The sequence below is a fragment of the Candidatus Margulisiibacteriota bacterium genome (genome assembly GCA_041650635.1).
Classification (GTDB): domain Bacteria; phylum Margulisbacteria; class WOR-1; order JAKLHX01; family JBAZKV01; genus JBAZKV01.
The window spans coordinates 1-111911 of record JBAZKV010000002.1; the positions used below are offsets into that span (position 1 = coordinate 1).

Here is a 111911-nt window from a genome sequence, read left to right on the forward strand (position 1 = left end):
TGGCTATACGGGTGGGGAACGCAATAGTATCTTCGGCAATAAAGTACAACCCGGAATCTCCTGCGCCAAGGTTTGAGGGTTCAGAGGCAGAATGGACGGTCATGGATGAGGAACTAAGGCTTTCGTAAGTTGCCGAGGCTACTGCCTCTATCGAGGTATATTTAGAAACGGCGGCAGAGGTTGCGGCCCCGTAAGCACTGTAGGCCTGCACCTTTCTTGCATACTGAGTATTAGCCGACAGGCCGCTTTCCGAAGTAGAAGTAGCTCCCGCAACCGCCAGCCTTTTTACGGCATTACTGCCGTCCAATATCCTGAAACCGCTTTCATTGTCCGAAGCATCTACCCAACTGTAGTTGAACTGTGAAGTCGAGGCAGGAGCAACACTAAAGCTCTCTGGAGTGCTTGGCGGCCCGTCATCAGTTGTAAATGGGACTATAGAAGACGCGGCGCCTGTCCCGTTGGCCGTTGAAACCGCCTTTACCGACCAGTAGTAATTCCGCAGCGGCAGCAGCCCTGTCTTATCCAGAACGGTTTCGGTAGTGGAGGTTACGCCAAGGTTGGTGCCTGCCGCATTAGTTCCAAAACTGACCTCATATCTGTTGGCGCCCGCGGATGAGCTCCAGGAAAGCCTCGCGGAACCGGCGGTAATGCTTGAGGAAGTTGGACTTGACGGCGCTGCCGGAGGAGTTGTATCCGAACCTGCCGACGACAGTTCGGTTTCGGTCCCGTCAGCGTTCCTTGCTTTTGCCTTAAAGCTGTAGAGCGTGTTGGAGGAAAGGTTCTTGTAGGTCCAACTGGTCGTTTTATCCCAATAAACTGTGGAGCTTGCACTGCCGTCGCTCTGCAGCCAGGTAGACCCGTTGTCCGGAGTTACCGCGTAGTCCGTCACTCTGCCCGCAGGGTTGCCGTTCTCGTTCAGAGTTATGTCGCAATGGTATCCGTATATGGCATCATAGCTTCCGGCAACCGTATTGACCAAAGGCGCGGCAGCAAGCGTATATTTGGAGCCTGCTTCCGTTGTGGATGTGACAAGACCGTCCCCGTTGCGGGCCGTGATCCTGTAGGTATATCTGGTATTTGGATTAAGCCCCGTGCTGTTCCAGGTGTTGGTCCTTATCCAGCCGCTGTTGGTGCCGCGGGTGACGTTCTGAAAATAAACGCCTGAGGACCCAAGGGAAAGGTTCTCGGGTTCGGAAGAAGAATGGACCCTCATTGAAGATGTTGTCAGGGCTTCATAGGTAGCGATCCCCGGAGGGTTTATAGCAGAATATTTCGAAGCATTGTAAAAATTTGTTTGCACCGCATTGGCGTTTCTTGTCTTTATCCTGAAACTGTAACTGGTATTGGCAGCCAAACTATCCGTTACCCAGGTATTGGTTTTTATCCAGCCGCTATTGGTACCTCTTGTATCATTGTAGAACCAAATCCCGGAACTCCCTAAATGAAGATTTGTCAGCGAATGCCCCACATGAGCGGTCATAGAGCCTGCGGCAAGGCTTTCAAAGGTGGCCGAAGACACCGACTCTATGGAAGTATATTTTGAAGACACTGGTAGAGTTGCAGACAGGGTCCCGTCCCCGTTCCTCGTGGTTATTTTGTAAGTGTAGGGTGTATTAGGCAGTAATCCCGTCTTGGCCCATGTATTGGTCTTTATCCAGCCGCTGTTCGAGACTGAAGCAGAAGGGCTTGTTATCTGAAAATACATCCCTGAAGAACCGGAAGTTAAATTGCTTGGCTGGTTTGAAGAATGTATGGTGAGGCCGTTCAGTGTTATAGGCTCAAACGTGGCGGAAGCCGCTGCTTCGATCGAAGTATATTTTGATACTGCCGCCGAGGTGGAGGCGCCGTAAGAGCTGTAAGCCTGTATCTTTCTTGAGTACTGCATGTTAGCGGACAGTCCGGTCTCCGAAGTGGAGGTCGCGCCCGCAATTGCCAGCCTTTTTATCACATCGCTGCCGTCCAGTATCCTAAAGCCGCTTTCATTGTCGGAAGCATCCACCCAGGTATAGTTCAGCTGTGAAGCCGAAGCAGAATAAATGCTAAAACTCTCGGGAGTATCCGGTATGCCGTTATCGGTCGTGAAATTCGCGATAGAGGAAGGCTCTCCCGTTCCGTTGGCAGTTGAAACGGCCCTGACGAACCAGTAATACTTTTTGAGCGATGCAAGACCTGTCTTGCTCATAACCGTTTCTGTAGTGGAAAATACGCCGAGGTTTGTTCCGGCAGTGTTAGTCCCCATGCTTACTTCATACCTGTTAGCAGCCGTTACACTGTTCCAGGCAAGCCTTGCGGAATAAGCCGTTATATCGGATGAAGCAAGCCCGGAAGGTTTTGCGGGAGGGGTTGTATCCGAGCCGGCAGAGGACAAAGCCGTTTCTATGTTCTCACCGTTCCTGGCCTTTACCTTAAAAGAATAGGAAGTGTTTGCTGAAAGGGCCCTGTACTTCCAGGCGGTCGTACTCGTGCTCCAATAAGCAGTGGTCGATATCGTACCGTTGCTCTGCAGCCAATTTGTCCCATTGTCGGGACTCACCGCAAAGTAGGTGCCGGAAGGATTGCTGTTAGGATTTATCGTTATTTTGCAGTTGTAAAGGTCAGTCGAGTCGTAGGAGCCGCTCACTGTCGGCGCGGCCGGGACCGCGGCCAGTGTATATTTGGAGGCGCTGTAAAAAGAGGTTTGTAGGGAATTCCCGTTCCTCGTCAGCACCCTGAAAGAATGCAAAGTGTTGGGTGTTAGACTGCCCGTTGTCCAGGTGTTTGTTTTTATCCAACCGCTGTTGGTGCCTTTGGTGTCGTTATAAAACCATATGCCGGAGCCTCCCAGATGCAGGTTGCTTACTGAATGCCCTGCGTGCACAGTTATAGAGTTTGAGGTAACGCTTTCATATGTAGCGGAAGTGACTTGCTCTACCGCCGAATACTTGGAACCGACCGCGTAAGCCGAGTTCAACAGGCCGTCGCCGTTGCGGGTCGTTATGGTATAGGCATAAAGCGTATTTGCCAGAAGCCCCGTGCTGTTCCAGGTGTTGGTCCTTATCCATCCACTATTGGTCCCCCTGGTTGTGTTTGAAAAAAGAATCCCCGAAGATCCCAGATTCAGGTTGGCCGGAGCAACGCTGGAATGTATAATCATTGAAGAAGTTGTAAATCCCTCCCAGGTGGCTGAAGTCGGCCTAATAATAGCACTATACTTTGTTCCGGCATCATAGGTCGGAGATGTTAATACCGCATCGCTGTTACGGGAAGTAATATAAAACCTGTAGTTAGTGTTTTCCGAAAGGCCGCTGCTCGTCCAGCTGTTGGTTTGAAGCCAGCCGCTGTTGGTATTCTTGGTCGAGTTGCGGAAATATACACCCGAGGAACCTGTTGTAAGATTGCTCAGGGTATTGCCGGCCCTTATGGTTATGGCGCCTGTTGTAATACCGCTGAACACCGCCGAGGAGGGCGGCTGGATGGCGGTATAGGGGGTATACCCTGTATAGGCAGATGCCAAAACACCCGTCTGGTTGCGGAAATTAACGCTTGAAAAATATCTTGTGTTGTACGACAGCCCCGTCTTGGTCCAGTTATTCCTCTTAAGCCAGCCGCTTTTGGAGGTATGGACCTCAAAAGAAATGCCGGTGCTCCCCAGCGCCAGGTTGGGAGGGACCGCGCTGGAATGTATAGTTAGCGCGTTTGTTGAAACAGCATCAAAGGTTGCGGCAGAAGGGGCTGCAAGCGCCGTTACGATCGAGCCGACATCAGCAACCGTTGTTACAACTCCGTCGCCGTTGCGGGCAGTTATTGTAAAACTGTAAGAGGTGTTAGCTGACAGAGAAGAACTGGTCCAGGTGTTGGTCTTTATCCAGCCGCTGTTGGTATTCTTGGTGACATTTTTGAAATAAAGGCCCGAAAGGCCTGATGACAGGTTGGCGGGCACTGATGAGGAATGTATTTTTACCGAGGAACTCGTCAGCGCCTCAGAAGTCATGGCCGTCGGCGCCGGTACCGCAGTATACTTTGTCCCCGCATCCAGCGTCGCCGTTATCACGCCTTCGGCATTCCTAAGCGTTATCTTGAAAGCGTAAGGGGTATTGACCAGAAGCCCTGAGCTTACCCAGGTATTTGTCTTTATCCAGCCGCTGTTGGTACCTTTGGTGACATTTTGGAAATAGATCCCCGACTGGCCGAGACGAAGATTGACGGGCGCGCTCGAAGAACGGATAGTGATGGAAGTCGTGGCTATTTCCCAGGTTGCAGCAGTTGCCGCCGCTATAGCGGTATATTTGGTCTCAGCCGCAAGTGTTGAAGTTATGGTGCCATCGCCGTTACGCGCTGTTATCCTGAAATTATACGGCGTGTTTTGTGAAAGGCCTGTGCTTGCCCATGTATTAGTCCTTATCCAGCCGCTGTTGGTCCCGCGGGTAGTGTTCTGAAAATACACGCCCGAAGACCCGAGATTAAGGCGGGAAAAACCTCCCGAGTCGTGCACGGTCAAAGAAGTTGTCGAAGGCGTTTCAAAAGTGCAGCCCGAAGGGGTTTGTATCAAAGTATATTTGGCAACTGAATCGGAGGTCGCGGCTCCCGCCGCGTTCCAGGCCTGAACTTTTCTTGTGTACTGCGTGTTGACGGAAAGGCCTGTCTCGTACGCCGAAGTTGCTCCCGCCGCAGCTGTTTTCTTAACAACATTGCTGCCGTCCATTATCCTGAAACCGGATTCATTTACCGAGTTGTCGGTCCAGGAATAATTGAGGCGGGTCGTGGAGTACGGGGTTATGGAAAAATCAGAAGGCGCCTGAGGCGGCGGGTCGGTCTGAGTAGAATAGTAAACCATCTTTGCCTCGGACGGAACCGCGTTGGACTGGACAGAAAGAAGATAATAGCCTTCGGGCAGGTCGCTAGGGGTCCTAAAGCTTATCGAGGTCCCGGCGCTGGCCCACTGGGCAGATGTCATGGGGTAAAGGGATTCGGTCTCGTCCAGCAAATTGTCGGAAGAAGCGAACGAACCGAAGCCTCCGGAATTGGCGAATTGCAGATATACTCTTGGATAATTTGTGGCCGAATTGTGATAGGAGCCATTTGAAGATTCCGAGATTCCTTTTAAGCCAGTCCCTACTATAGCATACGCGGTATTAGGAACTAAGCTCTTTGGAAAACTTGAGGATCCTCCTATAGATGAAACAGAAGGTTGCATATCAGAATAGGTTGTGTAATTGTATTCTGTATATCTTGCCAATTCACAGGAGTTTAAAGCACCAGCACTGCTTCCTCCCGCCACTAGAACTCTACCGCTGGGCAAAAGAGTTGCCGTGTGATACTGTCTTGCCGTATTCATGTTGCCAGAACGACTCCAAGTGGCATTGGAAAGGTTATAAAGTTCACAAGCTGAGGAAGAATTCCAACTTATTATGCCTCCCTCCACAAGGACATCGCCGTTTGGCAAAAGTGTTGCTGTATGATCGTACCTGCCCCAATATGTGCTCCCAGTAGTGCTCCAAGTCCCGGAGGTAGGATCATACAACTGGCAGGAAGTTAAGGAAGTGCTGCCATTAGTTCCACCCGTTACAAGCACTTTCCCATTCAGCAACATAGTTGCCGAATGATGATAGCGTGCCGTATTCATGCTCCCTGTAGTGCCCCAGGTCCCGGAGGTAGGATTATACAACTGGCAGGAAGATAAAACAGCTCCGCTTGCTCCCCCGATCCCTCCCGCTACAAGCACCTTCCCATTCTGCAACAGTGTTGCTGTATGCACAGCTCTTCCCACACTTAAATTTCCAGTTGTACTCCATCTCCCGGTTGAAGGATCGTACAACTCACAGGAATTTATACGAGGGGTACTGTAATCATGGCCTCCCGCCACCAGCACTTTGCCGTTCTGCAACAGCGTTGCTGTATGATATAATCTTCCCTCATTTAAATCTCCCGTCATTCCCCAGGTCCCGGAGGTAGGATCATACAACTCACAAGAGGTAGTATTAGCACTGATGCCGTATGCTGCTCCCCCGGCCACAAGCACTTTACCGCTGGGCAATAGCGTTGCTGTATGATTGCTTCTTCTCGTATTTAAATTTCCTGTCGGGCTCCAACTTCCGGACGAAGGATTGTACAATTCACAGGAAGTTAGATCATAAGAACTGCCCGCCCCGATCCCCCCCGCCACCAAAACTTTACCATTGGGTAATAGCGTTGCCGTATGATAATATCTTGCCGTGGACATGCCGCTTGCTACCGTCCACCCCCCCGTAGACGGGTCAAATAATTCAGAGGAGTTAAGACCGGTAAAACTGTTGCCAACATTTGCGCTGGCACCACCCACAGCAAGCACCTTTCCGCTGGGAAGAAGAGTTGTCGCAAAATAAGTCCTGGCCGTTCCCATTGAACCGGCTGAGGCCCAGGTCCCGGACGATGGGTTATAGATCTCCGAAGAATTCAAATAACCGCTGCTCGTTGTTCCTCCGGTGATCAGGACTTTGCCGTCGGGAAGCAGCACAGAATTAGGAAAAGCTCTTGCTGTGCCCAGGTTCCCTGTCGTGGCCCAGGCGTTAGTCGTGGGATTATATCTAAAACAGGTGTTCACAACTCCGGAAGCTGTCGATCTGCCGCCTCCCACCAGCACCCGCCCGTCCGGAAGCGACACGGCAAAGTGCACTGATTTTGCCGCCGGCATGTTAGCCCCGTAGCTCCAGGCGTTGGTCGAAGGGTTATACAGCTCGCACGTGTTTAGAATTGTTCCCGCCTCGGAAGAGCCTCCCGCCAAAAGGACTTTCCCGTTGGTAAGGAGTGTAGTTGTTGAATAATATCTTTCGGTCCCGAGGCTGCGGACAGTTCCCCAGGTGCCTGTTGAAGGATTGTAAAGTTCGGAATTCTTGTTATACCTGACCCCGGTATACAGCCCGCCTACAGCAATAACGTTTCCTGTATTAAGAAGTACAAGCCCATGGATGGCCCTGGGAGTGCTCATAGAATCGGTGGCCGTCCAGATGCCGCTTGAAGGGTCATACAGTTCGCAGGAAGCCAGATAACCCGACAGATAAAGAAATCCGCCCGAGACAAGGACTTTGCCGGTCGGAAGGAGTACAGCTGCATGGTATGCCCTTGCCCTTGTCATGTTGCCTGTAGAGCTCCAGGTGCCTGTTGATGGATCGTACAATTGGCAGGTGTTTAGATAGTCCGCCTCGGCATACGCATTATTCTTCAACCCTCCTGCAACAAGCACCTTGCCGTTGGGCAGCAGCGTTGCCGTTGCATAAACCCTGTTGGTGCTCATGCTGGCGGAGCTTCTCCACACCGGGTCTATCAGCACAGGAAATGTAAGTCCCTTTTTGTCAAAGGCTATTTCGACAGAAGCCTTGCCGCGCCCTGTTTTCTTAAGGAGGTATTTTCCTTCAACTTTTTTCCCTTCTGAATCAAAAATGACGGGCCTCGATAGCTCCATCCCTCCTAACCGCAGCTCTCCTTCGCCCGACAGTTCTATGGCTCCGTTCGTAATTTCTATCTCATTGATTATCTTTTGCCCTTTGTCCTTCCAGATAACGAACATCTCTTCGATCCCGCCGGGAAGCGGCATGTAAACAGCATCTGTTTCGGGCAGAACATTCTTATAGCAGGCTTTGCCTTCATGCAGAACGGCCTTTGACTTTCTGTTCGAATTTTGGAGTTTAACGGAGATCTTTTCTTTGTCAGTCTTTATCAAATAACCTTTAGAGTGGTCTCTGCCAAGAACATACTCGACAGAACCTGCGCCGGAGCGCCCGCTCCGCTTGGCCAGCGCCTCAAGCGCCTGCTTTTCCTCGGACTTGAGCCCCTCATGGGACTCCGGGCGCGCTTCGCCAATAGAATATGTGAACCTGCTGGAGTTCTCCTCTATCCCGATGGGTGTCGGCGCCTCGAACTTGGACCTTATCTGCGGGACTGCAAAAGCTTCTGAAATGCGCTTTAAAACTGACTTGTTGCTTGGACTATTTGTTTGAGAGGCATGTGAAGAAGAAAGCAGTAACAGTAATATCACCGCCGCCAGAATGACCGTATTCCGGATGCCGAAAGTACTTTTCAAGAGATCTCCTAGATATCTTTTGAGCAGCTTATATATACTAATTTATATATCAGGAATTGTAAAGGGGGGTGTTTACTGTAAGCCAATGGACCAGCGGTTTCAGACGCTCTTGATGTGAAGCTCCTTTAACTGCTTGGGATCAACCCCGGACGGCGCCTCGGTCAGAGGGCAATAGGCGGACTGGGTCTTGGGAAAAGCGATAACATCCCTTATCGATTCGGCCCCGGCCAGCATCATTATGAACCTGTCAACACCAAGAGCAATGCCTCCGTGCGGAGGCGTGCCGTATTCAAGCGCGTCAAGGAAATACCCGAACCTTGCCCTGGTTTCTTCTTCTGATATACCCAGAAGGCGGAAGATCTTGTGCTGGATGTCGCTTCTGTGTATCCTGATGCTTCCCCCGCCGAGTTCGGTCCCGTTGAGGACCAGATCGTAGGCTTTTGCTTTTATGGCTCCCGGAGCGGTCTTGAACTTTTCTTCTATGTCGTCAAGGTCGCCCTCGGGGCTGGTGAACGGATGATGCCGCGAAGCCCATCTTTTTTCGGTCTCGCTGTATTCAAGCAGAGGAAAATCAACTATCCATAAAAAATTGAATTTTGTTTTATCGATAAGCCCCAGTTTTTTACCTAGAGACAGCCTCATAGAGCTAAGGACGCTTGAAACATTATGGAAAGAATCTGCCCCGAATATCAAAAGGTCCCCTTCCTTGGCCTCCGCCTTATCAAGGATCCCCTTCAGCTCTTCAGCACTCAAGAACTTTACAATCGGGCCTTTTGCTCCGTCAGCCCCAACAGTGATCCAGGCCAGTCCTTTGGCCCCACAGGTCTTTGCTTCTTCCTCAAGGGAGTCCAGCTCGCCGCGGCTAAAAGAAGCCGCCCCCTTAACATTTAGGCACTTGACCACCCCGCCGTTCTTTACCGCACCGGAAAAGACTTTGAAGCCGCAATCTTTAACTATCTCGGTAAGGTCTACCAGCTCCAGCCCGAACCTGGTATCCGGCCTGTCATTGCCGAACCGTGCCATGGACTCGTCATAGGACATTCTTTCTATTGGAAGTTTGAGGTCCGGGGCCGCAAGCCCGGCGGCTTTTAGCGAACTAAAGATCTTTGAGAGCATTCCCTCAATAAGCACGATAATATCGTCGACCGCCACGAATGACATTTCCAGGTCTATCTGAGTAAATTCGGGCTGTCTGTCGGCCCTAAGGTCCTCGTCGCGGAAGCATCTGGCTATCTGATAGTACTTTTCCAGCCCGGACATCATCAGGACCTGCTTGTACAGCTGAGGGGACTGGGGCAGCGCGTAAAACTGGCCCGGATTTACCCTGGAAGGGACCAGGTAATCCCTGGCGCCTTCGGGCGTGCTCTTGCCCAGGAACGGGGTCTCTATCTCCAGAAAACCGTTCCCGTCAAGATAGTCCGAAGCCGCCTTAAGCACTTTGTGGCGGAGAACAAGATTGTCTTTCATAAAGTCTTTGCGCAGGTCAAGATACCTGTATTTAAGCCTTGTGTTCTCGTCCACATGCTGGGTAGGGTCGGCTATTTCAAAGGCCGGCGTTTTTGCCGTGTTCAGTATCTCGATCGCGGACGGCTCTATCTCTATCTCGCCGGTGGGGATGTTCTTATTTACGCTCTCAGGAGCTCTGGCCACGACTTTCCCGCTGACGCAGACAACATATTCGCTTCTTAGTTTTTCCGCCGTAGAATGGGTCAGCCGGTCCTTGCTGTCAAACACTATCTGGACCAGTCCCGATCTGTCCCTCAGGTCTATGAAGATGAGGTTGCCGTGGTCCCTCCTCCTGTGGACCCAGCCGCAGACCGATACTTCCGTTCCGATCCGGGCTTTGCTCATACTTCCGCAGCCGTGGGTTCTTTTCATTTTATTTCTTCGATGATCCTTTCAAAAGCGGCCTCTTTTTGCTCCCCGGTTTTCATGTCTTTAATGATAGCGGCTTTTCTTGACAACTCTTCGTCCCCTATTATCACGGTATAGTCCGCCTGCAGCTGAGATGCGGTCTTAAGGCAGGACTTGAGGCTTTTCCCTGTATGGTCCATATCCGCGCGGATACCGCCGGAGCGCAATCTGTTCATAATAAGGAAAGCTTCTTTCTGCGACCCCGGACCTAAAGCGGCAAGATAAACGAATTTGCTTCCGGTTCCTTTGTCCGCGATCTTCTGCTCTTTCAACAGCATGATAAGGCGCTCTATGCCAATGGCAAAACCTACCGCGGGAAGTTTTGGCCCGCCGAGTTCTTCGATGAGGCCGTCATACCTTCCCCCTCCGCAGAGAGCGCTCTGGCTCCCGAGCTGTCTTGACACTATCTCAAAGGTCGTTCCCGTGTAGTAATCCAATCCGCGCACCAGCCTGTTGTTGAGCGAAGTTTTGATGCCCATGTCGCTCAAAAGGCCCCTGGCGCTTTCAAGGCTGCCGGCGCAGTTTTCGCACAGCGAGGCGCTAAGAGCAGGCGCTTTTGACAGAACGGTTGAGCATTCCTCGTTTTTGCAGTCAAGCACGCGCAGCGGATTTGTCTCATATCTGGTCCTGCAGTCCCGGCACAGGGCATCAAACTGTTCTTTTAGAAAGGATTTGAGTTTTTTAATGTAGCCGGGCCTGCACTTTGGGCAGCCCACGCTGTTCATGTCAACTTCCAGCCCCTTGATGCCCAGCCCCTCAAAGAATCTTATTCCCAACAAAATCACTTCAGCATCAAGTAAGGGAGAAGTAGAACCAATGGCCTCCACTCCCGCCTGATGGAATTGCCTCAGCCGTCCGGCCTGGGGTCTTTCATAACGGAACATAGGGCCTATGTAGTAAAGTTTGGTCAATTTGTCGGCAGAGATCAGGTTGTTTTCAATTGCGGCCCTTACTACCGGGGCCGTTTCTTCAGGCCTCAGCGTTACAGACCGATCCCCTTTGTCGGTAAAAGTGTACATTTCTTTCGAAACTATGTCGGTCGAGCCGCCTATGCTCCTTGAGAACAGTTCGGTCTTTTCAAGCAGAGGCGTCCTTATTTCGCTGTAGCCGAATCTCCGGAAAATTTCATGGACGGCGGATTCTATCTTCTGCCAAAGAGGGGTCTCGCCGGGAAGGATGTCTCTCATCCCGCGCAGGCTTTGGTATTTCACTTGATGATGACCTTCTTTTCGCCCTGTTCGATGCTTCCTATCACAAAAGGCTTTTCTCCCAGAGAATGAAGCTTCTCCAGAACCGCCTTTTCATCTGTTTCCCTTACCGCAAACACCATGCCCACTCCCATATTAAAGACATTGTACATTTCTTCTCTTTTGATCTCTCCCTTTTCTTCTATAAGGTTGAAGATCCTTGGGACCGGCCATGAAGAAGCATCTATCCTGGCACAAAGGCCGTCCTTGAGCAGCCTTCCCACATTTTCGGGGAGCCCTCCGCCTGTTATGTGCGCAACTGCAGACACATCAAAGCTCTTAAAGATCTCAAGAGCAGTTTTTACATATATCCTTGTCGGGACTAAAAGCTCGTCCCCAATGCTTTTTTCAAAGCCTTCCGCTCTGGATTCCACATTATAGCCCGCCATTTCAAAAACAACCTTTCTGGCAAGGCTGAACCCGTTGCTGTGGAGCCCGGATGAAGGAAGGGCTATAAGTCTGTCGCCCTTTGAAACCCTGGAGCCGTCAACGATCTTCGACTTTTCAACTATCCCAACGCAGAAGCCGGCAATGTCATATTCGTTCTTGCCGTACAGGTCGCTCATTTCGGCAGTTTCTCCGCCTATAAGTGCGCAGTCCGACTGCCGGCAGCCCTCCGCGATCCCGGAAAGTATTTGTTCCACCGCATCGGGGACCACTTTGTTGAGCGCCAGATAATCAAGAAAGAAGAGGGGTTTTGCTCCGCAGCAGACCACATCATTGACCGACATGGCCACCGCGTCTATCCCGATAGTATCGTGCTTGTCGGCCATAAAAGCTATCTTCAGTTTGGTGCCGACCCCGTCGGTCCCTGACACCAGGACCGGTTCTTTATAATCGTTCTTCGATATTTCAAAGAAGGCGCCAAAATGGCCTATGCCTCCCAGAACTCCCTTTATCTTTGTGGAAGCGGCCAGCTTTTTGACCCTGTCCACGACTTCATAGCCCGCCTTTATATCTACCCCGCTCTCTTTATAGTCCATCGGCCTCCCCTATCCTTAAGATAATCGTATTATATCAAAATATGCTATAATTTTTTGAAATGATACAGGATTGCATAAAACTCCTCGCCGACGGTAAAGACCTTTCCAGGCAGCAGTCCCAGGCATCAATGAACGAGATAATGACAGGGGAAGCCACGCCTTCGCAGATAGCCGCGCTTATAACCGCGCTGAGGATAAAGGGGGAAACTGTAGAGGAGATCAGCGGGTTCGCCTCGGTGATGCGCTCAAAAGCCGAAAAGCTTGATATCCGCTCGCCTTATTATGTGGACACCTGCGGCACAGGCGGGGATGTTGCAGGAACTTTTAACATCTCAACAGTGGCGGCCTTTGTCGCTTCGGGGGCCGGCGTAATAGTAGCAAAGCACGGAAACAGGTCTGTTTCTTCCAAATGCGGCAGCGCCGACCTTTTAGAAGCCCTGGGTATCAGGATAGACATAGGCCCCGCTCTGGTTTCAAAGTGCATAGACGAGGTGGGGATGGGTTTTATCTTTGCCCAGACTTTTCACAAGGCAATGAAGTTCGCGGCGCCCACAAGAAAAGAGATAGGTATCAGGACCGTCTTCAACATCCTTGGCCCCGTCAGCAATCCAGCCAACACCAAAGGCCAGTTGATGGGAGTATACGCCCCGCATTTAACCACAGTGATGGCGGAAGTGCTTAAGGACCAGGGCTGCGAAACCGCAATGGTAGTCTGCGGACTTGACGGGATAGACGAAATTTCGGTGTGCTCTCCCACAAAGGTCTCTCACCTTGAAGGCGGAATTATCAAGGATTATGAGATCAAGCCGGGCGATCTGGGCATCAAAACCGCCCAGAACAGCAGCATAGCGGGCGGAACAAGCCAGGAAAATGCTAGAATTGCGCTTGACATACTGTCCGGCAGGGAAAAGGGAGCAAAAAGGGACATAGTCCTTTTGAACGCCGGAGCGGCAATAGCCGTCGGAAGAAAGGCAAAGGACCTTTTGGAAGGCCTGGCCCTGGCAAAAGAGTCTGTCGACTCAGGCAAAGCCATGGACAGGCTGCAGGCCCTTAAAAAATTCACAAATGGCAATTAACGCGGATAAACTGGTCAAGTCGTATTCGGGCCGCAGGGTCGTGGACGAGGTCTCCTTTGATGTGAAAAAGGGAGAGGTGGTCGGGCTTTTGGGCCCCAACGGGGCCGGCAAGACCACTACCTTTTATATGGTGGTTGGCCTTGCAAGTCCGGACGGCGGCTCGGTCCGCCTCGGGGAACAGGACATAACCCATCTTCCCATGCACAAGAGAGCCCAATTGGGCATGGGCTATCTGCCTCAGGAATCCTCCATTTTCAAGAAACTGACGGTTGAAGAGAACATAATAATGCTCTGGGAGGCCACGGGCTCGGTCCATCCGGACCAGTACAAAAAAAAGCTGGACGAAGTGCTGGAAGAACTGGGAGTTAACCATCTTAGAAAAAGCAGATGCTACCAGCTGTCCGGAGGAGAAACCCGGAGGGTCGAGATCGCAAGGGCGCTTGCCCTTTCCCCGTCGTTCTTGCTGCTTGACGAACCTTTTACGGGAATAGACCCCATAACGGTGTCCGACCTCCAAAAAATAATCACCTATCTAAAGAACAAGGGGCTGGGAATACTCATCACCGACCACAATGTGAGAGAGACCCTTGCCATAACCGACAGGGCCTACATAATACAAAAGGGCAGGATACTAGTTTCCGGGGATTCGCAGTTCATCGCCAACGACGAAACGGCAAAAAAGACCTATCTGGGAGAAGAGTTTAAGCTGTGATCAAGATCATCGACCGCTACATCTCAAAAGAGATACTCGACCCGTTCCTCTTTGGCCTGGCCTCTTTTACCCTGATACTTTCGGCAAGCATGGTGATGTTCGAACTCGTGCGGGCCGTCGTCCTTATGGGAATGCCTCTGTCCGTTGCCGGAAGGCTGTTCTTGTTCCGCCTGCCTTCGGTCATAGTTTATATCTTTCCTATGGCCATGCTGCTTGCCTCTATACTCACTTTTGCCAGGCTGTCCTCGGACAAAGAGATAACTGCTTTTAAAGCGGCTGGAATAAGCCTGTATCGCGTGGTGGCGCCCGTGCTTATTATAGGCTTTCTGGTCAGCCTTATTACCCTGGCCTTTTATGAAGTTGTGGTGCCCGAGGCCTCCAAGGCCACCAGCGAGCTCATGCTCGAGACCCAGTTGGCAAAGTCCCCAAAACTGCAGGAGAATGTTTTTCTTCCTGAAATAGAGAACGGCCAGTTAAGAAGGGTCTTCTACGCGAGAAAACTGGAAGGGCACCTGATGGAGGGCGTGATAATCCAGGAATTTTTGGACGGAAAGCTGAGCCAGCTTATAAACGCGAAAACAGCCGAGTGGAAAAATGACAGCTGGATCTTCCGCGACGGCATAACTTATCTTTTGTCCGACAGCGGCGAATACAAGCACCTGATCAAGTTCAACGAGCAGAATATCCTGATCAAATACTCCCCTTCTGACTTTTCTTCCGGGGAGAAAAAACCCGATGAACTGAACTATTATTCACTGAAAAAGTTCATCGCCCTCAAGAAAAGGATGGGGGTCAACACCACAGACCTTGAGATCCAGCTGAACATGAAGCTTGCCATCCCTTTTGCCTGCTTTGTCTTTACCCTGCTGGGAGCGCCGCTGGGGCTCAACCCCACCAGAAAGTCCTCGTCCATAGGGCTGGGCATAAGTGTTATAATAATTTTTGTCTATTATGTGATCATGTTCCTGGGAATGGCTGCCGGACAGCTTGAGATCATCTCTCCTGCGGCCGCGGCCTGGCTGCCCAATATAATAACGGCCGGCCTGGGAGCCTGGATACTTTATAAGGCTGGGCAATAACCATGTTCGCTCTTCAAACTCTTCTGGTCCTGCTCCTTTTAGGCGGGGCGCTTGCCTTTGTCGGGGACAGGATCGGCCACCGGATAGGCAAAAAGAGGCTGACCTTTTTGAACCTGAGGCCAAGGCATACCGCCATTGCGATAACTGTCCTTTCCGGCGCCCTGATCGCGGTCCTCACCGGCCTGATACTTTTTTCCATCTCTTCCGATGTGCGGATAGCCCTTTTCGGGCTGGACAGGCTCAAAGCCGACATCAGGGAAAAAACAAAAGAGCTGGACAACATCAAAAAAGACAAAGCGCTGCTCGAAAAAGAATTGGCAGCCCTTTCCTCGCAGCTTGCAGGTTCAAAAAAGGAGATCGAGGGGCTTAATTCCACCAGAAAAGAGCTTTCCGAGGAGATAGAGACCGCAAGGTCAGGCTTTGTGCTCTTTAAGGTCGGGGAGATAATAACGACCTCGCTGATCACCTCCGATCCCGACAAAAAAAAGACGGAAGAAAAGCTCAAAGAGATCCTTGCCGCAACTGATTCTCTTGTAAAGAGGGTCCTGGGAGGAGAAAAAAAACAGTACATCGAGATGAAGGACAAGGAGCTTGAAGAGGCCGTTGCCTACCTTCAGAACATAAAAGGACAGGTTATCGTGCGCGTGTTGGCCGCCAGCAATGTGCTGATAGACGAGGTTATCCCTGTCCATTTTGAACTGTTCGAGAACGTTCTTGTTTACAAAAAGCTTGACCGGATAGCTTCGCAGAACATAAACGGCAGCCGCCCTCAGGAAGAAGTGGAACAGCAGATAAAGGAACTGCTTTCTAAGGTCAGCGACGCCGCCACGGAAAAAGGCATCCTGCCTGATGCCGCGGGCGCCGTCGGCAACATTGCTTATTCCAGGATCTTTGAGGTGGCCAAAGAAATAAGGGCTCTTAAAAGACCTGTTGAGGTAGAGGTTTTTGCGGAAAAAGACACATTCACTATCGGTCCGCTGGATGTCAATTTGAGGATAAAAAGATGACCCTGTCAAAAGGCTCCTGCATCCTTGCGGTTGACCCGGGCAAGGACAAAACAGGGCTTGCGGTCCTTATGGGTAACGGCTCTATAGCGGAAAGAAAAGTAGCACCGTCATTTTCGGTAACGGATGATATCTCCGCACTGGCTGTCAAGCACGGTGCGGAACTGGTGATAATCGGAAGCGGAGGGCCATTCCGCCAGCTGGAAAAAAACCTGGCTTTTCTGAACCTGAAAGCCGATATAATCTTTGTGAATGAAAAAGGCTCCACCCTTGAGGCAAGAAAACTGTACTGGCGGCATAACAGGAAAAAATGGTATCTGTCCCTCATCCCTTCCACTCTGATCCTGCCTCCGGAACCTTATGATGACTTTGCCGCCGTTGTGATAGGCAGGCGCTATCTTAAGGCAGAGTAAAGACCATAGGCCCGCTTATATCAAGCTCCATCCTTTTGACGAACCTTCCGCACGGGTCTATCAAAGCCGATATCCCGGTATTTGCCGCCTGGATAAAATATTTCCTGTTCTCGACAGCGCGAAAGACCCCCGCGCTGATGTGCTGCTCCGCGGCATGCGTCCTGCCGAACCAGGCATCGTTGGTAATGGTAAGCAGGGCATCCGAGCCGCCGGAGCGCTGTCTTCCCATGCCCTCAAAAAGCGATTCAAAACAGATCATGGCGCCAAACTTTCGTCCCGCAGCCGTGATATGGACAGTCCCCTGCCCCGGGCTCTGGTCCTGCTCAAAATAGCCGGTATGCTTTAGCAAGGGATAAAGGACTTTTTTGAAAGGAAGATACTCTCCAAAAGGCATCAGATGGTGCTTGTCATACCTTGAAACTATCTTTCCCTGCGGAGAAACCACAAAGATCGAATTGTAAATGCGGCCGCTCTCCCTGTAAAAAGCGCCTGTCACCAGAAAAAAGCCTCCTTTAACGCATATATCCCTCACCTTGGCAAAAGCAGCTTTGTCATCAATAAGGTAGGTCATCACCGCAGTTTCCGGCCAGATCACTATCTTTGGCCTGTAAGACAGGGTTTTTTGCGTAAGCAATTCCAGCTCGTCTATCATCCAGTACAGTTTAAAAGAATCCAGTTTCTGCTCCTGGGCTATGGCTGGCTGTATCACGGCAATGGAAGTCCCGCCGATAGACCGCACACCTCCGTATTTGTTGATAGAATCGATCCCGTAGGAATAAGAGGCGGCCAGAAGCCCCAGAACAAAGCAGACCGACGGCAGATTGGACAGGAGTTTTTTGAACAGGTTCCCTTTTTCCAAAAGCAGGAGCGCCGCTGCGGTATTGACCGCAACAATGAGAGCACTGACTCCCCACACCCCGGAAAACTGTGCTGTCTGGATAAACACCGTGTTCAGATACTGAGTACTTCCCAGATAACCTCCGGGGGAGCCGAACTCCCCCGCCTGCCGCAGCCATTCAAAAAACGCCCAGAGAAGCGGCAGGACCAGCGGGTGGAGCTGTCTGTTGAAGGCCCTGATCAGCAGCCACGCAAAATAAGAAAACAGCACAATAAAAATGGACTGGTATAAAGAAAGTCCGATCCAGGCCAGATAGCCTGCCGGCCCCGCCCATTTTGAAGTTGATGACAGCCAGAAAAAGGCCCCGCCAAAATATACGGAGCCGAAAACAAAACCGCATAGCAGGCTTTGCCTAAAGTTTTCGCTTCGGTAAAGACAGACAAGATAAGGTATCAGCGCGATCCACGCAAGCTGCGGCAGAGGAAATCCGGGAAAGGACAGGGCAACAAGAACTCCCGACAAAGCGCACAGCAGAGCAGTTTTCACTGCACCACCATGTTCCAGGAGATAATGTCAAGGCCGCCGTCGATCGACGGATCTTCTGTTTCTCTTTTTTCGGAAATGGCAGAGCCCGTGTTGGTTGAAATGCTGTTGTCTGTAGACCTTAAATAGTCCCTCATATAGCCATCTTTGTCCGCCGATATAAAATTGAAATAAAGGGTGGAAGGCAGCGTCGAAAGCCGGTTAAAGAAGAGCGTCAGATTTATCTTTTTAAGCGCGTCCGGGTCTCCTGAGGGAATGGTCCGAAAGATCAGAAGAGAGGGGGTGTATGTTGTGTGCAGGGTCGAGGAAGTAAAGGCCCCGTTGGTGATCAAAAAGCTTGAATCCTTGAGAAGAATGAAATCGTTCCAGGTGGAATAATAATTGGCATAGTAATAGGAAAGGTCTGTAGAAACATTCAGTTTGTCCGTGTCATAGGCTTCGCCCGGCCCAAAGAAATAAGTCCCTGTATATGGAAGCAAAACAGAAGACCCCGAAAGAACCAGATAGTACTTGTTCACCGAAGGATCTATCTCCCCCCTGAAGGTTATTTCCAGCTGCAGCTGATTGCCCGCATCCGGCAGCACCGTCACGGTCCTTGCGCAGCCAAACTCCAGCACGATCAAAGCAAAACAAAATGCCAACAAGAGCGCTCTCCAAACCTTGTCAATTTGCAATTGGAAATTGGAAATTGGAAATTGGAAATTTTTCACTTTATCTTCTCCCCTCCTCCTGCTTAAGCCCTTCCATAAAAAAGCCCCTGCTTCCCGAGACAAAACCTATCGGCTGGTCGGGGAAGGCCTTGAGCATAAAGGAGACCCTTGATTCCTTCCTGAAATCATTATAATTGAATTTGGCCTCCCAGCAATGCAGATCTTTGACAACAGAGAACTCCTGCAGCGCCAGTTTGTTCAGGACCGGATCATAAGTCTGGCCTATGCTTACCACCCATCTGCTCTGCCAGCTGTCCCCTATCTCGAGCTTTATCAGGTCCGAGGCGTTGTTGGTCTTACCGGTATTCAGGTCGTAGCTGTGCGTAAGGTCTATCAGAACCCCTGCCAAAAGCGCCATATTAAGGACAGAGACCATGTCGCGCCATCTTCCGTTCTCCAGATCATAGCCGGAACTGACATTGAGATGGAATTCTTTTGAAGGGCTTGCGTCATAGTTCAGCATCAGATCATAATATTTGCTGACAAGATAGTTATACCCGCCTTCGATGCTGAATCTCTGCCTGGTCCCGTCGGAAAACATCACCCTGTCCCTTAGCCAGTGATGATCGGCTCCTTTGCTGTCAAAAAAGAACGGGCTGTTCCCGTCGTTTATCGCCCTGCTGTAGGTCAGAGTATTTGACAAAAAGCCGCCCGCCTCGCTCTTAAGCGAGAGGTCCTCTTTTACCAGATATCGCTGGTCCCCGGTATCATAGTTGAACTGGTCCGCCCCGCCAAAGACATAAAGAGAACTGTTTAAAGGCAGTGCAAAGGTCTGCCCAAGCCCAAGGGATGCCTTGTAGCGCCCTGTTGTAAAGTGCCTCTGAGTTTTTGTCGGGGCCAGGTATTTGGATTCATGGAAGCGGCCGTAAGAAAACTCCGTGCTCAGCTTAAAAAGCCAAAGGTCGGCAGGGTCCAGCGTCAGCACGGCCTCCGGCAGTTTTTCAATATACTCAACATATTCATCACCCTTAAAAGCGTCGGCATCAGCATCTATGTAGGCGCTTTCCGTAAGCTTAAAAGTGTAGGAAGGCCCCCTGTAAGAGAGCGCCGCTTCCGGGTACAGGCGGTCGTCAAATGGAGAGCCTTCTATAGTTACGGCCCTGTAATAGTTCAGGTTGAATTTGAAGTCAAGGTTGGGAGAGAATAGTTTTCTGGAATGGTACAGGCTCTGGGTAATGTTCTGCCACTTCGGGGATGTCATGCCTCCCCTGTAATTGTACGAATAGGAAGTATCTGCGCCTCCTGCAGAGTATCTTACATGCGCCGAATAATCCGAAAGCGAGCTGAACCGGTTCTCAAGGGATGAAAAATTGAACTGCCCGGCCCTTTCGTCGTCGCTGTGCTCAAATCCCAGTTTATACTGCGTCTGGTCAAGCCTGCCCGACGGGACTAGATAAATGTTGCTGTATTCGTATCCCAGGGAGGCTTTTGTCTTTTCGCTGAACTTTAGTTCGTGTTTTAATTTGACGACCCACGCCGGGATACCTGTGTCGTTCTCGCTTACATGGTACAGAAAGAGGTCGCCTGACTGCTTTTTATCTAGAAGATAATAATGGTCTATCCCGTACCCTATCCCCTTTTTGCTCATCAGGTCCAGAAAAACGGAGCCGGAAGCCCCTTCGTCAATGTAATACTCCAACTGGTTCTTCATAAAATCGCCCTCAACATGGTTGCTGCCAAAGACCGGCATCATGAGCGAAACGCGGCGTTTTTTGAGGTCATAGATATAAAAAGGCAGCCACATGAGCGGAGTGTCGTTGACATAAAAGGTTACGCTTTTGCCCACTATCTTTTCTTCGGGTATGAACAAGAACTCTTTTGCCTTTAAATAATAATGAGGATGTTCAAGATCGCAGGTGGTGCTTTGCCCTTCCTGACCCGATTTGTACAAAGCCGCGTCCTCAACCCTTTGCGATGACAAAAAGATATCGCCTTTTACCCGGGGATGTTTTACCGTTGTCTTAAAATCAAATATCAGCCCGACATCGGTGTCCGGATCATAAACGGCCCTGCTGCCCAGGGCCTCGAGCCTCCCCCTCTTTAGACTGACGGCGCCTTCCATTGTGACGATGTTCCTTGAAGTGTCCAGGGTTAGGGCCTCTGCACTCACAGTAAGGTCGTTCAATTTAACGGAAACGGAGCCCTTTGCCCGGACTATCCCGCTTTCCTGGTCAAAACGCAGTTCGTCGGCCTTTAGGCTGACAGGGACCTCGGAAGAGAAAGCGGAAGAAACAGGCAACAGTAAAGCGGCCAGAAGAAAACTAAGGAAGGCGTTTTTTGACAGCATCTCTAGCCACAATTCTATCATCTATCTCTATTAACTTACCCTTTATCTCCTGGAATCTTTCGTGGCCCCTGCCGGCGATCAAAATTATATCGCCTTCCTTTGCCTCTAAAACAGCTTTTTCTATCGCGGCTTTTCTGTCAGGTTCTTTAATGTACTCTTTCCCCGAGGCTCCGCCAGCGGCTTTGATGCCTGACTCCACATCTTTCATTATTGAGAGGGGGTCTTCATTGTGAGGGTCATCGCTGGTAAGGAATGTCAAGTCGGCTCCTTTTTGCGCAATAGTTCCCATGATAGGCCTCTTTGTTTTGTCGCGGTCCCCCGTGCAGCCGAACACAAGGATGATCCTTCCTTTTTTGAACGGCTTGACGCAGTCGATCAGCTTTTGCAGGCTGTCGGGAGAATGCGCAAAATCAATAATCACCGTAAAATCCTGGCCTTCATCTATCTTTTCCAGCCTGCCCGGGACATTTTTCATCAGCTCTATGCCGGTCTTAATTACGGACACTTCTATCCCGGCGGCTGATGCCGCGGCAAAGGCGCCCGCAATGTTTGAAGCATTAAAGGCCCCTGCAAGACGGCTTTCAAGGAGCGTCTTTTCTCCTTTTGAAAGGACCTCAAGCGACATGGCGGAAAGATCAGAACTTATTATCTTTGCCGCCACATCCGCGGCCTTTGCAGTCGAAAATGTGACCACCTTTGCCTGAGTTTCCTGCTCTATCGTGTCGCTGTAATCATCATCTAAATTCACGGCCGCCACAGTGTTTTTTTTGCTGCCTGTCCCCAGGTTCCGAAACAGGGACAGTTTTGCGTCAAAATATGATTCCATGGTCTTGTGAAAATCCAGATGGTCGTGGCTGAGATTGGTGTAAACAGCAACATCAAAGTCTATCCCTCTTACCCTTTTTAAAGAAAGTGAGTGGGAAGAAACCTCCATGACCACATGCGTTATGCCGTTCTTTACCATATCAGCCAGTATCCTTTGAAGGTCCGCTGATTCCGGGGTGGTAAGCTTTGAGCCTATAGAAACATCCCCTATCTTCATCTCGACCGTGCCGATAAGGCCCGATTTGATACCCGCGGCCTTAAAGATGGAATCGATCAAATAGGCCGTCGTTGTTTTGCCGTTGGTACCTGTTATCCCTATCAGCTTTAATTTTCTTGAAGGGAACCCGTAAAAGGCAGCCGAAAGGTCGGCAAGGGCCGATCTGGCGGAAGGAACAAATACTGCTGGGACCCCGTACTCTGAGTCCTTTTTTGCGGCTTTCTCAACTACAACTGCGCCGGCCCCCCTGCTAACTGCCTCCGGAATGAACCTGGTCCCGTCGGCAGTGAACCCCGGGACAGCCACAAAAAGGTCGCCAGGACTAACTTTGCGGGAATCATAGGAGATGCCGGTGATATCAATTCCTAGATCGCCGTCAAAAGACAGGGTTTTGGTGTTGGACAATAGGTCTTGCAGCAACATTTTTATTTCCTCTGTATCGCCCGGTCCGGTTTGTTTCTGTCAGATTCCCATTTGGCCGGATTATTGCAAATATATTCCCTGATCCTGTTCAACGACCGGTCATCACGGATTATATTTTCATAATAATTGCGTTGCCACACATCATGCATTTTTAAATTGTTGCGCGCCCATTTCGTCACGCCGATTTTATATCCGCGTATTACCGCACCAATGGTTTTTGATGTACCGCGCGGCCGTGCACCGTCCTGTATTGGTAGGGGCGAATGTGTCCGTAGGGGCGAATAATTATTCGCCCCTACAAATACGGGGTTTCCGCACGCATCATTATCTATAACCACAACACCATGGACATGATTGGGCATTATAACGAACAAATCCAATATTGCATGGGGATAATGGAACGGTATTGCGCACCAATACATTTCGGCGGTTTTTCCCAAATTGTTCAATACCATTTTCCCATTTTTAACGGCCCCAAAAACAGGACCCCTGTTTTGAACGCAAATCGTAACAAAATATGCGCCGTCCCGGGAATAATCATAACCCTTTAACCTGATTGACCGCCTGTGATGGTCCCCAAACACATTCATTATCTTGTTTCCCCCTCCACCACCTTTATCTCATTTTACGAATAATATTGCGTTCATGTTCACCTACTCCCCCAGCGAATCCGACAGTTTGCCTTTTTTTATGAGAGACCTTGCGCTCGTGTAGCCCTCAAGGGCAAGGTTGAAGAGTTTGTACCTGGCCTTGCCGAACGGCAGGTCAAAGGCGCCGATGAATTTTCGAGTTTTTCCTCCAAAGCCTTTCTTGAACTTATAAACCCCCCAGAGAGGATGGTTCAGCGTCGGGTTTGCCGGAATTCCCCATAGGTCATATTCTTTATAGCCTCTTTCCTTGGCCCACTTGATAACATTCCAGTGGATCAGGTTGTTTGGCATAAAGTTCCTGTGTTCGTTGGAAGATGCCCCGTACATGTACCAGACGCGTTTGCCGAAAGCAAAGATAAAGACGCCTGCCACGGGGACTCTTCCGATATAGGCAAGGAAGATGGTCCCCATCCCGGAATTAATAATGAGTTCCCGCACTTTTTTATAGTAGGAGACAGGATGTATCATAAAAGAATCCCTGCTGCTGGTTATCCTGTAGAGGTCATAGTACTTTTCCACCGCACTTTCGGAGATATCCTCTTCCACCACTACATTCTTCTTTTCGGCCAGACGGATATTGTACCTGAATTTGCTCTCAAAGCCCGCCATCAGCTCGTCCTGGCTCTTTGTGATATCAAGAATTATCGTGGCCCTCGGCTGGACCTCTCTGTCGCTTTTGATGAATCCCAAGCTCTTTAAGTTGTCCAGGGCCTCTTTGTCATCCTCTTCTATCTCCGGGTCTATCCTGTAAAAAAGCGCGCCTTTTTTTTCGGCCTCTTCTTTGACCGCATCTATCAGCTGCCTGAGCTTACTTTTGTCATGAAAGTCGACTAACGGCCCCCTTGGAGAGTAAAGAACGCACTGTCTAATGAGAGGAAGTTTTCTTTTAAGGATCGAGGCCCCTGTTTTGCCGTCCAACTCTATGCGCAAAGCCTCCCAGCCAAAACACTCTTTTAACTGCCCCCATTCGTAGGATTGGAGTATCTGCGAGTTTGAGGCGGCAAGTTCGTTCCAGCTGTCCCTGTCCATAATGGAATTTTAGCATAAATTGTATGTTTAGCCCTCACCCCCTGCCAGACAAGTCTTTAGTGTGTGTGTGTCTTGAGTAATTAGCGCTCAAGACTAAAGACTCACACTATTGCTCAAGACTTAAAAGGGCTGGGGTGAGGGTTTATTAATCATACTTATTTGAAATTTTAGCGCCTGGCGGATATAATGACAACTATGATCCTGGTAATAGACAATTACGATTCCTTTACCTACAACCTCGTACAGTATCTTAATGAACTGGGAGCCCAAACACAGGTCTTTAGGAACGACAAGATCACTATCGATGAGATAAAGGCTCTTGGTCCCGAAAGGATATTGATCTCCCCTGGGCCGTGCACTCCCCAGGAAGCCGGGATCTCGGTGGATGCAATTAGAGGCTTTGTCGGAAAACTGCCCATCCTTGGGGTATGTTTAGGCCATCAGGCAATAGGCGCGGCTTTCGGAGCAAAAGTGATAAGAGCAGAGAACATAATGCACGGCAAGACCTCGCAGATCCATCACGACGGAAAAACCATATTCAAAGGACTTAATGACCCGTTCACCGCCACCAGATACCACTCTCTTATTGTAGAAAGGCAGAATTTGCCCGGATGCTTTGAGCTCTCCGCCTGGACAAAGGACGGGGAGATCATGGGACTTAGACATAAAGAATTAAAAGTTGAAGGGGTCCAGTTCCATCCGGAATCAATACTGACAAAAGAAGGCAAAAAACTGCTGGCTAATTTCCTTGCTCTCTGACAAAGACCTTTATTTTTCCCTCTCCTATTTCAGCAAATTCCTCATGGTCCCTAAGACAGGAGGTCTGCTCATCAAAAACCTCTTTTAAAAGGTCCAGCACTTCTTTGATATCTTGTTCGTCCGACATCGGGTTGCTCCGGGAAAGGAAAGGTCTTAAAACTTTATCGTGGTTTAATAGAAGAAACTTGCAGGAATTTCTGAAGCGCCTCCGGGACTTTTACTGAGCCGTCCTCCTGCTGGTAGTTCTCAAGTATAGCGGCCAGGGTCCTGCCCACAGCAAGGCCCGAACCGTTAAGGGTGTGGACGAATTCCGGTTTTGCCTTTGGTCCTCTTCTCAGTCTGATACCGCCCCTTCTGGCCTGAAAGTCCGTAAAATTGGAGCACGAAGATATTTCCCTGTACCTTTTCTCTGACGGGAACCATACCTCAAGGTCATAGGTCTTTGCGGCCGAAAATCCGACATCCCCGCCGGCAAGGGCCATTACCCGGTAAGGCAGCTCCAGCAGTTGAAGTATCTTTTCGGCATCATTTGTAAGGGACTCGAGCTCCTGAGGAGAAGTTTCGGGCAGGCAGAACTTGACCAGCTCTATTTTGTTGAACTGGTGCTGCCTTATTATCCCTTTTACATCCTTGCCGTAAGAGCCGGCTTCCCTGCGAAAACATGGGGAAAACGAAACATATTTTAGAGGCAGGCTTTCTGCGGCGATCACCTCATTGCGGTGCAGGTTGGTAACGGATACTTCGGCGGTCGGTATAAGATAGAGGTCATCGCTTGTTTTGTAAAGTTCGTCCTCGAACTTTGGCAGCTGCCCCGTTGCCTTCATGCTGTCGGCGTTCACCAGAAAAGGTGTCATGACCTGCTCATAGCCGTGCGATCCCGTGTGGACCTCCAGCATAAAGTTGATCAGCGCCATTTCAAGAGCCGCGCCGGCGCCCTTAAGCACCACGAACCTTGAGCCCGACAGCTTTGCCGCCTGCTCAAAGTTGAACAGCCCCAGTCTTTCTCCTGTTTCTTCGTGCGGTTTGGGTTTGAACTGGAATTCTTTTATCTGGCCCCATTTTCTGATCTCCGAGTTAAAGGTTGAATCCTTACCCACAGGCACCGATGCTTCAAGTATATTGGGAATGACAAGCGCCCTGTCAACAACCCGCTCCTCCAAAAGCTTCAACTCCTCAGAAATAAGCTTAAGCCTTTGCGAAAGCTCTTTCATGGAGTTAAGCGCGCTTGAGGCATCCTTTTTTTCGCGCTTTAAGAGCGATATCTTTTCAGTTTCCTGGTTCTGCCGGCTTTTTAGGTTCTCGTATTCCTGGGTCTTTGTTCTCCAGGCCGAGTCGGCCTCCAAAAAGCTCTCAAGCAAAGCTGCCGGGGCCCCTCTTTTTTCGAGAGACTCCCTTACCTGCTGCGGATTTGCTCTTATGGCCTTTGGATCAAGCATTTTTCATTTCTTACCCGAACCTGAAGGTTCGGCTCCGGTTTTCTTTCCCCAAGGAGCCGACACTTTAGTGTCGGGTCCGCTGATCGCTCCGTCGGGCTTTTTCTTCACAAAACTCCCGAACGGAGTGTCTTCAATTATATACCCTTTAGCCTCTATCTCGGCCCTTAATTTGTCAGCGAGTTTAAAATCCTTCTCTTTTTTGGCGGCGGTCCTTTGCGCCACAAGGTCGTTGATGTTGTCTTTGACCTCGGCCTTTTTTTCCTTTATGCCAAATTCCATCACATTGTTGAACTCCTCCAGCTGCAGCCTGATGTTGTTTATATCCTCGGTAGATAGTTTGAACCTGTTCTCGTTGTAGGCCCTTATCAGGTCAAAGACGGCGGCCAGGGCCTCCGGGGTGTTAAAATCCCTGTCCATGGCGGAGATGAACTTGAGTTTATAGTTCTCCACATCTATCTTAACGCTGGACCTGTCGTTCTTGCTTGATCTGAGCATAAAAGCCATGTCCTCATAAGCGTTCTTTATTCCTTCCAGCGCCGAGGCCGCTTCTTTTATCCCATCCGGGCTAAAATTGATCGGGCTTCTGTAATGCGATCTGATGAGGAAAAATCGCACCGCCATGGGGTCGAATTGCTTGAACAGCTCCGACAGCGTAAAAAAATTGCCCAGGGATTTTGACATCTTTTCCTTATTGATGGTTATGAAGCCGTTGTGAAGCCAGTATTTTACAAAATCGCCTTTCCCGCAGCACTCGGCCTGGGCTATCTCGTTCTCGTGATGGGGAAAGATGAGGTCGGCTCCTCCCCCGTGGATATCGATCCTTTCGCCCAGGTATTTGCGCGACATGACCACGCATTCGCTGTGCCAGCCGGGTCTGCCTTTGCCCCAGGGAGAATCCCAGTAAGGCTCATTCTCTTTTGCGGCTTTCCACAGCACAAAATCAAGAGGGTTCTTCTTCTTTCCGCTTACTTCCACCCTGGCGCCGGCCTGCATTCCTTCAAGGTCCCTGCCCGACAGCTTGCCGTAGGCAGGATCCTTGCTTATATCAAAGTACACATCCCCTCCGCTTTGGTAAGCATGGCCGGATGACACCAGTCCTGCTATGAGATCAACGATACCTTGGATGTTCTCTGTCGCCTTTGGATACTGCGCTGCTTTTTTGATCTTTAATTTGTCCATCACCTCAAAAAATGACTTGGTATAGGTATCGGAGACCTCCTCTATAGTTTTGCCGAGCCTGTTGGCTTTTTCGATAATTTTATCGTCTATGTCCGTTATGTTCTGGACATAATTTACTCTGTACCCGCTGTATTCAAGATATCTTCTGATAACATCAAAGGCGGCGTAGGCCCTGCCGTGGCCCAGGTGCGTCTCATCATACGGGGTTATCCCGCAGACATACATGCTGACATCGGGCGCTTTGGCCGGAACAAAAGGTTCTTCTTTTCTTGAGAGGGTATTGTAGACGCAAAGGCCCATCAGCAGCTCCCGAGCTTTTTTTCCAGTTTTTCTATCCTTGAAGAAAGCTCTTCGAGCGCTTTGCCCACCGGGTCGGGAAGGTCTCCGTGCTCCAGGGGATCTACTTTCTTGCCTTCTCTAACTATTATGCGCGCGGGGTTTCCCACCACGGTGCAATCAGGGGGAACAGATTTTGTAACAAGCGCTCCGGCTCCGACCCTGGAATTGTCGCCTATTACGATATTGCCCAGCACTATCGCTTCGGCCCCGATTATCACATTGTTGCCTATGGTAGGATGGCGTTTTCCCTTTTCCTTGCCTGTGCCGCCAAGCGTTACGCCCTGATAAAGGGTGACATTATCCTTGATGACGGTAGTTTCCCCGATAACGACCCCGGCGCCGTGGTCAATAAAAAATCCTTTCCCGACAGTTGCTCCCGGATGTATCTCTATGCCGGTAAAAAAACGGCTCAGTTGGGAAATGAACCTCGGAAAGAATGGTACATGCAGCCTGTAAAGAAAATGAGCGACGCGGTGAGTATAGATGGCCCACACGCCCTGATAGAACAGGACTTCAAAGATGTTCTTTGCTGCCGGGTCCCTTTCAAATACCGCTTTTATGTCATCGAACATTCCTGCTCCTCTGTACTACGCCATCGCGATCAGGGCATCAAGCTGCGGCGTTGTCCCCATGGCCACTACTATATCTCCGGGACGCACCAGGCTCTCGGCCTTGGGAGAGAGATCAAAAGCGCCGTCTCCGTTCTTAATGGCCAGGACCATCGCTCCGGTTATCCTGCGGACATTGGCCTCACCAAGGGTCTTGTTGGCCAGTCTTGAGGATTCTTTCACCCGTATCTCTTTAAGCCAGAACTCTATGTGGTCGCTGCCCGTGACAATGTCAAGAAAATCAACTGCGACCGGGGTAAGGGCCATTGAGGCCATCCTGCTTCCTGCAATGTAATACGGTGAAATAACTTTGTCAGCTCCGGCCTTTTTCAACTTGCTTTCGGATTCTTTGTTGCCGGCTCTGGCAACTATATAGAGCTTCTCATTCATATCCTTGGCGGCCAGGGTCACATACACATTTTCCACATCAGAGTCCGCTGCGGCCACCAGGCCCTTTGCTCTCTTTATGCCGGCCCGCTCAAGCACCTCGTCGGAAGACACATTGCCGATAATGCATGGGATGCCCCTTGTCTCTAATTCGGCAGCAGTTTCCGGCTTAATGTCTATTACAACATAAGGGATCTTTTCCGCTTCGAACTGCGAGGCTATCTGGTGCCCAACCCTTCCGAACCCGCTTATTATATAATGGTCCTTCATCTGCTCGAACATTTTTTCCATCTTCCTTCTCCTTCTTATCCCGGCTATATTGCCTTCCACAATGAACTCTATTATAGTACCGACGGCGTAAAAGACAGACACCACCCCGAACACAAGGAACACGGTGGAGAACACTTTACCCGCGGCAGAAAGGTGCACGGAGTCTATATAGCTTACCGCGAGGAACATCGTGGCCATGGTTATGTAGATGGAGTCCAACAGGTTCATGTGCTCTATGAACATGTAGCCCAGGGTCCCTATCACTATCGCGGAAAGGACAAAAGCCGCCGGGGTCAGGATCCTCTGAAGAGGATCGACATAATTGGCGACCGAAAGAGGCCCCTTGTTCTTCATAAAAGCCTTTGTTTAATAAGTTCTTCCGCTATCTGGACCGCATTGGTGGCGGCGCCTTTCCTGAGGTTGTCAGACACTATCCACAGGTCAAGGCCGCTGGGAACAGAAGGGTCTTTTCTTATCCTTCCGACCAGCGTGTCATCTATCCCGACACAGTCAAGGACCGTGGGATAGACTTTGTTTTCGGGATCATCCATCACTTTTACTCCGGGAGCTTTTGAGAGCAGGCTCCTGACTTCCTTGGCCGAACATGGTTTTTCAAGTTCAAGGTTCACTGCTTCGCTGTGGCCGATAAAGACCGGCACTCTTACCGTTGTAGCGGTAATAGCTATAGAATCGTCTTCCATGATCTTTTTTGTTTCGTTGACCATTTTGAGTTCTTCCTTGGTATAGCCGCTTTCCACAAAAGAGTCTATCTGTGGAACAGCATTAAAGGCTATCTGTTTTGGCAGGATCTTAGTTTCTATGGCCTTTCCGCTCACCCAGGCTTTTACCTGCTGTTCAAGCTCGTCAACCGCCTCTTTGCCCCAGCCCGATACGGCCTGGTATGTGGAAACAACTATCCTCTTTATCCTGTATGCATCATGGATCGGCTTTAGAGCGACCACCATCTGAGCCGTAGAGCAGTTAGGGTTTGCGATGATCCCTTTATGCCTTTTTACGGCATGAGCATTTACCTCCGGCACCACCAGAGGCACCTCGGGATCCATACGGAAGTGGGACGTGTTATCTATGACCACAGCACCCGCTTTTACAGCATAAGGAGCGAACTCCTTCGAGATAGAAGCTCCTGCCGAGAACAAAGCTATATCGATCCCTTTGAAAGAGTCTTTGCCTGCCAATTCTACTTTAAGGGATCTTCCTTTAAAAACGACCTCGGAACCGGCCGTGCGTGAAGAAGCCAGCGGCAAAAGGGATTTGACGGGAAAATCACGATCTTCAAGGACCTTGAAAAGCTCTTTCCCTACAACTCCCGTCGCCCCCAGCACTGCCACATTGTATTTTTTGTCAGACATTGCTATCCACTCCTTGCATTTTGTTTATTATTTTAACATAATAGTGGTATTGTTGACAATTTTCCCGGAGCAAGAAAGAATGAGATCGTCTTTGGTAAAATCAATATGCGTCCTTACAGCTTCCATTCTACTCTTTATGTCCTCTTTCACATCCCCTTGCTTTGCGGCCTGGAACGGCACCACGACCTGGCAGGATGTAAAACTTGGTTCGCCGGACACTTTTTTGCACCTGCTGGTAGGGGATCTCATCGGAGTAATGGTCCAGACCAATTTCCAGGAAGATGACCGGCACACTCAATTCGTCAAAGCCCTGCTAATATCGCTTTCGCTGGGAATGCTAAAGGAAAGCATGGACATGTACCAGCAGTACAAAAGCGGAAAGCCCCTCCACCTCCCTGATTCAATAAAGGACATGGTCATGAATTTTATGGGCGTTTTCATAAGCTTCAACTTTGATTTTGGCGCTCCAAAGAAATCCGTGACGAATGCCGGACATACGGTTGACCTTGAAGAACCTTTTGAGGGAGCGCCGCTTCTGGGAGAAAAGTTTGCACTAAGAAAGTGAAGCCCCTTGTTCTCCATGCTCCCTGCGTCAGGGCGCAGAAAACAGCCCCGCTTTGCACATCCGCTAATATCTTGACATGCAATGTACTGATGGTATATTAGGGATATCTCTTGAAGGAGACCTTAACTGTTAAAAAAAGCGATTTGTGTCAGTTGTGCATTCTTGCTTTTGTCGTCCATTTCTTATTCGAACATAAAGGCGACCGTTGACCCTACGGATATAGGCATAGGAGCCAGGCCCACCGGCATGGGCAAAGCCTTTACGGCGGTGGCCGGGGATGTTAACAACATTTTTGTAAATCCTGCGGGACTGTACTCACTAAAGGCGGTTGAGCTTACCAGCATGTACACGAACCTTCTCGGGGACATCAATTATTCCCTGCTCGGAGTTTCGTATCCAACTTCAGCCGGAACTTTCGGAATAGGCTATGTCGGGATCCAGACCGGAGACGTGATCGTCACGGGGCTGGACTCTTCCGGAAGGCCGGTAGACATCGGCAGCAGGATAGGCTATGCCAACAATGTACTGATACTGTCCTACGGCAATACTCTCGAAAGATGGGCCAGGCTCTGGAGACCTCTCAACGATATGACCATGGGGCTTAATGTCAAGCTCTTTTCCGAAAGCTTTCGCGGCACCGGGGGCCAGTCCGCGATCGGCACGGATCTTGATCTGGGTTTTACTTACAAGCCCAGGCCTTACCTGACTTTTGGCCTGCTAGGTAAGAATTTCCTCCATTACGAAAGCCCGATAGGAGGCACGCTTTCCTGGACCAACGGCACCAGGGAAAGCATTCCGGCTCTTCTTAAGCTTGGGGCGGCAATGAAATTTTTTGGCAATGACGCGCCCAAACAGTTCAGGGGGCAGGATATTCTTGGCTCCATAGATCTTGATCTTAACCCTAACGGAAGCTATCCTTCACTTCTTCATATGGGGGTGGAATGGCTGCCCGTGCAGTTTTTGGCCATCAGAGCGGGCCTTGAGCAGAGCTACGGGGGAGCGGGCGTTAACCCCGCAACGAACAATTTTACCGCCGGCATCGGCCTTAAGGCAAGGAACCTTTCTTTTGACTACGCGTACCGCAAAGACAATGTCTTAAGCGAAAATTCAAACCATTATATCTCTGTTTCCTACGCCGGCCCGGACATAAGCTCAAAGAAAGGGCCTCTTGTCAGCATCTCAAGCCCGGAGGACAAGCTCATTTTAAGGAGCGATCATGTTGTACTTTCGGGGACAGCGGCCCCATCGGTGAACCGGATAGAAGTGAATAAGGCTGTTGTCCCTTTTGACAAGAACAGCAAAGCCTTTAGTTCAAACATACCTCTTTCTAAAACAGGGAAAAATCTTCTGGTCATAGAAGCCTATGACAAGAACGGAAAGCTTCTTGGAGCAAACACAAGAAGGATATTAAGGCTTGCAAGCTTTAAGGATGTCGGAGAAAACTACTGGGCTCGGCAACAGGTAGAATACTGCGCCACTGCCGGCCTGGTAACGGGTTATCCCGACGGCAGCTTTATGCCCGACAAGACTTTGAGCAGGGCCGAATTATCAACGCTTATGGTCAAGAGCAAAGGGTTGTCAGCCCCATCTGCCTCAAAAAGCGGGGCCTTTCCAGATGTTGCCTCAAACAACTGGGCCGCCGGTTTTATCAGTACAGCGAACGAGAACGGTTACATTCTGGGGTATCCTGACGGGACATTCAGGCCCAGCAAAACAATAACAAGGGCGGAGGGGATCTCCGTCATCGCCAGGTTTGACGGCCTTTCAGGCATAGCACCCAAAGAAAAACCGTACTCGGACCTGGGGACCGATCACTGGGCTGCCGGTTCAGTAAGCGCCGCCAAGGAAAAAGGCTTGCTTAACTTTGTTTCTTTCGACACTCTGCTGCCGGATCAGGGCCTTACCAGGGCCGAAGCGGTCGATATGCTGGGCAAGACCGGCCCCGGCAAAGAAAAGATCGACTGGCTGCTTAACTGGAACAAAGGTTTTGACACTACCGCAATAGCCGCCATCAAAACTATCGAAAAGACCTCAGCCGAGGTGAATATAAAGGCAATACCGGATGTTCCTTCAGGGTACTGGGCAAAACCCGCCGTGGACTATGTTATAGGAGCAAGGATACTTTCCCTCTACCCTGACGGGCTCTTTAGGCCGGAAAAGCCGATAAACAGAGCCGACCTTGCAGTGATGCTGGTAAAGTCCAAATTCTCCGGGTTCCCTCCTGAAGGCACAAAGGAGCTTTCATTTACAGATGTTCCCCCGGGGCATTGGGCAAAGAGGATGATAGGGGTTGCAGCCGGCCAGGACCTTATGAAAGGTTATCCGGACAACACCTTCAGACCAAACAACAATATCTCGCTGCTGGACGCCGTCTATGCCTTTGGCAGGCTGGGCAGACTGGCCGAGGCAAGACCCTCCGGGAATGTATATTCGAACATTCCGGAAGACCATTTCGCTGCCGGCCGGATAAAAGCGGCAAAGGACAAAGGACTGCTCGAATTCGTACGGTCAAAGGATTTTCAGGTAAATGCCCCGGTAAGCCGGGCCCAGGCTGCCTGGATGCTCTACAAGCTTAAAAACTAGCGCAAAAAATATGATATAATAATTCCGTGAAAGAAAAAACGCATCCAAAATACCAGATAGTAGAAGCGGCCTGCGCCTGCGGCGCGGTCTACCAGATAGGCTCAACCAAGGACAAGATCCGCGTTGACATCTGCAGCAACTGCCACCCCCTCTTTACCGGAAAGCAGAAACTGCTCGACAGCGAAGGAAGAGTGGAGCGGTTCAAGAAGAAATACTCCCAGAAGCCCGTTGCCCCAAAAAAGAAAAAGGTAAGAGCAAAAAAAGAGGACAGGAAAAAGAAGTAGGCCGTCCGTTCCTTTTGCTCCCCTCCTTTCAAAATGAAGTTCTCCGAAAAACTGGAAAAGCTGGAAAAAAGATATACAGACCTTGAAACCCTCCTTTCAAGCCCCGAAGTATTAAGCGACAGAGAAAAGATAGAAAAGTACAGCAGGGAATTCTCGGACCTAAGGCAGATCGTACAAAAGTTCCGCGAAATAAAGAGGCTATCCAAGGATATCCAGGAGATAAAAACATCTAAAGACCCGGAACTCAAAGAACTTCAGAAAGAACTGGAAGAAAAGAACGACATTGCGGAAAAAGAGATAGAGATCCTTCTCCTGCCCAAGGACCCCAATGACGAAAAGAACATCTTTGTCGAGATCAGGGCGGGCACCGGAGGCGAAGAGGCCGCCCTTTTTGCGGGAAGCCTTCTGCGCATGTACCTTCGGTACGCCGAAAGAAGAGGCTACCAGACAGAATTGATAGAGTCCAACCCCACGGGGCTGGGAGGCTACAAAGAGGTCAGCTTTGCCGTTAAGGGCAAAGGGGCCTACAGCAGGTACAAGTATGAAAGCGGCACCCACAGGGTGCAGAGAGTCCCTGCCACAGAGTCATCAGGCAGGATACATACATCCGCGGCAACCGTTGCAGTACTGCCCGAAGTGGAGGATGTTGAGATCAAGATCGAGGACAAGGATATCAAAATTGATGTGTTCAGGTCCGGCGGGGCCGGCGGGCAAAATGTTAATAAGCTCAGCACGGCCATCAGGATAACGCATCTTTCCTCAGGTATAGTGGTCAAGTGCCAGGACGAGCGCTCCCAGCACCAGAACAGGGACAAGGCTATGAAACTCCTGCGCTCAAAACTCTATGATATGGAAGAAGCCAAGAGAAAAGACGGCATTACCAGCATGAGAAAGATCCAGGTCGGCTCAGGGGACAGGAGCGAAAAGATAAGGACCTATAATTACCCCCAGAACAGGATAACCGACCACAGGATAGGCCTTTCGGTCTTTAATATTACCGAAGTCCTTGACGGCGCGCTTGACGAGATAGTGGACGCCCTGGCCGCAGCCGACAGGATAGCCAAGCTTGAGACCGCCTCAAAATGAAGTGGACCATACAGAGCCTTCTGGACTGGACCACAGAATATTTTACCAAACACGCCATAGAACTGCCCCATCTGGAGGCGGAAGTGCTTCTTGCGCATGCGCTTAAACTCAAGCGCATAGACCTTTATGTTCAGCATGAGAGAGTGCTAAAGGCTGAAGAGCTGAAGGCTTTTAAAACCCTGATACTGCGCAGGACCAAGAAAGAGCCGATCGCTTATATCACCGGGCACAAACCCTTTATGTCGCTCGACTTTAAAGTGAACCCCGATGTCCTTATTCCCAGGCCGGAGACCGAAAAACTTGTGGAAATAGTCATAGACATCGCAAAAAAAGAGGACCGGAAGTTCAAGATACTTGACCTTTGCTGCGGCAGCGGGGCCATTGCAGTAAGCATTGCAAAATATTTGGAGAATGTTTTAATATCGGCTGCTGATCTTTCCTCCAAAGCCATAGAGATATCCCGTTTGAACGCAAAGAACATGGGAGTAGAAGACAGGATCAATTTTTATTGCGGAAACCTGTTTGAGTCGCTTCCCGCAGGTGAGCGGTTCGATATTATTGTTTCCAACCCTCCATATATTCCTTCATCAGAAATTGAGAAACTTCAGCCGGATGTCAGATTATTTGAACCCAAAGCAGCTCTTGACGGCGGGCCTGACGGGCTTGGTTTTTACAGGGTGATCACAGCCGGAACCGGTAGCCGCCTGGAGAAAGGTGGCAGTCTTGTACTGGAGGTCGGGCAGGGACAGGCAGGGCCGGTATCTGGGCTGATAAGGGAAAGCGGCCTGCTTGAAGAACCCAGGATAATTGAAGACTATAACGGGATCGAAAGGGTTGTCGTAGCCAGGACCCGACGCTAAAGCGTCGGCTCTTTTTGGGAAGGGAACAGGAGCCGAACCTTTAGGTTCGGGTCAATATACCAACCTGATATAATATAAACACCATGAAGATCGTCCATATCTCCGATACCCACCTGGGCTCGTCAACATACAGAAAGCTTTCGGCGGATGGTTTTAACCAGAGAGAAGTGGACATCTGCAGCGCCTTTGAGAGCGCAATAAGCAAGATAATAGAAGAGATAAAGCCGGACCTTGTCCTTCACTGCGGCGATTTGTTCGATGTCGTAAAGCCCACCAACAGGATACTTAATTTCGGCATAAAACAGATACTCCGTCTTGTACAGGCAGGCATAAGGACCGTGGTTATCTCGGGCAACCACGACAGCCCCAAGCAAAAATACATGGGCTCGGTCTTTGAGATCTTTGATCTGGTGGCCGGCTCAATAGAAGACAAAGAAGTATTGAAGATCTATTATAAAAACGAGTATAAGACGCTGGATATCGAAGACATAACTCTCCACATAATACCTCAATGTATAAGTGATGATATATTTAAAGCCGAACTGTCAAAGCTTTCCCCCGTAAAAGGCAGGAAGAATATCCTGATGCTGCATGCCGGCGTAGCAGGGATGGAAGAATTCGCCCACGGGGATTTTAACGAGCTTTTGGTGGACCCGAAGTATTTTGAAGGGTTTGACTATGTTGCGCTGGGACATCATCACGGGCTGCAAAAGATACGAGGGTTTGATAACGCGGCTTACTCCGGATCGACAGAAAGATTGAGCTTTAATGAAGTGGGCCAGCCTAAGGGGTTTATCGAACTTGATTCAAATGATCTGCCCAAGATCAAACCTCACTTTCTGGACAATATTAGAATAATGAGAGAGCTCTCCCCTATTGATGCTTCAAACAAAGACACGACACAGATCATGGAAGAGATCGAAGCAGCGATAAAGTCCTTTGACGTCAAAGACAAGATAGTCAGGATAAAAATCAATAATATCGAGCCGCATATACTTGAGAACATCAACGACAGGCAGATAAGAGAATGGGCCGCCGGCGCGCTTCATTTTGAGCCCATATATGAAAAAGCCGCCAAAGCCGGTGAAAAAGCAGAAATAGTAAAGCCTTCTATCGGCGGCATAAAAGAAGAGTTTGTGGATTATATTAATGCCTACAACGGCCTTAAAGACGACGACTTGGCATTTTATAAAGCCAAAGGAATCGAATACATCGAGGCGGCGATACAGGAATGAGAATATCATCAATACACCTTAAGAATTACAGACAGTTCAAAGATGCACATATAGAATTCCCCGACGGAGTGATCGGGCTTGTAGGGCTTAATGGGACAGGGAAATCATCTCTTGTTGAGGCGGTTGCCTGGGCGCTTTTCGGAAATATCGCGTCCAGGACGGATAAAGAGGGAATTAAAAGGACCGGAGCAGTGCCAAGCGACCCGTGTGAAGTATCTTTGGAAATGGAGATCGGACCGGATTCTTACAGGATAGTCCGAGCTCTAAAGGGTTCTTCCCAGGCCGGAGCGGCAAGCGTTTTTGCCAACGGTAAAAAGATCGCTGATTCCGTAAAAGGCTGTGAAAAAGAGATCGCTCACATACTGGGCATGGATTTTAAATCATTTTATACCAGCTTTTATGCCAAGCAAAAAGAACTTAACGCGCTCTCAGACCTTAACCCCAACCAGAGAAAGGACATCATCATCCGGATGCTTAGGATAGATGCGGTCGACCGCGCTATCGACAAAATAAGGGCGGAGAGCCGGGACACAAAAAAGATAATCGAGATAAGAAGGGCCTCTATTAAAAGCACAACGGACCTTGAGGCATTAAAGATGCAAAAAGAGAACGACCTAAAAAAGAACGCCGAAGAGACTCTAGCTGTCGTTAAAAAGATATCCGCAGCGCAGGACAGGGAAAATGAATTCAAAGACATCTTTTTAAAAGAAAGAAAGAAATACGAAACTTACAACGCGCAAAAGGTTGAACTGTCAAAATACCAATCCAGATCTTCGGAATTAAATAAGAAGTCGGAAGAAATAAAGGTGCTGATAGCACAGATAGCCTCGCTTGAAACTCAATTGAAAGAGATCTCCCCTCTTGTGCTTAGATACGAAGAACTGGACAAAAAAGATAAAGAAATGGATGAGCTGCGAAAGAGCGAAAAGGACGAATTGTTCAAAGAAAAGGCCGCCCTAAAAGAACAGCTTGGGATGGCAAGCGGCTCGCTTGAATCCCTGCGCAAGACATACGAGGAGCTGGGACAGAAGAAGAAAACAGTAAAAGCATCGGGCAAAGGCTCCAAATGCCCCACCTGCAGCCAGCCGCTACTAAATTTTGAAGACATTATTAAACACTATGATGAAGAACTTGAAAAGATCACCGGGGAAGGAAAAGCTATAGCGCTAAAAAAGAAAGAGATCGAAGCAAAGATAGCGGAGATCGACCTTCTGATAGAACAGCTAGAGCGGTCACCGCGCAAAAAAGCCGCAAAACGACCAAAATACGATCTTGAAGAGCACGATAAGATCAAAAGAGAAAAAGAAGCGGCAAAAAAAGCAAAAGACACCCAGATAGAACTCAAAGCCAAGATAGAAAGAAAGGCCGAACTTAAAGACTCTCTAAATAAGACAAATGAAGAGATAGCATTGGTCAAGGCCAAGATACTTAAAGTCGAGAAAGATATTGAATCAACTGACTACAAAAAAGAAGAGTACGAAAAGATAAACAGTGACTATGATGAGGCAAGGTCCCAGCTTGACCGGCTAAAACAGCAAAAGAGCAGATTTGACATAGAAAAAGCTTCTTATCAAAAGGAATATGAGGCCGTCATAAAAGAGATTAAAGAAGCGGAAATGCTGAAAAAGATAATAGAGAAAGAAATCAAGGACAGCGAGTTCCTAAGCCGTCTTGAAGATATTATGATCGAATACAGGACACACCTTATCTCCCGCATCAGGCCGCAGCTTATTGAAACTGCCTCATATCTTTACAGAGAGCTCACCGACGGCAAGTACACCGGACTGGATATTGACGAAGACTACAATATGAGGATCTTTGACGGGGGGTACCCCTACCCTCTCACCAGGTTCTCCGGAGGGGAGGCTGATCTTGCCAACCTGTGCATCAGGCTGGCCATTTCACAGCTTATCTCGGCCAGGGCTGGAACAGAAGGCGGCTTTATCATCCTTGACGAGATATTCGGCAGCCAGGATATTGTAAGGAAAAATTCTATAATGACGGCACTCAACCAGCTTAACAAGCAGTTCAGGCAGATAATAGTGATAACCCATGTGGACGACATCAAGGACACTTTTGAGCATGTTATAGAAGTTACAGAAGACGAGCTGGGGATAAGCAGCGCAAAACTACTTTAGGACCGCCGCCTGGTCAACCCCATCTATCTCTTTGAGGGATACTTTTACCTCTTCAGAAACGGGGACAGAGAGTTTTTTACCCAGATAGTCCGGCTGTATCGGAAGCTGCCTTCCTCCCCTGTCTATAAGAGCCGCCAGCTGTACCTTGGCCGCCCTGCCAAAATCATTAAGCCCGTCAAGAGCGGCCCTTGCGGTACGCCCCGCAAAAACCACATCATCGAACAGGATAACCACCTTATTGTCCACGCTAAAAGGTATATCCGATCTTTTTACCGTGATCCCTGCTCCCCTGGCGGCCAGATCGTCCCGGTAAAGAGAGACATCCAGGCTGCCAACAGGTATATCGACGCCTTTGGTCTCTTTTATAGCCTGCGAAGCTCTCTGTGCAAGAGGAAGGCCCCTTTGCAGGATGCCGATAAAGACAAGTCCTTTGGCATCTTTGCTGCTTTCCAGGATCTCCGAAGCCATCCGTTTTATGGCCTTGTTTATCTCGGCCTCGGTCATTATGGTCCTGCCCGGTTTAGTTGCCATGTCAGATACCAAGTTTCTGCAGGATCCTGCCAAAATCTTTTTCTATATCGGCCACCTTTTTTTCGCTGCCGGATTCAAAGTAGACCCTTGCTATGTCCTCGGTGCCCGAAGGGCGCACCGCTACCCACCCGTCCTCAAGCAATAATTTGACCCCGTCACTCTCTGTCCTGCCTGTCACTTTTTGGCCTCCCAAAGCCTCCGGGGCAGAGGTCTTGAGGAACCTCACCAGTTTTTCCTTATCGGGAGCAGAGATCGGCAGGTTCACTTTTTCGCCGGCGCAATCTCCGAATTTTGAGATGAGCTCCTGCCAAAGCTGGTCTACGGGCTTTTTTGTCTTAGCGACCATTTCGGTTATCAAAAGGTCTGCCAAAAGCCCGTCCTTTTCCGGGATATGCCCTTTTATCGAAAGCCCGCCGCTTTCTTCCCCTCCAAGTATCACTTCTTCCTTCATCATTATTTCTGCGATGTATTTGAACCCCACCGGGGTTTCGTGGACTTTTATTCGGTGCTTTTCCGCTATCCTGTCTATCATGTGGGTCGTTGCAAGGCTTCTTACGACAGAGCCGGTAAACTTTTTGTGCTCCACTAAGTACCAGAAAACAAGGCTCAGCACCTGGTTGGCCGAAAAAAAACTGCCGTGCCTATCCACCACTCCGAACCTGTCGGCGTCCCCATCCGTAGCAAGCCCGAGGTCCGCATTAAGTTCTACCACTTTTGCCGAAAGCTCCTTCAAGTTTTCTTCTGCGGGCTCCGGGTTTTTGCCTCCGAACAGCACATCCCTGTTCTCGTTAAGAAGCGTAAGTTTGCCGGCGGCTTTTGCAAGCAACTTTGGAAGAAGGACCCTGCCGGAGCCATGCATGGGATCATATACAATGTTCAGTTTTGCTTTCTTGATGGTTTCCAGGTCCGCGAATTTGGTTATGTACCTTTCATAGGCCTCATTAGGATCGAACTTTTCGATAGACATCGGAGCTGCCGGCTCCGGCTCCGAGGAAGAATTGGACAATCCTTCTATTTCTTTTGCTATTTCAGGAGAAGCGGGCCCGGCGTATTCGGGAATGAACTTTATTCCGAGGTATTTTGAGGGATTGTGGCTTGCCGTCAGCATTACCGCCCCGCAGGCTTTCTTATCACGCACAGAAAAAGCTATAACAGGGGTTGCGGCATCTTTGTCAGAAATAAGCACCCGTATCCCCGCCTTTGAGCAGATCTTTCCGATCTCCATCGCAAATTCATCCGCGAGGAACCTGGGGTCATAGCCTATTATGAGGGGATGCTTGTCCTTGCCGTGCTTTTTCAGGTATATCGCAATTGCCTTTCCAACGCGGCAGACATTCTCAAAAGTGAATTCTTTTGCGATCACCGCTCTCCATCCGTCGGTGCCGAATTTGATCGTGTCCATAAGCTGTATTTTATCATATAATTGACGATATGGACTACATGAGAGAGGCACTGAAAGAAGCAAAAAAATCCCTTAAAACGGGAGATGTGCCGATAGGCGCGGTCGCCGTGGCCAACGGCAAAATTTTGGCCCGTGCCCATAACGAAAAAGAAAAAAGAAACGATGCGACCGCGCATGCGGAGCTCTTGTGCCTGCAAAAAGCCTCAAAAAAGCTCGGGACCTGGAGGCTTTATGATGTGGAGCTGTATACAACGCTTGAACCCTGTGCTATGTGCAGGGCGGCTATGAGCCTGGCAAGGATAAAGAAGCTTGTCTTTGGGACAAGATCATTAAAAAAAAGGGCCAACCATAAGTTCCGGACAGTTCCCGGCAAGAAGAAGGAAGAGTGCGGGCTGATCTTAAGATCCTTTTTTGCCTCACTTAGGGACTAAAGCCCGAACACCCCTTCGGCATATCTGCCGGCAAAGTCACCGGCCCAGTCCGGAAAAACAAAAGCCGGGCTGGTAAAGGCCATAACCAACCGGCACCTCTGACCTATCTCGACAAGTCTTTTAAGCATGATCTCCTTGTCGGTATCTCCGACATAAGAGTCAAAGATATCAAGGTCAGTACTCGCTATGCATCCATTTTTTGACGGCAGAGAACCGGGGCAAACATCAAAAACACTGGAACTGAACAAAAAATCGCTTCCTTTTCCCCAATCATGCGTTTCTCTTATGCCGCTGTGAAGGAACGCAAAGGTCATTTCCGGACAAAGATGGTGTTTTAGGGCAGCGACATAATTTGATATTGTAACAGTGGAATCACGGCCCCCTGCGGTCGTTAGCATATGCTCTTGTAGTTTCAGGGGCGCATCTAGTGCGGGGAGCTCCCCTAAGATCTGAAAATTATTATCCGGATGGTCCGGGCGGTCCGTGTGCAGGAACAGTTCTCTGCCGCTTATCAGCCCGTCTTTCAGCGAAAGAAGAGTAAAATAATAGGCAGCGTTGTGGTGCGTTCCAAGATACATGCGTCCGGCCCCGGATTCTATAACCGCGTACTGAAAGTCATTGATAACAAGATGAGACCCTGCGACCGGTATCTCGTACTTGGAATTATCTCCCGCATACCGCGGACACAGCCTAAAACCGTACTCGCGCTGGTAAAAGCGTACCTGCCGCCCTCCTGTGTTAGTAAGGACGCGTAGAGGACCCGCTTCGATCGGTCCGTTTGGCATAAAAGACATCCGCTAATATATCGGACGTCTAAACAAAGGATTTCAAATTTAGAGAGGAACCGCAACGCCAACTCAGGACTTGGCCAGTCCCCAGTTCTTTCCGCTGCCGCAGTCAACCTTAAGAGGCACAGCCAGAGGCACGGTCTTTGACATGGTCTCCACAACAAGCGTTGTAACGGATGCCGCAACTTCTTCTGGACACTCAAACACCAGCTCATCATGTATCTGCATTACCATTTTGGATTTTGAGTTTTGTGCTTTAAGTTTGTCATGTATCTGTATCATAGCGGCCTTGATGATATCGGCGGCGCTGCCCTGTACTGGCGTGTTGATGGCGGTCCTTTCCGCCATCTGCGCGATGCTCTGGTTGAGAGAGTTGATATCGGGGATGTAGCGCCTTCTGCCGAGCAGGGTCTCTACATAGCCGTTCTTTTTAGCGAATTCTATTGTTGAATCCAGGTATTTTTTTACCCCGCTGTATTTATAGAAATACCTGTCGATAAAGTCCTGAGCTTCGTTCTTTTTTATTCGCAGGGCTTTTGAAAGGCCGAACGCGCTCATCCCGTATATTATCCCGAAGTTGATCGTCTTGGCGGCGCTCCTCATCTCTTTGGTAACCTCTTCTATCTTCACATCATAGATATCAGCGGCAGTGGCGGAGTGCACATCGCGGTCTTTGATAAAGTCCTCCATAAGGTTGGGGTCCCTGCTTAAGTGTGCCAGGATACGGAGTTCTATCTGCGAATAATCCGCCGACATTATCACGGAGCCCTTGTCCTGCGCCGTAAAGATCTCCCGCAGCAGCCTCCCTGTCTGGGACCGGACCGGGATGTTCTGAAGGTTGGGATCGCTGCTGGATAGCCTGCCTGTTGCGGTAACTATCTGATTAAAGGAAGCGTGTATCCGCTTGGTTGAGGGATCGATCAGTTCGGGAAAGACATCCACATAGGTTGTCTTCAACTTGTTAAGCTGCCTGAACTCGAGCAGTTTCTGCGCTATCTCAAAGTTGACCGCCAGCTCTTCCAGGACTTCGGCATCCGTAGAAGGACCTGTCTTTGTTTTTCTTAGAACGGGGAGCTTAAGTTTTCCAAAAAGGACCTGTGCCAGCTGCTTGGGGGAATTGATATTGAACTCCTCTCCTGCCATTACCAGGATCTCCGTTTGAAGCCTCTTCAACCTTGTTTCTATCTCGACCGAAATATCCTTTAATTTGTCCCTGTCGATATAGACCCCGTTTTGCTCCATTTCTACCAAAACTTCGATAAGAGGCACTTCTATTTTAGAAAAAACCTCGTAGAGCCCCTTCTCCTTCAATTCCTTTGCGAGCACCTGTGAAAGCTGCCAGGTTACATCGGCGTCCTGGCACGCATAATCAGCGGCCTCTTTTTCCGGCACACCCTTAAAGTCGGCGCTTTTGCTGGCATCCATCAGGTCTTCATATGTGGTCATGGTCCTTCCAAAATATTTTGCGCCCAGGTACTTTAAATTGTATTTTCCCGCTGTCGGGTCCAGTATATAGGCGGCCAGCATAGTGTCGCAGTCAACTCCTCTAACTTGGATCCCCAGAGCGCTGCCAAGCACTTCTATGTCAAATTTGACATTGTGTCCCGCCTTCTTGATATTTGCGTCCTCAAAGACCTTTTTCAATCCCTGCCGGACACCTTCCCGCGATATAAATTCTGCCGAAAGATAGTATCCGGTGTTCTCTTTGAACGAGACCGAAACGGCTTCAAGCTTTGCGGTCAAGGTGTCAAGGCTGTCCGTTTCCGTGTCAAAAGCAAAGCGGCCTTTTTCTTCGATGTTCTTTATCAGTTCGGCAAAAGACCTTTCGTCATCTATTATCTTATAGTCATGCCCTTGCGCGCTTTTCTTTGCCTTTTCTTCGCTAAGCGCAGAAATAACTTCGGGAGCCTCGGTCTTACCGTACTTCTTGAGCAGTGTCTTGAACTCGTATTTTTCAAATATCGGCCCTGTCTTATGCCAGTCCGTTACGGTCCTTTTTAATTTATCGATGTCTACAGCAATGGGGACATTACTGTCAAGTGTCGCCAGTTTTTTTGACAGTAGAGCAGAATCCTTGCCTGCTATCACCTTATCCCTGAGTTTTCCCTTTAACTTTTCCGCGTTTTCAAGTATGTTCTCTACAGCCCCGTACTCCCTGATAAGAGAGACCGCCCCCTTGCTTCCAATGCCGCTTATCCCGGGGATATTGTCAGAAGCGTCCCCCGCGATGGCCTTGTAATCCACGACCCTTTCCGGCGGGACACCCAGATGCTCCTCCACTCTTTTGGGATCATATAGAACGGTTTCCGTCACACCTTTTACGGTAGCCAGAACGCTTACCCGCTCCGACACTATCTGAAAGGTATCCCTGTCTCCCGTAACTATCACAACATCCGCATCTTTTGCCTTTTCGGCAATAGTTGCAATAATATCATCGGCTTCATAACCATCCAGTTCAAAGACCGGGATGGACAGAGATGACAGTATCTCTTTAACTATGGGCAGCTGGCTTACAAGACCTTCCGGAGCTTTCTGCCTGTTTGCTTTGTATTTGTCATACTGCTTGTGCCTGAACGTAGGTGAAGGCCTGTCAAAAGCCACCGCTATCAGGTCCGGCTCTTCTAAGAGTATCTTCATCAGCAGTCCGGTAAATCCGTAAGCGGCATTAATTTGAAGCCCGCCGGAGGTCTTCATGGTTTCGGGCAGGGCAAAAAAAGCGCGGTACAAAAGGCTGTTGCCGTCTATGAGGAACAGTCTGGGGATATTAGTTTTTTTCTCCAACTTGGTATCTTGAAAACCGGCTGATCTGGATGTTCTCTCCGAATTTTGCTATATGCTCCTTGATCAGTTCCCCGATGCTTTTTGAGAGCTCTTTGATAAAAGGCTGGTCTATAAGACAGACCTGCGAGTAGAATTTTTCCAGTCTTCCCTCGACCATTTTTTCCGCGACCTTTTCGGGCTTGCCCTCTGCAAGGGCGGCCGCTTTAAGGACTTCCTTTTCCGAATTGATCACGCTTTCGGGGACGTCTTCCCTCTTTAAGTACTGGGGGCTGGAGGCCGCTACCTGCATGGCGATATCCCTTGCAAGTGTAGAAAACTCAGGGTTCCTGGCCACAAAATCGGTTTCGCAGTTAAGCTCCACCATGACCCCTATCCTGCCGTTAAGATGGATATAGGCTTCCACAACGCCGTTGCCGGTCTGCTTGCCCGTCCTCTTGGTGGCGGAAGCAAGCCCCTTTTTCCTTAGCAGTTCTGCGGCTTTTTCCATGCTGCCGTCCGTCTCGACCAGGGCTTTTTTGCAGTCCATCATCCCGCAGCCGGTTTTTTCCCTTAGTTCTTTGACGGTATTTGGATCTATCTGCGCCATGATGTTATTTCTTTTCCTCGCCTTCCGTAGGTTCAAGAAAATCGTCCATTCCCAGTTCCTGTATCTCTTCTTCCTTTTCTATTTCGGCCGCCGCGGCTATTGTCTCCTCCGCGGTTTCCGAAGAAAGCGGAGCCTCTATAACTTCGCCCGGATGCGCTATTCTGCGCCCCTCGAGCACGGCATCGGCCATCACGGAACACAGCAGCTTAACGCTCCTTATCGCATCATCATTGGCCGAAATGACATAATCAATATAGTCCGGGTCGCAGTTGGTATCAACAACTCCTACAATGGGTATGCTAAGCTTTTTTGCTTCCTTAACTGCTATCATTTCCTTCTGCGTGTCAACTATGAACACTATAGAAGGCGGGCTGGCCATTTCTCTGATGCCTCCCAGGGTCTTGTCCAGCTTGGCTTTTTCCTTCCTTATATTGCTGACCTCTTTCTTGGGCAGTTTGTCAAAGGTCCCGTTGGCCTCCATCTTCTCTATTTCCTTCATCCTGGAGATGTTCTTGCGAAGGGTCTTAAAATTGGTGAGCGTTCCGCCCAGCCATCTCTGGTTGATAAAGAACATCCCGCATCTCTGCGCCTCGGCCTGGATGGCCTCCTGCGCCTGTTTCTTTGTCCCTACAAAAAGGACCGTGCCGCCTTCGGCAACGATCTTCCTGACGAATTCGTAAGCCTTTTCGATGAGCGGAATGGTCTTGTGAAGGTCAATCACATGGATATCATTCCTCGAAGAATAGATATAACGGGCCATCTTCGGGTTCCAGTTGCGCCTTGGATGGCCAAAGTGGACCCCGGCTTCCAGCATCTGTCTCATTGTTATAACAGCCAAGTTTTTTCCTCCTGATAGAAAAATTATAACATATTTTCGAGGTATTTTCTGGCGGAGTCGGCGGCTGTTGCTCCGTCAGAAACTGCGGTCGAGATCTGCCTTAGGGACTTTTCCCTGACATCCCCGGCAACAAAGATCCCCGGCACCGAAGACAACATCATGGCATCGGAAGGCAGGAACCCGTCGCCGCCGGCCTTTAACGCTCCGGCAAGGAACCCGGTATTGGGTTCCTCTCCTATATAGACGAACACGCCGTCAACCGGAAGGTCTTCCTTTGTTCCGTCGAGCACATTCTTGACCGAAAGGCTTTCCACCTTGCCCTGCCCGTTTATTTTTTCTGGCACACAATTCCATTTTACCGAGATCTTAGGGTGGTCCAGAGCCCTGTCGGAGAGCACCTTGTCCGCGCGGAGCCGGTCCCTTCTGTGCACCACCACCAGACTCGAGGCAAAACGCGTCAAGAACAGCGCCTCGGAAATGGCAGAATTCCCGCCTCCTATAACAGCAATGGCCCTGTCCCGGTAAAAAGCGCCGTCGCAGGTAGCACAGTAAGACACTCCCCTGCCTCTAAATTCTTTTTCGCCGGGAATGCCGAGTTTTTTCGGTTCGGTCCCTGTGGCAATTATCAGAGCGCGGGACAAAATACTCCTGTCTGCAAGCAAGGTCCGTACTAACAGCCCTTCCTTAGATATCTTTACCACATCGCCAAAGACGACCTGGCACCCGAATTTTTTTGCCTGGTCCTCCAGCCTTTCGGAAAGCTCCATCCCGGAGATGCCCGAAGGAAATCCCGGGTAGTTCTCTATCTCAGAGATCTCCGCCAGCTGTCCGCCCAGGATGGCCTTTTCTATCAGCAGGGTCCTAAAGCCCGCCCTGCCGCAGTAAATGGCAGCCGTAAGCCCGGCAGGCCCCCCGCCTATTATCACAACATCAAGCGCGCTGTCCCTGTCTTTAAGCAGTTCCTCAAGCTGAGGAATTACACTGTTCTTTTCTGCAATGTTCATTTTTCCTCCTTACCGGCCTGTTGTTTTCCCGACCCGATAAGCCCTTCTTCTATCAGGACCGTGCTTTTCCTGCCCTTTATTGATATAGACTCGTCCCTTAGGTCTACCGTTACCGACTCGCCTTTCAACTCGCTGTCTTTTCTCCTTAGGAGGACGGAGCCTTTTAATGAAACCTTCTCCTTATTGATATTGTACAATGCCGAGGCTGACCTCGCTCTGATATCCTTATAATTGATCGCGGGATTCCCTGATGCCAGGATAGTGTTCGTTTTTTGCTCAAAAACCAGCTCGTCGCTCTTAACAGAGAGCTCGCCTCTTGATATCCTGGCGCTGCCGCGGGCGTAGATCTTTCCACTTTTGGCATTCACTTCGAAAGACGAGGCACGGACCTCTATATCCGGCACGCCTTTATTTTTCATAACCGCCACCGGTTCTTTTTCAAGTACCATTTTCTCCATTTCGGTATCGGAACTCATCGACCCGGCAGAGATAGCCACATTATCCCTTTCAAAAGACAGTCTGTCCTTTGCGTATATTTTCTTGTCGTCAAGGGACCAGACAAGCGAAGCTGTCTCGAACCTGGATATCCCTTCATAACCTAGGGGGGAAAAGACCTCTATGCTTTTCTTTTTCATGTCCCAAAACACCTTTGGCGCTATTATATTGAGAGACGGTTTCCCGTCCTTAAAAAAAATGCCGTGGATGCGGTCCAATTCCGCTTTTTGGGTAGAATTGTTGATATGAGAGGATTCAGCTCTTATTTCCCAAAACTTTACCCCTCCGGCTATTTCGGAAAAAACCGCCTCCTTCATCGACAGGTCAGACCTCTGTTTTTGGGATTCAAGTTTGTTCGAGATCCTTTTGGCAAGGTCCTTTTCCGGAGTAAATACCGCCCAGACAAAAACAAGAGAAAGGACTACGGCAAGGGCAATAAGAGAGGTTCTGCTGTTCATTTTAGTAGCCGAGGGCTTTTAGCCTCAGCGCTTCCATTGTTTCGGCAAATCCGGCGGCAGGACGGTTGATCTTATAGTATCCCTGTCCCAGTCCCAGATGGAAAGCCGCGACATTTGAATCTATCGAGATGGCTTTTTTCATGTGGTCAATTGCTTCATTCCATTTGTTCTGCTCGGCATAGATTATCGCCATATATCCCCAGGGCCACGGGCTGCCCGGCTGAATAGCGGCAATATTGCGCATTTCCTGGAGGGCATAATCCTGATAGCCGCCAAAATAGTAGGCAAAAGCCAGCCGGAACCTTGTCCGCCAATCGGAAGGGTTCTTGCTGACCATGGGATAGTATCTTTCAATAAGTTTTCTTGCGTAAGCGGTCTTATTTCCCGCCAGATCGGCCGTCTTTTTAAGCTGGTCCAACCCCTCCTGTATCTTATTGGTGTAGGCATAGGTTATAGCAAGGTCAAAATGCGCGTCAGGGGATGCCGGGCTGGCGGACAGGGCCGCCTCCTTTTTGGAGATCTCGCTCCTGAATTCCGGGGTCATGACCCAGGCAAACGAAACGGAGCAAAAGATCATAAGCGCTAAGATAACAGCTGCACATTTTCCTGTTTTCATAGGGTATTATTATAACATTAAAGGGCCCAAATGAAAAAAGTCAGAATAATAAAAGCCTTCACAAAAGCATCGATAAGAACAGCCGCCCGCAAAGCCGCTCAAGAGCTTAAAGCGGGCCACCTTATCATATTCCCGACAGATACTGTCTACGGCATCGGGGCTGACCCCGGAAATCCCCAAGCCGTGAGAAGACTGTTCAAGGCCAAACAAAGGCCCCTTTCCAAGCCTTTTCAATTGCTTGTCGGCAGCCTGCAACAGGCAAAGAAAGCAGCCAAAAAGATCACCAAAGAGGCTGCGGCACTGATGGCTTCCAACTGGCCGGGCCCTCTGACAATAGTTGTGGAGAAAAATAAGCAGGTGCCTGATACCGTGACTTCCGGACTTAAGACCGTCGGCCTGCGCCTTCCTGACCACCCTGTCGCCCTTGAGATAATAAAAGCCTTTAAAGGACCTGTCGCGGCCTCTTCTGCCAACCTTTCAGGCAAAAAACCTCCTAGGACCGCACGGGAAGCCGTCCTACAGATCAAAGACAAAGCGTCGCTGGTCATTGATTCGGGAAAAACTTTAAAAGGAGTTCCCTCAAGGATAGTTGATGCAACAGGAAAAAAACTTAAGGTGCTTAGATAATAGGCCTGCTTTTAAGAAAGTATCTTTGAAGCTTCCCGACAAAATTCTTCAAGGTCCGCAGAACACCCAAAAGTCGAAAGATTATGAATAAGATGAATCTCTGCTTCGCCGTTCGCTCTGAACGACAAAAGGCGGGACTGCAGCCCAAGGGCTTCTTTAAGCAGGGCAAGGGTTTCTATATGCATGATGTCCGAAACCGTGCCATGCCCCATTCTGAGACGGTATACCGAAAACTCCCCGACTGTCAGAGGCTCCCTGTAAGGCACCTTCATCGGGCCAAAGATCTCCCCCGTATCCTGATAGTATGCGCCAAGCCCGCTTTCCCATACGGCATGAAGCAGATCGCTGCTTTCATGAGGCTCCTCAGCTCTTAAAAGCTGGGGATAATAGATATAGGACAAACCCCGCGGATAAAAACCCATCACATGTTCTCTAAGTAACGGAAGAGAAGCCGGAGACTCATCCCTTACCGCATTAAAGAACCGATAACAGTTCATGAATTCCGTATGGGAGACCCCCTGGAACCTGAAAAGACCGAACTGCTGGTCAGTTATTTTGATCAGCGCCCCCGAAATGGCGTTCATACACGCTGTCGAAAGATAGGTCGCTCCGGTGCGTTCGGGGCTGACCCTGAATAATTCGCGGCTTGCCAGTATAGCCGCCTGGGTATTACCGGATTTTATTATATCAAAGACTCCTGACGGGCATCTCATAGAAGCCTCCTTAATACTTGTCGGTATTTTTGCGCGTGGATTTCAGAACGAAAGAGGTTAAAAGGTCAGAGCCACCTCATACCACTGGGTAACGACTACTTTGCCCTGGTCGGGGTCATAGGCGCGCTTGGCATTGGCGATAACCTGCGTAAAGGGATTGACTTTATAGCCCAGTTTTGTGGTTATTATGGCGCCTTCTCTAAGGTCAAGGCTTCTTGCATCCACAAAGTTAGGCTGATAGTAACCTGCGGCGGCAAAATACTGACTTCCAAGGTTGGCCGAAGCCTCGGCCTTAAGGGCACTGTTGCTCCCGTTGTAGCCCTCCAGCACCGCCCAGAATTTGGCGGCGCCAAGAACATCCCCCGTCAGGGAAACCTTATAACCGTCCCTGCTGATGCCGGCTGCTTCGTAAGAAACAATGTCGACCGGGTTGGTCTCATATTCCTCGTTGTAGTATTCAGGAACAAAGTCGCGGTCCAGATATCTTTTTTCCGCCTTAAAATTGAGCCTAGCCAGCGCCACATCGTATCCCGCAGAAATACCTGCAGAAAGGCCTCCCCCATGATTGTTAAGCCTGGCATATTCCGCAAAGAGGATCGAATTCAGGAAAAAAGGAGCCATAGCATCAACTCCCCAGCCTGATTGTGAGGGAAATACCTTCTGGGTCCCGTCCGGCTTTATCTGGTTGATACCGTCAGCATCGCAGACAAAATACTGTCCTAAGGTAAGGTAAGGCAGGACCTGCTGCGTTGCCCTCGCGCCGTAAACCCTTGACCAGGTGCCCAGAACCTCTATGCCGTAAATGCCCTTCTTATAATATGCCCTTAAGCCAGCCTGCTGGTCCGAAGGTATCAGCCCTCCCTTTAAGACCGTTGTATAATTGCTCATCAAAAGACCTGCCCCGTAGGTAACATTGCTGAGCAGCCCGTACCTTGCGCCCCAGTCCGGGGTCGCATATTCCAGGTATCTCACCACCATACTGTCTATCCCGACTTTATCTCCGTTGTACAAAGGCACATTGATATCAAAGCCCAAACCCAGTGCGCCGTATTTGAAATCCGGGTTCCATCTGAACACCGGGGCCGAAACCCCTCCGTTGTTCACGATGCCAAAGCCGCCGGCATTGGCAAATGTTCCCGCCATCAGCGGCCTGGTTGAAAGGGGATCGACAGAAACAGAGAACAGATTGACCGGATCGGCCGCTTGCGCTGCTTGAATTAACCCCGCCAACAGAATAACGGCCAGCAGTTTTTTCATCTTCCCCTCTCCTCTTTTCAATTTCTCATTGGAAATTGGTAATTGGTCATTGGAAATTGGCAATTGGAAATTGGACATTTCCCCGCATCAGTGTCTAAAATGCCTTCTCCCCGTGAACAGCATGACCATCCTGTTCTTATCCGCCGCTTTGATGACCTCTTCGTCCCTTATAGAGCCTCCGGGCTGTATTATAGCCGATATCCTGTGTTTTTTGGCAAGTTCCACCGAATCAGCGAACGGGAAATAGCCGTCCGATGCCATAACAGCCCCGGAGCAGGAGCTTCCCGCCATTTCCAGCGCTATCTTTGCGGACCCCACCCGGTTGGGCTGCCCTGCTCCTATCCCCAAGGTGGCGCCGTTCTTGGCAAGGACTATAGCATTGGATTTTACGAACTTGCAGATGCCCCAGGCAAAGAAAAGATCCTCGATCTCCTTCAGAGAGGGCTGCTTTTTGGTTACCGTCCTGATGTCGGATATTGTAAGCTCTGCCCTGTCGGCTTCCTGGACAAGGAAACCTCCCGCCACTTTTTTAAAGTCGCATCTTGTGCTGCGGTTAAAATCCGCCGGGCATTTTATCAGGCGCAGGTTCTTTTTTTCGCAAAGCACAGAGAGGGCACCTTTTGAGAACTCCGGGGCTATGATGACTTCCGCAAAAAGCTTGAACATTTCGCGCGCGGCACCTTCGTCAACTTCCCTGTTGCAGGCGATTATCCCCCCATAAGCGGATACGGGATCGCATTTGAGCGCTTTTTGATAAGCGTCCCTGACCGATCTTGAAGTGGCCACTCCGCAGGGATTATTGTGTTTTACGATGGCGACCGTCAGGTCGGCAAAGTAATTGACGATGCCGTAGGCTGCTTCCATGTCCAGGATATTATTGAACGACAGTTCTTTGCCGTGGAGCTTACGGATGTCAACGAGGCCCCTGCCCTCTGACCTATAAAAAGCCGCCGGCTGATGAGGATTTTCTCCATAGCGCAGGTCCATTTCTTTTTCCAGTTTCAACATCATTTCCTTTGGAAAGGATTCGGTATCCTTGACCGGCGACAGATAGGCGCTGATGGCCTCGTCATATCTGCCGGTCAAAAGGAACGCCTCCCTCTGCAGTTCGATATTGGTAGCCAGGCTGATCACGGAAGAATTGGAACCTAGCTCTTTAAGGATCCTGTCGTACTGGTCGGGGCTGGTGACAACGGAAACATGCCTGTAATTTTTTGAGGCCGCCCTTATCATGGCGGGACCTCCGATGTCGATGTTCTCTATGGCCTCTTCGTGGGTGAATTTTTTCCTGGCCACCACTTTTTCAAATGGATAGAGATTGATAACAACCATGTCTATCTGAGGAATGCCGTATTTCGAGAGCATCTTCATGTGAGAGGGATCGTCCCTTAAAGCAAGAAGCCCGCCGTGGATCTTTGGATGAAGCGTCTTTACCCTTCCGTCCATCATTTCCGGGAATTTGGTTATTTTGCTGACCTCAATAACTTTGACGCCTGCTTTTTTGAGCTCCCTAAAGGTTCCCCCGCTGGCTATTATTTTGAACCCGTGTTTTTCAAGCCCCTTGGCAAACGGCTTGATCCCCTTTTTGTCGAACACGCTTATCAACGCGTACCTGGCCTGCTTTTTCTTCATTCCTTTATTATCACCTTTCTGTCTTTGATGTTGACCCTGCCTTCCGATATCAATTGTATCGCCTTTGGATACAGTTTGTGCTCTTCTGTAAGTATCCTGGCGGACAGAGAAGCTTCTGTATCACCGGGCAGCACCGGCACGGTCTTTTGAAGGATTATCGGCCCCGTATCGCAGCCCTCATCGACAAAGTGGACCGTACAGCCGGACTCTTTTACTCTTGCCTCGATCGCCTGCCTCTGCGCATGAAGTCCCGAAAACGACGGAAGCAGCGCGGGGTGGATGTTTATGATCTTCCATTTGTATTTTTTTATTATCTCCTGCCCCACTATCCTCATATAGCCGGCAAGGCAGATAAGACCCGGGCTATAGGAATCTATTGTCTTAAGCAGCTGCGCTTCGTAGGCTTTTTTATCGGAATAATCCTTGTGGTTTACTACCACAGCCGGTATGCCGTGCTTTTTTGCCCTTTCAAGGCCCTGCACCCCCGGCACATTCGAGATGACCGCCTTTATCTGTGCCGAAACCTGTCCGCTTTTTACGGCATCAATTATTGCCTGAAGATTTGATCCCCGTCCGGAGATGAGGATGACCAGATCTATTTTTCTCACCGCATTTGAATTATAGCATACCGAAATCAGCCTCCAGATCTTACGATATATAGGTAAGAGGGGTAAGAGGACGGCAGAGAAAGGAGAGAGAAGATGGCAGAAGTATCAAGAGCTCAATTGGACAGACAGATGGCGGCTGCAAGAGCACAGGGACAAAGGAACAACACCATAACAAGAAGATGGGAAACAGCCTGTCAGGTTGTTAGGTTCATCGCAATGATCCCTCTTTTGCCGCTTACTTTGACAGGTTGCGCAGGGGCTGGGCCTGCATCAGGAACCGCGCCGGCACCGCAATCGAGGCTTGCCATAGACCAGAGCGGCAATGTTCATGTTTTTGTCGGGAACAAGGAAAGGACCCTTTATAAGGAGCCAGGTCAAGTACCCACAGAGCCAAAAACAATAGTGCTTTTAAGCGAGTCTACCCAGGCCGAAGTGCTTACTCTTTATGTAAACTCCAACGGCCTGCTCAAAATGCATAGAACATATACGCAAAGCTGCGGAAGCGGGACAGATCACAAAATGAAAGTGTCCGAGTACAGGACAGGAAATGCCATACCCCCCGATGCAAAGATCCTGAAAGACGTTAAACAGGTGACCGGCTGGCACTACAAAGTCGCAGTTGATGCCCAGGGCATCATTTATTCTTATATAGTAAATGACATCACCGGCCAGAGCCCTATAGCTCAAGGCGGAGGAACAATAATCTACTAGTGATCTCACGCTAATAAGAAGGGCATCCTTATCAGATGCCCTTTTTGTTGCACCCGGACGCTCCAAATGTTATTATTTCTTTATGAACTACAAAGGTCTCATCGACAAATACAGGCATCATCTTCCCGTCACGGACAAAACGCCGGTTATTTCTTTTTTTGAAGGCAACACTCCCCTGCTTTACGCGAAAAGACTCAGTGAAAAAACCGGGCTCAAAGTTTATTTAAAGTACGAGGGCGCAAACCCCACAGGGTCTTTTAAGGACCGCGGAATGACGATGGCGGTAAGCAAAGCCCTGGAAAAGGGTTTTAAGGCGGTTGCCTGCGCCTCAACAGGGAACACTTCGGCATCCGCGGCCGCCTACAGCGCAAAAGCCGGGCTGGACTGTATCGTGGTAATCCCTGGAGGAAAGATAGCGCTGGGCAAACTTGCTCAGGCCCTGATGCACGGGGCAAAGGTCTTTGCCATTGACGGCAATTTTGACAGAGCTCTAGAAGTGATCAGGGAGCTGTGCTCAAACTACCCGATTGAATTGGTCAACTCTATCAACCCTTACAGGATAGAAGGGCAAAAGACGGCCGCTTTTGAGATCTGCGATTTTCTCGGCTCTGCACCAGACTATCAGTGCATGCCGGTCGGGAACGCCGGCAACATCACCGCCTACTGGAAAGGCTATAAGGAATACAGGGATAGAGGAAAAATAAAGGCTCTGCCAAAGATGCTTGGATTTCAGGCGGAGGGATCTGCCCCGATAGTGCTGGGACATCCGGTGGAAAAACCCGAGACCGTGGCCACCGCGATCAGGATCGGCAATCCTGCCAGTTGGGACAGCGCGGTTAATGCGGCAAAAGAATCCGAAGGTTCTATCAGAATAGTGACCGATGAAGAGATACTGGATGCTTATAAACTTGTGGCATCGACCGAGGGAGTTTTTTGTGAGCCGGCTTCTGCCGCCTCCATAGCAGGTCTTTTGCGGTACGGCAAAGATATCCCGAAAGGCGCAACAGTTGCCTGTATACTTACCGGGCACGGTTTGAAAGACCCCGATAACGCTGTTAAAAAGGGCAGCGCCCTCATAAAAGCGCCTGCCAGCGCCAAAGAGATCGCAAAACTGCTGGGATACTGATGCCTGTTGTTTCTATAGTACGCTGCAATTCCTATATAGAAGCAGAGATCGAAAGGTCCGTAAAAGAAGCCGTTGACCTTATAGGGGGCATCTCTTCCTTTGTCAGGCCCGGCCAAAAAGTGCTCCTTAAGGTTAATGCGCTGATGGCAAGCGCGCCCGAAACCGCCTGCCCCACCCACCCCGCCGTGGTAAGTGCCGCGGCAAAATTCGTTCTGGACCTCGGAGCCGTACCCGTGATCGGCGACAGCCCGGGAGGATCAAAGACCGTTTTTGGTCATGTTTTCGAAACCTGCGGCTACAATAAAGTTGCTAAGGACCTCAATATAAAGACCCAGGACCTGAAAAAACTGCCCGTTAAGCAGGTCAATATTAAGCTCAGGAAGAAAACGATCAGCGTTCCGGTGGCAGACCTTTACGGAAGTTTTGACTCGGTCATCAATCTGCCCAAGTTCAAAACTCATATCCTGACCGTTACTACCGGAGCCGTAAAGAACATGTTCGGCTCGGTGCCCGGCTTCTACAAATCAAGGCTGCACTTTATCGCGCCCGGGATCGATGATTTTTCTTCCGTACTGCTGGAAGTATATAGGAACTCTCTGCCCTCCCTGACCATAATGGACGCGGTAGAATCCATGGAGGGCAACGGCCCCTCCGGGGGAAGAGCAGTAAAGACGGGAACCGTCTTTGCCTCTGACAGCGGCCTTGCGCTTGACATCGTATCTGCCCGCTGTGCGGGCTTCGAGCCTGCTGAACTTCCGGTGCTTGAGGCCGCAAAAAGAGCCGGTCTTGACACTGAGATCTCCGGTATCAGGACCGTCGGGATACAAATTACAAAAGGTCTCTTTGGCAGGTTCAAAAAGCCCGTCAGTGTTTACAGGCTTACAAAAAGGGTCCCTGCCGTGCTGATAGACGGGTTCGGCTTTATACTTAGGAGCATCAAGAACCTGCCGCAGATCGATAAAAAGAAGTGTATCGCCTGCCAGACCTGCGCCGTCAGCTGTCCGGCCGGATGCATCACTATTGTAAAAGACGCCAGATATGATATAAACTATAACAAATGCGTGGCGTGCTTCTGCTGCCACGAACTGTGTCCGGAAAAGGCCGTCAAGATAAAAAAGAGCCTGCTGGCCCGCGTTTTGTCGTTATGAACCAGGAAAAGCTAGACATAGTTATAACGTCCAACAGCCCGGGGGAGTTATACTCCTTTGTTCGGCCCTGCGTAAAAAGCATCAAAGCACTGCTTCCCTCAGCCAGGATAATCCTTGTCATAATGCCCTGTCAGTATGCCAGCGGCAGGGAAATAGAGGTGGCAAGAAGTTTTGAGGGAGTCTACGAGATCATTTTCCCTGAAGAGTTCAGGGCTTGGATGTTCAAGAACAAGCCCCCCAAAGGCATTACTTTTGCACAAAAAGGAGTACTGTTATATCTGGGAGGGGATCTGTTCCAGGCGGGACTGCTTGCAAAAAGACTCGGCTACAGGGCCGCTGCCTACATCAACGACAGGTTCGGCTGGAACAAGCTCTTTTCCAGATTTTTTGTCGCCGATGACAGGATGGCTGCAAAAGCCGCAAGAAAAAGGATATCAAAAAGCAAAGTAAGAGTGGTCGGAGATCTGATGGCGGACGGGCAAAGAGAAGAGGTCTCAAAAGAAAAATGGGGGCTTGATCCAAACAGGCCGGTCGTAACTTTTATGCCGGGCAGCCGGAGCGCGCACGCAAAGCATATGGCGCCGTTCTTTGTAAGGACGGCGGAATTGATGAAAGAAAAATGCGAAGCGCAGTTCGTCCTGGGACTATCCCCCTATATCAACCTTGCCTCTCTGGAAAAACACCTTAAGACAGTACCTGACAGCATGATAAAAGAAGGTCTGGGCTCTTCAGCCAGGCTCTCAGTCGAGAACGGTCAAAACTACCTCATTTCTCAAGCCGGGTCCAGGCTGCTGATAATGGACCGGGCCCCTTATGAGGCTATGGGAGTTAGCGATCTTATCCTGACCATTCCGGGGACCAACACAGCGGAGGCCGCCTCGATGGGCAGGCCTATGCTGGTACTGCTTCCGCTTAACAAAACCGAGGTGTTGATCTTTGACGGCCTGGTCGGAATTGCCGGGAACCTGCCTTTCGTAGGAGGAGGAATAAAAAAACTGACCGCCTATGTGCTCAACAGGCTTGTCAAATACACCGCCCTGCCAAATATCAAGGCGGGGAGTTTTGTGGTGCCGGAATTAAGGGGCAGATTGACCCCCGCACAAACAGCCGATAAAGCGCTCGGACTGCTTCAAGACAAAGCGCTTCTGGAGAGGACCTCAACAGCGCTGAGGGCCGTCATGGGAAAACCGGGGGCTTCAAAAAGAATAGCCGAGGAAGTCTCCCATATGCTGAATATGTCCGGCGGTCCAAATTTGTTATAATGATACGCATATGAAACTCTTGGCCCGCCTTCTTTCATATGTCCGGCCGTACACGGGACAGCTGTTCCTTGCCTTTATCTGCATGATCTTCTTTTCCCTTTGCAACATGGCCGTCATCCCCCTGGTAAGCCAGGTCTCCAAAGCGGTCTCCGACAGGAACTTCCCTTTTTTGAACTCTCTCATAGGCGCAGTGGTCCTTGTATTTTTTGTAAAGGGCATCTTCCAGTACGGGCAGGCGTATCTGTCCTCTTTTATCGGCCAGAGGGTGGTAACCGACCTGCGGGTCAAGATCTTTGGCCATCTGCAGGACCTGTCGCTGAGCTTTTACAGCAGGTGGAAGACCGGGGAGGTGATGTCCAGGGTGATAAACGACATCTCCATGATACAGAACGCCATCGTGGTCAGCGCCACCGAGATCCTGCCGCAGCTTTTGACGCTCGTCGGGGTCCTGAGCTATCTCTTTTATCTTAACTGGCAGCTTACTCTCATGGCCCTGCTGACCGTGCCGGTCTTTGTGCTTACCATCTCAAAGTTCGGTCAGCAGATGAGGGAGATAGGACGCAACGCCCAGAAGAAGATAGCCGACATTTCTTCCATTCTGCAGGAGACCATCTCGGGAGCAAGGATCGTCAAATCGTTCACCATGGAAAAGCACGAGGTAAGGCGCTTTGCCCGCGAGAGCGAACACAGCTTTGGCTGGTCCATGAAAGAGGCCCAGATAGACGCCACTCAAAAACCTCTTATCGCTTTTCTGCAGGTGCTTGCGGTTGTAGCGGTCATCTGGTACGGCTGTTTTCAGGTGGTGGCCGGAACAATGGCCTCTCAGGACCTGATAGCGTTTTTTGCCGGCGCCGTCCTTTTGATAGACCCCGTCATTGTCATCTCAAAGATCAATATCACCATGCAGAGAGCTCTGGCATCTGCCGAAAGAGTATTTGAACTCATAGACATAGTGCCGGAAATAAAAGATGCCAAAAACGCAAAGGACATGGGCAGGATAACGGGAGATGTGGAGTTCAAGAATGTAAGTTTTTGCTATGATAAAGGGCCCGAAGTGCTCAAGAACATTGATCTGGGCGTCAAAGCGGGCTCCAGCCTTGCGATAGTGGGGCCTTCCGGTTCCGGTAAGACCAGTTTTGTCAACCTGGTGCTGAGATTCTATGATCCTTTATCTGGCACAGTGATGGTGGACGGGATCGATATAAAGACGGTCAAACTGGCCTCGCTTCGCGATCAGATGGCCGTGGTCCCTCAGGAAACGCTTCTTTTTACAGCAACGATAAAGGAGAACATAATTTACGGGACGCCCGGCGCAAAGCTTGAAGCTGTGATCAGCGCGGCAAAGGCGGCCAATGCCCATGATTTTATTATGGCGCTCAAGGACGGCTATGATTCTCATGTGGGGGAAAGAGGCATGGCCCTTTCGGGAGGGCAAAGGCAGAGGATAGCGATCGCCAGAGCCATACTGCGCGACCCAAGGATCCTTATACTTGACGAAGCGACTTCCTCCCTGGACACGGAATCCGAGCGCCTTATTCAGGACGCGATGTCCCGCCTTATGAAAGGCAGGACGACTTTCATCATAGCGCACAGGCTATCGACCATACAGAACGCGGACAGGATCATCGTGCTCAAAGAAGGTTCCGTTATCGAGGACGGCACACACGAAAGCCTGATGGCAGGCGGCGGCTTCTATAAGAACCTCTACGAGTTGCAGTTCAGCAGTCAACAATGAAAATACTATTTCTTTCCAACGGGCACGGCGAGGACCTTATAGCCGCAAGGCTGATAAAGGAAATGCCGCAGCAAGAGATCGCGGCGCTGCCTATAGTGGGCGCGGGGCTTCCCTACGAAGAACTGGGGATCCGCATACTTGGCCCAAGAAAATCCCTGCCAAGCGGAGGTTTTATTTACCAGAGTTTTTCAAATATGATCAGGGATATAGCTTCAGGACTTGGCAAGAACACTCTGGACCAGATACGCGTCCTTAGGCAGCAGAAGGCGGAATTTGACCTTGCGGTCTGCGTTGGGGATATCGTTCCCGTCATCGGAGCGCTGTTTTCCGGTCTTTCCTTTACGTTCATGGGCAGCGCCAAATCCGATCATTATGATTACAGCTATACTCCCTGGGAAAAATTCATTCTAAAGAGATACTGTCTTATGAGCTACCTTAGAGACCAGAAAACTGCTGATAATTTTGCAAAAGCAGGCATAAGGTCCGCTTATCTTGGAAATCCCATGATGGATTGCTTCGAAGTGACAGGTGAGGATTTTGGCCTGGACAAAGAAACCCGCATTGTGGGAATACTGCCGGGCAGCAGACAGGACGCTAAATTGAACCTCGAAGACATACTGGCCGCGGCAAAAGAATTGGACAAGCTCGCAGAACGACAAAACATCAAGATCGCATATTTAGTATCAGTTGCCCCAACCCTTGACATGACCGAGCTAAAGACGGCCCTGAGCAGACTTGTCCCAAGCGCAGTCGAGGGAGTTGAAGGACCGGGACTTAAACTGATCTGTACACCAAAATTCGGCGATATTCTTAACCGCTCGGACATAATAATAGGCCTTGCCGGCACCGCCAGCGAACAGGCGGCCGGAATGGGAAAGCCTATTGTGGCTTTTGCCGGAAGAGGCGTTCAATACACGGCTTCCTTTGCCAAAAGGCAGACCCAGCTGCTGGGAGAAGCCCTGTCGGTAGTAAAAAGGGACCCTTCTGCGGTAGCCGGCGAGGTATTGTCCATACTGACCGACACAAAGCGTCATCAAAGAATGTCTGAGGTTGGAAGGTCAAGGGTCAGCGGAAGAGGCTCCAGCAAAAGAATTGCCGAAAGCATACTATCTCTTGCCGGGGCCCGTCCCAAATGAGGCTGGCATATGACCTTCTGGACCCGTTGGAATATAGCGGATCGGCTCTGATCCTTGCTCTGACAGGCTGCTATCCAAAAGTTCATCAGTCAGTGTTCGTTCAGGGAAGGAAGAACAGAAAAAAGATAGAGACCCTTCCGGGCGCCTTATTTGAACCGGACAGAGAGGCAAAAAGCGATTTCCCCTGGCTGAGAAAAGAGGCCGGACTTGCCTTCAAACTGGCGGAAGAACGGACAGACATACTGCTCTGTCCCGGGCCCCGTCTTACCTTGAGACAACCGTGCAAGACCGCGGTCCTTATACCTGACCTCGACCACATGATCTTTCCGGAGCACGGAATAAGAGGCTTAGAGAACCGCATCAGATGGTCCATCCAGAAGACCGCCGTAAAAAAATCCAACCGGATCCTCACCTATTCTTCTTTTTGCGCTAACCACATCTCAAGGCTCCTTGGAGTTGCTCCCTCAAGGATAGCCAAGATACCTGCCGCTGCGGACGGCAAAATGGCCCCTGTTTATGACAGGGACCTGATCGAAAGAACAAAAAAAGAGAACGGGATCAGCGGAGCGTACCTTATCTTTGCGGGCGGGTCGTCAAAAAAGAAGAATTTGAACGACCTGGCAGAAATACTGAAGCTTTTTCCCGATCTGCCTCGTCTGGTCGTTTCGGCAGAAGTGGACGAAGAACTAAAACGCCTGCTTGCCGGCGCCAGGCTTATCTTTACCGGCTTTAAGAACAGGACAGAGTTGGCCGCCCTGTATTCAGGCGCGATCGCCTATGTGACGGCTTCCAGTTATGAAGGCTTTCCCTGGGGGGCTTTTGAAGCAATGTGCTGCGGAACTCCTTCGGTCGCGTATGACAATTCCTCTTTCGGGGAAATACTGGGAGGCTCCTGCCTTCTGGCCGAGAATTCATCAAAGTCCTCGCTGGCAGCGGCAATAAAAAAGATCTGCAGGGACGGGCAACTAAGGCTAAAACTGCAGGCGCTTTCGCTGGAAAGGGCCAGGGCTTTTTCGCCCGAACAAGCCGCCAAAGAGGCGATGGAGGTGTTTTCTTCCATCCATAAGGAAAGTTATTTTCCGGATGAAAAATAAGACGAACATAAAAGCTCTGATAGAAGGGTCTTCTCTGCTGGAAAAAAGCTCTGAAGCCGGGCAGTATACTAAAAATCTGATCGAGGGTCTGGGCTTTCTTGAAAAAAAAGATCTTTTCTATGTCCGCTATCCGCTATCCTGCCTCTTCAGGAAAAGCCTGCTCAAGCTGAAACAGCATAACATTAAGCCCAAAAGAACATTTTTGCCGGGGGGCCTTGATCTCTATCACGACGCCTCGATGTCCTTTGCCATGAACAGCACTAAACCAATAAAGCGCATCTCCACCCTGAGAGGCTTGACGGTTCTATCCTCGGAAGGCCTGACAGATGAACATTTAAGAAGCATAAAGCGCGCACATCTAATGGCGTTGCTCCCACTTCAAGACGCTGTAATAGTAAGTTCAGAAAGAGACAGGCAGATCCTCCAGCAGGAATTCAACGAGCCCCATTCAAAGATAAGGCTGATCGAACAGGGGATCGAGCCTTATTTTGCTCCGGCTAATTCCTACGAGATCTCGCTCATCAAGGCCAGGTATTCTATCGCCGGAAGATACATCCTGTTTTGCGGCGACCTTGACGAAAAGAACAACATAAAGAGGCTGCTGGAAGCCTACAGCGCTCTAAAATATGAGTCCCCTCCCCTGCTGGTCCTTGCGGGAGAGACGGGCTATCTTATGGAAAGCCTTTCACGGTCGCTATCATTGCTGGGGATCGAAAGAACGGTAAAACAGCTTAAACAGGTCAAAAGAAAAGAACTGCCGGCGCTGCTTTCCGGAGCCGACTTTCTTGTCTGCCCGGCCGTTGATGCCGGTTTTGCCCTGCCTGTGCTGGAGGCCCTTTCCTGCGGCTGCCCGGTCGTTGCATCACGGGACACTGCCGCAGAAGAAACGGCGCTGGACTGCTGTGTGTCTGTGCCGGCAAACGACCCTGAAAAGCTTGCAGATGCCATCCGGGCCCTTATGTCGGATGAAAAATTGAGGACCTCTCTTTCCCAAAAAGGGCTTTTGCGCGCAAAAGAGTTCTCTGTCACAAAAATGGCGTCAAAAACCTTACAATTGTACAGGGAGGTCTTAGAAAGGTGAAACTGCTGATACTTGCCAGGATGACATCGGCTTTTTCCGGCAACACCGTTAATGTAAAACCAATAGGCGGCAGCGAATCCGCCCTTTTTTATCTCTGCAGGGAACTGGCGGCGCTTGGGCACGAAATAGAGATCTTTAACAACTGCGGCAAAGAAGCAGGCATTTACGAAGGGGTAAGATACGAACAGTTCACCACGCTTGCGGACCTTGTTAGACGCTCAAAAGAGAAGGAATACGATATCTTCATTTCCTTCCGCGATCTTCCGGCCTTCCTTTTCCCTATAAAAGCAAAAAAGAGGATCTGGTGGGGACATGATGATTTTTCCAATGTCTGGAATTACAGCGACCTTCGCGCTCCTTTGGGAAAAGCCTTCCTTAAGTTGGCCGGTTTTTTGACGGACCGCTTCTGCGACAGGCTGTTCGTTGTAAGCAAGTGGCTGGAACAGCTCTGCACGGACCTTCTGGGACTTGACGACAGCAAGATCTATGTCACAAAGAACGGGGTATATTTGCCATACTTTAACAACCCCGAACCTGAAGGTTCGGCTCCAATTATTCCCGGAGCCGACTCTTTAGAGTCGGGACGGGATCCAAACCGTTTAGTCTACACCTCCGTCCCCGCAAGGGGGCTCGATATCCTTCTTGACATTTTTCCGAGGATAAGGAAAAGCGTTCCCGAAGCCACCCTGCATGTCTACTGCGGCTGGGACCTTGGAATGCTAAAAGAAGAGGATAAGAAACTGGCTCAGACACTGTATGACAGGACAAACCAGCCGGGAGTCGTTAGGGAAGGAACAAAGAAGCACTCGGACCTTGCAAAGGACCTGCTCAAGTCATCATTGATGTTATACCCCAGCCATCCCGTACCCCGAGCGGGTTTCTTTGCGGAAACTTCATGCATTGCCGCGCTTGAGGCACAAGCCGCGCTCTGCCCGGTGATCGCTTCAAAAAGAGGCGCGCTTGCCGAAAGCATTGTTGATAAGAGGACCGGCCTTCTTATCGAGGGCGATCCTTACAGTGCGGCTTTCAAAGACAGGTTCGTCGCCGAGACGGTTGAATTGCTCAAGGACCCCGAAAGACTATCCGGAATGAGGGTATCAGCAAAAGAGTATATCCGCGACAATTATTCCTGGGAGCTTATTGCAAAAGAATGGACACTGGAGTTTGAAAGGATGCTTAAGTGAAAAAAAAGCTGTTCGCCACCGGCATGGGGGGATGCGTGGGGCACTACCTTTTTGACGAATTTGCCAAAAGGGGCGACCTTGACCTGACTTTTCTGCTGCGAAGCCCTCAAAAGGTCAAATACAGCCTCAACGGCATAGATGTGATACAAGACGACCTTAAGAACATAGAAAAATACGCTTCCAAACTAAAAGAAGCCGACCTTGTCGTTCACCTTCTTGCCGACTGGGGCACAGAGCTGGGCAATTACGATCAGACAAAAGCGCTTTTAGGATATCTTGATCCCTCAAAGGTTAAAAAGATAATATATTTTTCGACAGCCAGCATCCTGGGCCGGGACAACAGGCCGGACAAGGAGGCTCTTTTATGCGGCACGCCATACATAAGAGGCAAGTATAAGATGCACGAAGAGCTTAGTTGTTCTCCGCTCAGAGAAAAGATCATCACTCTATATCCTACCTGGGTGCTCGGAGGGGACCATTTACACCCCTATTCACACGCTTATCTTGCTCTTAGGAACTCCATGACTTGGCTAAAACTGCTGTCCTTTTTTGACCTTGACCTTAGGTTCCACTTTATCCACGCAAAAGATATAGCCGGGGTAACACAACATCTTCTGTTCAACGAGACCGGAGAAAATGAGTTCGTCCTGGGAACAAAAGAAATCACCGTCGGAAAGCTTTTGGAAGGCTTTGCCGCCGCCTCAGGGTTCAGGCCTCCGTTTCGGATAAAGCTGGGATCAGGAATTGCAAAAGTACTAGACGCTGTCTTTGGCGGCAGGCTTGCCCCCTGGGACAGGCACTGCTTAAAGACCTATCATCAGAATTACCGGACAGTGGAGCCCTCATCCTTTGGCCTTGAGACCTCATTCCCGTCCATAGAGAGCATAGTTAAAGACCTGCTGAAAAGTTAGTGCTGCCGCCGATCAGATCTTCTTTATCTCAAAATTCCTGCTGTCGGGGTTGTTGAGCCAGGAGGAGATAGTGTGCCCGTTCTTATCTTTTTCCGTTACAAGAGCAGTTCTTGCCGCGGTATCAAAGACCTCTTTAAGGGCGGGATCGCACAAAGACCAGTCAATGTCCGGGGCAAACGGCGAGATCCCCGCTTCACAGCCCGGGCTCCAGGTCCCGGAACATTGATATTCTATCTGAGAGTCTTCGGGAAATACATTCCCGTGGGCAAACCCTACAGGGACCCAGATCCATTCTGCGCAGGGATCCTCCGGTTGAGAAGGTATGTCATAGGCTATTATCTTGCCGAAAGTCTTTGACGCCTTCCTGATGTCCAAAACCAGATCTATCATCCTGCCCCTTACGGTGCGCACCAGTTTTCCCATGTACGGATTCCACTGGAAGTGGAGCCCTCTTATAGTGTTCTTGCGGGAAAAGCTCTCATTGGCCTGCAAAAACTGCACATCCTTAAAAAAGCTCAGTTTTGGATCGTTCTTAATATCATTTGCATTAAAGATCTCGGCAAAATAACCGCGGTGATCTGTAAAACGCGCGAATTTGATCACCTTTACATCTTCTATTGCCAGGCTTTTGACTTCAAGTATCTTCATAATGACCCTGTTTTAGGGCTCCGTGCTATAATTATACCATTACTGGATCTTCCAAATGACAGATATCAGCGTTGTAATACCCACATTTAACAGAAAAGACATCCTTAAGAGAACTCTGGAGGCTTTGCTGGACCAGACATATCCAAAAGACAAATACGAGATCATAGTAGTGGATGACGGGTCCAGTGAAGATATAAAGAGGATGGTAGAGGATCTGCGCGCTGGCAGGGGTAAGGACCGGTTTGAAACCGGTCCCAACATCACCTATCTCCGCCAAGCAAGCGATAAAAAAGGCCCTGCCGCCGCCAATAACCTGGGGATCAACAAGGCATCTGGAAAATATATCCTATTGCTCAATAATGATGTGATCGCGGACCGCCGTTTGATAGAGGAACATATGATGTCGCATGTAAGGGCGGAAAATCATTCGCCCCAACAAGGCCTCATCGTCCAGGGCCGCGTTATCAACACCTCCAGCCTTGAAGACCTAAAACAGGAACACAAGGGCTATTCCGGAGGCTACAGCAATATCTCTTTCGGGTATTTTACCACCTGGAACCTATCCGTAAAAAAGGATATTCTCATAAAAGCCGGATTGTTTGACGAAGACTTCAGGCATCTCTGCTGGGAGGATGTGGAGTTCGGCTTTAGGCTGCGAAAGATGAAAGTTAAACAGGTCAACAACAAAAACGCCTTTGGATATCACTTTAAGCACGAGTTCTTTGTCAGGGACATTGGAAAGGTAAAAGAAAAATCGCTCAACATGGGCGGCAACGCTATGATCTATTACAGAAAGCACCCCTGTCTTGAGGTAAAGATCTCAACGGAGTCCTTCTGGCTCCCTATGGCCATTCACGGGATTCTCTCCTTTTTTGTCAGAGCGGCAGGCAGCAAAAGGCTTTACGGTCTAATGAAGGGACTGGAGGATAATAAGAACTACAGGCTGCTTGCTTTTGTTGTGGGTTTGTCCGGCAAATACTGGTACTGGAGCGGAGTAAAAAAGGCGCTTGCTTTAAAAAGAACCCCTGAAGCATGAAATTATCTATCTGCATAGTAAGCTGGAATGTTGCCGAATTGCTCGAAAAATGCCTTGTATCCATAAAAAAACATCCTCCTAAATGCGCTTTTGAGATCATTGTAGTGGACAACGCCTCTAAAGATATGTCACCCGATGTCGTCGGCCTGTTCCCTGAGGCAAAACTGATACAAAACACAAAGAACCTCGGGTTTTCTGCAGCCAACAATCAGGCAATAAAAGAAAGCTGCGGAGAATATGTTCTTTTTCTTAATCCGGACACAGAGGCAGCACCCGGAGCGCTGGACGAACTGGTCTCGTTCCTGGACGGCCAAAGCAAAGCTGCGGCCGTAGCCCCAAAGCTCCTTAACCCGGACAAAAGCCTGCAGCGGTCCTGCATGGGGTTCCCCACCCTGGGGGCTATGGCAATGAGACAGCTGTTCATCGAACAGCTCTGGAGAGGCAACCCTTACACAAAAAAATATCTGATGACAGACCTGGATTATGACAGGTCCTCGGAAGTGGACCAGCCCATGGGCGCCTGTCTTATGGTCAGAAAGAATGTCCTTGAGCAGGTAGGCACCTTTGACGAGCGCAGCTTCATGTTCTTTGACGAAGTCGATCTCTGTTACAGGATAAAAAAGGCGGGACTAAAAATATTCTTTACCCCGGAGGCGCAGGTGATCCACCACGGGGGAAGCTCAATAAAAAAATGGGGGGTCCTTAACCTTGGCAGGCACTGGAGCCGCAGCAGGAACCTCTATTTTAAAAAACATCACGGCACGGCGGCCCTGGCAGCGCTTTACTTTTTTGATCTTTTAAGAGCGCTCATTTTTTTGACCGTCGGCGCGGCAATAATTACTGCAGCAAAGACCGCTATCGATATCCACTGGGAAGCGGTAAGACCAAGATAATGGTTTGAATAATCCCTGACAAATTCATTAAGGAAACGATAAACACAATAAAGTCCGGCTCCCCATATCAGTACCTGCCCATCGTATTTTTTTCTGTCATATATTGATATCAGGACAAGGAACAGCACAAGACCGGCTAAAGAGGAATACAACTGAGTGGGATGGACAAAGAGCTCCTCACCCGGAAAGCGCACAGCCCAAGGAAGGCTGCATTCAACCCCCGAACAACAGCCCCTCAAAAAGCACCCTATCCTGCCTATGGAATATCCTATGGCGGCCGATAACGAAGCTATGTCAAGACACTTAAGCGCGGAAAGCCGGTGCTTGTTCGCAGAATAAAAAAGCGCTGCTGCGGCAAAGATCAGACCGCCGTAAAACACCATTCCTCCTTCCCAGAAGGCCAGGACCCTCAGAGGGGCGCTCGTAAACTCATCCGGAAATCCGATCACATAAAAAAGCCTTGCTCCGATAATGCTTGCCAGCATCACTTGAACACAGATGTCCAGAACGGTATCAACTGATATGCCTTCTTTTTTGGCGCGCTGCAAGGCTACAAGGATCCCCGCGGCAAATGCAATAGCCACCATAAAACCCCAGGAATACACCATAACCGGGCCAACAGCAAAAAGAACCGGATGCATTACTGACTTACCCGCGCATGTTTTTGCATGCTCTTTCCTATGATATAAGCCGCGACTATCGTGGCCACGCCCAGATTTATACAGACATCCGCAAGATTGAAAACAGGAAAGAACCTGAAATCTATCATGTCAACCACAAATCCCCTGAAGACCCTGTCAATAATATTGCCCGCGCTCCCGGAGAGCACAAGGATAAGTCCAACCCTGTAATAGACCTTTTCCTGAGGAATCCGCCTCATCGCATACAGGAGGAACAGCGCCGCTAAAGCCGCTGCCCCTATCAGCAGAGCATTGCTTCCCTGGAACATCCCGAAAGCAGCTCCCGTATTCCTTACATAGGTGAGATGAAGAATATTTTGCACAAGGGGAAAGCTCTGGCCGGGCTTCATTAGTGCCAGAACAAGGGCTTTTGCGGTCTGATCGGCAAGGATCGCCAGCGCCGCAATAAGATAATACGGCCTCATCATCTATTGACCGCGGCATTGACAAATTCAACCAGCTGAGCTATGTAGGCGCCGAGTATTGGGACCTGAACGAATGATTTTAAAAGGTTTATCAGTATAAAAACCACAAGAGCGAAAACAGCGGTCATTCCCACCGCTGTTCCAAGACCTCTGGCGGTCCCGGCAAGAAAATTCATCCAGAAAAGCTTCCAAGGCCGGTTAAGAAGTTCAACATATCCGGCAAAATTAGCTTTTTCCAACTGTCTTGCCACCCTATCCATAATTTTGTCTTCCATGTTCAGTACCTGTAGTGTTCCGGCTTAAAAGGGCCTTCTACCGGGACCCCTATGTAGTCGGCCTGTTCCTTGGACATCCTGGTCATTTTTACGCCGATCTTTTCCAGATGCAGGCGGGCAACCTCTTCGTCAAGCCTTTTTGGAAGCCTGTAGACCCCGACTTTGTATTTACCCCTGTTCTTCCACAGGTCTATCTGCGCCAGCACCTGGTTGGTGAAAGAGTTGGACATGACAAAGGAAGGATGCCCCGTGGCGCATCCCAGGTTTACCAACCTTCCTTCAGCAAGCAGAAAGAGCTCTTTGCCGTCAGGAAAAATGTATTTGTCCACCTGAGGCTTGATGTTGACCTTCTTGATGCCCTTATATGCTTCCAGTTCTGCCACCTGTATCTCGTGGTCAAAATGCCCGATATTGCAGATGATGGCCTGGTCCTTCATTCTTTTCATGTGCTCTATGGTTATCACATCGCGGTTGCCCGTGGCCGTAACATAGATATCCGCTGTCCCCAGGGTATCTTCCACCGTCGTAACCTCATATCCTTCCATTGCAGCCTGCAGAGCGCAGATAGGATCGATCTCCGTCACTATTACCCTTGCGCCAAGGCCTCGTAGGGACTGGCAGGAGCCCTTACCGACATCCCCGTAGCCGCATATAACAGCCACCTTTCCGGCAAACATCACATCCATAGCCCTCTTTAGGCCGTCTCCGAGAGACTCCCTGCATCCGTATAGATTATCGAATTTCGATTTGGTCACCGAATCGTTGACATTTATTGACGGGACCAGCAGTTCTCCTTTTTCAAGCATCTGATAAAGCCTGTGTACTCCTGTGGTGGTTTCCTCGGATACTCCGACCCATTCTTTTACTGCGCCGGACCATTTACCGGGAGATGAGCTTTGAATGCGTTTCAGCGCTTTTTTCAGCTCTGCCTCATCCTCGCTTGACGATGGCATATCAAGAATGGAGGGGTCTTTTTCTGCGGCATAGCCTTTGTGCATCATAAGGTTGGCATCTCCGCCGTCATCCACTATAAGCTGCGGCCCCTTGCCCCCGGGAAAAGTAAGGGCCTGTTCGGTACACCACCAGAAGTCTTCCAGGGTCTCCCCCTTCCAGGCAAAGACAGGCACGCCGTTCTTTGCTATAACAGCGGCCGCGTGGTCCTGTGTAGAGTAGATGTTACAGCTTGCCCATCTTACATCCGCGCCGAGAGCCGTAAGGGTCTCTATCAGAACGGCTGTCTGGATGGTCATGTGCAGCGAACCCATAATGCGCACGCCCTTGAGCGGTTTTTTGGGCGCGTATTCCTGCCGGATAGACATCAGACCGGGCATTTCGTGCTCTGCTATTTCAACCTCCCGCCTTCCAAAATCCGCCAGGCCAATGTCTTTTATCTTGTAATCCGCCATTTTCCCTCCTCTTATTTTACGGCTTCCTGGCACCTTAAGCAGATGCCGCCTTCTCCTACCCCGTTTACATAGCGCCAGCACCTCTGGCATTTTTTGCTCTGAGTCGGGACCGCAGACACAGAAAAGCTTTCTCCCTCCCGAAGCGATACCGAAGAAACCAGGAATATGTCGGCAAGCTCCATCTCAACTTCTCTCAGCGGCCGCAGGTCTTTTTCCGCTCCGCTTACCATTATATCGCATTGAAGGAACTGGCTGACTTTTTTCTGAGCCCTCAGTTCTTCCACTTCCTTATAAGCCTTTGCACGCACCTCAAGAACCTTTTCCCATCTTTCTTCAAGTGCCGTATCAAGCCAGCCCGGCTCAACCTCCGGAAAGACCTGGTCTGTGCCGTCTTTGCCGCGGGCAAGAAGAAGGTCCTGCGCGGTAAAACCAAGTATCGGGGACATCATGGACACCATGGAATCCAGGATCTTTTCCATAACATACTGACAGGAGATCCTTCTCTTGGAATCCCTGCTGTCGCAATAGAGCCGGTCCTTTACAATGTCAAGATAAAAGGTCGACAGGTCACTGACGCAGTAATCATAGAGAGTATGGTAAACGATGTGGAGCTCAAATTCCTCGTAGGCCTTCTCCACTCTCTTTATGACCTGTGCAAGACGCAACAAAGCGTATCTGTCCAGTTGGGTCAGTTCTACTTTGTCTGATACCGGATGAGGCGGAAGGTTGCTCAAAAGGAACCTGCAGGTGTTCCTTATCTTTTTAAAGCCTTCGTTTATCTGTCTTAGAATGTTCTTTGAAACGGCCATGTCATTGCGGAAATCGGTCGAGGCCACCCACAGGCGCAGAACATCCGCGCCGTACTCATCTACCACTTTTTGGGGGTCGACCACATTGCCCAGAGATTTGCTCATCTTTTTGCCTTTTTCGTCTATCGTAAATCCGTGGGTTAGGACGGATCTAAAGGCGGCTTCCTTAAAACCTGCCACCGAGGTAAGTATCGAGGTCTGGAACCAGCCTCTGTGCTGGTCTGAGCCCTCCAGATACAGGTCAGCAGGCCAGGAAAGCTCTTTTGAACCCTTTAGCACGGAATAATGTGAGGACCCTGATTCCAGCCAAACATCCATAATGTCGGTTTCCTTTGTGAACTCTTGGCCGCCGCATTTTTCGCATTTGGTCCCTTTGGGAAGGATCTCTTCGGGGCTTTTATCGAACCAGGCATCGCTACCCAGCTTCTTCATCAGTTCTGCCGCGGCTTTGTTAAAAGCTCCTTTAAAGTTCGGGGAGCCGCAGCCCTTGCAATAAAAGGCCGGTATCGGAATGCCCCAGGATCTCTGCCTTGAGATACACCAATCCGGGCGGGATTCCACCATTGCCCTTATCCTGTTCTGCCCCCAGCCGGGGATCCAGGTGATCTTTTTTATCTGCTCAAGCACGCGGTCCCTTAAGCGGTCGTGGTCGACAGCGATGAACCACTGTTCGGTGGCGCGGAAGATGACAGGCTTTTTGCATCTCCAGCAGTGCGGATACGGGTGTTTTAGCGTTTCATTCCCAAGCAAAGCGCCTCTTTCACTAAGCAGGTCTATTATCGGCTGGTTTGCTTTCCAAACACTGACCCCGGTAAATTGAGGGACTTCTTCGGTAAAGCGCCCCTTTTCGTCAACCGGCATAATAATAGGAAGTTTGTATTTGAGCCCCACCTTGTAGTCTTCGTCCCCGTGCCCTGGAGCTATATGGACGCAGCCTGTGCCTGTTTCAAGGGTAACGAACTGGTCAAGGACCACTTTTGAATCCCTGTCAATGAACGGATGCCGGCAGACGATCCCTTCCAACTCCGAGCCTTTGTACTTTTTGACAACTTCATAACTGCTCCAACCCATCTTTTTGGCAGCGGACTCAAGCAGCTGCGATGCCACTATAAAATTGCTGCCGCCGGTCCTGATCTCGCTGTATTCGTACTCCGGGTGCACCGCTATGGCCACATTGGACGGAAGCGTCCACGGGGTCGTGGTCCAGATCACGAATTTGTCAAACTTGACAAAGATCGCGTGGGAATCATCCTCCTCATATTCTATTTCGGCTTCTGCCAGAGCAGTCTCGCAATTGGGGCACCAGTGTATAGGTTTAAGCGCTTTGTAGATATAGCCTTTGTCCGCAAGTTTTCCGAATAGTTCCACGACACCGGCTTCATATCCGGGGTTTAGAGTAAGATAAGGGTTGTTCCACTCGGCACGGATCCCCAGCCTTTTGAACTCCTTTTTCTGGAGCTCTACATATTTGAGAGCGTACTGCCTGCACTTCTGGCGGAACTCTATAGTGGACAGGGTCGATCTTCTGACAGAGAGCTCTTTTAAAAGCTGGGTTTCTATCGGAAGCCCGTGGCAGTCCCAGCCGGGAACAAAAGGCGAATCAAATCCGCGCATCGTCTTGTATTTGACAACAATGTCCTTGAGTATCTTGTTGAGAGCATGGCCCAGGTGAATATCGCCGTTGGGGTACGGAGGTCCGTCATGAAGAATGAACTTCTTCCTTGCTTCTTGACCCTTACCCTGAGCGAGCGGCTTGTGCCGAGCGGAATCGAGGCAAGCGAGTCGAAGGGCTTCCCATAAGGCAAGTATCTCCGGCTCCCTGGTCTTATGGTCATACTTGATGGGGAAATCCGTCTGGGGAAGGTTCAAAGTATCTTTATAAGCCATGCAAAAATTATAACATAGATATATATACTACATCTTCTTCATGAACCGCTACCCTCCCGGGCATTATTCACCGCAAAAATGGTATTTAGCGTCAAATTTAACGATAATTATTTGTAGGGGGGTCTGGACTAAAAATATACTTGGAGAAGGATAATACGATGAGATTAGAGCAAGGTCTGCAGATCGGCGGACAGTCAAAAGCAGGATCAGCAAGGCTCAAAGTTGTGGAGCGCGATCCCAGGACTGTTCAGGGTTCAGAAAGACCTTTGGAAAGCGGGCCGTCTGCGGTTGAGCGTTTAGAACAAAGGCCCAAAGTGACGGATTTTTCTCAGGATGATATCGACAGGACCGCATATTTTGAGGGATTCCCTCCTGAAGATTACCGTATTATAGCCAGAATTACCCGGGATATTCTAAGGGAATCCGATCTCAGCCGCTTCAAGACTTCTAAAGAACTGTCTGCATTTATGAAAGAAGAGCTGCTTAAAAGACTTGAGGGCTATCCACAAGTAAAAGACATATTCCAGAGGCATCTTGCCCGTCCCGAAATGGCTGGGCTGGTTGCGGAAAAGAGAACACAGCTTCTTGATTATACGTTTTCAGGTATGAGCAGGGAAGACCGCGCAGCATTGATGAAGCCGATAGAGGACGCGATCAATAAGGCCGTGGGGGCAGGCACGCCTTTAGAAAAAGCGTTGGTTTCCTATGATGTGCAAAAGGCCTATTTTGACATGGAAAAGATCTTACAAAACATCCCCCTATATAAAGACGCTCTGGCCGAATTGCTTTCAAAGGATAAACTGTTTGAAGAGATATTCGCCTTCCAGGAGGGTTTCAGGGCGCGGGAAATGGCACAGGGTCCTGTGGGCAGACCCATTATCTCCGCCTTAGTATATTCATATACGGATGACAAAGATAGCAAGGAAGCTCTTGGCAAACTGGGGATCGACACAAAACGTCTTGGCAGAGAACAAGCTAGAAGACTGGCAGTTTTAGGAGGTTTGGAACAGGATGAAGCGTCCGCCATGTTAAACGGCCTTAAGGACATTAGATCCAGCAAAGCGTATGTGGTCAGCCTGGATGTTAAAAGCGGCATAGAGGCTCACCTTGCTGAAAAGCCGTTAGCTTTGGCCGCCTATAAAAAAATGCTGGAGAATACCAGGCCGATCCCGGAGCTTGGCAGGATAACCTATAAGAGGATGCTGGACACCCAGATAGAGATGCTTCACGCTCTGCCGGACGGAGAAGAAAAACAGGCCGCCATCAGGCACTGTGAAGAAAGCCTGGAGGCTTTGAAAGCGGTGCCGGACAAAGAAGTGGGTATGTCTCTGGTGCAAGCCGCATATATAGAACTTAAGGAGCTTGAGGAAGGGGCCCGCAGGGTACTGTCAAGTACTGACAACAAATATAGAGAAATGGTCGCGACTTATGAGGATGTAAAGTCCCTTTATGCCCAGAAGCTTTTCTGCGACTGTATAAGAGACCCTCAGACTAAAGAGGCCATAGGCGCAATGGAATGGGATGCCGATAAGATGAGCTTTCTTTCTCCAGAGGATTTGATGTCCGCTATTTCCGCAAAACTTGGTTCTGCAGAACTGTCAAGGGACCAGAAACAGCGGCTTAATTACCTTTTGGCTTTATGTTTCGAAGAAGCGGGCAAAGTCCAGGAGGTCGGAGCTTTTCAAAGTAAAATAGGCATGTATGAAATTGGATTCAGGAACGAATTGTATAGAAGTATGAGGGCAGAGATCGCAAAAAGGCCGTATGGTGCAAGCCTTGTCGCCATCTGCGACTCGCTGATTGATGTTGAACTCAAAGAACTAAATGAATTGTTCCAGCCCCCTAAAACAAACGAACAGATCCTGTCGGTTTAACAGCCTTTCAGGCCAGCATCTGCCCGTGGACCGAAGGGGGGTCGATTTCGTGCCTTCTTGCCTTTGACGGCCTTTCTTCTTCTTTTTCGCTTTCAAAGGAGATGTTAAGCTCGCTCCTTACCTGGTCCTCCTTGTGTTCCAGTATCCCTTTTGGCACCTTGGTCAAAGCGGTTTTGAGAACATCGTCCATGTGCTTTGCCGGTACAAAGTCCATCTTAAGGTCGCCTTTGAACTGCTTTTTTATCTCTTCAAGGTCTTTGGTGTTCTCGCAAGGAAAAACCACCGTTTTTATCCCGGCTCTTTTTGCCGCCAGGAGTTTTTCTTTTAACCCTCCTATCGGAAGGACCCTTCCGCGCAGAGTTATCTCCCCGGTCATGGCCACCTCTCTTTTGACGGGGATCCCGGTAAGAGCCGAAGTAAGCGCGGTTGCCATGGTGATGCCGGCGGACGGACCGTCTTTGGGGACCGCGCCTTCCGGCACATGCACATGTATGTCAACTTTTCTGTAAAAATTCTCTTCAAGCCCGAGAGCGCTGGCCCTGGACCGCACAAAGCTCATCGCGGCCTTTGCGCTCTCCTGCATCACATCGCCCAGCATTCCCGTAAGTGTCAGGCTGCCCTTGCCGTTCATAACGGTGACCTCTATCGGTATCGTGTCCCCTCCCACTTCGGTCCACACCAGCCCGGTAACCGCACCCACCTGGTCCTTTTCTTCGGCAATGCCGAAGGAATGCCTGGAGGGCCCCAGATATTCTTTTAGGTCCTCCGGCTTGATGTGTTTTGCTTCGTCCTTTTTTCTCTTTACCATTGCGGTGGCTGCCTTGCGCAGGACCGTATCGATCGTCCTTTCCAGATTCCTGACACCGGCCTCCCTTGTATACTCGCGTATTATCTTGAGAAGGGTCTTGTCCTCAAAACTGATGAGGTCTTTAGAAAGACCGTGCTTCCCCAGGGCTTTGGGCAGCAAGTGGTCCTTGGCTATGCCGAGTTTTTCCTCTTCTGTATAGCCGCTCATCTCTATTATCTCCATCCTGTCGCGCAGCGGCCTGGGGATGGGCTCTATCGTGTTGGCCGTGGTAATAAAGAACACATCCGACAGGTCAAAGGCCACTTCAAGATAGTGGTCAGAAAACTCTTTGTTCTGCTCGGGATCAAGCACTTCCAGTAGCGCTGCGGCAGGGTCTCCCCTGAAATCATTGCCCAGTTTGTCAATTTCGTCCAGAAGAAAAACAGGGTTATTTACCTTTACCTTTGCAACGGACTGGATTATCCTTCCCGGCATGGAACCCACATAGGTCCTGCGGTGGCCCCTTATCTCGGCCTCGTCCCTGACACCGCCCAAAGAAATGCGGGCGAACTTTCTCCCTATGGCCCTTGCTATCGATTTTCCCACTGATGTCTTGCCGACCCCCGGAGGCCCCGCCAGACAAAGAATGGTGCCGGCCATCTTTCCCGTACGCTCCAACACGGCAAAATATTCAAGGATCCTCTCTTTTACCTTGTCCAGGCCAAAATGATCTTCGTTAAGTATCTTTTCAACTTCAGCGATATCGATCCTGCTTTTTGTCTTCTTCTTCCACGGCAGGTCTATTATCCAGTCAAGGTATGTGCGGATGACGGTTGCCTCGGCCACCATTGAGGGCATCTTGGAAAGCCTCTCGAGTTCTTTTTTTGCCTTTTCTTTTACCTCATCCGGCAGTTTTGCGGCCTCCAGCTTTTTCCTGTACTCCCCTATCTCGGGCGAGGCGTCCTCGTCCTCAACCCCCAGTTCGTCCTGGATCGCCTTGAGTTTTTCTTTAAGATAATATTCTTTCTGGACCCTGTCTATCTGCTTCTTCACCTTGCCCTGAAGTTTTTTTTCTACCTCAAGCACCTCTATCTCTTTTGCGAGCATTTCGGAAAGCTTTTTCAACCTCTTGATCACAGGCACCGCTTCAAGGATCTGCTGCTTTTCTTCCACCTTTAAGGTCAGATACGATGCCACCAGGTCAGCCAGACGGCCGGGGTTTTCCACATTGATTATGGACATCAGGGTTTCAGAAGGTATACGCTTGTTCAATTTTACATAGTTCTCAAAATTCTTTATCACCACCCGGACCAGCGCTTCTATTTCGACAGAAACATCCGTTTCTTCGGGCAGGCGCGATATCTTGACCTTGTAGTACGGGTCGTCCTGCGTAAAATCCTCTATCTTTACTCTTGCGACCCCCTCAACAAGCACTTTTGTGGTGCCATCGGGAAGTGCCACCATCTGGACCACCTCAGCCAGGGTACCTATAGAGCAGATATCCTTCGGGGATGGTTCTTCTATATCTTCGGACCTCTGCGATGCGAACACAATAAGGCGTTCCTTTTCTATCGTGTCCTCGAGCGCCTTTACGGATTTGCTGCGGCCTATAAAGAGAGGGACTATCATCTGGGGAAAGACCACCATGTTCCGGAGCGGGATGAGAGGAAGTTCGTCCTTCCACTCTACCGGGGGCTTGGCTGGAGGGGTTTTTTCGGCCTTTTCCATTATTTTTTGCCTTTTACGGTATCCGCAGTTCTTTTAATTTTGCCCGCTTCAAGGACTTCGTCTATCAGGCCGTACTTGACCGCTTCTGCCGGGGACATGTAGAAGTCCCTGTCTGTATCTTTTGCTATCTTTTCTATGCTCTGGCCTGTATGTTTGGCAAGGATAGCATTGAGAAGGCCTTTTATCTTGATTATTTCCTGCGCCTGTATCTCGATGTCGGTTGCCTGCCCCTGGGCGCCTCCAAGCGGCTGATGGATCAGGACCCTTGAATTGGGAAGGGCAAACCTTTTGCCTTTGTTGCCCGCCGCAAGAAGCAGAGCACCCATGCTGGCCGCCTGCCCCACACAGATGGTAGAAATCGGCATCTGCACATACTGCATGGTGTCATAGATCGCCAGCCCTGCCGTCACGACCCCTCCGGGAGAGTTTATGTAAATGTAAGCCTCTTTGTCCCTGTCCTCTGCCTGAAGGAACAGTATCTGGGCGATTATCAGGTTGGCAATGTCATCGTCTATGGCGCCCCCGATAAAGATTATCCTTTCCTTTAGAAGCCTGGAATAGATGTCGTAGGCTCGCTCTCCTTTTGAGGTCTGTTCTATGACCATTGGAAGGACCGTCATGACTTGCTCCTTTCGAGGCTATTTTATCTTAGCATCCCTGACTATAATGTCCATAGCTTTTCTTCTAAGCAAATGGTCTTTGATATAGTCCCTTACAGCGGGGTTGGAACTGTAGTCCTGCAATTGGGCTCCGGATTCCAGAGCCGCGGCTTCTATCTCTTTCTGGAGCTCTTCTTCGCTCACTTCTACGCTTTCGGCCCCGGCTATTGCGCGAAGCACCAATTTGGCTTTGGCCCTTGAGGAAGCCCCCTGAAAAAGCTGGGACCTGAAAGCTGTCATGTCGATCTTTCTGCTGGCAAGATAGCCCTCCAGCGTCAGACCTGACCTTTCCAGATTGGCTCTGGTCTCATCCGCCATAGAATCGATCTCCCTCTCCACGATGGAGCGCGGGATATCGACTTTGCTTTCCGAGGAAACAGCCTCGAGCAGAGCGTCTTTAAGCCTTGCGTCCTCTTCCAGTCTTGCGGACTCTTCAAATCTCCTGCGCAGATCGCCCCGGTACTCTTCCACGGTCTTAAAAGAACTTATCTTGGAAACATATTCATCATTAAAGTCCGGCAAATTCCTTTCGATGAGTTTATTCAGCGACACTTTAAAATCCGCCCTCTTGCCGGCGAACCTGGGAATAAAATAGTCCTGCGGCAGGTCAACGGAGAACTCTTTGGAAGAACCTATTTCCATTCCGTAAATGTTCTTGTCAAAATCCGGTGCTATCCGGTTGTCGCCCAAAAGTACGGGCAGGGACCTCTGGCTTAGGTCTTCCTCCTGCTTTCCCTCACAGGAGCCTTCTATGTCGAGTTCGGCTATGTCGCCTTCACGGGCTGCCCTGTCCCCGACTTCTTTAAGCTGGGCGCTTTGCTCAAGAATGGACTTGATATACGCATCAAGGTCTTTTTCCTCGATAGTTCTTTCTTTCTTTTCCGCCTTAAGCCCTTTGTATTTGCCAAGTGTAACTTCCGGTTCAACATCCACTTCAACACCTAAAAGACAGGACTCTTCGTCCTTGACAGAGACAACCTTATAAGAAGGATAATCCACAGGACGGAGTCCTGTTTCCTTGAGGATAGCGGGATATGCTTCCTGCATTATGAAATCCGCGGCCCTGTCGTTGATCGCGCTCTTGTCGAACTGCTTCTCCAGCATCGACTTGGGGGCCTTGCCGGGCCTGAACCCGGGTATCTTTACGCTGCGCGCGGCCTCTTTATAGACCTTATCAACCGCCTGCAGATATTCTTTATAATCCACCTCGAACTCAAGTGATACCCTGCTGCCGTTCTTTTCCTGCTTGACGATTTTCAAAAGCCTCTCCTTTATAAAAAAAGCGGGAGAAGGGACTTGAACCCTCGACCTCGCTTCGCTCTCCATAGGGGCTCCGCCCCTCTGGCGGCCCTCGGCAAGCTCGGGCCTGTCACCCCTTAAGGGAAACTCCCGTTTCCCTTAACAACCCTTCCCAGGTCGAGATAACATTGCTCTTTATCCGGCCATAATCCATCAGCCTTAGGCCTTAAGCCAATAAGCGGGAGAAGGGACTTGAACCCTCGACCTTCTCCTTGGCAAGGAGACGTTCTACCACTGAACTACTCCCGCTTGTCCTGAGCGAACGAAGTGAGTCGAAGGACACCTCGACTCTCATTCAACTCTCTTATCTGGATTATAGCAAAAAGGAGAGAGGGCTTCAATAAAGCCCTGCGTGTTATATAATGGAGACAATAAAAAGGGGGAAAACATCATGATAGATTATACGGTGGTTGAAGGCAAAGAAAAAGCGGATGTCACACTGTATGCTCTAAGCACCTGCGGCTGGTGCCTCAAGACAAAAAAACTGCTTAACTCGCTCGGGATCAAGTACAGATATGTGTATGTTGATAAGCTTGACGAAAAAGAAAGTACAGAGGCGGCAAAAGAGATATTAAAATGGAATCCGGACGAGTCCTTCCCTACCCTTGTCATAGACAACAGCAGCTGCATACTCGGTTTTGACGAAGAAAAGATCAAGGAAAAACTGGGATGACGGACGCGCAGGCCCTGGTCTCAAAACTTAAGACGGATGCAAAGGCCGGGGGTTATTTTATCAACCCGGATGAGGAATTGACCGGCATCCTGGCCAATGGGCTCCTGACGAATGAAAAAAGGTACGGCTATATGGCCTGCCCCTGCCGCCTTGCAAGCGGCAGCAAAGAAAAAGACCTTGACCTCATCTGTCCGTGCGATTACAGGGACATCGACCTGACCGAGTTCGGCTGCTGCTATTGCGCCCTTTATGTTTCTAAAGAGATCTACGAAGGCAAAAAGAAAGCCTCTTCAATACCGGACAGGAGGAAAAAAGCAATGAAAGAACAGAAAAAACAGGACATTAAACCGCTTTCGGGAGAACTCAAATATCCCGTGCTGCGCTGCAAGGTATGCGGCTATCTGTGCGCAAGAGAAAGCGCCCCGGAGATCTGTCCGGTCTGCAAGGCAGGAAAAGAAAGGTTTGAGAGATTTTTATAAAATCAATGACCACCTTCAAAGAATCGGACCTTATTGAAAAATTCATCCGCTCAAGCGGCCCCGGCGGGCAGAATGTGAACAAAGTATCTACCGCAGTCTATCTAAAGCACATTCCCACAGGTATTGAGGTCAAATGCGGAAGAGAAAGGTCGCAGGCGCTTAACCGCGCTCTTGCCAGAAAGCTTTTGCAACAGAAAATAGAGAATATGCTCCTGGGCAAACGATCGGCGCAGCAGCAGAAGTTTGAAAAGATAAGAAGACAAAAGAGAAGAAGGTCGCGGCGCTCCAAAGAGAAGATGCTGAAAGATAAAAAGATCGTTTCTATCAAGAAAAAATCCCGAAAGATATTGTTTAGCGAAGAATGATCAGGCGCGTTTCTTTTTCTTTGCCACCGAAAAACCGAATTTTCCTACCTGCCTTCCAAGCGCGTAATATCTTCCGTGGCAATAGGCGATCACTCCTGCTTTATCCATCCTGAAAGCCCCGGCCCGGTCTAGGAATCTTTTGTCCGCGTGGACAGCAAGCACTTTTGAGATGAACATGTCGTGGGTCCCAAGACTTTTTATATCAACTACTTTGCATTCTATGTTAAGAGGGCTTTCCTTTATCAGAGGGGCTTTTACCTGCGATGCTTCTGATGCTGTCAGCCGCAGGCTTTTGAACTTGTCCAGGTCCCTGCCGGATTTCACCCCGCAAAAGTCCGCCGCAAAGGCAAGCTTTTCGGTTGCAAGGTTTAGGACGAATTCTTTTCTATTTTTAAGTATCTCATAGGAATGCCTTATAGGGCGCACAGAAATGGAAAGCATCGCCGGCTCAGAACAGATGGTTGCGGTCCATGAGATCGTGATGATGTTATACCCGTCTTTTTCTGTACCGCAGGAAACCATTGCCACCGGCAGAGGGTAAAGCATGGTCCCGGGCTTCCATATCTCTTTTTCTGTGTTCATTTGTTAATATCTGCCGGAGAGAGGATTTGAACCTCCAAGCCCTTTCGGGCACATGATCCTAAGTCATGCGCGTATGCCAATTCCGCCACTCCGGCCAGTCTGCCAGCTTGCCCGCCGAAGCCCCTCGATTTACTCGGGGCGTAGGCGGGTTCCACCACCGCGGCGTAGTTTGATTATAACCCATGGAAATTGAATTTTTCCACAAAAATTGACGATATATCAGAAGGATCATTAAATGGTATCGCCAGCAAAATATGTGCCCGGAAGAGAAATTGCATTCTACGACTTTGGCAGGACCTGCGCCTCAGGCAACAGGATCATACCCCGGGAGATCGCGCTTTCGTCCCGAAAGTTTATGAGCGGTTTGCTTCAGCCAGGCACAGAGTGGCCCCGGCTCCAGGAAGGCATACTCGCAGGAAGCGAGACAGCCCTAAAAGGTTTTCTTACGGCGCTGACGCTGTCGTTCTCCGATGTCAGAGGCCCGGTCTATCCCAAAAAGCCGCTGCTTGGCGAAACGGACGCCTGCCGCCTTGCCGCAAAAATAATGGACAAAGCCGTATTGCACACGCCAAGCTATTATGACCATGAAGAAGAGGAGTTTAATCCGGAATTCCTGCTCGGTATTTCCGGGCTCAGGGGTTCTGCACTTTTACCGATTTTTAGATGTGCTCACGAGGTCGCACACAACGCTTTAAAGCTGTCCTTTAATATGGATGCGGGAAACCGCATTCTGGCGGCCCTGCACGAATATGACGCGGATGTCAAAGCTCATGCTCTTATCGAATCAATGGGGTGCGGAGCTTTAGCCCATGAGGATATAGCGCAGCATTACACTTACAGCTATCACTATTCAAACGCGGAAAACCCCGGGATGGACAGGATCCCCAATAGATATGACGAAGGAAGAGGCGCTGTATTCCCGCTTATGAGGTCAAAAAAAGTCTCTTGGGCGGATGCCGCCGTGCTTCTGAGCGGGATAGAAAAGGCCATGGCAGAAAACCGGAGGCTGCCTTCGATGTCCGGGATCTCCTTTTTCCATTTGTCGCTCTGCAACGGAAGAATCGAGTTTGACACTGATAGGATAGCAGAGTGGGTAAAGGGAGGACTTTTTGTAACAAGATTCCACCTCGTCCAGGACCCTATAGAGGAAGACTGGGACCCTTATAATTTTATAAGTGTTTATTGATCATCCCGGCCCGGCCCCGTATATCCGGCGCCGGAGCTCAAGGGCCTTATTTTTTTGCAAAGAATCTCCACAGAGGCCGCGCTGCCGCTGCTGCCGTAAGCAATACCAGCATCAGATAGCTGATATCCAGCAGCTGCACAAAAAGCTTGACGATCACAATAGTAAAAAAGAAAACAGCCAGTTTGGTAAGGGCTATGTCCCAGATATCCATATTCTGCGTCATTTTGCTGAGCCTATCCATCATATACTTCCCCTCCCCTCCTGAATTTTTGACATGGACCCGTGTTGAGAGTATATAACACAAGGCTTTGGACTGCAATGCTGAGGGACCCTGAGCGATCCTGAGCAACGAAAGTAGTGAGGAGTCGAAGGGGAGTCGAAATGTGCGCCTCAACAATAATTCTAAAACTATCGGTCTGATCTCTCTGATTATACCTAATGCCATACATGGCTGCAAGAAGCGAAATATTGGGCGGCTTGGTCGCAAGAAATAATGTTCGGGCTTTGCTCCTCCCACACCCTCCGCAAAGCCCTATTGCTTTTGATGATGGCGGGGAGAAATCAGACCTTAATAAATACCTAAAATCGATATCAGTTATCTGAAGATTTTTCTTATAACATCCTTAATTTCTTTGAAAGACATATCATATTTCAGGCTTAAAGATAGTCCCTTATTAATCACATGCACAAATGACTCCTTTGAATATATAAATTCACCGGCTCTTAAAGATTCCTCTATGGTTTCTGCTTTTGCCAAAAGACATATCAATTGGTAATCCTTATCAACATATTGGTAATTTCCATTCTTGTGCGCTTTATTTGAATGTTGGCTTGGCGTTAGCTTTATTAAATTCTCTGTATAATGGGCCAATTCCGGAAATTTATTTTTTGGAAATATGTGATGGACCTGAGTCGCCTGGCCATTTCCCCAAGTATCATGTATTTCGCTATCCAAATATTTCGCTTTAATAATATTAACTGCTTTTTGTGTTAGATAATGATCATAACCTGTGTTTTGAGATACTAAGATATCTTCCGACTCCTGTCTTGATATCTTCTTTGATTCCTGTCTTGAAATTCCCTTTGCTTTCTTTACATCCCGCCAGTTGATCCGGTTATACATTAAATCGCTATAATGAAAAGGATGTTTTGACGCTTTACCTGCTTCACTTCCAGGCAAACCATTTTCAACTGCATAAATATTGAATATTTTAGGGAATATTCTTTTTGGTTCAAAGTCTTTCTTAATGGAGGTGTTTCCTTTGATAAATCTTTCAAACCTGTTTTTAATTCTTATATATTCGGCCGCATAATCATCACCAACATCACAAATTGTTTTATAATTTTCAAAATACGCCATTAGCCCGCTGTCTCTTAACACCTTTTCTATATAATCGCACAAAAACACATATGCGTTTCTATCTTTAAATGCTATATATTGTAGAATCTCTGGACTAACAATTTTAAAGTAATTCTTTTGCCCCCTCCTCTTGCAAGAAAGAACACCTGCATAGGACAACGCTTTCAATGGCTGTTGAATAAATTTGTCGTACTCATGTTTTGCAGCTGGGTTTTTTACCGATGGCTTGTTAAAGACAGCCTTAACGTTCTCATTAAAATATTGTGAGTCCCAAATATCCTGAACAGTAAATTCCTTATTTATATCCGACCCCACAACATTTATCGCGCAATCCGCAATAATCGAGAGGACGTCAGGAGTGACTTTCTGATCCATAAAACGAGCATCATGTGTCTTTCTTATATCAAGGTCATTAATATTTAGATATGATCTGATGTCCATATCACACTTCTTTCATTATTCCAAAAAAGTGGACAGAATTACTGTCAATATTTAGCGAGCGTGTCCCATAATTTCTAGCTATCGAATAATATTGTTCAAATTCTTCTGAATTATAATATTCCAAATCCTTTAATGTTACAGGACGGCTTCCATTTTTGGGGGTTAGTATAGCAACGGACCCGTCAGATATTGAATTTTTTGGCATAAAACAAGCCCTAGGGTAATATGTTAAATTCGGGACGAGAATTGCATCTTTTCGGTTTATGTATTCATGCACTTTCAAAAATGAAGCATCATCTATATAAGTATCATAGTTATTGATGCTTAATACTTTATTGCTGCCTATATTCCTTGACTTCAATACTCTAATTTTGCCTTTATTTGAAGTAATCTTCTTTGTAATTTGCCTGTCACGAAATGCCTTAAAAATCCCCAGATGCATTTTGTTTGACACACTGTCAAAGTATTCATTTCTGTATATCACCCAATACGGATATCTATCTGATGTTATATACTGCTGATTTTGATAGTTCACGGATTCATTCACATATGATTCAATCTTGGTTTTTCCATTATCTTTTTTTTGTCTTACCCTATTGATAATCATGCTTACGGTTTCGATCTTTACCCCTTTAAATGCCTCTTCACCATAATCAGTAATTTTGGCTATTGATTTAGAGGCTATTATATTCCGTGTAACATCATACTCAGGTGAATTTATAAGGCTTTTTGGAACAATTAAAGCGACCACATTACCTATATCTAAAGATTTTTCCATGAAAAAAGAAAACAAATTATTCGATTTTCTATTCTTGGCACTGCTCTTATATTCCGCTAGCAACTCTTTATTGTTTGATATCTTTTTGAACGGAGGATTCCCTATTATGACATCGTATGAATTATCAAAGGAGTGTTTGAGATAGTCCGCGTGGATAAAGTTTATACGTATATTTGAAGGAACATTTAGCGCCTTAAGTAAATATCTAAGCACATCCAGAGCCTCTTTTTCCACATCAATCACATCAATAACAACTTCAGGGATACTCTTATATTTTTCAATCAATATTGGCAAAAAGTTGCCCGCACCAACGGATGGTTCAAGAATTCTTATCTTCTGGTACTTTTCAGCAGCAGGCAAGTCATTTATCATCGTAAAACATATGTCTTGTCTTGTATAATAAGCTGCATTTTCCAATCTTTTTGAATTTGACAATTCTACAATCTTCGATAAAGCAACAAAGCCCAACCGCTCAGGATTATTCTTCACAAACATTTTTAGCTTATTAATATTATGGAGATCATACTCGCTAATTATTTTGCTTATGTTTTTGTCGTTGATTGGCGGAAACAAAGTAGTTTTCTTAATGTTTTTTGCAATTTGATGAAAAATAATTGTTGGAACTGCTTCACCGATTGATTGGCGAATGTTCATCTCTTCTTTTCTTAATATTTCCCTTTTCTCATTAATTGATAGTTTATTCAAGAGTTTTTCGTCAGCATCAAGCCACCTAAAACTGTCAGGAATAGACATCATTATCATTAATTCTCTAATGCTGAAGACCCTATTGTCCTTTGGATGAATTGTATTTTGGCTTGCCAGAATATCATTTCTTGTATGGACACATGGGGCAGGCTTGTCCCAATAGCACCTGCTATATTTATCTCCATTTTTATTGGCATTACACACAATAACTCCGCCTATTTTTTTGTGTGGGATATTATTCTTGTTTGTATTATTAAAAGCAGACTCTCCCTCCTTAATATCTTTAATCCAATTCAACATGTTTTGATTATAGGAACGAAACCCGTGAAAGATATCATTTGGAGATATATCTCCCATTGCTTTTAACTCCGGCAAATGACCTATTGCCTTTCGCAGAGTACTTTCTTTTTGTTGTTTTGGGAATATGTCATAGGGAGAAATATCAAAGATATCTTTTCTTGAGCCTATAACAATAGTCCTTGTTCTGCTTGAGGGGCTACCATAATCTTTAAAATTTACGATCTTAAACAATATATGATATCTCCCGCCAAGGTTATTCTCAATCGCATCTCTGATTTTTTTTGATTTTCCGTCAAGATCAATGCATTCCGTTGTCAAAAATGATCGAACATTCTCAAACACAAAAAATCTTGGGTTTAGTTCTTTGGTTATTTTTATCGACTCGATAACTAGAGAATTCCTGCATTTCTCATTTTTCTTTTTATGATTAGCTACAGACATGCCTTGACAAGGAGGTGTTGCAAGAATAACATCGAGCTCTTTTAAATCGTATTTATTCTTATATAAATTGTATTCATCATAAACCTTGGATTTTGTAATATGATTGGTAAGGTCACCACAGATATATCCTGAATCAATATTGCATTTATGATTTCTTCTCTGGATGTTTAAGCGTTTCTCTATTATCTCTACGGTTGCTATGCAGTTGAATCCCTCAATCTTAAACCCATAACATCCGATGCCAGCCCCGCTGAATAAACTTATATATGTTAATTTCTTATTTTTCATCATATTTCCTATTAAAAAACAAAAAACCTACGCATTTTCTGCGAGGTTTTACTTATTTTCATGTGGAGGTTTCCCCCTCGGAACTCACCACGTATTTGCACATATTTATATAATACTTTTTGATAAGTGTCAATGTCTTTATTTGATTGCTCTACTTGAATGCGGCTCTTACCATTATTGATATCATTATGAATTATTGCAAGCCCATCTGCAAGATACCAAATATTCAATTTCATTAATTTAGAAAAATCTCGATATCGGTATTTATTGCTTGGCGGGCGCACATTAGAGTGGGCGGTCATAAGGAAGCGCCCGCCATATAACGAAACCGCCCAATATTTCTTTAATATGGGCCGTACTTGGCATTAGGTATAATCAGAGAGATCAGACCGATAGTTTTAGAATTATTGTTGAGGCGCAGTTGATTATTGTTGCGAACTAATGTTCCGCAAGGTTTTTCTTCAGCAGTTTTTAACTTCCCTTTTTCATTTTTAAAAGCACTATCAAGGCGGCTTGGGGCTGGGTGGCGGCAGCCCCAAGCCGCAGAAAGATGCTCTTCCTAGCACAATTCTTTTTTCTTATCGCCATTTAAGAAGGCGGGCTCGTAATTGGCGCTGTCCAACAGTGCTACTTCTATTGCCTCTTTAGAATAAATTAAAAGATGTGCCTTTTTGAGCTGAAATATATTGTCCTCTCCCTGTTTTCCCAGTTTATCATTTCCCCGCTTTTCGCTGTCAAGTTGGGACCGATCTGATCGGTCCCAACTGCTCCAGTCAGCTTCGACTCGCCTGCGCGGCAATGAGACACATAGCTCCGGCTCGCTCATCCTCCTTCCGCCCCTACGGGTGACAGCGGCGGGGAAATGATCCTTGATTCTCAAGGAGGTGTCGTATATGTCTATTCACCGTTTGGCAGGGGTTGTGGGGTCCCGTTCTCTTCCGGTTCGTTTTGCTCCGCTCGTTGATCAGGTTGTGTCTTTGCTTCTGTCTCGCGGGTTTGATGTGGCTTCGGGCGGCGCCGTGGGCGCTGATCAGTTTGCTTTGTCTGCTCTCCTTGGTTGCGGCGCTTCATCTCGCGGCGTTATTCATTCAGCCTGGTCTTCTATTGCGGGTTTCCCCTCCCAGGTCCGCGCTGATGTGGTTCGGTTCATTGCGGCCGGGGGTCGCGTGGTCTGGGGCTCTGCTTCTGCCGGTTCTCCCCGCTCTGTTGCCGTTTCTGCTCTTCTTGGCCGCAATAGGCGTTTGGTTTCCGCATCCTCTGTCATTGTTGCCTTTCTTCACGGGTCCTCGCGCGGCTCTCTTTACACAGTTCGTCAGGCTGTTTCCCGGGGCGTTCCTGTCATCGTCTTTCTTTGCGGCTCAGGTGCTTATATCCCATTTGATCTTTCCGCCTATTGCCACATCTTTAATTATGCTTCAGGAATTTAACTGTGTTGACTTTTACCTGCAACTTTTGTACAATAAAGCCATGTTTGGCAATAGGATCAGAGAACTTAGGAATAAAGAAGATCTTACGCAAAGAGAATTTGCCAAGAAGATTGGGATCGATTTTACATACTTAAGCAAAATCGAGAACGGAAAAATGGATCCTCCTTCAGAAGCAACAATAATGAAGATGGCTGAGGTCTTGAAGGTGAATTCTGATGAATTATTGACTCTTGCAAAGAAATTTCCTAAAGATTTGAATGATATCTTGCATAAGAACCCGCGAACGATCGAACTTCTTCGTGCGATTCAGTCAAAAAGGATAACTGACGACGAAATCGATAAATTATTCGATAGGATTAAACACGAAAAACGATGAAATATATCTCATACGATAAAATCGAAACTTTGACCGAGCAAAGACTTTGCGAATATGAAAGTAAATTCGGTCAGATAGTTTCGCCTCCGATTCCCATCGACAAAATAATTGAAAGATTATTCAGCCTGCGTATTCTCTGGGAAAATATTCACGAAGAAGATGGGGAGGTGATCCTCGGTGGTCTTCGTCCGAACGAGAAGCAGATTGTTCTGAATGATTCGAGAATGCCTCTTTTTAATAAATATGAAGGATTAGAGCCTTTTACAAAGGGCCATGAGTTGGGGCATTGGGACTTGCTCGAGGAAAAAGATTTGATTGGCCACCAGATGTTCAACTTTTTGACAAAAAGCAGCTTTGTTTTGAGGAGTTCATCTGATAAAGATGCCGAAAAAGTCAGAGTGCTAATTGCAAATCTTTGGAAAGGACCTGATTTCTACAAAGTAATAAAATCTATTGAAGGCAAAAAAGATGATGCAATTACAAAAAGAATTATTGACAGATATGCAAGTACCCTTTTGATGCCAAAACATCTGATAAAAAAAGTTTGCGCAACTCTTGATATTTTGAGCTGGAGCGATCTATATAAGCTACGTAAAATCTTTAATGTGACAATTTCTGCCCTTACCGTGAGGCTTCAACAGCTGAATATGATATACATTGATAACAAGAAAATCTATAAGTCAAAGGAGGATGCAATCGGTCAATTAGCCCTAATAAGATAGGATTCGAGCATCGCCCTATTAGGGCATTTTTTATAAGGTCGATGTTGCAGTTGAATATCAACGCAACAAATAAGGGCGATAGATAATTACGAAAGGGGTGATTGACGTGGCTACACAGTCGGAAATAATTGCGGCTATCGAGCAGCGAGTAACTACTTCCAAGACAGTACAGTATTCCATTTGGACTATAGGGATAACAGCTGATCCAAAACAACGAAGAGATCAACATGAATCTGATGGAAAAAACACAGCCCACTGGATGCATTGGAAAGCTGATTCAGAAACGATAGCAAGGAATGTTGAAAAATACTTCCTAAGTAAAGGCATGAAAGGTGACGTAGGCGGAGGAATTTATCCAACATACGTTTATATTTTCTAGCCAGTTTTGTATCCCAAGGGTATTGCGTTAAATGCTCTACCCTTGGGGGCATATAAAGAAAGGAGAACAAGCGTATGAAAGCCGCTATCTATACGAGGGTTTCTACCGATGGACAGGCCGAGGTCGAGTTTAATTCGTGCGAGACACAGGAGATCAAGATCAGGTCGTTCATATCAAGCCAGAATGATCTTGAGGTCCATAAGGTCTATTCCGACCAAGGATATACAGGAGCCAATACAGACCGGCCTGCCCTGCAGGAGATGATAGGCGACATACAGAATGGGAAGATCAATCTTGTTATCGCGTATAAGATCGACCGCTTAACAAGATCTCCTAAAGATTTTTATCAGCTTATTGAGATCTTTGAGCAATACAACGTCAGTTTTATATCAGTCACGGAAAGATTTGACACCTCTACCCCATCCGGAAGGCTTTTGAGGAATATAATGCTCACTTTTGCCCAATTTGAGCGTGAGCTCATCAGCGAAAGAATAAAAGACAAAATGTTTGAACGCGCTAAAAAGGGCTTTTGGTGCGCCGGAGTAACGCCTTTCGGCTATAAGAGAGAAAACAAAAGGCTGGTAATTGAACCAAGGGAAGCGGATATTATTAGGACCATATTTGAAACCTTTGTTTCAACAGGGGTCTTGGCTGAAGTATATGAGCTGTTAAAAAAGAAAAAGATGTTTGGCAGGAATGGACTGCCCATATTGAAAACCTGCATTTCTTACATCTTAAGGTCCACAGTTTATGTGGGAAAGGTCAGGCATAACGGGAATTTTTATAAAGGTTTGCATGAGCCGCTTATTTCAGAAGAGCTCTTTCAAGAAGCTCAATTATTATTTAAGCCACTTAATAAAAAAAGCAAAGTCTTTAACTATACGCTATTTCCGGGATTGGTCAGGTGTAAAGAATGCGGCTCGGTTATGACATCAGTTTTTACGAACAAATTCAGCAACGGCAAGCGGGTAAGGTATTTTTATTATCGCTGCACATCAATAGTAAAAAGAGACGGATCGTTCTGCGGCATCAAACAGGTAAGCTCCGACAGATTAGACTCATATATCGTTGATAATCTCGATAAAATAGCAAAAAATCAGCAGTACCTGGATAGTTTGATTTTTATGCTCAATAATCAGGCCAAGGGTAGGCAAATTGGGGTCGAACCAAACGGGGACGGCTCTTTTTATACCTCCGAAAGAGTGCGCGAGATCATAGGAAAGATCGTTAAAGCCTCAAAACTGCAAGGAAATGTTGAAAAGAGGGCTGTCATAAAAAGGCACATCAAGGCATTAATTTATTCAAAAGAGGCAATAGAAGTATCCCTGTTGTACAGCGCAAATGACTCGCCCGCATTCGAAAATGGCTCTAAGAAAAAAGAATTGAGCACGGAAGACCATCATTCGGCGGCTTGGGTCTGCCGCCACCCAGCCCCAAGCCGCCTTGATAGTGCTTTTAAAAATGAAAAAGGGAAGTTAAAAACTGCTGAAGAAAAACCTTGCGGAACATTAGTTCGCAACAATAATCAACTGCGCCATGTTGGATTCGAACCAACGGCCCGCTGCTTAAGAGGCAGCTGCTCTACCAACTGAGCTAATGGCGCAAAACTAATAAACCTTCACTGCCTAGCACTGAGCGACCCCGAGCCCTGTCGAGGGGGAGTCGAAGTGCTAATGGCGCAAATAAGAAAGCTTTCAAATAAAATTATAACATGACACAACGGGGCAAATGGTCATCTTCTTCTCTTGTCCGCAAGCGAAAGGATGCCGATCGCCAAAAATCCTCCTGCCAGAGCGGTAAGCAGCTGCGGCCAGGTCATCATGACGGCAACGGCCTGAGGGATGTCCACAGCCTGCAGCCTGCCGCCCACCAGCAGAGTGACCGGCCTTGCCATCGTTATGGATACCATCATATACAGGAAAACAGCCTTAAGGAAAGCGCCGCCACAAACTGCAATGAACCTGCCCTTTTGCATCAAAGCGTTGTACACACTTACATATATGGCATTACTGATCACAATAAAGGGGACCATAACAAGGAGAGCAATAGGCAGCACCGCAGAGAAGGATGCTACTATAGGAGTGATGAGCCCCAGCATAATAGCCCTTTCCACCCCGCATTTTTCGGTGCAGATTATGAGTATCATGTTCACGATAACGCCTGTTATCATCTGAGGCATCCCGAACAGGATAAAAAGTATTGCGGCAAGCCCCAAAAGGAGCGCCTGGACCTGGCTCGAGACTTTTGTCTGTTTTAAGATACCCTCTGAAGCATTCATCGTGTTTTCTCCTTTCCTGATATATCTGCGCCCGGCGGGATTTGAACCCACAACCTACAGCTCCGGAGGCTGTCGCTCTATCCAGTTGAGCCACGGGCGCATGAATAGATTATAGCAACCAAAAAGAGCGCAGTCGAATGTGCGCTTGGGGCGACTCGAACGCCCGGCCTACTGCTTCGAAGGCAGTTGCTCTATCCAACTGAGCTACAAGCGCGTGCCCGGTTAATTATCTAATACTGTACCTGCATCCGCAATAGTTCTGGCAGTATAGTCCGTTTTGCTTAGCAAAATCGTGCGTCTTCTTGAACCCGTCCTGTTTCTTAAAATCGTATTTAAGGAAGGTATCCCCTCCCGCTCTCCCGCCCTCCTGCTCTACTGTCTTAGCGTTCTTATGCGGACTTACGGTCAATGTAGAGGTAAAGAAAGGGATATTGAGCTTCCTAGCCATTCTTGCCGTCTCTTCGAGCCGCATTTGGAAGCAGACCGTACACCGCAAACCGCCTTCCGCCTCGGTCTCAAGGCCCTTGACTTTTAAAAACCATGCATCGGGATCATATTTGCCTTCTATAAGATCAAAGTTCAGCAGCTGCGACACTTTTTGGGCCACAGTGAGTCTTCTTATGTATTCTTCTTCAGGCTGGATGTTGGGATCATAAAAGAAGCCTGCGACCTCATAACCGTCTGAGCGGAGTTTTTCTACCGGCCAGGAGGCGCACACCCCGCAGCAGATATGGAGCAGGACCTTTTTCATAAGATCCCGACGCTAAAGACCTCGACGAGCTCGGTCGAGTCGCGTCGGCTCCTGTCCGGAAAAACCGGAGCCGACCTTTTAAGGTCGGGTCGTTTTTTCACTTTAGGTCTTTGTAAATGCCGCTGTAGCCCTGCGCAACTTCGCTGATGCGCGAAAAGGCCAGCTGCAGCACTCTGGCGTTCTGTTTAAGATCAAGCCCCTGGGGATTTTCTACCACCAAAAGGAATTCGCTCTTGCCGCAAAATCCCGCGTCCCAGATCCCGTTCTGGGTAAAGGCCCCCGCTCTCAGCAGCGTTGTCCTGGTAAAAGCAAACCCCATAAGGTCGTTGGGGATATTGACGGTCTCGTTGGTCCTGACCTTGTAGGCGCCTTTTTTAAGATGCCACCAGCCAAAGGGATCCTCCGGAGCCCCTTTTTCTGGCATCATCTCCCGGCATTCCGGAAGCGCCCTTTCCCTGTTGGAAAAATCAACGGCTCCACGACCGGTAAATTCGAATATCTTTTCAACTGTCAGGTCAAAGCCGTTCTGCGTCAGCTGTTTATCAAGCGAAAAATAGCCTTCTATGAGATTCTCTCCCTTTATCAGTTCTTCTATTTCGTGTTTGCTGAGCATTGTTGCCTTTCTATGTCAGAGCTCTTTTTACTTCGTCAGGGATCTTTAGCAGTTTTAATGCCGGGTCAACGCAGGCCATAATTGTCTTTGCTTTTGCAACTGTTTTTCCGTCCTGGTTCTTAATAACGCAATCAAACACGATCTTGATCTTTTTTATTTCCGAAATGACCGTCTCTGTCTCAAGGATGTCCCCGTACTTTGCGGGAGCCTCATAGTCTATTTCCTGCCTTGCGACCGCAAACCATATCCCGCTGTCTGCCAGGGCTTTTACATCAAGGCCTTTGCTCTCAAGATATTCAGTTCTTGCCTCTTCAAGATATTTAAGATAATTGCCGTAATAGACCACCCCGCCGCAGTCGGTGTCGTGATAATAGATTCGTGTTTTCATTATAGCGCCGATATGTCCTTTGCTTTGACCGTGTTTATTCTGTTCTTAATAAGGATCTTCACCGCTTGCTGCGGGTCTTCAAAGCGGAACACCATGAGCGCTTTGTCCGTATGTTTTTCGACAAAGCCGTACATATACTCGAGGTTCAAATCGTTGTCGTCAATAACTTTCAGGACCTTTGCCAGACCTCCCGGCTCATCTTCGACCTCAACAGCCACTATCTCGGTAGTTTCTGCGGTAAACCCGGCCTCTTTGAGGGCATTTGCAGCGGCATCGGGCCTGTCCGTAACCATCCGCAGTATGCCAAAGTCGCTGCTTTCCGCAATGGTCAACGCCTTTATATTGACACAGGCCTTGCCCAGAACGCTGCTAACCTCATAAAGGCGCCCTTTCCTGTTCTCCAAAAAAACCGAGATCTGGCAGATCAGCATGGCTAATGCCCTCCTATGTTTTCCTTTTATCGATCACTCTGCTGGCTTTACCCTCGCTTCTTGCAAGGGACCTCGGCTCCACCAGTTTTACCCTGGCAAAGATCCCCAGCACCGATGCCATCTCTTTCCGTATCTTTTCCTCGAGTATGTTCATCTTTTTTATCTCGTCAGAAAATATCTTCTGGTCAACCTCCACATGTATCTCTATTTCGTCAAGCTTTCCCTGCCCCCTGTCGACCACTATCTGGTACTGCGGTTTTACTCCTTCTATGCTCAAAAGCACATGCTCTATCTGTGAAGGAAAGATATTGATCCCCCGCACTATTATCATGTCATCTGTCCTGCCCTTGATCTTGCTGATGCGCGGCAGCGTCCTTCCGCACCTGCACTTCTTGTGGTCAATGCTCACTATGTCCCTTGTCCTGTACCTGATCAGGGGAATGCCTTTTTTGGTCAGCGTCGTTATCACAAGCTCTCCGCTGTCGCCTTCTTTGGCCTCCCTGCCCGTTGCGGAGTCTATCACCTCGGGATAGAACAAGTCTGAGAACACATGAAGCCCTGCCTTATAAGAGCATTCCTGCGCTACTCCGGGACCGATTATCTCGGACAGGCCGTATATATCAAGGGCCGTCATTTTCCAGGAGGCTTCAAGGTCCTTTCTTATCGATTCGCTCCAGGGCTCTGCGCCAAAGACCCCTATTTCCCATGAGCTTTTTCCTGTATCCATCCCCATTTCTGCAGCTTCCTCTGCCATATACAGGGCATAGCTTGGCGTGCTCGCAAGGATCCTTGGCTTAAAGTCCTCCATCAGTTTTAGCTGTCTTTTAGTCTGTCCTGACGAAGCCGGTATGACCACAAGACCCATCTCCAGCGCGCCGTAGTGGAGTCCAAGCCCTCCGGTAAAAAGGCCGTAGCCGTAAGCCACCTGTATCAGATCGCCCGGGTTGGCTCCCGCGCAGCAAAGAGCCCTTGCGACCACTTTGGACCAAAGCTTTAGATCATCTTTTGTGTATCCCACCACGGTCGGATTTCCTGTGGTGCCCGAAGACACATGTATCTCCGCCAGGCTTCTTAAAGGGACAGAAAACAGCCCGAAGGGATAATTGTCCCTAAGATCTTCTTTTGTGGTAAATGGAAGTCTTGTTATATCGGATATATCGTTTATGGAACCCGGCTTTACCCCTAACTCATCGAACCTTTTTCTGTAAAAAGGACTGTTCTCGTTAACATACCTGACCGTCTCTTTCAGGTTGCGGGACTGCAGGTCCTTTAAGGCACCGGCTTCCGCGCATTCGACCCGTTCTTCCCATATCATTGAACCGCTCTCCTTCCCTCATCAAAAGCAATGAGGTTTTCCTTTAAATGCTTTTCAGAAAACACCTCTTTTACTGCTTTTTCCCAGCTGTTGCGGCTTATTCCCAGGTGAACTGACAAGGCACCCAGGATAAAGGTGTTCATCAGTTTTTTATTGGTAACTGCTAAGGCCGCTCTGTCTATTAACGGGATGAGATCCCTTCCCTGCTGCGCCAGGTATCCCAGCCTGTTCTCCCCCTCGTTCTTTTGAAAAGCCACAAGGTAATCGGCTCCGGCATACGGGATCAGCGGAGAAAAAACCTCTTTGCCGTAGCGGACATGCGATTCAACAGAGCCGCCCCTTTGAGACATTCCGTGGACCTCCGATTTTTTTGCGTGAAAACCATCGTTGATGGCCGCTTTTGCGCATATCTCTGCCGCTGACAGGACCCCCTGCCCTCCTATTCCGCAGAACAGAATATTAACGGTCTCTTGCTTTTTCATTTTCTTTTTTCCAGAAGAACGCACGGCTGTCTTGCTATGATGACCGACAATTTCTTTTCGTTCAATCTTTGTTTGATAAGTTCTTCCAGCTTCTCCGTATCCTGGCAGGCAACCACATCAACATTATCGGCTCCGCAGGCCTTGCAAAGGTCTTCCAGTATCAGTTTTTTTGTAATCTTTCCTTTTAAAGTGATGCCGACCGCCGGATGCGGCTGATTGCCGGTCATAGCAGTGGTCCCGTTATCAAGAATGATAAGGACTGCGTTCGTTTTGTTATATGCCATGTCTATCAGCCCCGGAACACCGGAGTGGACAAAAGTCGAATCACCTATCACCCCAACTATTTTTTCACCTAGTATTTTTGAAAAACCCTCAAGAAAAGTCGCCCCGCTGCCCATGTCAAGCTGGGTATGGAGCGCTTCAAAAGGAGCGGAATACGCCAGAGTATAACACCCGATATCTCCGGTGACCGTCACTTTTAATTTTTTCAGGATAGTAAACACATTTATATGAGGACATCCTGGACACAGGACGGGGCGTTTTTCTTTCTGCTCTCTGTATGGCTTTTCTTTTCCTTCTATTATCAAAGGGATGTATTCCGGCTTTAACTCCCCCAGGCAGAATGACTTATACTTTGAAATGGGCCTGATGCCCATGGCCGCGATCTGGTCCTGCATAAAGGGCTCAAGCTCTTCAACAACATAAATGACATCAACCGTTTCCGAGAACTTCCTGATCATTTTTTTAGGAAGAGGGTTAGAAAGACCTATCTTAAGATAAGAAAAGTCGGGATACATCTCTTTGCAATAAAGATATGACACCCCGGTTGTTATTATTCCGGCCCGTTTGGAATTCATCTCGGCCCTGTTGAACTCAAAAGAATCGCTGAACTTTTCAAGCCTTGCCAGTTTTTCATGAAGTTCTTTATGCCTAACAGTGGCATTCTTAGGGACCATCACATATTTAGAGGCATCAACTTTAAACTTCTTATTGGGAACGTCTTTTCTGGTTGAAACATCAAAGTTCTCTTTGGTGTGGGCTATCCTGGTCGTTATCCTTATCATTACCGGCAGATCGTACTCTTCGCTCATCTCAAACGCTTCTTTTGTCATCATATAGGCTTCATAGGGGGAAGAAGGCTCAAGCATGGGAAGCCCGGCAAATCTGGCTATATACCTGTTATCCTGTTCGCTTTGGGAGGAATGAAGCCCCGGATCATCCGCCGAAACAACGACAAAACCAGCATTTATTCCGGTATATGCGGATATCATGAGGGGATCCATCGCCACATTTATCCCGACATGCTTGGCAGCAAAAAGCGACCTCGCGCCTGCAATAGAAGCCGCAAGGGCTACTTCGTAAGCGATCTTCTCGTTAACGCTCCATTGGCTGTCAACTTCGTCAAATCCCGCAAGGTGTTCCAGTATCTCTGTGGCAGGTGTACCCGGGTAGGAAGCCGCAAATTTGAGCCCTGCTTCATATGCTCCGCGGGCAATGGCTTCGTCCCCCGAAAGAAAAACATTTTTGCGATTATTATGCGCGGCCATTTTTTTCATTATACCGCAAAACCTATGAGCGCAGATTGTCCAGCATCCTTGCCCTGTCGCAGCGGGAAAGTTTTGTTTTTTTAACGACTTTAGAGAAGAATTCTATCGTACTGTCATATGTGGGGCGGTCAACGGGATAAGGGGTAGCGTCCTTGCCGCCGTGAGCAAAAGAATATCTGGCGGGGTCCTCGTAAGAAGCATTGGCTCCGTAGATCACCTCCGACACCAGAGAGAGCGCTCTGATGGTCTTTGGCCCGACTCCTTCTTTTGATAGCAGTTCTTCATAGCTGGCGGGCTTTTCGTCGCACAGTTTGAACAGGATCTTTTCCAGATATTTGCTCTTTGAAAAATCCTCATTCTCTACCGGGTGATGCTCAAATTCCCTGTCCGGCAGTTTAAGCAGTGTTGTTTTTTCTCCCCTGTGTTTAAAGGAGACCATCTTAGAGTATTCGCTGTAATGCCTGCGAAGCAGTTCGATGTCTTTCATCAAAGTATTGAACCCTCCGCGCACAAGCTCCGTGCTAAGGGCCCTGTTCTTTGTGCTGTTTTTTGCTGTCAGGTCAAGGGCAGGAACTTTGACCTGGCTGGCGATGCCGGAGTGCGGCTCGCATACCAGGTCTGTTATCTTTTCGGAATACCAGTGGTACCTGCGCGCGGTGGCATTCTGCGTGTTCATACCCTGCTGTACCACCGCCCAGGCCCCGCCGCAGGAAAAGAAAAAAGCGTGGTGATATATCTGAAAGCCGTCCTGGATAAGAGAGCTGTCCACCTTGGCCGCCATCTTTGAGTTGTAGACCAGGTTCTCACCTCTTTTGTCAGGAAGGCTCAGGCGCTCCGCCCAGCTCCGTATCTCTTCCGGGGTCTTTCTGGAGGTTTTACCTTTGCCGCCGCAGATAAAAAGCCCGAGCCGTCCTTCCATACCTCTGATCGCTTCCTTCAGTGCGGCAGTGAGTATCGTGGTCAGCCCGGAAGCGTTCCAATCAAACGCAAGTACCGTGCCAAGCGACTGGAACCAGACGGGATCCCCTATCCTTTTTATGAACTCCCCGCTGCCGTGCTCCTCTATGATGACCTCCATCATCTCTCTTCCAAGGAGAACCATCCTGTCAAAGAGCCATTTGGGGCATTTTCCCGTATCAAGAGTAAAAGTGGCGATGCCGCGGTCGATCATTGGAGCTAAATTATAACACTATTCGGAAAGGTCAATATCAGGCATGCAAAAATGCGCGACACTTGCCGTCCTAAGCCCGTCGGCAAATTCGCGGCCTCTTTCTCCCCGTTCTGCCACAGCCCTTATTATTTCCTCCCGGCTTTGCAAAGGCAGCTCAGCGATCCTTCCAAAAACATTAAGGTAATCGGAGAGATCCAAAAGCCTCAAATTTCGCCTTTCTAGGCCTTCTAACTCAAGATAAGCGGCTCTGGCCGGTATATAGACAGGGGTATCTTCCTGCCAGGCAGGCCTGATAAACCTCTCTGCAGCCATAAAAGCGGTAAGGTCCGCGTACTCTTTCTGAATAGGTTCTCTGACGGCCATGGCATAAACTCCAGAATAGAGGTTATCCCGTTCTACGCTTCCAAGAGTCCCTGCGTAATGCCTCACTATTTCTGGATTCCTCTGCAAAATGGCAGAAAGCTCATGCGCCGCGTCCCAGGGAGTCTGCCCCCCGCCAGAATAAGACAGCAGGCTTGACAGAGTATCTGCGGCTCTTTCCCCTTTTGAGTCAGAAAGCCTTTCCCGTAAAGCGGATAATCCCCTAAAAGCATAGGCAGGAGCGAATTTTGCCGACAGCATCAGCCCGGCCAATGCTCCTCCTCCCACAATATAGGGGTCCTGGCCAAAAATGCCTGCCAGGCCCGCCCCGGCTCCCAATCCCAAAAAACCTGACATTCTGGTTATCGAGCTCTTTAGTTTGGTGTCCGACCAGCCGTTCGCAAATCTCGGAGTATCAAATAAAAGCCCGAAATTATTCTCGTTAAAAAGGTTCTCTCTAATTTCCGATGCCGCCGGTCCTATTATTTCTACCTCGGCGCCCCGCCCCCCGAGAAGAAAAGGAAGTTCCCAGGGGCTTCTGCAGACAGCGGCATATACGGAATAAGTCAGCTCTCTTTCCGAGACATTATAAGCAGCGACCTTAACCACCCCTGACCTTTCAAGACAACCGGCCAGTTTTGGAAAAGCCGAGATCCCGCCGACCTGATGTTCAAGCATCAGTCTCCCGTTCTCGGCATGGAAGGCCATCGGCATCTGCCTGCTGACATCCGAAAACTGCCTCAGGAACCTTAGAGCTCCTGCCGGCGGATCGGCGGTATACCTATCAGCCTGCCCGGCCGTAACAATGCGTAAAGAAGGGTTCACCGATATCTTTATAAAACTCATAGAGGTCTCCTTTTGCTGAATGAGCGGACATCAGTTTATCGATAAAACACCGGCAGGATTTCACCAAGCTCAATAAGAGAACCTATTGTTTGACACGGATGCGTAAGTTTTGACTACTTTTTTATGTTCGCCTCGACCGCTTTCAGGAGTTCATCGGGCTTTATAGGTTTTTCCAGAAGCGCTGCTACCGGCAGATAGTCCGGGTCCGGCTCAAAACCAAAAGGAAGGTTCATGTCCTTTCTGATACCGGTTATCATGATGACCGGCAGGTCCCTTGTAGAGGCCTCATTCTTGAGGTTCTTTGCAAGATCAAAGCCTTCGGTCTTACTTGACATCATGACATCAAGCAGCATGAGGTCCGGCTTTTCTTCTTTGGCTTTTGCAAGGCCTTCCGTTCCGTTGGAGGCCGAGACAACGCTATAGCCTTTTGATTCAAGTATCGAAGCCATAGCCTCGACAAAATCCATATCATCATCAACTATCAATATTTTCCCTGCCATTATTAGTCTCCTTTCGGGATTATATCATACGGCCCAAAGGCCGCGCCTATTTTTTGCGGTAGCTCCTGATTATCTCTTTTATCTTTTTTGGCGTCAGTTCACCGTAGATCTTATCGTCTATCATGACGACAGGGGCGATCCCGCAGGCCCCCAGACACCTTGCCTCGGCAAGCGAAAAGAGGTTGTCCTCGGTGGTGCCGCCCACCCCTATTTTGAGCTCTTCCTTGATCGCGTTTAGAACATCATCTGCGCCTTTGACATAACAGGCGGTGCCCAGACAGACGGAGATAACATGTTTGCCTTTTGGCTTAAGGTTAAAGTAATGGTAAAAGGTCGCCACCCCCCAGATATGGGCGGTGGGAATGTTCATGGAATCGGCCACTTCGTCCATTACCGACCTGTCAAGGTAGCCGAACAGTTCCTGGGCTTTATGCAGTATCGCTATAAGATAGGATTCCGGGTTTTCTTTCTTCTTTACCTGCTCTATGTATTCTTTTAGTCTTTCCATTTTATCTTGCCTTTATGTTGCGGCTTATTATGCCTCTCGGCTCCTTTTTGGCATAATGAGTATGCAGAAGTTTGTGCGCCATAGGAGAAAGCGGCCTTCCGAGAAAATCCTTATAGACCCTTTGTATGTCAGGATTTTCATGGCTCCGTCTTATCGTCTTGTTCCTGTCAAGGTCATAAAGCGCCTGCGCTCTTTTTGCCAGACAGGCTTCGTCAAGCGGGATTGAGTTGATACCTGAATAAGGCTGTCCTCCCCCGCCTATGCAACCACCGGGGCATCCCATTATTTCTATAAAATGGAACCTGTCGGGCTCTTTTCTGGCAATATCAAGAAGATCTGCGGCATTGCCCAGCCCGTGGGCCACCGCTACTCTTATTTCCTTGCCGTCCATCATGAGTTTTCCTTCTTTGATCCCTTTCATTCCCCTTATGCCATCCACTTCTATATTGACGAGAGTCTCCCCGGTATAAAGCTCATAGGCGGTCCTGATGGCGGCTTCCATAACCCCGCCGGTGGTCCCGAATATCGCGCCCGCTCCGGAAGAAAGGCCCAGAGGAGCGTCAAATTCCTCTCCTTTAATATTGACTAGGTCTATGCCCACGGATTTTATCATCCAGGCAGCTTCTCTGGTGGTGATGACCGTATCAACCCCTCTAAGACCGTCAACAACCAATTCAGGTCTGGCCGATTCATACTTTTTAGCCGTACAGCACATTACTGCAACGCTGAAGACCTCTTTTGGTTCTCTTTTAAGTTTTGCGGGAAAATAGGTCTTAAGCAGGGCTCCCATCATTGACATTGGCGACTTGCAAGTAGAAATGTTATCTATAAGATCAGGGTGGAACTGTTCCATGCATTTCATCCAAGCGGCGGAACAGGAAGTTATCATAGGCAGTTTGCCTTTGCCCTGGAGCCTTTCAAGGAATTCGCTTGCTTCCTCCATTATCGTAAGGTCGGCTCCGAACTGGGTGTCAAAAACATAGTCAAAGCCCAGCTTGCGCATTGCCGCGGCCAGTTGTTTTTCCATGTTGGTCCCGGGCGGCAGCCCAAAAGCCTCTCCAATGGCAGCCCTTACCGAGGGCGCTATCTGCACCGCTTTCAGAAGAGATTTGTCGTCAAGCTTTTCAAAAACATCCTGCGTATAGTTCTTTTCCACAAATGCGGCCGTGGGACAGACATTTATGCACTGCCCGCAGGCGGTGCAGACCGTTTCGGTAAAAGGCAGGTCGTAAGCGGGCATGACAACGGTCTTAAAGCCTCTGTGCGCGTGTCCTAAGGCGCTCACCTTTTGCAGTTCGGAGCAGATGCGCACGCACCTGCCGCAAAGGATGCACTTGTTGGGGTCCCTTACAACTGAAGTCGAAGAAACATCTTTCTGGTATTTCTTTCTCTCGCCCTCAAAATGCCTTTTCTTTATCCCCATAGAGTAGGCAAGCCTCTGCAATTCACAGTTGCTGTCCCTTTCGCAGGTGTGGCAGTCCTGCGGATGGTTGTCCAGGATAAGCTCCACTATATCCCTTCTTGCCCTGCGCAGTTCCTTTGTTTCGGTATAGATCTTCATCCCGTCGGCGACAGGGAAAGAGCAAGAGGCCACATAATTTTTCTGTCCATAGACCTCAACAATACAGACCCGGCAGGCCCCTTCTATGGAAAGCCTCGGATGGTAGCAGAGCCTCGGTATTTTGAACCCGACCGTATCGGCAGCCTGCATTATGGTCTGGTTGTCTTCAACCTCATACGGTTTGTCGTTAATAAAAACTTTTATCTTTGCCATTACCTTATGTCCTGTCTATCGCACTAAATTTGCAGATCTTGTAGCACTGCCCGCATTTTATGCAGAGGCTCTGGTCTATCTCGTGCCTGTTTTTTGGGCTGCCCGATATAGCATTGACCGGACAGGCCCTGCGGCAGGCCCCGCAGCCCGTGCATTTTTCGTTTATCGTATAGTTCATCATGTAAGTGCAGACCCTGGCCCTGCATTTTTTGTCCCTGATATGCTCTTCATACTCAGCCCTGAAGTTTTTTATGGTGCTCAGTACCGGATTGGGAGCGTTCTGCCCCAGTCCGCAGAGCGAGGCCTTTGTTATCATGGTGCCAAGCCTCTCAAGTTTTTCAATATCGCCTTCCTGCCCTTTGCCCTCCGTTATTCTGGTCAGTATTTCAAGCATCCTCTTGGTGCCTTCGCGGCACGGAGTGCACTTGCCGCAGGATTCGTTCTGGGTAAATTCAAGGAAGTATTTTGCTATATTGACCATGCAGCTGTTCTCGTCTATAACTATCATGCCGCCCGAACCCATGATGGAGCCGGCTTTCTGCAGCGACTCGTAATCTATGGGCGTGTCCAGGAATTCTTCGGGAAGACAGCCTCCGGACGGGCCTCCCGTCTGAACCGCCTTGAACTTTTTGTTGCCGGGGATGCCTCCTCCGATATCGTAGATGATCTGCCTTAAAGTTGTCCCCATCGGGACCTCTACCAGCCCTGTGTTCTTTATGTTGCCCGCAAGCGCGAACACCTTTGTGCCTTTGCTTTTGCCCACGCCTATCGAAGAGAACCAGTCGGCCCCGTCAAGGATTATCACCGGGATATTGGACCAGGTCTCCACATTATTGATGCAGGTCGGTTTTCCAAAAAGTCCCTCAACAGAAGGATACGGCGGCCTGGGCCTGGGCATTCCGCGCGAGCCCTCTATCGAATGCATGAGTGCGGTTTCTTCGCCGCAGACAAAGGCTCCCGCCCCGAGCCGTATCTCTACATCAAAAGAAAATCCCGAGCCCAGTATGTTCTTCCCTAGAAAGCCTTCCTGATATGCCTGTTCTATTGCTTTTTCTATTCTTTTTATCGCAAGAGGGTATTCTGCCCTGATGTAGATAATGCCTTTTGTGGCGCCTATAGCATATCCGCCTATTATTATCCCTTCAAGAACGCTGTGGGGATCGCCCTCTATCATGCTCCTGTCCATGAACGCTCCCGGATCGCCTTCGTCCGCATTGCAGATGACATACTTGATGTCGTTCTTTTGCCTGGCGGTAAGTTCCCACTTTATGCCGGTGGGAAATCCTGCTCCCCCGCGTCCCCGCAGCCCGGATTTTCTGACTTCCGCAACCACTTCCTCGCTTTTCATGTCGGTCAGCACCTTTGCCAAGGCTTCATATCCGCGCACCGAAAGATAATCGTCAATATTTTCCGGGTCTATAACCCCGCAGTTGCGCAGCGCTATCCTCATCTGCCGCCCAAAAAAGTTAACATCCCCAAAAACCCTGAAGAACCTGTTATAAAGATGGTCTGTCTGGATAGTAAGCTCTGCCACGGGCTTTTTGAGGATGATATGCTCATCAAATATCTTCTTAACATCCTCGGGCTTGAGGTTGCCGTAGACCGTATAACCCGGATTAACGATGAGGATCGGCCCCTTTGAACACATTCCCAGACAGCCGGAAAGGTTAAAAGTCACCTTTCCCGAAAGCCCTCTGGCTTCTATCTCTTTTTCGATCAGTTCCTTGATCTTTTTAGATTCTTTTTGGATGCACGAAGTCCCGTCGCACAAGGTTAGATTGAATTTTCTCGCCATTTATTTGATCACCCATTCGCTGATAACTTCCCCGCCCTTTATGTGACGCTCGATTATTTCTTTTGCCCTCTCGGCCGTCACCTTTCCGTATTTTACGGGGATCTTTCCTTCTTCCACCACTTCTACGGTGGGTTCAAGGTTGCATCTGCCGGCGCAGCCCTTCTGGCTCAGGTACATGTCAAGCTGCCCTTTTGAAGCCGCGTTTTTAAAGATCTCCATAACTTCTTTAGACCCTGCCGCTATCTCGCAGGTCGCCATCCCGACATAGACCCTTTTTGTGGAAAGGAAACCCTTGCCAACTATCCTGTTTATGGCTTCCGCCCTTTTCTTTTTTACTATTTCGATCGGAGTCGCCATCTGGCCTCCTTCAGCTGTTTTGCGCTATTTCAAAAATGAACGAATTGCCGTTGTCTCTGGACTCCACCCGGATGCTGCCGCCGTGCTTTTCAATTATCTGCCTGGATATGAACAGCCCGAGCCCGGTGCCTTTATTCTTTTTGGTCTCCGGATTGTCCAGCCTGGAAAACCTTTTGAACAGCCTCTGTGTTTCTTCGCCGGTCAGCGGTTTTCCATCGTTATAGACCTCTACTTTTATTCTATCACTTTCTTGAACGCAGTTAAGGGACACTTTGCCATTGGCGGAGCCGTATTTGACGGCATTTCCGACAAGATTGTTGGCAACGATCTGCATCAGATTGAAGTCCGCACGGACCTTTATCCCCCTCGCTATGTTGTTCTCTATCACGATACTCTTTTCTGCGGCCGGTTTAAAAAATTCCTGAACGCTCTGGTCCAGCAGGTCCTCGCCCAGGAGAAGATCGGTCCTGTTCACGGGCATCTCGTCCTTTTCTATCCTGGACAGGTTGAGAAAGTTCTTTACTGTAGAGTCAAAATACTCCAGGTTCTTTACCACGGAATCGAGGGCTTTTCTCTGCTTAAAATTGATCATCCCCAGGAAACCGTCCCTGACGCTGTAGGCGTGCAGCATTGTAGAGGCAAGAATGCCCTTGAGTTCGTGCGAAACAAATCCGACAAGGTCAAGGTACCTGATGTTAGAATCCTTGAGAGTTCTTTCCCTTTCGGACAACTGCACGGCCATAAGGTTGAAAGACCTCGCGAACTTGTTAAGTTCTTTTATCGGCGTTCTTGTCATTACCCTGAAAGCAAGGTCCCCTCCCGAGATCTTTTCGGTAGCCTCCAGCATTCTGTCGATGGGCCGTGTCATGGAAAACTCGAGAAAGAACGCAAGAAGAGCGGCAAAGACGGATGCCACTGCCACTATTCCCAGGAACATGATAAGAATGTTCCTCTTCATGTCCCTGAAAGGCTCTTCAAGCGTCCCCACATAAAGGATACCGATGACCTTTCCTTCTATGTCCCTGATAGGCTCATACGCGGTAAGATACCAGTCGGTAACGACAAAGGCCCTGTCAAACCACCTGCCGCCCTTTACCGCCACCCTTTCGTAAACATCTTTTGAGATGCGGGTCCCCAGGGCTCTGCTGCCCTGACGGTCAAGGACATTGGTCGCGATCCTGACATCGTCCTGAAAAATGGTGACCGTGCCCAAAGGTTTTCCTTTGTAGAGCTGTTCCTCAAAAACATAGCCGCGCACTGCATCCACAAGCTGAAGGTCCCTGTTAAGAAGCCTTCCGCCGTAGATCACCTTATCCACTTTACCCGCGCTATCATAAGATAAAGGAGATGCACAGCCTATGGCCATGGCGTTTTCAAGCTCTTTTCTTTCGGTAGGCAGTGCCATGGGGGTGTTGACCAGCGGCATTCTTGCCCTTTCATAAAGCTCTGCACCCATCTTTTTCAGTTCGTCCTTATCGATTATCCTGGTGCCTCCGGCAGAAGCCCCCGTCTCAAAGGCCCGTTTTACTATCTCGCTTTTGACAGAGGGCAGTTCGGAGCGTTTAACTATATCAAGGTAGTCCAGCCTGAGTTTTATCCTGATGCTTTTGAGGTCGCTTGGTTCTCCCATAAAAGAGAAGACATCTTTGAGCTTTTCTATCTCTGCATTATAGAATTTGCGCGCTATCGTAATATCGCTGACCATCTGCTTCTGCTCTCTGCCGACTATGTTGCTGTTGATCACATAGGCGCCAAAAATACCCACTAGCAGAGCAAGCATAGTTATAACAAGCAGAAAGGAGTAGATTATTCTTGTTCTGATGCTGGTCGGCTTCATTGTCCTTGCCTTATTTGAAGAGTTGCCTGCCAAAAACCGCGGCTGTAATTATTATATACCATACGAACGCCATTAGTGCTAGAATATTGCCATGATAAAAAGCGATCATTACAGGACAGCCACCTTTATAGCGCTTCTGGTGATATCGACGCTCCTTTTTCTGCTTCTGCTGAGGCCGTTCTTTAAGCCGATCGGGGTCGCGTTCATAGGCTCCATCCTGGTATACCCCATGTACAAGTGGGTCAGTTCGGTCTCAAGGTCGAGGACATTCGGCGCTTCGGTAAGCGTGCTCACTCTTATAGCCGTGTTTGTGGCGCCTCTCATATTCTTAACCTACGAGATCTACAAAGAGCTTACCGATCTTCTCCTGCTCATGAGGGGCAGCTACAGCCCGGAATATGTAGGCAGGCTCGCCGAGGCCGCAAGGTCCCTGCCCGGCGCTTCGGAAGTAATAGCAGGCATTAATGAAACCGCCCAAAGAACGGCCTCGTATTTTGCCGCCCAGGCTTTTTCTACGATTAAGAACATAATCTGGTTCCTGGTAGAGATATTTGTGGTGCTCATAACAATATTCTTTGTCCTAAGGGATTCCTCTTCTCTGCTTGACAGGACTCATGCCCTTTCCCCGTTCAAGAAACATGAGACCGACACGGTCCTTAACAAGATCAGGGACACCATTTATGCCACGGTGTTCGGCGTGGTAGTGGTAGCCATGGTCCAGGGGTTCATCGGAGGATTGGGCTTTGCCATGCTGGGCCTGGAGTCTCCCGTCCTTTGGGGCTGTGCGATGGCCCTGCTGGCCATGATACCTTTTCTCGGAGCGCCTGTGATCTGGTTCCCCGCTGTCGTCTATCTGTTCCTGCACGGACAGTTCCTGAGCGCTGTGTTCCTCTTTTTGTGGGGGGCTTTTGTGGTGGGGCTCATCGACAATGTGCTAAGGCCGCTGATAATAGGAGGAAAAGCCCGGCTGCATTCCCTGCTTGTTTTTTTCAGCGCCTTCGGAGGCATAATACTTCTGGGGCCCGCCGGAATATTCTTTGGCCCTATAATCCTGTCCATAACGCTGGTGCTGGCTGATTTTCTGGAAAAGAAGATAAAGGAATCGTAGCCAGTGCCAAGTCGCGGCCGCACAGGAATGCTCAAAGCCATAAATAGACTCCGCCCTGTTCTGGCATTACTCCTGCTGCCGTTCTTTTTTGGCTGCGGGGTCTTTGCTCCGGGACCTTCTACAAAACCGTTCTTCACCGACCCTGTCGAAAAGATCTCCCTGACCTCTTCCCCAAGCCTGACACTGAGCCTGTTCTGCGAAGCGCAGGCCCTGGACCCTCTGGTCTTTAGGACCGGCACACGGGTCCACATGGGTTTCTGGTCCCTTTATCCCAACCGAGCAAACCTTGCAAGGGTGATCGATGCCATAAACTCGGATACAGGTTCAACGCCTTTCAACAAAGCCATCTGGGACGAAGGAACTGCCACAGCTTCTTCGATGCAGTTCCCTTCTTATATAAGGATGAACGATGAGTTCTGGTATGAGAGAGCCTCTGCCTCGGGAGGTACTGTAACATTGACCATTGAAGGCGTCACCTATTCCTACACAGATCCCCATCCAGTGACCTTTGCTCAGGCAGACACCATCTGGGGACAGTACTCACAAAGATATACTGATCTTGCGCCTTTAATAAGGCGATCAACGGGTCTTACCCCGGAAGCGCGGTGCTTTGTTGAAGGCGCCAAGTCAAACAGGGTCTTTTACACATATGAGCTGCCGCAGCTTGAACAACTTGAGGCCGGCGGGGACATAATAGTCTATTTTGCGTCAACTTCCGAAGCGGATTGGAAAACACCTGCCGACTGGGTGGAAGGCACCAAGAACGCTCCTACACCTGTTGCTCCTTAAGGATTCTCTTTGATTTTGGGGGTAAGGTCAGACATGGAAGCTCTGCTTAATTGATCTTTGACCGATTGATTGTTCTTGTCGGGGATTTCTTCTAGTAGTCTAGTAGTGAGGATATGTCAGAATTAAACCGAAATGAAACTTTGTAAACCGGGGATTTTTCAAAAACAAATGGCATTCTTTCCTTGTCCTTGTTCTTGACCTTGTCCTACGAACAAAAGCATACACCATTAAAGGACAAGGACGAGGACAAGGAGACTCACAAATACTTTATTAGGCTAAGTAATAATGGATATGCTTTTGTGAGTCTGGGGTGGCTATCGGGATTTGAACCCGGACTAACGGGACCACAACCCGTCGTGCTACCGTTACACTATAGCCACCGCGCATTTCGTCCCCGGGGCGATTCGAACGCCCGGCCTACAGCTTAGAAGGCTGTTGCTCTATCCAGCTGAGCTACGGGGACACTTCGACTCGCTATGCTCGCTCAGTGTTCATTCTACACCGCACAAACATATTCCATCCTATAAGCCCCGAGCCTGTCGAGGGGCTACGGGGACTCGTCCTGAGCGAACGAAGTGAGTCGAAGGACACTTCGACTCCGCCCAACAAAAAAAGAGCGGGAGAAGGGATTCGAACCCTCGACATCCTGCTTGGAAGGCAGGAACTCTACCGCTGAGTTACTCCCGCTTGCTCCGCTCGGTGCAAGCTTAAAGAAAGTATAACATCGGGCCGACGGGATTTGAACCCGTGACCTCACGCACCCCAAGCGTGCGCGCTACCAAGCTGCGCTACGGCCCGACTTTGCTCTTTCTTAGATCGGGGAGACAGGATTCGAACCTGCGACCCCCTGCTCCCAAAGCAGGTGCGCTACCAAGCTGCGCCACTCCCCGTCACGAGCAAGCAACATTTAGTCGAGGAACTCCCCGTCCGAATTAATTATAACACCTGGGGCGTGCTATCATTTGGACATGAAGGATATCTGGGCAAAATTAACGCATGAAGCGGTCATTTCCGCTGCAGAAAAAGAAACGGGGAAGACTCTCAATGGTTTCTGCCTAAAAAGGAACAGCTACATCAACAGGGTATTTGAGCTGGAGGACTCTAAAACAAAGCAGCGCTATATTGCCAAGTTCTACCGCCCGGGCAGATGGGACAGCGATACTATACAGGAGGAGCAGGACCTTTTGTCCCATCTTAAGGAACTGGACCTTCCCGTGATAGCTCCCATAAAGGCTAAAGGAAGGTCCCTGTTCCGGTTTGACGGCATCTATTTTACGCTGTCCCCGAGGATGGGAGGCAGGGCGCTGGATGAGTTCAGCGACGAAAGATGGGAGGAGACAGGCCGCATCATCGGCAGGATGCACCTTGCAACCCAAAAAAAAAGCTCTGCCCAGCGCGCCGTCTGGCGCCCGCAAAAGGCCACCGAGGCACATCTTAAGACCCTCCTTTCCGGCGGGACCGTCCTGCCCGACTATAAAGCACCTCTGGAAAAGGCAGCCCGCGCGTTTATCGAAGCCTTTGATCCTCTCTTTAATGACAGAGAGCTGTTCCTGATCCATGGAGATATCCACCGCGGCAACTTCATTCATCGACCGCAGGAAGGCGTATATGTCATAGACTTTGACGATATCTGCACCGGGCCTGCCGTACAGGACCTGTGGATGCTTCTCCCCGACAAAGAGGAGAACTGCAGAAAAGAGATCGAGCTTTTTTTAAAAGGTTATCAAACTTTTAGAAAATTCGACTTATCGGAACTTGACCTGATACCCGCGCTCAGGATAATGAGGATGGTCCATTTTGCCGCCTGGTGCTCCGTTCAAAAGGGGGAGCCACACTTTGAACAGAGCTTTCCCAAATGGGGAGACCAGAAATACTGGAACGAACTTATCCGGGAGATGAACCGCCTTATTTTTTTTCAAGAATAGATAACAGATACTTGCGCGTTCTTCTAAAAGCGATGCCCCTGTGCGATATTCTGTTCTTTTGAGCCGTTGATATCTGGGCAAAAGTTTTATGGGTCCCGAAAGGAACAAAGACAGGGTCATATCCGAAACCGCGCTTTCCTTTTAACTGACAGATAATACTTCCTTTGACCTTTCCTTCGATCGTCTTGATCTTTTTCCCGGGCCTTGCAATGGCAACGGCGCAAACAAAACAAGCGGTCCTTTTACCTTCGGGGAACCCTTTCATCACGCGCAGAAGTTTTTCGCACAACCTTTTTGGGGTGGCGGGAGGAGCAACGAACCTGGCAGACCTTACCCCCGGTTTTTTGTTGAGCGCGTTAACACAGAGCCCGCTGTCATCCGCGATAGAAACAAGCCCGAGTTCCTTCTCCACTGCTCTTGCTTTTTTTACCGCGTTCTCTTTGAAGGTCCTTCCGTTCTCCGACACTTTTATCTTTTTGGGGAAATCCGAAAGAGAGGCTATTTTTAAACCTTTTATGTCCAGGATCTTCCCTATTTCCCTGACCTTGTCCTTATTTGAAGTCGCAAGAACTATCTGCATTTGAGGGCTTTTGCTCCTATGTCCCTGCGAAAATACATATCCTCGAATTTTATCTTTGCGACCGCCGCATAAGCATTATCAACGGCGTCTTTGACCGAGCCACCGAGCCCCGTAACGCCAAGCACTCTGCCTCCCGAAGTGACCGTGCCGCAGCCCGCCGAGGAGGTCCCAGCGTGGAACACGACAACATCCTTCATGGCCGCTGCAGCATCCAGCCCTTCGACAATGAACCCTTTGCCGTATTTGCCGGGATATCCGCCTGAAGCCATCACCACGCAGACCGAGGACTTTTTGTCCCACTCAATAGTAACCTGCGACAGCCTTTCGTCAATGACCGCCTCGATAATATCCGCAAGATCGGTTTTCAACCTCGGAAGCACAGCCTGCGTCTCGGGATCGCCGAACCTGC

General features: G+C 49.0%; 98 protein-coding genes and 10 tRNA genes. 38 read left to right on the forward strand and 70 right to left on the reverse strand.

Annotated elements, in window-relative coordinates; genetic code table 11:
* The 4 genes from WC490_00445 to purM form a co-directional block, all read right to left on the reverse strand.
* Positions 1-8035 (reverse strand): kelch repeat-containing protein (locus tag WC490_00445; protein ID MFA5097085.1); only part of this gene is annotated, 8035 nt, incomplete at its 3' end.
* A gap of 99 nt (positions 8036-8134) precedes the next feature.
* Complete coding sequence (aspS, locus tag WC490_00450; GenBank protein MFA5097086.1) at positions 8135-9913, reverse strand: aspartate--tRNA ligase; 1779 nt, start codon at positions 9911-9913, stop codon at positions 8135-8137.
* Entirely contained in the window at positions 9910-11160 is a 1251-nt protein-coding gene (hisS, locus tag WC490_00455; GenBank protein MFA5097087.1) for a histidine--tRNA ligase, read from the reverse strand. Before hisS ends, aspS begins: the two co-directional genes overlap by 4 nt.
* On the reverse strand, positions 11157-12179 hold the full coding sequence (gene purM / locus WC490_00460; protein MFA5097088.1) for a phosphoribosylformylglycinamidine cyclo-ligase: 1023 nt from the start codon (positions 12177-12179) through the stop codon (positions 11157-11159). Before purM ends, hisS begins: the two co-directional genes overlap by 4 nt.
* Positions 12180-12238: 59 nt before the next feature.
* Here purM and trpD point away from each other — a divergent pair, with 59 nt between their 5' ends.
* From trpD to WC490_00485, 5 genes are read left to right on the forward strand one after another with little or no spacing between them, the layout of a single operon-like run.
* Positions 12239-13255, forward strand: coding sequence for an anthranilate phosphoribosyltransferase (trpD, locus tag WC490_00465; protein MFA5097089.1), 1017 nt, complete (start codon positions 12239-12241; stop codon positions 13253-13255).
* Positions 13245-13967: an LPS export ABC transporter ATP-binding protein gene (gene lptB / locus WC490_00470; GenBank protein MFA5097090.1), complete on the forward strand. Its 723-nt coding sequence runs from the start codon at positions 13245-13247 to the stop codon at positions 13965-13967. Before trpD ends, lptB begins: the two co-directional genes overlap by 11 nt.
* Complete coding sequence (locus tag WC490_00475) at positions 13964-15046, forward strand: LptF/LptG family permease (protein MFA5097091.1); 1083 nt, start codon at positions 13964-13966, stop codon at positions 15044-15046. Before lptB ends, WC490_00475 begins: the two co-directional genes overlap by 4 nt.
* 2 nt (positions 15047-15048) lie before the next feature.
* The gene (locus tag WC490_00480) at positions 15049-16053 is read left to right on the forward strand and encodes a DUF3084 domain-containing protein (protein MFA5097092.1); all 1005 of its coding nucleotides are present in this window, start codon (positions 15049-15051) and stop codon (positions 16051-16053) included.
* The gene (locus WC490_00485) at positions 16050-16463 is read left to right on the forward strand and encodes a pre-16S rRNA-processing nuclease YqgF (protein ID MFA5097093.1); all 414 of its coding nucleotides are present in this window, start codon (positions 16050-16052) and stop codon (positions 16461-16463) included. Before WC490_00480 ends, WC490_00485 begins: the two co-directional genes overlap by 4 nt.
* On the opposite strand, the gene lnt is transcribed toward WC490_00485, so the two are convergent.
* The 6 genes from lnt to WC490_00515 all read right to left on the reverse strand — a co-directional run bounded on the left by lnt (position 16450) and on the right by WC490_00515 (position 23985).
* Positions 16450-17847 carry an apolipoprotein N-acyltransferase gene (gene lnt, locus WC490_00490; GenBank protein ID MFA5097094.1) on the reverse strand — a complete coding sequence of 466 codons (1398 nt, stop codon included), beginning with the start codon at positions 17845-17847 and terminating at the stop codon, positions 16450-16452. The genes WC490_00485 and lnt overlap by 14 nt on opposite strands.
* Positions 17844-18554 carry a hypothetical protein gene (locus WC490_00495; GenBank protein ID MFA5097095.1) on the reverse strand — a complete coding sequence of 237 codons (711 nt, stop codon included), beginning with the start codon at positions 18552-18554 and terminating at the stop codon, positions 17844-17846. Before WC490_00495 ends, lnt begins: the two co-directional genes overlap by 4 nt.
* 1 nt (position 18555) lies before the next feature.
* The gene (locus tag WC490_00500) at positions 18556-20862 is read right to left on the reverse strand and encodes a hypothetical protein (GenBank protein MFA5097096.1); all 2307 of its coding nucleotides are present in this window, start codon (positions 20860-20862) and stop codon (positions 18556-18558) included.
* The gene (locus tag WC490_00505) at positions 20816-22306 is read right to left on the reverse strand and encodes a UDP-N-acetylmuramoyl-L-alanyl-D-glutamate--2,6-diaminopimelate ligase (protein ID MFA5097097.1); all 1491 of its coding nucleotides are present in this window, start codon (positions 22304-22306) and stop codon (positions 20816-20818) included. The genes WC490_00500 and WC490_00505 overlap by 47 nt, the downstream gene beginning before the upstream one ends.
* A gap of 2 nt (positions 22307-22308) precedes the next feature.
* On the reverse strand, positions 22309-22896 hold the full coding sequence (locus tag WC490_00510) for a transposase (GenBank protein ID MFA5097098.1): 588 nt from the start codon (positions 22894-22896) through the stop codon (positions 22309-22311).
* A 63-nt stretch (positions 22897-22959) separates the two neighbouring features.
* Complete coding sequence (locus tag WC490_00515; GenBank protein ID MFA5097099.1) at positions 22960-23985, reverse strand: peptidoglycan bridge formation glycyltransferase FemA/FemB family protein; 1026 nt, start codon at positions 23983-23985, stop codon at positions 22960-22962.
* Between the two features lie 195 nt (positions 23986-24180).
* Here WC490_00515 and WC490_00520 point away from each other — a divergent pair, with 195 nt between their 5' ends.
* Positions 24181-24744 (forward strand): aminodeoxychorismate/anthranilate synthase component II, encoded by a 564-nt coding sequence (locus tag WC490_00520; protein ID MFA5097100.1) that lies wholly within the window; start codon positions 24181-24183, stop codon positions 24742-24744.
* Here WC490_00520 and WC490_00525 read toward each other — a convergent pair.
* From WC490_00525 to WC490_00550, 6 genes are read right to left on the reverse strand one after another with little or no spacing between them, the layout of a single operon-like run.
* Complete coding sequence (locus WC490_00525; protein ID MFA5097101.1) at positions 24725-24871, reverse strand: hypothetical protein; 147 nt, start codon at positions 24869-24871, stop codon at positions 24725-24727. The genes WC490_00520 and WC490_00525 overlap by 20 nt on opposite strands.
* A gap of 34 nt (positions 24872-24905) precedes the next feature.
* Positions 24906-26180 (reverse strand): serine--tRNA ligase, encoded by a 1275-nt coding sequence (gene serS / locus WC490_00530; GenBank protein MFA5097102.1) that lies wholly within the window; start codon positions 26178-26180, stop codon positions 24906-24908.
* Between the two features lie 3 nt (positions 26181-26183).
* Complete coding sequence (gene cysS / locus WC490_00535; GenBank protein MFA5097103.1) at positions 26184-27659, reverse strand: cysteine--tRNA ligase; 1476 nt, start codon at positions 27657-27659, stop codon at positions 26184-26186.
* Positions 27659-28270, reverse strand: coding sequence for a serine O-acetyltransferase (gene cysE / locus WC490_00540; GenBank protein ID MFA5097104.1), 612 nt, complete (start codon positions 28268-28270; stop codon positions 27659-27661). The genes cysS and cysE overlap by 1 nt, the downstream gene beginning before the upstream one ends.
* A gap of 15 nt (positions 28271-28285) precedes the next feature.
* Positions 28286-29317 carry a TrkA family potassium uptake protein gene (locus tag WC490_00545; protein ID MFA5097105.1) on the reverse strand — a complete coding sequence of 344 codons (1032 nt, stop codon included), beginning with the start codon at positions 29315-29317 and terminating at the stop codon, positions 28286-28288.
* Entirely contained in the window at positions 29314-30333 is a 1020-nt protein-coding gene (locus WC490_00550) for an aspartate-semialdehyde dehydrogenase (GenBank protein MFA5097106.1), read from the reverse strand. Before WC490_00550 ends, WC490_00545 begins: the two co-directional genes overlap by 4 nt.
* 91 nt (positions 30334-30424) lie before the next feature.
* Between WC490_00550 and WC490_00555 the strand changes: the two genes are divergently transcribed.
* The 7 genes from WC490_00555 (at position 30425) to WC490_00585 (ending at position 39084) form a co-directional block, all read left to right on the forward strand.
* A complete protein-coding gene (locus WC490_00555; protein MFA5097107.1) occupies positions 30425-30898 on the forward strand; it encodes a hypothetical protein in 474 nt (157 codons plus the stop codon).
* Positions 30899-31066: 168 nt separating this feature from the next.
* Positions 31067-33481 carry an S-layer homology domain-containing protein gene (locus tag WC490_00560; GenBank protein MFA5097108.1) on the forward strand — a complete coding sequence of 805 codons (2415 nt, stop codon included), beginning with the start codon at positions 31067-31069 and terminating at the stop codon, positions 33479-33481.
* 26 nt (positions 33482-33507) lie between these two features.
* The gene (gene rpmE / locus WC490_00565; protein MFA5097109.1) at positions 33508-33765 is read left to right on the forward strand and encodes a 50S ribosomal protein L31; all 258 of its coding nucleotides are present in this window, start codon (positions 33508-33510) and stop codon (positions 33763-33765) included.
* A 33-nt stretch (positions 33766-33798) separates the two neighbouring features.
* Entirely contained in the window at positions 33799-34851 is a 1053-nt protein-coding gene (gene prfA, locus WC490_00570; GenBank protein ID MFA5097110.1) for a peptide chain release factor 1, read from the forward strand.
* A complete protein-coding gene (gene prmC / locus WC490_00575; protein ID MFA5097111.1) occupies positions 34848-35711 on the forward strand; it encodes a peptide chain release factor N(5)-glutamine methyltransferase in 864 nt (287 codons plus the stop codon). The genes prfA and prmC overlap by 4 nt, the downstream gene beginning before the upstream one ends.
* Positions 35712-35794: 83 nt before the next feature.
* The gene (locus tag WC490_00580; GenBank protein ID MFA5097112.1) at positions 35795-36946 is read left to right on the forward strand and encodes an exonuclease SbcCD subunit D; all 1152 of its coding nucleotides are present in this window, start codon (positions 35795-35797) and stop codon (positions 36944-36946) included.
* Positions 36943-39084, forward strand: coding sequence for an SMC family ATPase (locus tag WC490_00585; GenBank protein MFA5097113.1), 2142 nt, complete (start codon positions 36943-36945; stop codon positions 39082-39084). The genes WC490_00580 and WC490_00585 overlap by 4 nt, the downstream gene beginning before the upstream one ends.
* On the opposite strand, the gene pyrR is transcribed toward WC490_00585, so the two are convergent.
* Both pyrR and WC490_00595 read right to left on the reverse strand, forming a co-directional pair.
* Positions 39076-39615 carry a bifunctional pyr operon transcriptional regulator/uracil phosphoribosyltransferase PyrR gene (pyrR, locus tag WC490_00590; GenBank protein ID MFA5097114.1) on the reverse strand — a complete coding sequence of 180 codons (540 nt, stop codon included), beginning with the start codon at positions 39613-39615 and terminating at the stop codon, positions 39076-39078. The genes WC490_00585 and pyrR overlap by 9 nt on opposite strands.
* 1 nt (position 39616) lies before the next feature.
* The gene (locus WC490_00595) at positions 39617-41017 is read right to left on the reverse strand and encodes a phosphoglucomutase/phosphomannomutase family protein (protein MFA5097115.1); all 1401 of its coding nucleotides are present in this window, start codon (positions 41015-41017) and stop codon (positions 39617-39619) included.
* 29 nt (positions 41018-41046) lie between these two features.
* Here WC490_00595 and WC490_00600 point away from each other — a divergent pair, with 29 nt between their 5' ends.
* The gene (locus WC490_00600; GenBank protein MFA5097116.1) at positions 41047-41448 is read left to right on the forward strand and encodes a nucleoside deaminase; all 402 of its coding nucleotides are present in this window, start codon (positions 41047-41049) and stop codon (positions 41446-41448) included.
* On the opposite strand, the gene WC490_00605 is transcribed toward WC490_00600, so the two are convergent.
* The 7 genes from WC490_00605 to WC490_00635 form a co-directional block, all read right to left on the reverse strand.
* Positions 41445-42233, reverse strand: a complete 789-nt coding sequence (locus WC490_00605; GenBank protein MFA5097117.1) for a hypothetical protein — start codon at positions 42231-42233, stop codon at positions 41445-41447. The genes WC490_00600 and WC490_00605 overlap by 4 nt on opposite strands.
* 72 nt (positions 42234-42305) lie before the next feature.
* Positions 42306-45017 carry a DNA polymerase I gene (gene polA / locus WC490_00610; GenBank protein ID MFA5097118.1) on the reverse strand — a complete coding sequence of 904 codons (2712 nt, stop codon included), beginning with the start codon at positions 45015-45017 and terminating at the stop codon, positions 42306-42308.
* Complete coding sequence (gene tsf, locus WC490_00615; GenBank protein MFA5097119.1) at positions 45001-45603, reverse strand: translation elongation factor Ts; 603 nt, start codon at positions 45601-45603, stop codon at positions 45001-45003. The genes polA and tsf overlap by 17 nt, the downstream gene beginning before the upstream one ends.
* Before the next feature lie 4 nt (positions 45604-45607).
* Positions 45608-46441 (reverse strand): 30S ribosomal protein S2, encoded by an 834-nt coding sequence (gene rpsB / locus WC490_00620; protein MFA5097120.1) that lies wholly within the window; start codon positions 46439-46441, stop codon positions 45608-45610.
* 23 nt (positions 46442-46464) lie between these two features.
* A complete protein-coding gene (gene trxB, locus WC490_00625) occupies positions 46465-47445 on the reverse strand; it encodes a thioredoxin-disulfide reductase (GenBank protein ID MFA5097121.1) in 981 nt (326 codons plus the stop codon).
* Positions 47442-48398, reverse strand: a complete 957-nt coding sequence (gene lptC, locus WC490_00630; protein MFA5097122.1) for an LPS export ABC transporter periplasmic protein LptC — start codon at positions 48396-48398, stop codon at positions 47442-47444. Before lptC ends, trxB begins: the two co-directional genes overlap by 4 nt.
* 1 nt (position 48399) lies before the next feature.
* Positions 48400-49014, reverse strand: a complete 615-nt coding sequence (locus WC490_00635; GenBank protein ID MFA5097123.1) for a tetratricopeptide repeat protein — start codon at positions 49012-49014, stop codon at positions 48400-48402.
* Positions 49015-49044: 30 nt separating this feature from the next.
* Here WC490_00635 and WC490_00640 point away from each other — a divergent pair, with 30 nt between their 5' ends.
* Positions 49045-49641 carry an L-threonylcarbamoyladenylate synthase gene (locus WC490_00640; protein ID MFA5097124.1) on the forward strand — a complete coding sequence of 199 codons (597 nt, stop codon included), beginning with the start codon at positions 49045-49047 and terminating at the stop codon, positions 49639-49641.
* Positions 49642-49652: 11 nt separating this feature from the next.
* Here WC490_00640 and WC490_00645 read toward each other — a convergent pair whose 3' ends face one another.
* The 4 genes from WC490_00645 to purN form a co-directional block, all read right to left on the reverse strand.
* On the reverse strand, positions 49653-50354 hold the full coding sequence (locus WC490_00645; protein MFA5097125.1) for a hypothetical protein: 702 nt from the start codon (positions 50352-50354) through the stop codon (positions 49653-49655).
* 57 nt (positions 50355-50411) lie between these two features.
* Positions 50412-51611, reverse strand: a complete 1200-nt coding sequence (locus tag WC490_00650; GenBank protein ID MFA5097126.1) for a hypothetical protein — start codon at positions 51609-51611, stop codon at positions 50412-50414.
* A gap of 87 nt (positions 51612-51698) precedes the next feature.
* Positions 51699-53243 carry a bifunctional phosphoribosylaminoimidazolecarboxamide formyltransferase/IMP cyclohydrolase gene (gene purH / locus WC490_00655; protein ID MFA5097127.1) on the reverse strand — a complete coding sequence of 515 codons (1545 nt, stop codon included), beginning with the start codon at positions 53241-53243 and terminating at the stop codon, positions 51699-51701.
* Complete coding sequence (gene purN / locus WC490_00660; GenBank protein ID MFA5097128.1) at positions 53240-53851, reverse strand: phosphoribosylglycinamide formyltransferase; 612 nt, start codon at positions 53849-53851, stop codon at positions 53240-53242. The genes purH and purN overlap by 4 nt, the downstream gene beginning before the upstream one ends.
* A gap of 93 nt (positions 53852-53944) precedes the next feature.
* Between purN and WC490_00665 the strand changes: the two genes are divergently transcribed.
* The 10 genes from WC490_00665 (at position 53945) to WC490_00710 (ending at position 65239) form a co-directional block, all read left to right on the forward strand.
* On the forward strand, positions 53945-54562 hold the full coding sequence (locus WC490_00665) for a hypothetical protein (GenBank protein MFA5097129.1): 618 nt from the start codon (positions 53945-53947) through the stop codon (positions 54560-54562).
* A gap of 82 nt (positions 54563-54644) precedes the next feature.
* Positions 54645-55688 carry a threonine synthase gene (gene thrC / locus WC490_00670; GenBank protein ID MFA5097130.1) on the forward strand — a complete coding sequence of 348 codons (1044 nt, stop codon included), beginning with the start codon at positions 54645-54647 and terminating at the stop codon, positions 55686-55688.
* Positions 55688-56836, forward strand: coding sequence for a DUF362 domain-containing protein (locus tag WC490_00675; GenBank protein MFA5097131.1), 1149 nt, complete (start codon positions 55688-55690; stop codon positions 56834-56836). Before thrC ends, WC490_00675 begins: the two co-directional genes overlap by 1 nt.
* Positions 56746-58098, forward strand: coding sequence for a hypothetical protein (locus WC490_00680; protein MFA5097132.1), 1353 nt, complete (start codon positions 56746-56748; stop codon positions 58096-58098). The genes WC490_00675 and WC490_00680 overlap by 91 nt, the downstream gene beginning before the upstream one ends.
* A 10-nt stretch (positions 58099-58108) precedes the next feature.
* Positions 58109-59833: an ABC transporter ATP-binding protein gene (locus WC490_00685; GenBank protein ID MFA5097133.1), complete on the forward strand. Its 1725-nt coding sequence runs from the start codon at positions 58109-58111 to the stop codon at positions 59831-59833.
* On the forward strand, positions 59830-60969 hold the full coding sequence (locus WC490_00690; protein ID MFA5097134.1) for a lipid-A-disaccharide synthase-related protein: 1140 nt from the start codon (positions 59830-59832) through the stop codon (positions 60967-60969). Before WC490_00685 ends, WC490_00690 begins: the two co-directional genes overlap by 4 nt.
* Complete coding sequence (locus WC490_00695) at positions 60966-62063, forward strand: glycosyltransferase family 1 protein (GenBank protein MFA5097135.1); 1098 nt, start codon at positions 60966-60968, stop codon at positions 62061-62063. The genes WC490_00690 and WC490_00695 overlap by 4 nt, the downstream gene beginning before the upstream one ends.
* Positions 62053-63144, forward strand: coding sequence for a glycosyltransferase family 1 protein (locus WC490_00700; GenBank protein ID MFA5097136.1), 1092 nt, complete (start codon positions 62053-62055; stop codon positions 63142-63144). The genes WC490_00695 and WC490_00700 overlap by 11 nt, the downstream gene beginning before the upstream one ends.
* On the forward strand, positions 63141-64328 hold the full coding sequence (locus WC490_00705) for a glycosyltransferase family 4 protein (protein MFA5097137.1): 1188 nt from the start codon (positions 63141-63143) through the stop codon (positions 64326-64328). The genes WC490_00700 and WC490_00705 overlap by 4 nt, the downstream gene beginning before the upstream one ends.
* On the forward strand, positions 64325-65239 hold the full coding sequence (locus WC490_00710) for an NAD(P)-dependent oxidoreductase (protein MFA5097138.1): 915 nt from the start codon (positions 64325-64327) through the stop codon (positions 65237-65239). Before WC490_00705 ends, WC490_00710 begins: the two co-directional genes overlap by 4 nt.
* 12 nt (positions 65240-65251) lie before the next feature.
* Here the strand turns inward: WC490_00710 and WC490_00715 are convergent, their stop codons facing one another.
* The gene (locus tag WC490_00715) at positions 65252-65887 is read right to left on the reverse strand and encodes a dTDP-4-dehydrorhamnose 3,5-epimerase family protein (protein ID MFA5097139.1); all 636 of its coding nucleotides are present in this window, start codon (positions 65885-65887) and stop codon (positions 65252-65254) included.
* Between the two features lie 55 nt (positions 65888-65942).
* Between WC490_00715 and WC490_00720 the strand changes: the two genes are divergently transcribed.
* Together WC490_00720 and WC490_00725 are read left to right on the forward strand one after the other, a co-directional pair.
* The gene (locus WC490_00720; GenBank protein MFA5097140.1) at positions 65943-66923 is read left to right on the forward strand and encodes a glycosyltransferase; all 981 of its coding nucleotides are present in this window, start codon (positions 65943-65945) and stop codon (positions 66921-66923) included.
* Positions 66920-67816: a glycosyltransferase family 2 protein gene (locus WC490_00725; GenBank protein ID MFA5097141.1), complete on the forward strand. Its 897-nt coding sequence runs from the start codon at positions 66920-66922 to the stop codon at positions 67814-67816. Before WC490_00720 ends, WC490_00725 begins: the two co-directional genes overlap by 4 nt.
* Here WC490_00725 and WC490_00730 read toward each other — a convergent pair.
* From WC490_00730 to ileS, 5 genes are read right to left on the reverse strand one after another with little or no spacing between them, the layout of a single operon-like run.
* On the reverse strand, positions 67705-68457 hold the full coding sequence (locus tag WC490_00730; protein ID MFA5097142.1) for a prolipoprotein diacylglyceryl transferase: 753 nt from the start codon (positions 68455-68457) through the stop codon (positions 67705-67707). The genes WC490_00725 and WC490_00730 overlap by 112 nt on opposite strands.
* Positions 68457-68924: a signal peptidase II gene (lspA, locus tag WC490_00735; protein ID MFA5097143.1), complete on the reverse strand. Its 468-nt coding sequence runs from the start codon at positions 68922-68924 to the stop codon at positions 68457-68459. Before lspA ends, WC490_00730 begins: the two co-directional genes overlap by 1 nt.
* The gene (locus tag WC490_00740) at positions 68921-69196 is read right to left on the reverse strand and encodes a DUF5665 domain-containing protein (GenBank protein ID MFA5097144.1); all 276 of its coding nucleotides are present in this window, start codon (positions 69194-69196) and stop codon (positions 68921-68923) included. Before WC490_00740 ends, lspA begins: the two co-directional genes overlap by 4 nt.
* Positions 69197-69198: 2 nt before the next feature.
* A complete protein-coding gene (ahcY, locus tag WC490_00745; protein ID MFA5097145.1) occupies positions 69199-70602 on the reverse strand; it encodes an adenosylhomocysteinase in 1404 nt (467 codons plus the stop codon).
* Between the two features lie 11 nt (positions 70603-70613).
* Positions 70614-73298 carry an isoleucine--tRNA ligase gene (ileS, locus tag WC490_00750; GenBank protein MFA5097146.1) on the reverse strand — a complete coding sequence of 895 codons (2685 nt, stop codon included), beginning with the start codon at positions 73296-73298 and terminating at the stop codon, positions 70614-70616.
* 158 nt (positions 73299-73456) lie between these two features.
* Here ileS and WC490_00755 point away from each other — a divergent pair, with 158 nt between their 5' ends.
* On the forward strand, positions 73457-75172 hold the full coding sequence (locus WC490_00755) for a hypothetical protein (protein MFA5097147.1): 1716 nt from the start codon (positions 73457-73459) through the stop codon (positions 75170-75172).
* 7 nt (positions 75173-75179) lie between these two features.
* Here WC490_00755 and lon read toward each other — a convergent pair whose 3' ends face one another.
* The 4 genes from lon to WC490_00775 all read right to left on the reverse strand — a co-directional run bounded on the left by lon (position 75180) and on the right by WC490_00775 (position 79894).
* Entirely contained in the window at positions 75180-77687 is a 2508-nt protein-coding gene (gene lon / locus WC490_00760; protein ID MFA5097148.1) for an endopeptidase La, read from the reverse strand.
* Positions 77687-78307 (reverse strand): ATP-dependent Clp endopeptidase proteolytic subunit ClpP, encoded by a 621-nt coding sequence (gene clpP / locus WC490_00765; GenBank protein ID MFA5097149.1) that lies wholly within the window; start codon positions 78305-78307, stop codon positions 77687-77689. Before clpP ends, lon begins: the two co-directional genes overlap by 1 nt.
* An 18-nt stretch (positions 78308-78325) precedes the next feature.
* On the reverse strand, positions 78326-79606 hold the full coding sequence (tig, locus tag WC490_00770; protein ID MFA5097150.1) for a trigger factor: 1281 nt from the start codon (positions 79604-79606) through the stop codon (positions 78326-78328).
* 216 nt (positions 79607-79822) lie between these two features.
* Positions 79823-79894, reverse strand: a tRNA-Gly gene (locus WC490_00775).
* A gap of 142 nt (positions 79895-80036) precedes the next feature.
* On the opposite strand from WC490_00775, the gene WC490_00780 reads away from it, so the two are divergent.
* Genes WC490_00780 through WC490_00790 form a run of 3 tightly spaced genes read left to right on the forward strand, consistent with a single transcriptional unit; the run spans position 80037 to position 81162 of the window.
* Complete coding sequence (locus WC490_00780; protein MFA5097151.1) at positions 80037-80318, forward strand: glutaredoxin family protein; 282 nt, start codon at positions 80037-80039, stop codon at positions 80316-80318.
* A complete protein-coding gene (locus tag WC490_00785; GenBank protein MFA5097152.1) occupies positions 80315-80797 on the forward strand; it encodes a ferredoxin-thioredoxin reductase catalytic domain-containing protein in 483 nt (160 codons plus the stop codon). The genes WC490_00780 and WC490_00785 overlap by 4 nt, the downstream gene beginning before the upstream one ends.
* A gap of 5 nt (positions 80798-80802) precedes the next feature.
* A complete protein-coding gene (locus WC490_00790; protein ID MFA5097153.1) occupies positions 80803-81162 on the forward strand; it encodes a peptide chain release factor-like protein in 360 nt (119 codons plus the stop codon).
* Here WC490_00790 and WC490_00795 read toward each other — a convergent pair whose 3' ends face one another.
* On the reverse strand, positions 81163-81744 hold the full coding sequence (locus WC490_00795) for a flavin reductase family protein (protein MFA5097154.1): 582 nt from the start codon (positions 81742-81744) through the stop codon (positions 81163-81165).
* An 11-nt stretch (positions 81745-81755) separates the two neighbouring features.
* A tRNA-Leu gene (locus tag WC490_00800) sits at positions 81756-81839 on the reverse strand.
* A 140-nt stretch (positions 81840-81979) separates the two neighbouring features.
* Between WC490_00800 and WC490_00805 the strand changes: the two genes are divergently transcribed.
* Entirely contained in the window at positions 81980-82930 is a 951-nt protein-coding gene (locus WC490_00805) for a hypothetical protein (protein MFA5097155.1), read from the forward strand.
* Positions 82931-82976: 46 nt separating this feature from the next.
* Here WC490_00805 and WC490_00810 read toward each other — a convergent pair whose 3' ends face one another.
* The 3 genes from WC490_00810 to dcm form a co-directional block, all read right to left on the reverse strand.
* Entirely contained in the window at positions 82977-83174 is a 198-nt protein-coding gene (locus WC490_00810) for a hypothetical protein (GenBank protein ID MFA5097156.1), read from the reverse strand.
* 351 nt (positions 83175-83525) lie between these two features.
* On the reverse strand, positions 83526-84731 hold the full coding sequence (locus tag WC490_00815) for a hypothetical protein (GenBank protein ID MFA5097157.1): 1206 nt from the start codon (positions 84729-84731) through the stop codon (positions 83526-83528).
* Between the two features lies 1 nt (position 84732).
* Positions 84733-87243: a DNA (cytosine-5-)-methyltransferase gene (dcm, locus tag WC490_00820; GenBank protein ID MFA5097158.1), complete on the reverse strand. Its 2511-nt coding sequence runs from the start codon at positions 87241-87243 to the stop codon at positions 84733-84735.
* An 893-nt stretch (positions 87244-88136) separates the two neighbouring features.
* Here dcm and WC490_00825 point away from each other — a divergent pair.
* The 3 genes from WC490_00825 to WC490_00835 are packed head-to-tail and all read left to right on the forward strand — an operon-like array spanning position 88137 to position 89768.
* Positions 88137-88670, forward strand: coding sequence for a DNA-processing protein DprA (locus WC490_00825; GenBank protein ID MFA5097159.1), 534 nt, complete (start codon positions 88137-88139; stop codon positions 88668-88670).
* 40 nt (positions 88671-88710) lie between these two features.
* Positions 88711-89046, forward strand: a complete 336-nt coding sequence (locus WC490_00830; GenBank protein MFA5097160.1) for a helix-turn-helix transcriptional regulator — start codon at positions 88711-88713, stop codon at positions 89044-89046.
* Positions 89043-89768, forward strand: coding sequence for a hypothetical protein (locus WC490_00835; protein MFA5097161.1), 726 nt, complete (start codon positions 89043-89045; stop codon positions 89766-89768). The genes WC490_00830 and WC490_00835 overlap by 4 nt, the downstream gene beginning before the upstream one ends.
* A gap of 1909 nt (positions 89769-91677) precedes the next feature.
* On the opposite strand, the gene WC490_00840 is transcribed toward WC490_00835, so the two are convergent.
* The 19 genes from WC490_00840 to WC490_00930 form a co-directional block, all read right to left on the reverse strand.
* Positions 91678-91750: transfer RNA gene (locus WC490_00840), tRNA-Lys, on the reverse strand.
* A gap of 129 nt (positions 91751-91879) precedes the next feature.
* Complete coding sequence (locus WC490_00845; GenBank protein ID MFA5097162.1) at positions 91880-92425, reverse strand: hypothetical protein; 546 nt, start codon at positions 92423-92425, stop codon at positions 91880-91882.
* 26 nt (positions 92426-92451) lie between these two features.
* Positions 92452-92525 (reverse strand) — tRNA-Arg (locus WC490_00850).
* 40 nt (positions 92526-92565) lie between these two features.
* Positions 92566-92639 (reverse strand) — tRNA-Arg (locus WC490_00855).
* A 12-nt stretch (positions 92640-92651) separates the two neighbouring features.
* On the reverse strand, positions 92652-93176 hold the full coding sequence (locus WC490_00860; GenBank protein ID MFA5097163.1) for an epoxyqueuosine reductase QueH: 525 nt from the start codon (positions 93174-93176) through the stop codon (positions 92652-92654).
* A gap of 97 nt (positions 93177-93273) precedes the next feature.
* On the reverse strand, positions 93274-93789 hold the full coding sequence (locus WC490_00865; protein ID MFA5097164.1) for a deoxyuridine 5'-triphosphate nucleotidohydrolase: 516 nt from the start codon (positions 93787-93789) through the stop codon (positions 93274-93276).
* Between the two features lie 10 nt (positions 93790-93799).
* A complete protein-coding gene (locus WC490_00870; GenBank protein ID MFA5097165.1) occupies positions 93800-94177 on the reverse strand; it encodes a thioesterase family protein in 378 nt (125 codons plus the stop codon).
* Complete coding sequence (locus WC490_00875; protein MFA5097166.1) at positions 94177-94608, reverse strand: ACT domain-containing protein; 432 nt, start codon at positions 94606-94608, stop codon at positions 94177-94179. Before WC490_00875 ends, WC490_00870 begins: the two co-directional genes overlap by 1 nt.
* A 13-nt stretch (positions 94609-94621) precedes the next feature.
* A complete protein-coding gene (locus WC490_00880) occupies positions 94622-95923 on the reverse strand; it encodes a phenylacetate--CoA ligase (GenBank protein MFA5097167.1) in 1302 nt (433 codons plus the stop codon).
* Positions 95920-96405 carry an indolepyruvate oxidoreductase subunit beta gene (locus WC490_00885; protein ID MFA5097168.1) on the reverse strand — a complete coding sequence of 162 codons (486 nt, stop codon included), beginning with the start codon at positions 96403-96405 and terminating at the stop codon, positions 95920-95922. Before WC490_00885 ends, WC490_00880 begins: the two co-directional genes overlap by 4 nt.
* Positions 96402-97961 (reverse strand): thiamine pyrophosphate-dependent enzyme, encoded by a 1560-nt coding sequence (locus WC490_00890; protein MFA5097169.1) that lies wholly within the window; start codon positions 97959-97961, stop codon positions 96402-96404. Before WC490_00890 ends, WC490_00885 begins: the two co-directional genes overlap by 4 nt.
* A 13-nt stretch (positions 97962-97974) precedes the next feature.
* Complete coding sequence (locus WC490_00895; GenBank protein MFA5097170.1) at positions 97975-99123, reverse strand: DUF763 domain-containing protein; 1149 nt, start codon at positions 99121-99123, stop codon at positions 97975-97977.
* Positions 99124-99141: 18 nt separating this feature from the next.
* Positions 99142-100329: a hypothetical protein gene (locus tag WC490_00900; protein MFA5097171.1), complete on the reverse strand. Its 1188-nt coding sequence runs from the start codon at positions 100327-100329 to the stop codon at positions 99142-99144.
* Positions 100330-100442: 113 nt separating this feature from the next.
* Complete coding sequence (locus WC490_00905) at positions 100443-100829, reverse strand: response regulator (GenBank protein MFA5097172.1); 387 nt, start codon at positions 100827-100829, stop codon at positions 100443-100445.
* A gap of 46 nt (positions 100830-100875) precedes the next feature.
* Entirely contained in the window at positions 100876-101337 is a 462-nt protein-coding gene (nuoE, locus tag WC490_00910; GenBank protein MFA5097173.1) for an NADH-quinone oxidoreductase subunit NuoE, read from the reverse strand.
* 1 nt (position 101338) lies between these two features.
* Positions 101339-103111, reverse strand: coding sequence for an NADH-dependent [FeFe] hydrogenase, group A6 (locus tag WC490_00915; GenBank protein MFA5097174.1), 1773 nt, complete (start codon positions 103109-103111; stop codon positions 101339-101341).
* A 4-nt stretch (positions 103112-103115) separates the two neighbouring features.
* Positions 103116-104906, reverse strand: coding sequence for an NADH-quinone oxidoreductase subunit NuoF (gene nuoF, locus WC490_00920; GenBank protein MFA5097175.1), 1791 nt, complete (start codon positions 104904-104906; stop codon positions 103116-103118).
* Entirely contained in the window at positions 104907-105263 is a 357-nt protein-coding gene (locus WC490_00925) for a (2Fe-2S) ferredoxin domain-containing protein (GenBank protein MFA5097176.1), read from the reverse strand.
* 10 nt (positions 105264-105273) lie between these two features.
* On the reverse strand, positions 105274-107100 hold the full coding sequence (locus WC490_00930; protein MFA5097177.1) for a cache domain-containing protein: 1827 nt from the start codon (positions 107098-107100) through the stop codon (positions 105274-105276).
* 91 nt (positions 107101-107191) lie between these two features.
* On the opposite strand from WC490_00930, the gene WC490_00935 reads away from it, so the two are divergent.
* Together WC490_00935 and WC490_00940 are read left to right on the forward strand one after the other, a co-directional pair.
* Positions 107192-108208, forward strand: coding sequence for an AI-2E family transporter (locus WC490_00935; GenBank protein ID MFA5097178.1), 1017 nt, complete (start codon positions 107192-107194; stop codon positions 108206-108208).
* A gap of 27 nt (positions 108209-108235) precedes the next feature.
* The gene (locus WC490_00940; protein MFA5097179.1) at positions 108236-108997 is read left to right on the forward strand and encodes a hypothetical protein; all 762 of its coding nucleotides are present in this window, start codon (positions 108236-108238) and stop codon (positions 108995-108997) included.
* 306 nt (positions 108998-109303) lie between these two features.
* Here WC490_00940 and WC490_00945 read toward each other — a convergent pair.
* The 5 genes from WC490_00945 to WC490_00965 form a co-directional block, all read right to left on the reverse strand.
* Positions 109304-109377, reverse strand: a tRNA-His gene (locus WC490_00945).
* 9 nt (positions 109378-109386) lie between these two features.
* Positions 109387-109460, reverse strand: a tRNA-Arg gene (locus tag WC490_00950).
* A 152-nt stretch (positions 109461-109612) separates the two neighbouring features.
* Positions 109613-109684: transfer RNA gene (locus tag WC490_00955), tRNA-Gly, on the reverse strand.
* A 37-nt stretch (positions 109685-109721) separates the two neighbouring features.
* A tRNA-Pro gene (locus WC490_00960) sits at positions 109722-109795 on the reverse strand.
* Between the two features lie 18 nt (positions 109796-109813).
* Positions 109814-109887 (reverse strand) — tRNA-Pro (locus WC490_00965).
* A 78-nt stretch (positions 109888-109965) separates the two neighbouring features.
* Here WC490_00965 and WC490_00970 point away from each other — a divergent pair.
* Entirely contained in the window at positions 109966-110922 is a 957-nt protein-coding gene (locus WC490_00970) for a serine/threonine protein kinase (protein ID MFA5097180.1), read from the forward strand.
* Here WC490_00970 and rdgB read toward each other — a convergent pair.
* Together rdgB and WC490_00980 are read right to left on the reverse strand one after the other, a co-directional pair.
* Positions 110903-111502, reverse strand: coding sequence for an RdgB/HAM1 family non-canonical purine NTP pyrophosphatase (gene rdgB / locus WC490_00975; protein ID MFA5097181.1), 600 nt, complete (start codon positions 111500-111502; stop codon positions 110903-110905). The two genes, WC490_00970 and rdgB, sit on opposite strands and share 20 nt — an antisense overlap.
* Positions 111493-111911, reverse strand: a 419-nt coding sequence (locus tag WC490_00980; protein ID MFA5097182.1) for a phosphoribosylglycinamide synthetase C domain-containing protein, incomplete at its 5' end; no start/stop codon positions are given. The genes WC490_00980 and rdgB, both read right to left, overlap by 10 nt.

Excerpts from the sequence above, each read along its gene's own strand:
- aspS (MFA5097086.1), bottom strand. The coding sequence starts at position 9,913 with ATGAAAAGAACCCACGGCTGCGGAAGTATGAGCAAAGCCCGGATCGGA.
- purM (MFA5097088.1), bottom strand. The coding sequence starts at position 12,179 with ATGGACTATAAAGAGAGCGGGGTAGATATAAAGGCGGGCTATGAAGTC.
- trpD (MFA5097089.1), top strand. The coding sequence starts at position 12,239 with ATGATACAGGATTGCATAAAACTCCTCGCCGACGGTAAAGACCTTTCC.
- lptB (MFA5097090.1), top strand. The coding sequence starts at position 13,245 with ATGGCAATTAACGCGGATAAACTGGTCAAGTCGTATTCGGGCCGCAGG.
- WC490_00480 (MFA5097092.1), top strand. The coding sequence starts at position 15,049 with ATGTTCGCTCTTCAAACTCTTCTGGTCCTGCTCCTTTTAGGCGGGGCG.
- WC490_00485 (MFA5097093.1), top strand. The coding sequence starts at position 16,050 with ATGACCCTGTCAAAAGGCTCCTGCATCCTTGCGGTTGACCCGGGCAAG.
- WC490_00500 (MFA5097096.1), bottom strand. The coding sequence starts at position 20,862 with ATGATAGAATTGTGGCTAGAGATGCTGTCAAAAAACGCCTTCCTTAGT.
- WC490_00505 (MFA5097097.1), bottom strand. The coding sequence starts at position 22,306 with ATGTTGCTGCAAGACCTATTGTCCAACACCAAAACCCTGTCTTTTGAC.
- WC490_00510 (MFA5097098.1), bottom strand. The coding sequence starts at position 22,896 with ATGAATGTGTTTGGGGACCATCACAGGCGGTCAATCAGGTTAAAGGGT.
- WC490_00515 (MFA5097099.1), bottom strand. The coding sequence starts at position 23,985 with ATGGACAGGGACAGCTGGAACGAACTTGCCGCCTCAAACTCGCAGATA.
- WC490_00520 (MFA5097100.1), top strand. The coding sequence starts at position 24,181 with ATGATCCTGGTAATAGACAATTACGATTCCTTTACCTACAACCTCGTA.
- WC490_00525 (MFA5097101.1), bottom strand. The coding sequence starts at position 24,871 with ATGTCGGACGAACAAGATATCAAAGAAGTGCTGGACCTTTTAAAAGAG.
- serS (MFA5097102.1), bottom strand. The coding sequence starts at position 26,180 with ATGCTTGATCCAAAGGCCATAAGAGCAAATCCGCAGCAGGTAAGGGAG.
- cysS (MFA5097103.1), bottom strand. The coding sequence starts at position 27,659 with ATGGGCCTTTGCGTCTACAATACCCTCTCAAGAAAAGAAGAACCTTTT.
- cysE (MFA5097104.1), bottom strand. The coding sequence starts at position 28,270 with ATGTTCGATGACATAAAAGCGGTATTTGAAAGGGACCCGGCAGCAAAG.
- WC490_00545 (MFA5097105.1), bottom strand. The coding sequence starts at position 29,317 with ATGAAGAACAAGGGGCCTCTTTCGGTCGCCAATTATGTCGATCCTCTT.
- WC490_00550 (MFA5097106.1), bottom strand. The coding sequence starts at position 30,333 with ATGTCTGACAAAAAATACAATGTGGCAGTGCTGGGGGCGACGGGAGTT.
- prfA (MFA5097110.1), top strand. The coding sequence starts at position 33,799 with ATGAAGTTCTCCGAAAAACTGGAAAAGCTGGAAAAAAGATATACAGAC.
- prmC (MFA5097111.1), top strand. The coding sequence starts at position 34,848 with ATGAAGTGGACCATACAGAGCCTTCTGGACTGGACCACAGAATATTTT.
- WC490_00580 (MFA5097112.1), top strand. The coding sequence starts at position 35,795 with ATGAAGATCGTCCATATCTCCGATACCCACCTGGGCTCGTCAACATAC.
- WC490_00585 (MFA5097113.1), top strand. The coding sequence starts at position 36,943 with ATGAGAATATCATCAATACACCTTAAGAATTACAGACAGTTCAAAGAT.
- pyrR (MFA5097114.1), bottom strand. The coding sequence starts at position 39,615 with ATGGCAACTAAACCGGGCAGGACCATAATGACCGAGGCCGAGATAAAC.
- WC490_00595 (MFA5097115.1), bottom strand. The coding sequence starts at position 41,017 with ATGGACACGATCAAATTCGGCACCGACGGATGGAGAGCGGTGATCGCA.
- WC490_00600 (MFA5097116.1), top strand. The coding sequence starts at position 41,047 with ATGGACTACATGAGAGAGGCACTGAAAGAAGCAAAAAAATCCCTTAAA.
- WC490_00605 (MFA5097117.1), bottom strand. The coding sequence starts at position 42,233 with ATGCCAAACGGACCGATCGAAGCGGGTCCTCTACGCGTCCTTACTAAC.
- tsf (MFA5097119.1), bottom strand. The coding sequence starts at position 45,603 with ATGGCGCAGATAGATCCAAATACCGTCAAAGAACTAAGGGAAAAAACC.
- trxB (MFA5097121.1), bottom strand. The coding sequence starts at position 47,445 with ATGAACATTGCAGAAAAGAACAGTGTAATTCCTCAGCTTGAGGAACTG.
- lptC (MFA5097122.1), bottom strand. The coding sequence starts at position 48,398 with ATGAACAGCAGAACCTCTCTTATTGCCCTTGCCGTAGTCCTTTCTCTT.
- WC490_00635 (MFA5097123.1), bottom strand. The coding sequence starts at position 49,014 with ATGAAAACAGGAAAATGTGCAGCTGTTATCTTAGCGCTTATGATCTTT.
- WC490_00640 (MFA5097124.1), top strand. The coding sequence starts at position 49,045 with ATGAAAAAAGTCAGAATAATAAAAGCCTTCACAAAAGCATCGATAAGA.
- WC490_00645 (MFA5097125.1), bottom strand. The coding sequence starts at position 50,354 with ATGAGATGCCCGTCAGGAGTCTTTGATATAATAAAATCCGGTAATACC.
- WC490_00650 (MFA5097126.1), bottom strand. The coding sequence starts at position 51,611 with ATGAAAAAACTGCTGGCCGTTATTCTGTTGGCGGGGTTAATTCAAGCA.
- purH (MFA5097127.1), bottom strand. The coding sequence starts at position 53,243 with ATGAAGAAAAAGCAGGCCAGGTACGCGTTGATAAGCGTGTTCGACAAA.
- WC490_00665 (MFA5097129.1), top strand. The coding sequence starts at position 53,945 with ATGGCAGAAGTATCAAGAGCTCAATTGGACAGACAGATGGCGGCTGCA.
- thrC (MFA5097130.1), top strand. The coding sequence starts at position 54,645 with ATGAACTACAAAGGTCTCATCGACAAATACAGGCATCATCTTCCCGTC.
- WC490_00675 (MFA5097131.1), top strand. The coding sequence starts at position 55,688 with ATGCCTGTTGTTTCTATAGTACGCTGCAATTCCTATATAGAAGCAGAG.
- WC490_00680 (MFA5097132.1), top strand. The coding sequence starts at position 56,746 with ATGCGTGGCGTGCTTCTGCTGCCACGAACTGTGTCCGGAAAAGGCCGT.
- WC490_00685 (MFA5097133.1), top strand. The coding sequence starts at position 58,109 with ATGAAACTCTTGGCCCGCCTTCTTTCATATGTCCGGCCGTACACGGGA.
- WC490_00690 (MFA5097134.1), top strand. The coding sequence starts at position 59,830 with ATGAAAATACTATTTCTTTCCAACGGGCACGGCGAGGACCTTATAGCC.
- WC490_00695 (MFA5097135.1), top strand. The coding sequence starts at position 60,966 with ATGAGGCTGGCATATGACCTTCTGGACCCGTTGGAATATAGCGGATCG.
- WC490_00700 (MFA5097136.1), top strand. The coding sequence starts at position 62,053 with ATGAAAAATAAGACGAACATAAAAGCTCTGATAGAAGGGTCTTCTCTG.
- WC490_00715 (MFA5097139.1), bottom strand. The coding sequence starts at position 65,887 with ATGAAGATACTTGAAGTCAAAAGCCTGGCAATAGAAGATGTAAAGGTG.
- WC490_00720 (MFA5097140.1), top strand. The coding sequence starts at position 65,943 with ATGACAGATATCAGCGTTGTAATACCCACATTTAACAGAAAAGACATC.
- WC490_00725 (MFA5097141.1), top strand. The coding sequence starts at position 66,920 with ATGAAATTATCTATCTGCATAGTAAGCTGGAATGTTGCCGAATTGCTC.
- WC490_00730 (MFA5097142.1), bottom strand. The coding sequence starts at position 68,457 with ATGCATCCGGTTCTTTTTGCTGTTGGCCCGGTTATGGTGTATTCCTGG.
- lspA (MFA5097143.1), bottom strand. The coding sequence starts at position 68,924 with ATGATGAGGCCGTATTATCTTATTGCGGCGCTGGCGATCCTTGCCGAT.
- WC490_00740 (MFA5097144.1), bottom strand. The coding sequence starts at position 69,196 with ATGGAAGACAAAATTATGGATAGGGTGGCAAGACAGTTGGAAAAAGCT.
- ahcY (MFA5097145.1), bottom strand. The coding sequence starts at position 70,602 with ATGGCGGATTACAAGATAAAAGACATTGGCCTGGCGGATTTTGGAAGG.
- ileS (MFA5097146.1), bottom strand. The coding sequence starts at position 73,298 with ATGGCTTATAAAGATACTTTGAACCTTCCCCAGACGGATTTCCCCATC.
- WC490_00755 (MFA5097147.1), top strand. The coding sequence starts at position 73,457 with ATGAGATTAGAGCAAGGTCTGCAGATCGGCGGACAGTCAAAAGCAGGA.
- lon (MFA5097148.1), bottom strand. The coding sequence starts at position 77,687 with ATGGAAAAGGCCGAAAAAACCCCTCCAGCCAAGCCCCCGGTAGAGTGG.
- clpP (MFA5097149.1), bottom strand. The coding sequence starts at position 78,307 with ATGACGGTCCTTCCAATGGTCATAGAACAGACCTCAAAAGGAGAGCGA.
- WC490_00780 (MFA5097151.1), top strand. The coding sequence starts at position 80,037 with ATGATAGATTATACGGTGGTTGAAGGCAAAGAAAAAGCGGATGTCACA.
- WC490_00785 (MFA5097152.1), top strand. The coding sequence starts at position 80,315 with ATGACGGACGCGCAGGCCCTGGTCTCAAAACTTAAGACGGATGCAAAG.
- WC490_00790 (MFA5097153.1), top strand. The coding sequence starts at position 80,803 with ATGACCACCTTCAAAGAATCGGACCTTATTGAAAAATTCATCCGCTCA.
- WC490_00795 (MFA5097154.1), bottom strand. The coding sequence starts at position 81,744 with ATGAACACAGAAAAAGAGATATGGAAGCCCGGGACCATGCTTTACCCT.
- WC490_00805 (MFA5097155.1), top strand. The coding sequence starts at position 81,980 with ATGGTATCGCCAGCAAAATATGTGCCCGGAAGAGAAATTGCATTCTAC.
- WC490_00810 (MFA5097156.1), bottom strand. The coding sequence starts at position 83,174 with ATGATGGATAGGCTCAGCAAAATGACGCAGAATATGGATATCTGGGAC.
- WC490_00815 (MFA5097157.1), bottom strand. The coding sequence starts at position 84,731 with ATGGACATCAGATCATATCTAAATATTAATGACCTTGATATAAGAAAG.
- dcm (MFA5097158.1), bottom strand. The coding sequence starts at position 87,243 with ATGAAAAATAAGAAATTAACATATATAAGTTTATTCAGCGGGGCTGGC.
- WC490_00825 (MFA5097159.1), top strand. The coding sequence starts at position 88,137 with ATGTCTATTCACCGTTTGGCAGGGGTTGTGGGGTCCCGTTCTCTTCCG.
- WC490_00830 (MFA5097160.1), top strand. The coding sequence starts at position 88,711 with ATGTTTGGCAATAGGATCAGAGAACTTAGGAATAAAGAAGATCTTACG.
- WC490_00835 (MFA5097161.1), top strand. The coding sequence starts at position 89,043 with ATGAAATATATCTCATACGATAAAATCGAAACTTTGACCGAGCAAAGA.
- WC490_00845 (MFA5097162.1), bottom strand. The coding sequence starts at position 92,425 with ATGAATGCTTCAGAGGGTATCTTAAAACAGACAAAAGTCTCGAGCCAG.
- WC490_00860 (MFA5097163.1), bottom strand. The coding sequence starts at position 93,176 with ATGAAAAAGGTCCTGCTCCATATCTGCTGCGGGGTGTGCGCCTCCTGG.
- WC490_00865 (MFA5097164.1), bottom strand. The coding sequence starts at position 93,789 with ATGCTCAGCAAACACGAAATAGAAGAACTGATAAAGGGAGAGAATCTC.
- WC490_00870 (MFA5097165.1), bottom strand. The coding sequence starts at position 94,177 with ATGAAAACACGAATCTATTATCACGACACCGACTGCGGCGGGGTGGTC.
- WC490_00875 (MFA5097166.1), bottom strand. The coding sequence starts at position 94,608 with ATGCTGATCTGCCAGATCTCGGTTTTTTTGGAGAACAGGAAAGGGCGC.
- WC490_00880 (MFA5097167.1), bottom strand. The coding sequence starts at position 95,923 with ATGATATGGGAAGAACGGGTCGAATGCGCGGAAGCCGGTGCCTTAAAG.
- WC490_00885 (MFA5097168.1), bottom strand. The coding sequence starts at position 96,405 with ATGAAAAAGCAAGAGACCGTTAATATTCTGTTCTGCGGAATAGGAGGG.
- WC490_00890 (MFA5097169.1), bottom strand. The coding sequence starts at position 97,961 with ATGAAAAAAATGGCCGCGCATAATAATCGCAAAAATGTTTTTCTTTCG.
- WC490_00895 (MFA5097170.1), bottom strand. The coding sequence starts at position 99,123 with ATGATCGACCGCGGCATCGCCACTTTTACTCTTGATACGGGAAAATGC.
- WC490_00900 (MFA5097171.1), bottom strand. The coding sequence starts at position 100,329 with ATGAGTTTTATAAAGATATCGGTGAACCCTTCTTTACGCATTGTTACG.
- WC490_00905 (MFA5097172.1), bottom strand. The coding sequence starts at position 100,829 with ATGGCAGGGAAAATATTGATAGTTGATGATGATATGGATTTTGTCGAG.
- nuoE (MFA5097173.1), bottom strand. The coding sequence starts at position 101,337 with ATGGAAAGACTAAAAGAATACATAGAGCAGGTAAAGAAGAAAGAAAAC.
- WC490_00915 (MFA5097174.1), bottom strand. The coding sequence starts at position 103,111 with ATGGCAAAGATAAAAGTTTTTATTAACGACAAACCGTATGAGGTTGAA.
- nuoF (MFA5097175.1), bottom strand. The coding sequence starts at position 104,906 with ATGGCGAGAAAATTCAATCTAACCTTGTGCGACGGGACTTCGTGCATC.
- WC490_00925 (MFA5097176.1), bottom strand. The coding sequence starts at position 105,263 with ATGGCGACTCCGATCGAAATAGTAAAAAAGAAAAGGGCGGAAGCCATA.
- WC490_00930 (MFA5097177.1), bottom strand. The coding sequence starts at position 107,100 with ATGAAGCCGACCAGCATCAGAACAAGAATAATCTACTCCTTTCTGCTT.
- WC490_00935 (MFA5097178.1), top strand. The coding sequence starts at position 107,192 with ATGATAAAAAGCGATCATTACAGGACAGCCACCTTTATAGCGCTTCTG.
- WC490_00940 (MFA5097179.1), top strand. The coding sequence starts at position 108,236 with ATGCTCAAAGCCATAAATAGACTCCGCCCTGTTCTGGCATTACTCCTG.
- WC490_00970 (MFA5097180.1), top strand. The coding sequence starts at position 109,966 with ATGAAGGATATCTGGGCAAAATTAACGCATGAAGCGGTCATTTCCGCT.
- rdgB (MFA5097181.1), bottom strand. The coding sequence starts at position 111,502 with ATGCAGATAGTTCTTGCGACTTCAAATAAGGACAAGGTCAGGGAAATA.